The sequence below is a fragment of the Shewanella sp. SP2S2-6 genome (genome assembly GCF_031931965.1).
In the GTDB taxonomy this organism is placed as follows: Bacteria; Pseudomonadota; Gammaproteobacteria; order Enterobacterales; family Shewanellaceae; genus Shewanella; species Shewanella baltica.
The window spans coordinates 1-107,032 of the sequence record NZ_JAUOEQ010000016.1 but is presented as its reverse complement, the minus strand read 5'-3'; the positions used below and the strand labels follow the sequence as shown (position 1 = coordinate 107,032).

Genomic DNA, 107,032 nt, shown 5'->3' with positions numbered 1-107,032 from the left:
CTAAGCGAACTTAGACAGAATAGAGATACTTGATAAAGTGTGAACTCAAACAAAGCAAATCAGCTTTCCGAATTATTATTAGCGTGAGCCAGAGATGGACACGGTAATAAACAGAATTTGCTTGGTGACAATAGCCTTGTGGAACCACCTGATCCCATCCCGAACTCAGAAGTGAAACGCAAACGCGCCGATGGTAGTGTGGGGTCTCCCCATGTGAGAGTAGGTCATCGCCAAGCGCATAATTTAAATAATCTTAATTGATTAGTATAGAATTGCTGATATGGCTCAGTCGGTAGAGCGCATCCTTGGTAAGGATGAGGTCCCCAGTTCGATTCTGGGTATCAGCACCATTACAATCTAGTGTCATTTCCTAGAATACAAAATTTGCTTGGTGACAATAGCCTTGTGGAACCACCTGATCCCATCCCGAACTCAGAAGTGAAACGCAAACGCGCCGATGGTAGTGTGGGGTCTCCCCATGTGAGAGTAGGTCATCGCCAAGCGCCTAATTATCTCATTGAGATGTAACGAAGCCAGCTGAATAAGCTGGCTTTTTTGCATCTGAAATTTGTGAAATCAGCCTAATACCATTTACATTAATTATATGTCTAATTGATTATCACGTTATAATCATGAAGAACACGCATAATCCCACAACATCGCTGCCTTAGTTAAATCAGAGAAATGCGCATACGTTTGCGCGAATCCGTGTGTGCCGCTCATAAATTATTACAGACTGCTCTTGGCGTTCACTGGCTAGGTTAGTTAACACTTAACTGAGGCGTTAAAGTATAGCTCTTTGATGGGTGAGGTGCGTAAAGAGCATTTCATATTTAGTTGCAGTTGCTAGAGATAGGTTTTAACCGACGTTTCTAATGAGCCATTACTTGTTAGTGAGCCCATATATTTCGGTAGTCGTTGGATTGGTCAAGATAAGCGCACCGAACACAACAAAGTGCGCTTAAATTGATTGAGGCTTACTGGGTGTGTTCTGAATGCTTACGGTGGAGTACTTCGAGTAGTTCATCTTCGAGTTCGAAGCGAGTTTCCATGTTATGGGCAAGTTCAGATAAATCTTTATCGAGTTGATACAATACGAGATCGTCTTGAGTTTCCGCATATTTATCGTTGAAGTCTAATGCCGCATTCGTGGTTGGCGTTATTTTTGGCAATACTTGTTGCGCGAGTGTTTTGCTTGATTCACCATATTCACTACAGGCATTAACGACTTTATCGTAGACTTCGAAATGGCCTTCAGAGACATAGTCCACTAATAAGTCACAGAAAGATTTAACATGTTCGAACGAGGGAAGTGATTTTTCTGATTTACTGTAAGGAGGAAGCCCAGCAATTTGGCAGTAATGCACTAACAGTTTGCGACGATTTTTTAGCCATTGATCAATAAGCTTATTTGAGCCGCCCCACTTCTGTTCCGCTTTTTCAAGTTCTCTCAGCATGATGCATTCCATTTAAGTGCCAGCACATAACTCTAATGTAGGGACAAGTCGCTAATCGATCAACTCTTTTCATGCGATTTTGCGTGAATGATGAAATGGACAAACCAGCTGTTTTGCATCAAAAAATACAAATAAAAAACCCAACGATAGAAACCTATCGTTGGGCGAGTAAAGTTTATAGCAGGCTCGATGCGACGAGCTTCTTGATTGTTCTTGCTAGCGCAGACTTTTTATACCAAAGGCGGGGAACCGGCGCAACTTTTTTCTGTCTGAGTGTGACTTCGTTACGAATAAATGAGCAGTATGTTAGTTGGATAACATTTTCCGGTTTATGCGGTCAAATCGACGCCAATGATGGGGAATAGCTCACATATATTTGCACATAAAGGTTACATTATTCGCGTAAATGCTAAACTACCGACCCAGCGGATCTCAATAAGACTAGGAACCAAGCCCAATGGCAGAATTAAAGAATGATCGTTATTTACGCGCCCTACTAAAAGAGCCTGTCGATGTGACCCCTGTGTGGATGATGCGTCAAGCTGGCCGTTATCTTCCTGAATATAAAGCTACTCGCGCTCAAGCGGGTGACTTCATGTCTTTGTGTAAAAATCATGAGCTTGCCTGTGAAGTCACGCTGCAACCTTTACGTCGTTATGATCTCGATGCGGCGATTTTGTTTTCCGATATTTTAACAGTGCCCGATGCTATGGGTTTAGGTTTGTATTTTGAGGCGGGTGAAGGCCCACGTTTCGAGCGCCCTACAGACACTATCGATGCGATCAAAAAGCTCTCAATTCCAGATCCAGAAGATGAGCTGGGTTATGTGATGAAAGCCGTTAGCACAATTCGCCGTGAACTGAATGGCGCAGTGCCGTTAATTGGCTTTTCTGGTTCACCTTGGACCCTAGCGACTTATATGGTTGAAGGCGGCTCGAGCAAAACTTTCGAAAAAATTAAGAAGATGGCTTACGCTGAGCCAATGGCATTACACATGCTGTTAGATAAATTAGCCGATTCAGTGATCTTATACCTGAATGCTCAAGTGGCTAATGGTGCACAATCACTAATGATTTTTGACTCATGGGGCGGCGCGTTATCGCACTCTGCTTACCGTGAGTTTTCTTTGCGTTATATGCAGAAGATTGTCGATGGTCTAACACGTTTTGCCGATGGCCGCAAAGTGCCAGTGACGCTGTTCACTAAAGGTGGTGGTTTGTGGTTAGAAGCGATGGCAGAAACTGGCTGTGATGCGTTAGGTTTGGATTGGACTGTAGACATTGCCGATGCCCGTCGCCGTGTAGGCCATAAAGTTGCATTGCAAGGCAACATGGACCCTTCAATGTTATATGCACCTATTCCACGTATCGAAGAAGAAGTGGGCCATATCCTAGCGGGTTATGGTGAGGGTACTGGCCATGTATTTAACTTAGGTCATGGCATCCATCAGCATGTCGATCCAGAGCATGCCGGCGCTTTTATCAAGGCGGTTCATGCGCAATCAAAGCAATACCATAAGTAATTTTTGGTTTGCGAAACAGGCCCGCTTGCGGGCCTGTTTTATTTCTGACATTTGGGTTTGATAGCGTTGGAGCTTCTGGCGAAGGTATCTTTATGGATGAGCGTATGTGGTGATTTCTATCGTCTGCGAGCTTAATGAGTCTTACATTTAGATAACGACTTAAGCACCCTATATTCACATTCTGATTATGTGTGAATTATCTTGATAAAGAGTAAAATTCATAATCGTTTATTTTATAAATTTTATTTTTAAATCAAAGGTATAAAATTGATTTGATTGCATGAAAATGTCTACTTTAGCAACGACTAAAGCGAAGTGATGTTTAATACTATTCGCAAATGAGATATGTTGCATGGCGCAGTGAAGGATTATGCAAGGCCGTCAATCAATTTAGTCATAACAAGCCGTGGTAAGAGATGCACATTGGCAAGAAAATATTGGTATTTATTGCGGGCTTTTGTCTCCCCGCGGTGGTCATTGTCTCCTATTGTCTGGGGTGTTGGTACGACCATCGCGTCGAGCTATTGCGCCAAGACAGTGCTAATCGTGAACTTGCTAATATCCAGCAGCAGTTTCAAATTGATGTTGACCGCTTAACCTTTCTCACGAATATCTACGCTTTACCTTTGTCGCAGTTAGATGAAGTGCAACTAAAAAAGCTAGAGTCCTCGTGGCACGATAGTTCAATGTCGGCCAACCTTAGTTGGTATATTTTACGCCAAGGCGAACTGCAGACTTTTTTCCCCAATGAATATACTTTTGCGTCTAATGAGCTGCGGGAAATTGCCAGCGCCATTATTAGCGCTAATAAGCCCAGTGTTGCTGGTGCATATTTGATTGGTGGGCAGGCTTATGTCATTACCGCCGTGGCTTCTGCACCTAATGAATCTGTACTGCTGGTGCGTCAGTTGACCGATAATGACTTACTTGAATATGCGCAGGCCTTATTGGTAACTAAAGTGACTATGAGTCACTCTAACGCTGTCACGGCAAGTGTTGAGGGCGTTCATAGTGACACCATTGAAATACCCAGCCTGTTAAAAGACAAACCTGTTTACCTGCAAGTGCAGTTCTCCGAGGGGCCCTTCCAAGAGGTGAAATTTAAGCTCGATTGGGTATCGCTCGGTTTCATTCTATTTGGCGTGTTTATTGTTGGCCTTGGCTATATTTGGTTGCGCTCAGGTTTACTCAAACCCTTTAAAAACTTGATGCAGCAATTGGCGTTGGTCGATCCTATGTCCAGTGTCTATCAACCTGTTACCAGTGAGGGCAATGAGGAATTAGAAGTGCTTGCCAGCCGCGTTAATAGCCTGCTGGCCAGAATTTATCAGCAGAAAGAACGCGCGAAAATCACCTTAGAATCCATTGCAGAAGCCGTGATCTTAACCGACGTCGATGCCAAAGTGATTTATATGAATCCGCGGGCCGAGTCGCTTTTGGATGTTGCCAGTTGTTATGCCATAGATCAGAGCCTTGCCAGCCTGTTAAAGGCTGGCGATCAGTTGAATCAGGCGGTTTTTACCTGTATTCGTCTTGGCGAGTCATCACCACAGGTCGAGAAAATCAAGTTATTGACCGCTACGCCGCGGATTATGGAACGCAGCATTAGTAATTTGCGTAATCACGATAAGGCTATTGTCGGCACTGTCGTGGTATTGCGGGATATCACTCAAGAAGAGTTACTTAAGCACCAACTCCAAAAAAGAGCTAATTTCGACAGCATTACTGGGTTGCTAAATCGTCAGGCGTTTGATGAACAGCTCCCTCAATTTGCCGCCTCAGCTAAAACCATCGCGGTTTGTTATCTCGATTTAGAGCAATTCAAGTTGATTAACGACAGCTGTGGCCATACTGCAGGCGATCGTATGCTCGCTATGGTGGCTAAGGCTATGCAGGCTTGTCTTGGGCCACAGGAGCTATTGGCGCGCCTTGGTGGCGATGAGTTCGGTTTAGTGATTTGTAATCGCAGTGCTTTATCTGTGGCGCAATTACTGAAGCAAATGATCGCGCAAGTCTCCATGCAAGTGCTGAATGACAAAAACTGTAACTATAAAGTTGGTCTCAGCATAGGTGTTGCCTTTGGCCGAGCCCCCTATATTGATGCACAAGAATTATTGAAAGACGCGGATATTGCCTGCATTGCCGCTAAAGCAAAGGGCGCCAATCAAATTCATTTTTACGATGATAAAGATAAAGAGCTCACTTACCAAAGAAACGCGCCTAAGTGGGCGGTACGTATCGCACAGGCGATTGAAGAAAACGAGATGATACTGTATTACCAACCGATCCGTGGGTTAGGCAGTGGTCCGCAGCGACAACGCATGGAAATCCTGCTGCGAATTCAAGAACCCTGTGGCCGTATTTTGGCGCCTGCGCAGTTTATTGCCGCGGCTGAACGTTTTAAGCTGATGCCCGATATTGATAAAGAAGTGATCCGCAAAGCCTTTTTATGGTTGTCTTTGCATCCGGTACTTTGGCCTGATCACTGTATTTCGATCAACCTTTCTGGCAATAGTTTAGGCGCCGAAGGTATGGTGGAATATATCGCTCAGCAGCAGCATATTTTTGATATTCCAAGTCAATGTATTTGCTTTGAAATTACTGAAACCACCGCGATCCAAAATCGCAATCGTGGTATGGAAATGTTGAAGCAGTTACGTAAGCTCGGTTTCTCGTTTGCCTTGGATGATTTTGGCAGTGGTTTTGCCTCTTACGGCTATTTGCGTGAATTACCTGTCGATTATGTCAAAATCGATGGTTGTTTTATCAAGAATCTTGCCGTGAACGCCAAAGATTACGCTATCGTTAAATCGATTCAGGATGTTTGTCGGGTTATGGGGATCGAGACTGTTGCTGAATTTGTTGAAAATCAGGATATTATCGACAGATTATTGAGCATCGGCATTAACTACGCGCAAGGTTATGCAATAGGGCGCCCACAACCCTTAGCTAATTATCGTGAACAATATGAGATGAGGCTTGCACAACGTGCGTGAAGGATTGCGCTTTTAGCATGATTATGCCAATTTAGCCAAAGGCGTAATTAACATGGCGATAACAAAGGAATGACTATGGATGGACTCACTGGTAAGGTCGTGATCATCACGGGTGCCTCAGAAGGTATTGGTCGGGCACTCGCTGTGGCACTGGCGCGAATGGGCTGCCAGCTCGTGATCAGTGCGCGCAATGAAACACGTCTCGCTTCACTCGCCTTAGAAATCGCTAATTATGGTTTACCTCCCTTTGTATTCGCTGCCGATGTTTCTCGTGCTGAACAGTGCGAAGCCTTAATTGAAGCCACGGTCGCGCATTACGGACATCTCGATATTTTGATTAACAATGCTGGCATGACTATGTGGTCACGTTTCGACGAGCTGACTCAACTGTCTGTACTCGAAGACATTATGCGAGTGAATTATCTTGGGCCTGCGTATTTGACCCATGCCGCTTTACCCCATTTAAAGGCCAGTAAGGGCCAAGTGGTCGTTGTGGCCTCAGTCGCTGGATTAACAGGCGTGCCCACTCGTAGCGGTTATGCCGCATCTAAACATGCCGTGATTGGTTTTTTCGATTCATTGCGGATTGAGCTCGCGGACGATAATGTGGCGGTGACGGTAATTTGCCCTGATTTTGTGGTGTCACAAATTCACAAACGCGCCCTTGATGGTGCGGGTAATCCTTTAGGCAAGTCACCGATGCAAGAAGCTAAGATACTGACGGCCGAGCAATGCGCCAATATGATGTTACCTGTGATTGCGACTCGAGGCCGACAACTTATCACTTCACTTCGCGGTCGTTTGGGGCGTTGGCTTAAGCTGATCGCGCCAGGTTTAATCGACAAAATTGCCCGCAGGGCGATCGCCTCCGGGCACTAAAATCTTTGCCACTACAAGCTATTTACCACTCTTATTGAGATGCTTAATGATTGACTGTTCAGCCTCGCTTTGCGTTGCTTTTTCCCCTTGTTTATCGATAGTTGCAGTGGCCATATGACCCGTCATATCCTCTGCAATATGGAACCAATCTGGATGCCAGTAAAAACTCTTCCCTTCTAGCGTTCCCCAGTTGTGCACACCTGATTTTTCGCCTTGATAAATAAGATCTTTTATCGAATAACCCATATATTTACCTCATTAATTTCATGATTGTTAAAAATATAAGAAGTTAAATGGTGCACGTCATCTGAGCCTAGGTATGTGCTTTAGGTCACATTTTTCAGGTAAAAATAAACCCCGCCAGAGCGAGGTTTATCAGTTGCGTTAGTATCTTAGCGCGATTAAGGCTTAGTGCACTTATGGTTTAGTGCACTGGGTTGGCGAACCCACGCCTTTCCACTGTGTAGTGCCATCAGTGAGTGACAGTGACACAAAGGTTAAACCTTGGCTCATGTTCTCTGGTGGCAAGTCGGTTTCTAGCTCATACATGCCCATGGGCATAGTACCCGAGGTCGCATTAGCGACCGTTTGCGCTGCTGCAAGGCTTGAGTAGCGCAGGCCCAGCATATCAAAGTGGCTGCGCCAATCTTTGCCTGTGAGCTGACTCAAAGACACCAACATAAAGTCGTTGCCGGGGATATCTTTCACGGTTTTGCCGCCGTAGACACTATTGCCGTCAAACGGAAATTGGCTAAAGCCCAGTTTGCTGCGGTTCGCTTCCCAATCACGGGCGTTATTGGCATATTTACCGAAAATACGACTGTGTTGATACAGCAAGGTAAAGAGATTAAAGCCATTGTTCAGCATGGTGCCATCGCTCAGCGTTATGCCGTGAGCCTTAAGCGCCATTTGGATGTAAAACGCCATGCGATAGCCGTTATGCACAGCATAAGCATTACTGGCCCAAGGCGCTGTGTATCTGTCTTCACCTGCATCAAGCACTTTACAGTTAGCCCCAAACACTACGCGTTTACCACTGGAGTCTGTTGTACCCGCGGCATCGGACATAAACACATAGAAGAGATCCTTGTGGTTCATGTGGCCATCGATCACTGTGTTTGTATTACCATCGCGCAGATAATGGGTTTTCCACTTCACTACATAAGGGAAGATATTGTTGGAGTTTTCGCCAGCGCGACTGCTATAACCTGCCCAGTTGTCACTATTGTTTGCCGCGGCATATTGCACATTGAGGCGGTTCGTTTGCAGATTATGGCCTAACTCATGGTTATCACCCCAGCCCGTTGGGTCGATATTCCATGCCGCATCCCAAGGATTACCACTACAACCGGCTCCGCACTGGGCATTTTGGTCATAATTGGCGTGTTGAATAATAGTGCGGGTATGCAGACTATTGTCGATACAGTCGTCGCCAAACAGTCCTTTGCAGGCCGCCAGCACATCGGCGGGTAAGGACTCAGTTAAACTCTTACCTTGAATTTTAAGGCCAGCTAAGGTGTAAACGCTGTTGATATGGTTATCGACAATACTGTTGAGCAGCGCGTTGACATCAGGCATATCGATACCTATGGCGTTTAAGAAGCGGTCGCGACGTAGATGCTGCTCTGCACCATCGGTGCGCAAGTCCACATGGGGTAATTCGGTATTTTGAATGCGTTCGTTAAAGGCCGCGATTTCAGCTGGATTGGAGAAATCCATAATGGTCGGATGTTTAGCGACATGCTCAGCGTTGACATCAACACTTAACGCGCCATCAACACTCGAAGCATCACCATTGATGTATAGATAAATCGGCCCGCCGTAGGGGGAGGAAAACTCAATACTTTTCCCTTGTGCTAAGCGCAGGCGTTGCTGTGTCAACTCCAATGGGCCGCGATAGATTTTCTGCTCATAGGCGCGGTTAGTGTTACGTCTGTGGTAGTTGAGTTTGATCTCCACATTCGCAGCGCTGCTATCGAGGCGAGTAAATTTGATGGTTTGACCCGGCAGTGCATACCAGCCTGTAGTCGTCCATTGGCCTGCATAGGGCACACTAATGGTTTTACGCTCTGAGACTGTCGCAGGGTAAGCGTAGTGCGCATTGCTGCCCTTGCTGAGGTTGGCTCTGTCGGTGACATATTCACCCAAATCTGGCTGGGCTAAGTTATGGGTACGGGCATAGCTGACGGTCCAATCGGCAAACAGGGCTTGCTGCCATTGTGCGTGCTCGCTGTAGGCTATAGGGTAATCAATCTCGCTGCGATACTTATCGGCGAGTAACAGTCCGGCCTTCATCAAAGGGAAGTCTGCCTTGGTAAACACATCAATTGCGTTGTTATCTAAGGTTTCGGCATTGCTGCGATACCAATCTGCGCCCGCTTTGAACGAGTCAACAAAGGCGGCAGCATTGCAGCTGAGATAATTGCCTGTGCAGTCGTTAAGCACTGAGGTATCGAAGCTTGCTTCATTGAGCTTGCCGAGCAAATTATTTACCTTAGTCAGGGCAGTATCTTCAGCCAAAACATCAGTCACACTGAGGTCGTTGGCATTGAGCTTTGACCAATAATTACCTGAGGTTGAAAGCCCCATTTCAAGATAAAGCGGCGATAGCATTGGGCTTTGATTGCGCCAGTAGTTTGAGAGCAGCAAGGGAATGCCCGCCGCTTTGGCCTTAGCGATAGCAGCTTTAATGCCTGCAAAACCGAGGGACTGACGGTCTATGTCACTAATCACTATCACATCGGGCTTGAGTGTGTCGATACAGTTGCTTAACTCACTGTAGTCACAGGTGTTTGCCGCATTAATGCTATGGGCTGCGGGGTAGTTGTTTGTAAGCCAAGTGCGAATACCTTCGTTATGGGGAAAGTACCAACTGTCGGCTTTGCTCGGCATTTGCGTGGTCACTATACTGAGGCCGTCGGTTTTATCGGCGCCTTTGGTCAGCCAGCCTAAAAGATTTTTCAGCAAAGTATCGGTTTGAGCTGAAGTGTTGACGGAAAAGAGATTTCCTCCCATGGCCGCATATCTTTGCCCTTGTTGCTCGCCCGCCATCACTAAACCGCGAGCCGCGCTTGCACCACTGCCATCGATATTCGATGGCAAAACAGTAAAATTGTTCTCTGGCATAAAGCTCGAAAAGGTAATTGAGTCGTGAGTCGGGTGCCAAGAGATGCTGCTACCGACACCTTGATATAGCTGATTTATCTGGGCTTTACGTTTGATGTCGATACTAGCGAGTTCGGCGATGCTGAAATCAATTAACTCACTCGCACTGGCAAGTCTGTGGTCTTGGTGCTTAATGGCATTTTCGGCGTTAGTAATGAATGTCGGCGTGACAGTGCAATCCGCCGTCATGGACGCAGTGGTGTAAGTTAGCGCATTGAGCGTGCCACCACAGCCAGTAATGCCTTCGAGTGCAAAGCCAATATCGGCAGTAATGCTAAAAATAGCGCTTTTACCCGACTCCACTTTTTGACTGCTTGGATCTAAGGCTCCGCCATTTGCTGACACACTACTAGCAATGTATTGCACCGGCGCGGGAGGTTGTACTGGCGGCTGAGTCGGTGGTGTGGTCGTGCCAGCATCTTCTGAGCCACCACCGCATCCGCTAAGCAGTATGGCGATGGAGGCGCACAGCAGTCTAATCCTCATTGGGAGTCCTTTATATTTAGGTATTTAACATTTGGTTGACATTGTATCTTGCTGCTCCAATTTTCAATAGAATTAATTATGTAATTTTATTGAAAATCATGATGTTATATTTGACGCTCGTCAAAATTCAGGCACAAAAAAACCGGCTTCTGGCCGGTTTTTTAACGCGCCTAGCAATTAGTCTTGCTGTTCACGTGCAATCGCGCGGTAGCCAATATCGGTACGGAAATACACATCATCCCAGTGGATTTCATCAACCAATTTATAGGCCGCTTTTTGCGCTTCGGTCACTGTGTTACCCAGTGCAGTCGCGCAGAGAACGCGACCGCCGTTGGTGACTACGTGGCCGTCTTTCATCTCAGTGCCCGCATGGAACACTTTGCCATTGTTATCACCAAGGCTGAGACCGTCAATCACATCAAACTTGCGATACTCATCTGGGTAACCGCCAGCAGCTAATACCACGCCCACGGCTGCGCGCTCGTCGTATTCAGCTGTCACTTTATCTAACTCGCCACGGGTGGCGGCTAAACACAGTTCCACTAAGTCTGACTTTAACCGCATCATAATTGGCTGAGTTTCTGGATCGCCAAAGCGACAGTTGTATTCAAGCACTTTGGCGCTGCCATCGGGTGATATCATCAAGCCCGCATACAAAAAGCCTGTGTAGATATTGCCTTCTGCCGCCATGCCATCAACCGTTGGGCGAATCACGTTTGCCACAGTCCAATCGTGTACCGCTTGAGTCACGACAGGTGCTGGCGAGTAAGCGCCCATACCACCCGTGTTTGGACCATAGTCGCCGTTATCGCGGGCTTTATGATCTTGGCTGGTCGCCATTGGCAGAATGTTTTTGCCATCGACCATTACGATGAAGCTGGCTTCTTCGCCTTTAAGAAATTCTTCAATGACCACGCGTGAACCCGCATCGCCAAACTTGTTACCAGCGAGCATGTCATCAATCGCGGCATCGGCTTCAGCTTGGTCTTGGGCGATAATCACGCCTTTACCTGCGGCCAAACCGTCAGCTTTGATGACCACTGGATAACCTGTTGTGGCCGTTAATTCACGCACGAAGGCTTTAGCATCACTGATTTCAGTGCAGTTTTTGTAACCAGCAGTTGGAATATTGTGGCGGGCTAAAAAGTCCTTAGTGAAGGCTTTTGAACCTTCGAGCTGAGCTGCCGCCTTAGTTGGGCCAAAAATCGGTAAACCTGCGGCGTTGAATGCATCAACCACGCCCATCACTAATGGGGCTTCTGGGCCGACTATAGTCAGTTCAATTTTGTTGGTTTTTGCAAAATCGAGCAAAGCAGGAATGTCGGTGGCGCTGATCGCCAGATTTTCAACATTTGGTTCTAGGGCTGTGCCCGCATTGCCTGGCGCAACATAGACAGTTTCAACTTGAGCCGATTGTGCAGCTTTCCACGCTAGGGCATGTTCGCGACCGCCGCCACCAATAACTAATACTTTCATGTTAAGTCATCCCTTAGAGTTTTATGTTCTGTGTAGGCACACTGCGATCGAAACCAGAGTGCGGTAAAACAAAGAGTGGTAAAACAAAAAAGCAGCCAGTACTGATGGAGTGCTGGCTGCTTAGTGGCGATTAGTGACGGAAGTGGCGCATGCCCGTCATCACCATGGCCATGCCGTGCTCGTCTGCTGCGGCGATGATTTCTGCATCGCGCATTGAGCCACCGGGTTGGATGATGCAGCTAATGCCCGCAGCCGCTGCGGCATCGATACCGTCACGGAAGGGGAAGAAAGCATCGGATGCCATTACAGAGTTCACTACTTCTAAACCTTCGTCGGCGGCCTTGATGCCAGCAATTTTAGCGCTGTAAACGCGGCTCATTTGGCCTGCGCCGACACCGATAGTCATGCCGTCTTTGGCATAAACGATGGCGTTAGATTTAACGAATTTCGCTACTTTCCAGCAGAACATTAAGTCTTTCAGTTCGCTTGCAGTTGGTTGACGTTTAGAAACCACTTTGATGTCTTCTAAGCCGACCATGCCTTGGTCGCGATCTTGTACTAACAAGCCGCCGTTAACGCGTTTGTAGTCTAAGGTTTGGGTCTTAGTGTTCCACTGACCACATTCCAATAAACGCACGTTGGTCTTTTTCGCCACCACATCGCGTGCCGCTTGGCTGACGCTTGGGGCGATAATCACTTCAACGAATTGACGCTCAACGATAGCGCTCGCCGTAGCAGCATCTAACTCGCCGTTGAAGGCGATAATGCCACCGAAGGCTGATGTTGGATCAGTTTGATAAGCGCGGTTATAGGCATCGAGCAAGTCTTTACCTAACGCCACACCACATGGGTTAGCGTGTTTAACGATAACGCAGGCGGGTTCCAAGAATTCTTTTACGCACTCAAGAGCGGCATCGGTATCGGCAATGTTGTTGTAAGACAATGCTTTGCCTTGCAACTGAATCGCCGTCGCCACAGAGGCTTCATCAATTTTCGTGTCGACATAGAAAGCCGCCGCTTGATGGCTGTTTTCGCCATAGCGTAAGTCTTGCTTCTTCAGTAATTGAGTGTTGAACGTGCGTGGGAACTTAGAGTCAGCAAAGCATTCGTCCGTGCTGTGTGCAGGAACCATAGTACCGAAGTAGTTGGCGATCATGCCATCGTAACCCGCAGTGTGCTCAAAGGCTGCAATCGCTAAATCGAAACGCGTCGCATGGGTCGTGCTGCCATTGTTAGCCGTCATTTCTGCCAGTACGCGTGAGTAATCGGCGGCATTAACGACTATGGTGACGTCTTTGTGGTTTTTTGCCGCTGCGCGCACCATAGTTGGGCCGCCAATATCGATATTTTCGATAGCGTCTTCTAAGGTACAACCAGCTTTAGCTACGGTTTCAGCGAAAGGATAAAGGTTAACCGCAACCAGATCGATGGCATTGATATTGTTGTCGGCCATCACGCTTTCATCAAGACCGCGGCGCGCCAAAATGCCGCCGTGCACTTTAGGGTGCAGCGTCTTAACTCGACCGTCCATGATCTCAGGGTGTCCTGTGTAATCAGATACTTCGATAACAGGCACGCCGTTATCCGCTAACAGGCGAGCGGTGCCGCCAGTTGACAACAGCTCCACACCTTGGGCGTGAAGTGCTTTGGCGAACTCGAGAATTCCGGTTTTATCTGAAACGCTTAACAGCGCGCGACGAATGGGTCTGGCATTATTTGCAGCAGTCATTTGGGTACAGGGTCCAGTTATTTTAGTTTCAAGGATCTTTCGGAAAACAGAACAGCCTTAGCGCTGCACCGCTTTCCAAAAGTCCCTTGGTCCTATTTTTACTTTATTAGCTAACTTTTTATCCCTTCATCACGGCGCGCGTATTCTAACGTAAAACTCGATTTACGGGTGTTTTTTCTGCGTGATTTCACAATATTCATATCAGAACAAAGTGACGTGACTCGGCCGACTTTATGTAAAGTATGAATTACCCCTTGACCTTGGAGTAGGCTCCAAGGTTTATACTCGCATTATTGAGTTGTATGCTGGAAACTCCCCCTGAGTTGGGCGCGATTTCGCAAAGGATGAAGACATGTATCGTATTGGTGAACTGGCGGATTTGTGTGAGGTGAAAGCCGACACGTTGAGATTCTACGAGAAGCACGGTCTGCTCGCGCCGTCGAGCCGTACCGAGTCAGGCTATCGAGTGTATACCGAGGCCGATGCCGCGCGACTGCGTTTTATCTTACGGGCGAAGGCCGTGGGTTTTACCCTCAATGAAATCAGTGAATTGCTTTCAATTGAGCTTGATAAATCTAATCGCGTCTGCGCCGATGTGAAGGGTATGGTTGATATTAAATTGGCCCAAGTGCAGGCCAAAATCGCCGAGCTGAATCATTTTCAAACCAGTTTACAAAGTCTGTCCGATGCCTGTTGTGGTGGACCCCGTAGCGCCGAACATTGCTCGATTCTAGAGGCGTTGGAATCCAGTACTGAGCGGGTACGTGTTGAGCATCATTCTCACGATGGAAATCAGCACAAAGCACATCAAAATGAGTCGCATCAGCATACTCACGGCAAAACAATCCATGATGAGTCAGGGAATTAATTATGTTACTGAAGAATTTTATTGATCTGTTTTTAGACTCGGCGCCTTGGTTGTTATTGGGCCTGATCCTGGCTGGGCTATTAAAAGTATTCGTGCCAATGGTGTGGATGCAAAAGCAGCTCGGCGGTCACGGTTTTAAAACTGTGGTAAAGGCGGCGCTGCTCGGTGCACCATTACCTTTGTGTTCTTGTGGCGTGATTCCTGCGGCGGTAGGGTTACGCCGTTCAGGAGCCTCTAAAGCGGCAACTACCTCCTTTTTAGTGTCGACGCCAGAAACAGGCGTCGATTCAATCGCAGTTTCCTACGTGTTACTCGGCCCCTTTATGGCGATTGTCAGACCGATTGCAGCGATTACCAGTGCGATTGTGGCTGGCTTACTCGTTGGCCGCGATGACGACGATGGCAAGCCTGCGGTTAAGTCAGAGTCCAAGTCAGCTAGCGACGTACCCGTGGCGGCCTGCTGTGCGTCGAAATCGGCGAGTCAGTCCCCAGCTATTAAAGCCGAACCGGTTAAAAGCTGTTGCTCATCAACTAAAGAGCCAACTTTAGCGCCTATTAAAGCGGCTGCATCCTGCTGCGGCAATGAAAGTCATACTGAGCAGAAGACTGAGCCTAAGAGTGCGATCAAAATGACGCCTGTGGCTGCAACGTCTAGCTTAATGACCACCGCGCCGAGCTTAATGACGGCTCATGGCGGCAGTGTTGCGAACGTCGGTGTGATAAAAGCTGAGAAAACAGCTTCATGCTGCGCTAGTAAAGCAGCTGAATCTGTCACCCCTGAGAAAATCCTTGTGGTAAAAAAGGGCGCCTGTTGCGGCACTTCAAACACTGCCGAGTCTGGAACACATGATCACAGTGCCCATGCCCATGATTCTCAAACCCAAGGTGGAGCGGATAGCTGCTGCGCCTCGACTCAAGATATGGCGACTGAGTTAAAGTCGCAATCCGTCTTAAGCCGCGTCGGTATTGGTCTTAAATATGCGGCAACGGATTTAGTGCGTGACACTACCTTGTGGCTGCTGGTGGGCTTATTCTTCGCCGCGCTGGTACAAACCTATGTTCCCGCAGACTTTTTGGCGCAATGGGGCGACGGTATCTTAGCCATGTTAGTGATGGTGTTGGTCTCTGTGCCTATGTATATCTGCGCGACGGCATCGACACCGATTGCTGCCGGATTATTGCTGGCGGGTGTGTCACCGGGGGCCGTTTTAGTGTTTATGATGGCTGGCCCTGCGACTAATATCGCAACCTTAGGTGTGGTTGCTAAAGAGTTAGGCAAACGTGCGTTGTGGGGATACTTGGGCGGCGTGATTGGCGTGGCCTTAGTCGCGGGCATATTGGTCAATTATCTGGTGGATAGCTTTGGCTTTGTGGTGATGCCACAGATTGGTGAGCAGCACCAAATGTTACCTCAGTGGCTAGTGGCAACCTCTGGCATAGTGCTGGCGTTACTCATGGCAAAAGTGGTGTTTGAAAAAATTCCTAGAAGCTGGATCCGCCGCAACGATTGCTGTTCTTAATCGGCTCATATTCCGCTCAGTAATTATCGAGCGAATAACGAAAAATCCCAGTGTTAGGGCTAACACTGGGATTTTTTATTGTCGGGCTAAACCTAAGATTAGTTGCCTTTTTTCACATCGATAAAGGGCAGAGTGCCTGTCGGCAGCATAGTCGTCGGTAGTTTGCCGTCCCACTTTTCCGCTTTGGTTAATTCAACTAAGTTTTGATTTTGTGCCAGCGCCTCGGCGCGGCTCTTAATCGCAGAGGCTTCTGCATCACCTTTGATACGAATACTTTCGGCTTCAGCCTTAGCGCGGGCTAATTGCGAGTCGGCCTGTGCTTGCGCTTGGGTGACGGCGATTTGCGCGCTGACGCGTTCTTTTTCTAGATTCTGCAGTTGAGTCTGTACTTCGACTTCGGCGCGCATTCTGTCTTCGACGGATTTTTCATAGGCGTTGGAAAAGTCGATATTCTCAATCTGCACTGAGTTGATTTCTACCGGACCTTTGATCGAGTTAGTGATCGCGCTGGTCACATCGATACCGAACTTGATCCGCTCTTGCACCACAGAAATCGCCGTGTATTTACCGAAGATGTTTTCGACCTGAGTCGGCACTTGTCTGTCGAGCAAACGCGTGACCATGGCATCGATACTCTTGAAGTTAGCATATACTTCTTCGACGCGGTCTGGCGGTACGCTAAATGTCACCGATGCGTTAAGTGTCGCAGGTTGTTGATCGCGGCTATAGGCTTGCAGCGAGGTATAACTGGTGGTGTGTGTTTGGGTCGAAATCTTCACCACAGTGTCTATCAGTGGGATTTTAAAACCCAGCCCAGGTTCTGCGGTACCGATAACTTTACCGTTGCGCAGCAGTACGCCACGTTCACCTTGGTCAACCGTATACCAACTGCCAAATAAGGAAATAAAGAGGATTAACAGAATAACAATGGGGATAATTTTGCTGAGGCCAATTGAGCTCGGCAGATTGAATTCATTTTTAATCATTTAGCTTCCTTTGCTGATGTCATAGTAATGAGCTTGAGGGTGAATCGGATTGTTTATCTTGGGACAAGACTATTAACGCGAAATGTATCTTAATGGTTAACAACTGGCAATGACAAGGCAGAAGTGTTGCCTATTTGTGATTTGAATATCATAAACCATCCTTACAGTGTAAATCTTATTGCGAATTATTATCACCAAGGATAGAGTCCCGAAATTAAAATTCTTCCATTGCTTTCATGCTCTTATCTTTTTACAGGATGTACAGTAAGCACAGGCAAATGGACTCTAATGCTAACGCTTTGTAGTGAGAGGATAACATCCCGTGTTGCAACTTATATTCCTGTTGTCGACGCTTCTGGCCTGCTTGTTATTTTATTTAACGAATAAGCAGCAAAAACTATTTGCAAGCTCCCTTCCTAAGCGGCCTTGGCGGTTACTCGCTTACGGTGTTGCCTTTGTCAGTCTTATCGGTTGGCTTAGCCTCTTTACCCTTAGCGCCGCAATTTTTATTTGGTTAGCCCTGTTGATGTTATTGATGGGGTTAGTGCCTTTTATCTCACTTTTCGGTCGGAAATAACTAATGGCACGTTTAGCAGAACAGGATAAATTGCAACCCGACTGGTGGACTAAATCACTGGCTGGATTGATTTTAGGATTTACTTTAGCACTTGGATTGGTGGGGTTATTTGCCTGGTTTGGCCCAGGCGGCATCGATGCCGATACTAAAGTGCAGTTCAACATGTGGCTGATTACGCCTATCTGGTTATTGATCTTAAGTTTTAGCTTTATGTTTAAAACCGGACTCAGGGCAATTGGCTACTTGGGCTTGTTTAACGTTTTGACTTATATAGTGTTATATACCTTTAGGTGACAAGGATGAAAGTTCGCAGTGATGTGTTACGTGTGTATCAGTCTATCCATATTTGGACTGGTATCATCGCCGGAATCGTATTGTTTATCGGCTTTTATGCCGGCTCGCTCACTATGTTTAAGGGGGCGATTGACGCTTGGTCAATGCCGCCAGCCCTGACCTTGCCTCAAGTGCCCGCTGAGAAACTGGATGACTTAGTCGCGCAAGTGTTAGCGCAGGATGATAAGGCCAAAACCGGTTTTAGTTTGCACTTAAATGATGAGCATCAATCGCCGATGACTTGGTATCAGCAGGGCTCGGAACGTGAACTCAGCATGAGTCATCAGCTTTGGCATGCCAGCCTTGACGAGCAGGGGCAATTAGTCACCCAACTAAGTACACCAAGCGAGTTGGCTGAGCTGATTGACCAATTACACCGCACCGCGGGGATTGCCGGCGAAGTCGGTCACGATCAAGCGGGTGCCTATGTGTTGGGGATAGCCGCCGTTTTATACTTCTTGGCGCTCGTTTCTGGGGTGATTTTTTTACTGCCAACGTTAACCAAAAGTTTTTTCGCCCTGCGTAAAGATAAAGGTGAGAGTCGTTTCTGGCTCGATGCCCATAATTTAGTGGGCATTACCAGCCTGCCATTTCATCTAGTGATATGTGTAACTGTGATTGTGTTTGCTTTCCATGATCAGCTTTACGATGGGCTTAAGCATATGGTTTATGGTGAAAAACCATTATTTGCCCAATCAGCACCGGACAAAACGTCCTATACACTTGCCGATTTGCCAAAGGTCACTACTGTGTTAGCCAAGGTGCAGCAAATCGCCCCCGATTATCAAGTGAATGAAATGACCTTTATGAACTTGAATAATCCCCGTGCGACTCTGCGCTTGGGGTTATATAACCCCAATGGTTTTATGCGTGGACCCGTTACCGATTTCTTATACCTGCATCCTTATAGTCTTAAGGTGACCAATAGCACGATTGATCAAAGCGACAAGGGGATTTGGGCCAGAACCGTTGCGGTATTCTTTGGATTACATTTTGGTAGTTATGGGGGCGATCTCGGGCGTTGGGTGTATTTTTTCCTAGGTTTGAGCGGTGCTTTTTTATTTTATAGTGGTAATTTGCTGTGGCTGGAAAAACGCCGTAAAAAGCAGGCGAGCGAGCAAACCCGTGCTTGCCGATTAATGGCGAGCGCCACGGTGGGGATTTGCTTAGGCTCGGTTGCCGCTTTAACGATAAGTATGTTGTTGGGTAAATGGTTATATGTGCATGTGAGCAATATTAACCACGTCTATTTGTGGCTGTATTATCTGGTGTTTGGCTTGCTGGTGGTTTACGCCTTTTGGCGTGGTGCTGCTAAGGCGGCGCTGCTGATTTTGCCTTTGTGCGCCTTGGCTACATTGGCGATGCCAATCACGTCTTTAGTTGCGTTAATCGTGCCAAGTTTAGGCTTATGGGCGCCTTATTCTGCGGCAACGTTAGGCGTCGATCTGGTGGCGTTAGCCTTTAGTGGAGTGTTCTTTTATGGTTACAGGCTGACTCGCCATCGGGTGCTTAATGGGCCGCAGGACAGTGTCTGGGCCATTCCCACCACAGTGCCAGTGGCAGAATTAACCCAGCAAACATCATAATAACAATGGGCGCCGATAACGGCGCCCATTGTTATTCACAGGGTGTAGATACTTAACATTAACGGCTCAGGACTAAGCCTTCGCTGTGGGTAGGCGGGCTTTGCTTCGGGCCAGTAAGTGCGCACTTAGATAGCAAACCGTGACTAAAAAGCTTGCTGCTAAGTAGAGCGGTAAGCCATGTTCTACATCATCAAAACGACTGGCGGCAACCGGACCAATAACCGAACCCACAGAATAACTGAGCAACATAATCTGAGTGGCGGAGACGATTTGGCTGCTGGGTAAATGATCGCACGCCAGACTGATGGCGATGGGATAGAGAGCAAAGGCGCAGGCACCGAGTAACACAAAACCTAACCATAATCCCACAAGCGATGTTTGTATCAGTAACAACAGCGCCGCCGCACCCACTAAGCAAAAGGCGGTCATCAACACACTCTTTTCAACACGCGGGGATAAATAGCTCACTAAGGGTTGAACTATCATGCCGCCCATAATGATCAGCGCCATAAATTGCCCCGTCTGTTGTGCAAAACCCATGTCTTGCGACACATACACAGGCAATAAACCGTAGATGGGACCAAGTAATAATCCTGAGACTAAACAGCCGACAATGGCAGGTTTACTTAAGGTTTTAAGGTCGGAAAGGGCAATAGCGTGTTGTTCACTGGACTGCGGTTGGCCGCGTTTAACTAACAGTGCGGGTAAGCTGGCCGCTGCCAACAAACCTATTACTACTAAGTAGGGTAAATTACCCGTGGTGCCTAAATAATCTACGGCAAGTTGCCCAATGGCAGTGCCACCGTAGAGGGCGGTCATATATAAGCCTAAACGTTTTGCCCGTTGTTTTTGGGTGTCGGCCATAAGTAACCAAGACTCGACCACCACAAAAATCCCCGCCACGGCCAAGCCTGCAATCAGGCGTGATACTAACCAAACACTGCTCTGTGGCAGCAAAACCATTACCACAACGCTGCACAGTAAGATATTTAAGAACAGAATAAAGGCCTTACTGTGACCTATGCGGCTGACAATCGGTGCAATACAAGGTGCGCCCAGTAATAAGCCGAGGTAGAAAATACTCGCCAGCCAAGGTGCAAGATCAAGGCTCAAATCAAAGTAAGTGAGCGAGAGTGGGATCAAACTCATCAAGTAGCCTGACGCTAAAGCAAATAGACTGAGTCCTGCCACAGGCACAAACAGCCCTGGCTTTTGATTGGGTTGAGCTGACAGCATATTTTCCACAAGCGGTACCAAAATAGGTAAAAAATGAACAGGAGACGAGAATACGGTCGCGACTCTAGGTTGGATTGCCCGCGGGGTAAAGTGAGTTAGATTGACTGAGATGGTGAATAATATTTGTGTTTATTATTCATAGGGATATTGAGTTGTAAATGTTATTTATTTGAGTAGGATTCTAGGGTTGTTTTCGGCTTTGATGGTTTGAAATATTTTTAATTTCTACACAGTTTTGCATCAAATAAATGATGGAAACACTAGGAGACGTTATCGAGCACTTGCTGAAGTGAAGTGGCAAGCGCCTGCACAAATTCTACAGGGAAGCTAATCAGATGTCCTTTCGCATTATCAGATAGATTTAAAAGGTTAAATCTTCTTTCCGTCACCATGCCATTTAAGTTTTTAAGTATGTAAACCAACATTTTAAATGCGAAAAATGAAAGTTATTCGTGAAATATAAAACTGAGTTGATGCCAGCTGCAATTTTGTCATTGGGATGTTCGTTTACGTTATCGCTTTAAGTTGCAGTCACCTTGAGGGGGGCAAAGAGTGGTAAATACATTCATGGGTGTTTTATAGGCAAAAACTGTGGTTACAGGATTGAATTAGCGTTAACCACTTTATTTAAGGTTAAATTCAGTGTTTGTCACTTAGTATTAAAGTGAAACCTGATCCACGTCACAGTTTTAAACACTTGTTCAATTACAGCTTTATCAAGCTTTTGCGTGATTTTTGCTCGTTTGAAAGTTTTGCACATGGCTTTAGATCAGAAATGGGTGATTTTTATCTCACTTAAGGTTTTTCTGGGCTTTTAGTCGGCAGAATGTGTGGTTGCTAAGTGGCAAAATTACAAAATAAACCGCTTTGCCAAGTGTGATCTATGCCCTAAATTTGCGTCAAAATAAAATGGTATTAAGGTTGTAACCATGTCATCAACAGATTCAAGCACTGTTCCACCTCACAAAGCTCCCGTCAGCGAAGGGCTCGATAAAAAGAAAATGCTGATCCTAGCGGCGGATATTGTGCTGTTATTTGCACTCTATTACGGCTTACCCTTTGAACAAGGGGTGAATACGGGTCTGGCGATTCTGGTTTTCGCTGGCATTCTTTGGTTGACCGAAGCGATCCACATTAGTATCACCGCGATCCTCGTGCCTATACTCGCGGTATTCTTTGGGGTGTTTGAAACCAAAGAAGCGATGAGTAGCTTTGCAAATCCTATCATCTATTTATTCTTCGGTGGCTTCGTACTCGCAGCGGCCTTACACCATCAAAAGATTGATACCTTAATCGCACAAAAGTTGTTGTTAGCCTCTAAGGGCAAACTCAGTATCGCTTGCTTTATGCTGTTTGGGGTGACGGCACTGCTCTCTATGTGGATCAGCAATACCGCCACCACGGCGATGATGCTGCCATTGGCACTCGGGATTTTGCAGCAACTAGACCGTGAAAAATATCATAGTACTTATGTGTTTTTACTGCTCGGGATTGCCTATTCAGCCAACATAGGTGGTATCGGTACTTTAGTGGGCAGTCCACCGAATGCGATTGCTGCGGCGCAAGTTGGCTTGAGTTTTAGTGACTGGCTCAAGTTTGGTATTCCGACCGTTATCCTCATGTTGCCGTTAATGTTGATTGCCTTGTATTGGTATTTTAAGCCGGATCTTTCTGCCAAGTTCGATGTGCAAATTGAAGCGCAGAAGCTGACGTTCCAAGGTAAATTCACCCTGCTTATCTTCCTCGCGACAGTATGTTGCTGGATTTTCAGTGTGCCATTAGCCAAGGCATTAGGTGGCATCACTCAGTTCGATACCATAGTAGCGTTAGGCGCGGTTGTTTTGCTCGCGGGCTTAGGCTTAGTTGGCTGGAAGAAGATTGAATCGACCACAGATTGGGGTGTACTAATACTGTTTGGCGGCGGTTTAACGCTAAGCGCGGTACTGAAAACCACAGGCACAAGCGTGTTTTTAGCCCACTGGATGACAGATATTTTCGGCAGTACGCACATGTCGTTGTTCGTCTTTGCAGTGATTGCCTTTGTGGTGATGCTGACCGAGTTTGCCAGTAACACCGCCAGCGCCGCACTGTTAGTGCCTGTATTTGCTGCAATTGCCGAGGCATTAGGCGTATCGCCTGTGATGTTATCTGTGCTGATTGGTATTGCCGCATCCTGCGCCTTTATGCTGCCAGTGGCGACGCCGCCTAATGCGATCGTTTATGGTTCTGGCCATATCAAGCAATCGGAAATGGTGCGAGTAGGTATGATCATCAACTTTATCAGCATGATAGTGCTAGGCATTATCGCCCATGTTTTTTGGGATATCTGATGTTAGTAGATTGAGAACCACGTAAAACAAAATACCCAGCAAGTCTGGGTATTTTTATGGGCGCGAAATAGTTATCTGCGATTAACTATGGCTTTTTAACCATTGATTTAAGGCTGACTGAGGTAAAGCGCCCGCTTGCTGCGTGAGTATTTTCCCTTGCTTAAAAATCATAAGAGTGGGAATTGAGCGAATATTAAATTGCGCCGCAAGGGCCTGTTGTTCTTCAGTATTGATTTTACCGAAGCGAAATTGCGGCTCCCACGTCTTAGCCGCCGCGGAAAATACCGGGGCAAAACTTTTACAGGGGCCACACCAGCTGGCCCAAAAATCAACGACTAGGGGAAGCTCAGATTTATTGGCATGGTTGGCAAAGTTTGCGCTAGTGAGTTCAATCGGCGCAGCCGTAAAGACATTGAGCTTACATTTACCGCAAGTAGGTTGCTGGTTTACACGCTCATCGGGAACGCGGTTTAACGTATCGCAATGGGGGCAGGCAAGAATCATGGCAAAGCTCCAAAATAAAATGTCTATACGGCTAATATATTGGGCTAACGGACGGTTATTTAAAGGCTGAGTGATGATTATCTCGCCCATGGTGACCTTATTCTCAAGGATAAAGCAGTGAACCGAGCCGCAGAAATGTGGCAATAGCGCCGACAAGCGTGGTCGTCGGTGATAAAATCCTGCACAAAGTTGAATATCGCGCAATTTATTAAGTACGAAAAGAAAAGAGAGTGAAGAAATGACTGAATTAGAAGTAATCGATCTGCAAGTGGGCGAAGGAAAAGAAGCGGTAAAAGGTGCGCTTATCACCACCCAATACCGTGGTTTTTTGCAGGATGGCACCCAATTCGATTCATCCTATGATCGCGGTCAGGCGTTTCAATGTGTAATTGGCACTGGCCGTGTGATTAAAGGTTGGGACCAAGGCATTATGGGGATGAAAGTCGGTGGCAAACGTAAGTTATTAGTGCCAGCTCATTTAGCCTATGGCGAGCGCCAAGTCGGTGCGCATATTAAACCAAATTCAGATCTCACCTTTGAAATCGAATTGCTTGAAGTGCTGACGCGCGACTAAGCGTGGCATGATAGCGATAGTCTGTGTAAGCTCGATTGGGCCAGCATGATTTTGGCTCATCTTGCACTCCTCGCGATCTTGCTTCGGCATTGAGTGTTTTACACTGGACAAGATTTTCCCGCTTTAAGGAAAGAGATTTTTCGTGGCATCGGATACGGCAGCAGAACACATCAAACAGCTTCAGGCTGAAATTGCTCAACTCAAACGCGAAAACGCCCAGTTAACGGCGTTGAATCGTCGTGCCGAAGAAAAACTGTTTGCCGCCCTCGATGGCAATGGCTTGTGCCTGTGGGAACAGCATATTCCAAGTGGGAATTTAACCATTTTCAATATGCGCTGGGGCGAAATGCTCGGTTTTAGTCCAGAAGAATTAGCCGCCCACGTTGATATCTGGAAAAGTAAGTTACACCCAGAAGATAAAGCATGGGTGATAAAAGCCTTTGAAGATCATGTCAGTGGTAAGGCCGATTACTATCAGGCAGTACACAGAATGTTGCATAAAGATGGTAGCGTTACTTGGGTGTCTGACCGTGGCCGTATCGTTGAGCGTTTTGCCGATGGCACGCCGCTGCGGATGATGGGCAGTCATATCGATATCACCCAAGAAAAACGCTACGAACTGGATCTGGCACTGTTAGCGCACAGCGACCCCCTCACCAACTTAATGAATCGCCAAGCCATAGCCAAAGCGTTCGATGAGTGTTTGCAACCTGAGATGCGCGGTGCATTATTTTTTATCGATCTGGATGGTTTTAAAGCCTTAAATGACCGTCACGGCCATAAGTTTGGCGACAGTCTATTGGTGCACGTTGCGCATACGTTAGTGTCTCACTCAGGTGAGTTAGCGAAGATCGCTCGGCTAGGTGGCGATGAGTTTGTGATCATACTGCCGTCCTCGGATATTGAATCTTTAGGTATGCTTGCACAATCCTTGCTCGATGTTTATCGACAGGGCTTTTTGCTTGAAGGTTGTGACGTGGAGATAGGCCTGAGTATCGGTATCGATATATTTAGCTATGGTGATAGTTTTGCCAAAAGCTGCGATCGCGCGGATGATGCTATGTACCGCGTGAAACACCAAGGTAAAAATGGCTACCGCTTTTACCAGCAAGCTGATGATTGCTAACCCTTAACCCGCCCGTCATTTACTCGTCTAGCGAACATCAATAGGCGCGACATTTACCTGTTCACAACCCCACACCTCAACGGCGGCATCTTGCTTGTTCGGCTGACCAATCCAATGACTCATGGCTTGGCATTGCACCTTGCCAGAGGCCTGCGCAAAACAAACATCAAAATCTCCCGCTTCGGGTGTGCGACCTAAACGTAATTTAGGCAGAGTGGGTAGCTTAGGCCGATAATGCCAGCTGCCATTTTTAAGATAGGCATCATCTGGGATGTCCATGCCTGCACCCGTGCCTTTTACTCTCGCTTCGACCAGCACTAAGCCTTGAGGCGTGAGGTGATAGTCTTCCTCCCAGCGGATTTTCTCTATGCTGTGGTTCCATGCCAAGGTGAAGTGCTCTGTGGGCACTTGCGCCCACAGGGTACCTGCTAGGCCTAAACATAGGCCTAGCATAGCTTTACCTTAGACTTATTAACGACGGCTAATCCCAAGAGGTTATCCTTGCTCTGCTAGACGTTTGAGTTTGCGCGCGCGCCAACTGTGCTGCACGATAAACAACAGCGCGAGTCCAAAGCCGATTTCATCGCTCAATGGCGTCGCAAGGATCAAGCTCGCCCCCGCAAGGAAACCGATAACGCGTTCCCACCAGTAGAGTTTTTGTAGTAGATATCCGGTAAAGATCACCCCCCAAATACCAATACCGACCGTTGCCTTCAGTACCACAAAGGCCGTCGCTAATAAGCTATCACCTTGGAGCATTAAGGCTGGATCGTAAACCGCCATAAAGGGGATCACAAAACCAGCAATGGCGATCCGAATCGCCCAGAGACTGATCTTAAGCCCAGATTCCTTCGCAATCGGCGCTGCGGCAAAGCAGGCCAAGGCAACAGGCGGGGTGAGATCGGCCATGATGCCGAAATAGAACACAAACATGTGCGACACAATTAGCGGCACACCTAAGTCGAGTAATGCGGGTGCGGCTATTGAGCTGGTAATAATGTAGTTAGGAATCGTCGGGATCCCCATGCCGAGGACTAGGCAAGTGATCATAGTCAACACGAGTGACAAGAACAGGTTGTCTTGGCCAACGGCGAGAATGTAGCTTGCGAAAGTTGAAGCAATCCCTGTGAGTGACACTATGCCGATAATCACGCCCACTAAGGCGCAGGCAATACCCACAGGCACAGCATGACGCGCGCCTTCAACCAATGCGTGTAAGCAAACGGTGAGGGTTTCTTTGCCGCCCTTAATAAACCAACAAATGGCGACGAGCAGGGCGATAACCCCAAACACGACTCCGATCCCGAGTTGGAAGAAGCCAGCACACAACACCCCAAGGGCAATCCAAAAGGCAATCCGCATTGCCATTGAAGACAACCGCAGGACGATGGCCGAGCCTAAGATCACTATCGAGGTGAGGGCTAAACCAACCATGCCAGAGAACAGCGGCGTTCTGCCCGAAAACAGCAAGTAGACCAAAATAAACAAGGGGATAAGGAGATACCAGCGTTCTTTAATCGCCGCCCAAGGATCGGGACATTGATCTTTTGGCAGGCCACAAAGATTGGCGCGTTTGGCCTCTAAGTGCACCATCCAAAATACTGAGCAAAAATAAAGTAGTGCAGGGATCAATGCCGCTTTAGCTATCTCGATAAAGGGCACGTTAATGGTTTCGGCCATGATAAAGGCCACGGCGCCCATGATCGGCGGCATGATCTGGCTGCCCATACTTGAGGTCGCTTCTACGCCGCCGGCGAAGGCGGAGCGATAGCCAAATCGTTTCATCAATGGAATGGTAAATTGCCCTGTGGTGACGACGTTGGCCACTCCTGAGCCAGTAATCGTTCCCATCAGCGCCGATGACACCACAGCGACTTTAGCCGGGCCGCCAAGCTTGTGGCCGAACAATCCCATGGCAAAGTCGGTAAATAAACGGATCATTCCGGCTTGTTCTAGAAAGGAACCGAAAAGAATAAACAGGAAAATATACGTCGCCGACACATAGGTTGGTGTGCCGTACAAGCCTTCGGTGCCGAAGGCTAATTGGTTGATGATTTGATCGAAGCCATAGCCGCGGTGCATCAAATCGCCGGGTAGGTATTGACCCAATAAGCCATAGGCCAAAAAGATGCCACAAATAATAGGTAGTGCCCAGCCCATGACTCGGCGCGCCGCTTCAAATACCAATACGATCAAAGTGATACCTATCACCATGTCTGCATCGGTTAGATCGCCAGAACGTTGAATTAAGTCGGCTTCGAAATACCACTGATAAGCCGCCGTTGCCATGCCTGCTAAACCGAGTAGCCAAGCGAGCGGTTGCCAAGGTTGTGATTTACCTCTGGCGGGATAACTCAAAAAAACCACGAGCAGCAAAAAGCCAATATGGGTCGCGCGCAGCACTTGCGTCGACACGGGATGAAAAGCGGCAGTGATGATTTGAAAAATAGAAAAAATTAAGGCGGTATAGAACAGCGCCTTGGGCCAATCGCCAGTATTAGCGCTGAGACCTTGTTGGGGATCACTCATATTATGCCTCACAGCATTAGACTACAGAGGGCGATATATATACCCAAGCTACCTCAATATACGAGTTTCAGATCCGCTTCAATTCAAGGCGCATCAATGATTGAATTCTACCGTTTGAGGCTGTTTGGATATAAAAAGATGCCGTTATTCAACGGCATCTCGATCGCTTAGTTTGGAATAGGGTGCACAGATATCAGCAAAACTTAGAGTGCGCCCACTTCTTTGTAATAACGTTCTGCACCTGGGTGTAGCGGTATCGGCAGATTTTTCGTCGCTTTCTCTAAGCTAATAGATTTAGCGGCTGAGTGCGCGTTACCGAGACGATCTAAGTGCTCGAACATGATCTTAGTCATTTGATAGGCTAAATCGTCAGACACGCCGCTTTGCGTTACCAGCAGGTTTTGAATGGCAACGGTTGAAACGTCAGTGGTTTGGCCTTCATAGGTCGATGCTGGGATCACGCCATGTTGATAGGCAGGGTTGTTAATCTTAGCAATCACATCCTCTGGAATTTCAACAAAGTTGATTGCCATAGTCGCCGCTAAATCGCGGATGGCTGCCATACCGAGACCTGACGACTGCAAGGTCGCATCTAACTGACGATTTTTGATGAGTTCAACGGATTCGGCATAAGGCAAAAACTCGACTTTACCCATATCTTCGTAGCTTAAACCCGCTGCCTTGAAAATCGATCTGGCATTGAGTTCGGTACCCGATTTAGGTGCGCCGACAGAGATACGTTTCCCTTTCAAATCGGCCAAGGTTTTAATGCCAGACTCTTTATTGGCAACAATTTGAATGTAGTTAGGGTAAGCAGAGGCGAGCACACGGATTTTATCCAACGGCGTTTTAAAGCCTGCATCAATATCACCTTGGTAAGCGGCTGCGACTGAGTCACCTAGCGCGAGCGCTAATTCGCCACGACCCGCTTGCAGTAGATTGAGGTTTTCTACCGAGGCTTTGGTCGCTTGAACTGAAGTTTTAGAGCCTTCGATTCCAGTGCCATAGAGTTGCGATAGGGCAACACCAATAGGGTAATACACGCCACTGGTACCGCCAGTGAGAATATTGATAAAAGCGGGAGCTGCAGCCATAGCGGCAGCGCTGAGTGTGAGTGTCACGGCAGCGCCGACGGCGACAAAACGTTTTTTGATTTTCATTGTGAAATATCCTTATTTTTTATAATGTTATGTAGGGTCTTTCGAGCTTGGAATACCTTAGCCTGCTGAATATAACTACATAAAACCTGAAAAAGGTCAATTAGGCTATAGTCGATAGCTGCTACTTTTGCATCATAAAACGAAGATTTGAGGCGGTTTTGCGGCGGCGGTATCGTGGGGCTTAACGAGGTCGGTTTAAGGAAAAATGCACAATAAAAAGGGCTAACCTGAGTTAACCCTATTTGTGTTATTTGAGGATGAACCTTTGAATAACAAGACACTATTTAGTGTTATCTAAGAAACCTTTAGTGGCATTTTTCGCGTGTTTTGCTGCTTTCTTTTCTTTAGCAGACAACAGCGGTTGTTTCTTCGATTCTTTACGGTTTTTTTGCTCTTTACTCATATAAAACTCCATGTACTCTTTGGTTATTCATCAGGCTAATCATGTAAGCCGTACTCAATTGAACCTGTTCCATGATGTCCTGATTGAAGCGAAATTTTGATCTCGAATTACAACATTTTAAAATTACAAATATTTAAAATCATTGATAATTATCTGTGAATTTATTTGCCTCAATGAGCGATTACAGCAAAATAATCTTATCACCGAATTCCGTACCATGATCCATCTATCACTTAGAATAATTAACGCTAATGCTAGCGTTAACCTGTATAAGAAATATGCGATCTATAACACTGTACTCCTATTTTCATTCGAGTTTGTCATTTTGTGCGATCGAATTAGTGGGCTCGAACTAAAGCTTCACTTAGCACTATATGCCTAGCGTCGGCTCGATTTACCTAACATCCCGCCTAATATGCCGCGCAAAATTTGTTTACCTAATTGGCTGCCGACAGTGCGTGCTGCTTGCTTGGACAAGGTCTCCGCTAAACCTTGGCGGCGTTTATTACCAAAAATAAGTTCACTGAACCAACCTTGTTCTTCGGCTTTTTGACCCGTTTGGCCATCATTTGCTGTATTACTTGCTGTGGATGTGGGGTTGCTGGTGGCAACGCCGGTACGTCTTTGGTTAAGCAGTTCGTAGGCCGATTCACGGTTGATGGAATGATCGTATTTGCCACCAATCGGGCTTTGGGCGCGGACTTGGTATAATTCCTCACTCGTGGCGGGTCCCATGCGACAACGCGGCGGTGCGATGAGTGCGCGCTCGACCATAGTCGGCACGCCCTTGTCGGCCAACATAGACACTAAGGCCTCGCCCACGCCGAGCTGGGAAATAACCTCACTGACTACCAGTTTGGGGTTAGGCACAAAGGTTTCGGCGGCGGTTTTGACCGCCTTTTGATCTCTTGGCGTGTAAGCTCGCAGGGCATGTTGAATGCGATTGCCTAATTGCCCGAGAATTTCGCCCGGCACATCATCAGGAAATTGCGAGCAAAAATAAACGCCTACGCCTTTTGAGCGAATAAGGCGCATGATCTGTTCGACGCGTTTTAATAAACTCGGCGGGCAACCTTCAAAGAGTAAATGGGCTTCATCAATAAAGAACACGAGTTTAGGTTTTTCGGGATCGCCGACTTCGGGCAAATTCTCAAATAATTCTGACAGTAGCCAGAGTAAAAAACTCGAGTATAAACGGGGTGTTAAAATCAGCTTATTCGCCGCTAACAAATTGATGATGCCGCTCCCTTGCAAATTAGTGCGCATTAAATCTTCAAGCTGTAACGCGGGTTCGCCAAAAAAGTCTTTGCCGCCATCGCGCTCAAGTCCTAGCACTGAGCGCTGAATCGCCGCGAGGGATTGGGCGCTGATCAAACCATATTTGGCGGAGACTTCTTTGCGTTCCTCGGCAACCAAAGCCAGCATGGCCCGCAGATCATCTAAGTCGAGCAACAATAACCCTTGGTCGTCTGCCAGTTGAAACACTATGTCTAAGATACCGCTTTGGGTGTCATTTAATTCTAAAATTCGGCTGAGTAAGGTTGGGCCCATTTCGCTGATGGTGGTACGCAGTGGATGGCCTTGAACGCCCGCTAAATCCCATAACACCACCGGGTTGGCTTCGTTGTGATAATCCTCTATGCCAATTTGCGCCGCCCTTTGTAATAGCTTTTCACTTGGGGTGCCCGCCATCGCCAGGCCTGAGATATCACCTTTAACATCCGTGATGAAAACCGGCACGCCTTGGCGCGAAAAACCTTCGGCTAGGCTCATCAGCGACACGGTTTTGCCTGTCCCTGTAGCGCCGGCAATTAATCCATGACGATTAGCATACTTAAGATTTAAGTGAACCTGTTGATCACCTTTCCCAATCAATAGAGTATTCAAGGGCATTCCTTATGTTAACTTTAGCGTCTGCACATAGATTGCAGAGCCTTATTTAAGCCACGGTAGTGCGTCGTATATGGGTATAAAAATTCACCATTGAGTGTTGGCCTTAGCGTAATTTATGTCAACATAGGGCGCGAATAAGCTTGAGATTACTGAGCCTGCGCGTGGGATTGGCAATATGCTCCTTGCTGGTGGATAAAATGTGTTATTTTTGTGATCCACTGAGGCGTACTTGATGATGAAAACCCCGTTGATTATGCTGGTCTTGTGCTCTACTTTGTCGACGTCTGGCTGCGCCGAATTAGCGTGTTCTGCCAGAACTGATGTCGATCCCTATGAGCCCATGCGAGATAAACAGCGCTGTGTCGCCGAGGCGGATAAAAATCTCGACGAGTCCCAAAAGGCAAAAGCAGCGGAAGAAAAACAACGGCTGAAAACGGCCATAGAACAAGCCACTCAAAAATCGTTAATTTAGAAAGGATATCTATGAAAGGTGCGGGCGGAACACAGGGCGGGACGGGACAATTTTTTATGGGTCTGGCCATGATGTGTGGCGGATTTTATTTATTGTTCAATGCAATACAAGTGAGCTCTAGCTTTGGGCTGGGCTATGGTTTATATCGAGTGAATGCCTTTGGGCAAGGCATGTCGATTACCACAGGCATGGTGATGCTACCGTTTATTATCGGCATTGTGATGGTGTTTTTTGACGCTAAGAGTAAGTTAGCTTGGCTGCTGAGTTTAGGTTCGCTAACGGCCTTGATTGTGGGGGTTATTAGCTCGATTCAATTCCACTTTAAATCTATGTCGGCCTTTGAACTTATCGTGATCCTCGTTTTGGCTTTTGGTGGTTTAGGATTGTTTTTACGCTCACTGAAAGATGCGCCCACAAGCGATACACAAGCGAAATAACCACTAGACACTTAATCACTAGACTCTTAACCACTAGGCGCTAGAGTGCAAATACGAAATAGAGCTGTGCATCTAAGCGGCTCAAATAGCGATGTAACGAACGGTTTAACGAAAGTTTTAACTACTGAGTGAAGGAATGCGATGCGCTGGCGTGACACTGACAGAAGCTCCAATATCGAAGACAGACGCGGCCAGCAAATGGCATCTGCGGGTGTGCCGAGTGCCTTGTTACTCAGGTTCTTGCCCTTTTTGCTGAGAACTAAACTTGGCCGCGTGGTGTTGCTCATTGGCGGCATTTATATTGCTTTTCAGTATTTTACTGGTGGCCTGTCACTCGACCCCAGCACTCAAACTAATCTTAGCCAATCCCAATCTAGCTCAACAACAGCGGTACAGGATGAAAATGCCCAGTTTGTGGCGGCCATTTTAGGTACCACAGAAACCGTTTGGGGCCAGTTACTCAAGGGGCAATATCGAGAGCCTAAGTTAGTGCTTTATCGCAATATGACCTCCACTGGCTGCGGTATGGGACAGGCGCAGTCTGGGCCTTTCTATTGCCCCGCCGATAGCAAAGTGTATATCGACCTTAGCTTTCTTGATGAGCTTAAAACCTTAGGCGCGCCCGGCGATTTTGCCTTTGCCTATGTGATTGCCCACGAGGTAGGCCACCATGTGCAAAACCTGCTGGGCACTAGTACTAAGGTGCGCCAAGCGCAGCAATCTGGCAGTAAAGTGCAGGCGAATCAATTGAGTGTTGCACTTGAATTACAGGCAGATTGTTACGCGGGGATTTGGGGGCATTATGCCAATCAACAACTTAACTTACTTGAAGCGGGCGATTTAGCGGAAGGCATTGCCGCCGCCAGTGCTGTGGGTGACGATCGCTTGCAACAGATGGCGGGTCGTGCCGTACAGCCCGATGCTTTTACCCACGGTAGTTCGGCACAGCGGGTTAAATGGTTTAAGACGGGGTTTGATTCGGGTAATCTCGCCAGTTGTAATACCTTTGCGGCGAAGTGATTTTGTTTAATATCTCAAATACGTACCGAACATAAATGCAAGGATAACTGAGTGGCCTTTAACGATACCTTTAGACTGAGCAGCCACGCGGTTATCACTAATGCGCAGGGGAAAGTGCTGTTGCTTAAGGCCAATTACGGTAACTTTGCTTGGGGTTTGCCCGGTGGCGCACTCGAGCCCGGTGAAACGATTCACGAAGCCTTGGTGCGCGAATGCCAAGAGGAATTAGGCTTAAGTGTGCAGGTTAACTATTTGAGCGGCGTGTATTATCACAGCGCCTATCAATCCCAAGCCTTTATTTTTCGTTGTGAACTGCTATTGCCTGATGGGCCTGAGGTGGCAGAAGGTGAGTCATTGCCGATCCACTTAAGCCACGAACATTCAGAGTTTGCCTTCCACGATATCGACACCCTTAGCGCGGTTCAGCAGCAAAGAATTAAAGATTGCCTCAATTTCAACGGGGTTGTCATGAGCGCAAAGTTTTAATGCTTTGCCAGTAAACCGCCGGCCGTTAATCGGCTTGGGTTTGCGCGAGCAAGGTTTCTAAGCAATGTTCCTTGATCCCGTAATAGGCTTTAATGTCAGCAATTTGCGCGAGGATTGCGGCGCTGTCTTTCTGATTATGTTGTGGCTTTTTAACGGCCAAAATCATCTTATTTTTATTGGTATGTTCTAGGCTGATAAATTCAAACACCTTAGTCGCATAACCATTGGCTTCCAAAAATAGCGCACGTAATGAATCCGTCACCATTTCAGCCTGTTGGCCCATGTGCACCCCATATTGCAGCATAGGTTTAAACAATTCTGGGCTGTGCATCTGCGGGCGAATTTGTTTATGGCAGCAAGGCGAGCACATGATGATGTCGGCATTGGCGCGAATACCATAATGAATCGCATAGTCAGTGGCGATATCGCAGGCGTGCAGCGCGATCATCACATCGGTTTGTTTAGGCGCATGGGTTCTCACATCGCCGCAGACAAACGACAATCCTTGATGATCCAGCGTTGCCGCCGTTTCATTACATAAATCCGCCAAGGCTTGGCGTAATTCCACCCCAGTCACCTGCGCATCATTATGTAGGCTGTGGCGCAGGTAGTCATGGATTGCAAAGGTGAGATAACCTTTACCTGAACCAAAATCGACCACATTGATCGGTTGGTCATTCTTGTGGGGTGAGGCTTCGAGTGCTTGGCTGAAAACCTCAATAAATTTATTGATTTGTTTCCATTTACGCGACATCGCAGGGATAAGATTATGTTGGCTGTCCGTCACACCTAGCTTGGTCAGGAAGGGCCGTTCGATATCCACAAAACGTTTTTTCTCACGGTCATGTTCTAATGGCGCCGCGACGGTTTGTTTAACGTTATGTGTGCTGATTTGGACTTTGCCTTTTTTGCTGATCTCAAGCTGAACTTCTGCCTCTGCCGTAGCTAAGTGGGCACTCTTAAAATCGCTACCGAGTAACAGTTTTATGCTGGATAAGCCTTCGTCATAACTCAGGTTTTTAGTGATGTGATTCGTCTGGTGTTGATACACAAACGACAGCATAGGCTCATTTTGCAAGCTAATCGGCCGAATCGTAATGCGCTGCAGGCTTTTATCTGCCCCTCGGTACTTACTCAACAATAGTTTGATCAGACTATTCTTCGCCAAGCTGTCAGCCAAAAGCTGGTAAAAATCATCAAAAGAATTAAGCGCTGAATGGGACATTATTGTTTCCGAAAAAGTAACCAAGAAAAACAGGGTGAGTATTCTAACCGCGATCCGCCGCTACCTAAAGTTATTCTCATTGAAAGGAGGGTTTGGGTCTAAAGCATTGCCCATGTCTGGCTATGTTATTGCCCCCACATCTTCAAGCTAAATACTAAGCCGTAAAGGATAAAGGCGCTTTGGATAGTGAACCAAGGCGCTCCCGTATCGCGATTGCCCGTTTTTGCGAGAGTAAGCGATTAAACAACAGGTGAGATAAAGCTAAAAAAAAGCGTCGGACTGCTTGCACTTGCACAGTCCGACAAAGTGGAAGATCTATTTCGTTAAGGTTGAGTTGGTGTTAGCTCTACTTGCCAAAGGGAGAGGTTATTGGCGGTGTCAGTGATGCTGACTAATGCCCTTTGATTCCCTTGACAGGATTTGCCGAGCAAAGGACTAATGGTCATAGTTTGGGTGTTGCTGTAACTAAAGGTTGCTGTACCTGCGGTTGTTACTGAAAAATTGGTGTTGATTTGAGTATTGCTAGTCACTTCAGTTAAGTTCACATCACCTATGGTGTCGCCAATTTCATTCTCTGCAAGATTTTGAACCAACATAGTGTAACGCGCGCCGCAACGATTATTACCGAAACTCGTTATACAGCGATTCTCAGTGTCGCCCGTGTATTCCAAGTCAAATTGCAGCGGTTTATTGACTATGTCAGCACTGATAAAGCCTGAAATATCTCGCACTGAGGTAATTCTACCTAGGCTTGTTCCTGCAGCCGAGCTTGGTTTATCCACAAGTTCTGAGACAAAGCCACCAATATAATCGAGTGAAAAAGTGCCGCCATCAGCACCATTTTCAACTGCGATCATTTCTCCCCAAGCAGTGATCTTGATTGATGAAAATAGGTAGTTATCCGATGAATCAGCATCATAGAGTCCATTTGGGCCATCTGATTCGACTGTGGCAGTAAATTTATAGCCGCTAGCATCTTTGATATAACGGCCAAACTCACCAGACTGCGCCTGCGGTGATTTACCTTCGTAGCTATCTGTATTCGCTGTATGGGCAATCACATAGTTTTGATTGGGCAGGAAGGTGACAAAGCTGTCATTATCAGCTTCAGTATCAAGTACGTGCCAAGTACCAATCAGCGGATCGTTTTTATCTTCGATACGTGTGAGGGTAATGTCTCCTGCAGTATTGTCGATAAAACTCACCGTCAGTTTATCTAAATTCACGGTCGCGTTATTGACTGTGCTTCCTTCGTCATAAAACCCTCCTGAACCATCGGATTGTGCAATTATGCTGACACTAAAATTGCCTGTTTGTGAATCCCAGGTGTAATGACCATATTCCACCGATGCAGCGCTTTGACCACCGTCACTTTCATGCTCGTGGATCATGATGTAGCTAGAATGGTCTTTAAATGTCAGCACAGTCCGTTGGCCATCACCTTCGGTGAATAACCAGCTGCCTAAAAGTAAGTTACGATTTGAACTGTCAAAGTGTGTTAATGCTTGAGTCTCGCTGATTAACGTTAAGCCTGAGTTCTTGGTCGTAAAGGCTGCATTGATGTTGGCATCGAAATCAGCACTGGTGATATCGAGCACGGTATCGGCTAACAGTTCGTGGCTTGTTGCCCTCACTTGAATCCCATTTTCAACATCGCAATCCTTATCTAAGGTTTGTAATAGCTGCAGGATATTAACTTTGGTGACTTGGTTACCTGCGGCAATTTCGGTGGGCGTGATCAAGTTGGCCGCTGCCGTTGCTGGGAACATAATCGCGCCAACGGAGAAGGTGACATGCTCACCTTTAAGGTATTGATATTCACCGATATCACTCGTGATTCCTGCTTCTTTGGTTTCGGTTTGGTAGTTAATGCCCGCGACTGGGCTGTCCCTCAGTATTCCGGTTAGCTCAGCATTGGGATTATCTTCGCAGGTGACTAAAGTGGCGACCGCTGTTGTCGCATTTAAAGTGCCACTGCCATTAGTTACGCTGCAAGTTTGTGCCGCAGGTTGAGTGTTAACAGTAATCGCAAAGCTAATGCCTTCGTCTTGCATGGTGGAAAATGTAAAGGCTTTATCTGTGCCATCACTTTGAATCGACAGTGTTTCTACTGCTTGACCATTTTTTTGTAATTCGAGCTTAACTGTGTCAGAAAGCCCTTTCACATTGCCTTTTATAGCAAGCTGCGGTGTCGGGGGCGGTGTCGGTGTGACTTCATCATCGTCATTGTCGTCACCACCACAGGCAGTCAGTATTAGTCCTGCGAGTAGCGGAATAGCAAGGAGGTAGGTCGGCTTCATTATATCAATTCCTTTTATGAAACTTAGGTAGACGTATTGAGTTACGGAGCTAAATCCACAGGCGCTTTCATTGCTTTACTGCGGTTTATGCTGAGCAATCGATATACCGAAGGCATAGAACAGTTATCGATAGAAAAGGTATATAACGGCTATCTTAAATCTGTCTTTGAAATCTATTGATTAAATTTGAATGCTAAACTTATCAATTAGTTACTTGATAGCTTTAGATGATGACTAATCTGCTGAGTGCAGGGCTAGTGTGGGGACGACTCTAAATCAAAGGAATCAATAAGCGGGGTCAAGTGTTGGTATAAATCTTCTGCTTCGACGGCAATGTCATTGGCGCCATGTTCGCGGGCTTTTTGCCTTAACGCCTCTGAGGGCATAATGGTATATAAGTAAATGGGGGTTGGTATGCCAAGTTCCCTGATCATCCGTATCATTTTTAGGCCCGCCAAAGGATCGGCTTCCCGTCCCATATCGGTAATAATGGCATCGTAGCGATAGAGACCTAGTAGCGTGAGGGCATCTTGGGTTGTTTGTGTGGTGTACACCCCAATCTGTCGTTCTTCGAGGTATTGCCGTTCAGTTTGATTATTCTCAGGATGGTCATCCACCCAAAGGATCCTTGCTTTGACATTATTGGGTTCTGCTAACACTAAGGGATTGGCACGCTGAGTTTGCTGGTGGCTAGCCACTGCAAGCGTTATCGCAACGGACGCGATAAATAGCCACAGATAACGCAAGTTAACTCGTTTGTAGCTTGGCTGGGTTTGATTTGGGCTTTGCTGCTGATTACTATCAGATTGCTGTGTTTTACTGGAGTCTAGATTGACTGTCGGGGTGTCGGTATTCTGCGGCGCTGCGGGTTGTACTTCATCGTTCTGTGAACTGAGTATGGCGGCAATATCGTGGGATAAGCGGTAACCTCTGCCGTGTAGTGTTTGGATTATCGGAATATCCAATCCTGCTGAAGTGAACAATTTGCGGGTATCTGAAATTAACCTAGCTACCGACCAGCTACTCACGACAGTATTAGGCCAAATTTTTTCGAGTAAAAATGCTTGGTCACAGTGTTCCGGATAGGCTTCAATCAAGAGACTAATAAGTAGGATAACGCGTTCATCACAGTTAATGCGTTCACTATTGCAGTGCAGAGTGCGGTTTTGAACATCCAGCATAAACGTGCGAAAAGTATAATGCATTCATGTCCTTTAGCGTAACTAAGCCTACGTCAGCTTAGAACAGTTCTAAATGTTAATTATTTGTTTGATTCTAATTCAAGCGAAACTTAGCCGTTTAGTCAACTTGATTTGTGCTTATGTGGCGGGCAAAACTCGTGGCGTGTCATGGTGAGTTCTTCTGTTATAATGCCCCCTCGATTTTTTGGAGGCGAGAATGGACGTATCTTCTTTACTAGACGGCCTGAATGATAAGCAGCGCGAGGCTGTCGCGGCACCGCAATCTAGCATGTTAGTGTTGGCGGGCGCGGGCAGTGGTAAAACTCGGGTGTTGACCCACCGCATTGCGTGGCTGATGCAGGTTGAACAGCAGAGTCCTTACTCGATTCTCGCGGTGACATTTACCAATAAAGCTGCGGCTGAGATGCGCGAGCGAGTTGAAAAAGTCGCTGGCACCAATATGGGCCGCATGTGGATTGGCACTTTCCACGGCTTGGCGCATCGTTTGTTACGCACTCACTTCCAAGATGCGGGTTTACCGCAAAGCTTCCAAATCCTTGATTCTGACGATCAAGTGCGTTTGATCAAACGTATTCTTAAAAGCTTAAATTTGGATGAGAAACAATATCCTCCACGCCAAGCTCAGGGTTATATCAATGGTAAAAAAGACCAAGGATTACGCCCTAAACATATCGATGCGGGCGGTTTTCCGCTTGAGCAAAATCTGCTAAAAATCTATCAGGTTTACCAAGAGTCTTGCGATCGCGCAGGTTTAGTCGATTTTGCCGAAATCCTATTACGTGCCCATGAGTTATGGCTCAATAAGCCGCACTTGTTGGCCCATTATCAAGACAGATTTAAGCATATTTTGGTGGACGAGTTCCAAGATACCAACGCCATTCAATATGCGTGGATCCGCGTGCTCGCTGGTCAAACTGCCAATGTGATGATAGTCGGTGATGACGACCAATCGATTTACGGCTGGCGCGGCGCTCAGGTTGAAAACTTACATAGATTCTTAAAAGATTTCCCGAGTGCGACTACCATTCGCCTCGAGCAAAACTATCGCTCTAAGGGCAATATTCTTAAAGCGTCCAACGCCTTGATCGCCAACAACCCAGAACGTATGGGCAAAGAGTTGTGGACGGATGAAGCCGATGGCGATCCGATTTCGCTCTATTGCGCTTTTAATGAAATGGACGAGGCGCGTTTTATTGTCGGTCGGATTAATGATTGGCACGAAAAGGGCGGCAACCTCAGTGATTGTGCGATTTTATATCGTTCTAACGCTCAGTCGCGGGTATTGGAAGAAGCCTTGTTACACAAAGGCTTAGCCTATCGCATCTACGGCGGTTTACGCTTCTTCGAACGCCAAGAAATTAAAGATGCCATGGGTTACCTGCGGCTGATAAATAACAAAGACGACGATGCGGCGTTTGAGCGTGTAGTGAATACGCCGCCCCGTGGCATTGGCGATCGCACTTTGGATATTTTGCGCTCCACCGCGCGCCAGCATGAGTTAACCCTGTGGCAGGCGAGTGTGCGTTTGCTCGACGAGAAAGTGCTCGCGGGCCGCGCGGCGAATTCTGTGCGTGGTTTCATGGACTTAATCATGACCATGCGTGAAGACACCCAAGATATGGTGCTGTATCGCATGGCCGATACTGTGATCCAAGCTTCGGGTCTTAAGGCCATGTATGAAGCCGAAAAGGGTGAAAAAGCCCACGCCAGAATCGAAAACTTAGAAGAATTAGTCACAGCGGCGCGTACCTTCGAAATGCCAGAAGAGCTAGAGGACATGGGCGAACTTAACGGTTTCCTCTCCCACGCGGCGCTCGAAGCAGGCGAAGGCCAAGCCGATGCCTTTACCGATGCGGTGCAGCTAATGACGCTGCATTCTGCCAAAGGGCTAGAGTTCACTATGGTGTTCATGGCGGGCGTAGAAGAAGGGATCTTCCCGAGTAAAATGGCACTCGAAGAGGGCGATAGACTCGATGAAGAACGCCGTCTCTGCTATGTGGGCATGACCCGCGCGATGGAAAAACTCTACATTACCTATGCGGAATCACGCCGTATTTATGGCCGCGAAGATTACGCTCGGCCATCGCGTTTTATCAAAGAGATCCCACCGCAATATGTGGATGAAATCCGCCTCAAGGCGCAGGTTTCAACCCCAATGGCCAATAATCGTTTTAGCACTCAAAAGTCGGCTGCCACAAACGATACCGGTTTTAACGTCGGCCAACGAGTCAATCACCCTAAATTTGGTGAAGGCAAGGTGACCAACTTTGAGGGCAGCGGTGCCCAAGGGCGCGTGCAAGTCAGCTTTACTGACTTTGGCAGCAAGTGGTTAGTCGTGGCTTACGCTCGTTTAGAAGCGCTGTGATGACTGCCATCATCACGATAAATGTCAGCTTTTTGTGACACGCTTTTAGGGGATGAATTCGCATCGGGAGAAGCATGGGTATATGATGCTAAGCCTGAAAACGAGTGGAAACTTGAGGGTATTGGGAGTACCTAGTTAATGAATTTAAAGCAAAAGTGGGATGTGTATTCCCGTCTTACTCGAATCGACCGTCCAATCGGTACGCTATTATTGCTGTGGCCATGTTTGATGGCGCTAATGTTAGCTGCGGGTGGCATGCCGGATCTTAAGGTCTTGGTTATCTTCATTATTGGCGTAGTGATCATGCGTGCCTGTGGCTGCATTATTAACGACTATGCCGATCGCGATCTCGACTCTTTTGTTGAACGCACTCGATCACGCCCGCTAGCCAGTGGCGAAATCAGCACCAAAGAAGCGCTGATACTGTTCGTCATTTTAGGTTTATCCGCTTTTGGTTTAGTTTTATTACTCAATGGATTAGTCGTTAAACTATCCGTTGTTGGCATTATCCTCACGATTATTTATCCCTTCACTAAACGCATCACCAACATGCCGCAGATGTTTTTAGGCATAGTGTGGAGTTGGTCTATCCCTATGGCTTATGCCGCGCAAACGGGTGAAGTGCCGATGGAGGCTTGGTGGTTATTTGCCGCCAATTGGTGTTGGACTGTCGCCTACGACACTATGTATGCCATGGTCGATAGGGACGATGATTTAAAGGTGGGCATTAAATCCACTGCGATTTTGTTCGGTGAATATGATCGCCAAATCATAGGGTTATTTCAGCTTGCCGCCTTGGCTTGTTTTATCGCCGCCGGTTGGAGCGCTGACCGTGGTTTGCTGTATGGTTTAGGCATACTGACTTTTGTCGGTTTTAGTACTTACCAGCAAATGCTGATTTTTGATCGTGAACGAGCCCCTTGTTTTAAAGCCTTCCTCAATAATAACTGGGCAGGTTTAGCCTTATTTGTTGGGCTGGGTGCGGACTATTTGATTTAACGAGTACCGTTTACGCTGGGCAGATCTTGATGGATCATCCATTGATTTTCCGGCGCTAATATTTGTTCTAAATCAATCTGGTGGATGTTGTCTTGGGAGATGACCTTGATAACAGGGCTCACTCTGCGGGGATAAGGCGCACCTTCGAGTGCGCGCAGCGCCAGATCGATAGCAATTCGAGCCTGCAATACCGGTGAGTCACTGACTGTCGCGAGTAGCTGCTTTTTCTGCACTAATTCTATAGTTTGCGCATTAGAGTAAAATGCGATGACTTTGCCGGTTTGATTCCGGCGTCCATCTAAAAAGCGCGCCGCGAACGTGGCCGCCACCGCATTGGCAATTACATAATCTACGCTTTGTTTTGCAAGTACTTTTCGCACCAGATCCGCTTGAACAAATAACTCCGTCGTACCGTAACCGCCTTCAATTGTGTCGAACTCTTGTTTAGCTGCCGCTTGTCTAAATCCTTGTTCCGCCGCCATCACCCAAGATGCACCCTTAGGCCCAGGAAACCACGCCACCTTAAGCTTAGGTGACTCCTGATTGATAGCTTCTCGCTGCTGCGCCGCAATATATTCTGTCGCCGCAACGGACATATCTTCAAAGCTGACTAAGGAGCGACTCGTGAGTTTGTCGGTCGCGATACCATTGACTAAATCGATAACCGGAATGCCCGCAGCGCTGAGCTGTTCAATATCCGCAATCAGTCCGTCAGCGGTATTGGCGGCAATAATATAAGCTTGAGCCTTGAGTGCATAACAATCATGGAGTTGCTGTCTTTGCTGCTCAATCTTGTCATATCCACCAGCATCATAAATGCCAAGCGTTACCCCTTGGCGCTCGGCTTCTTGTGATAATCCAAAGGCGACGCCCCACCAATATTGATCTTTACCGTGGGGAAGTAAGGCGCAGATCCGCCATGCTTGATTGGCCTTAGTGAGTGGCGTGTAGAGGGTCTTTTGACCGTCGGCAATGACATCGGCGGGATACCAAGCTGCCTGCACTGCAAAGACGAAACAGCTAAGGGTTAAGAGGAGGCATATCCTGAGGGAACGGGCGAAGAATGCAGTCAAGTGCATAGGCTCATCATGGTAAGTGAACAGTGAACTAAGCATAGAACAAGGATCCGTAGTTGCTTAATCATAGTTAAATAAAGCTAATTTATTGTTTAATAACAAGCGTAAAGCAGTACTGTTATGGTTTGGCCGCAAAGATATAAAATGACTTAAACGCCGTGGGGCAACGCATCCGCAGGCTTTACGCTTTGACTCGTTCACTGAATGTTTAAGTTTACATTTTACGTTGAAGGCTTAATGGCCGCAGGCTAGTTTTCGCCCTCGTGCTTGGTCTATAGTGCATGACTTATAGTGGCTTTCTATTGTCAACATCATGCTTGGGTAACAAGGAGTCGTTATGTTTATTCCGCCAGGATTTTCACGGGTTAGCCCGTATATGATTATCAACAATGCCGATAGTTTAGTGGCCTTTATGCGAAAAGCCTTTGATGCTAAAGCGCTACATATTTCCCATCGATTGGATGGCAAAATAGCCAATGCGCAGATGCAAATCGGCGACTGCCTATTTATGTTAAGCGAGGCGAGTGAAGCGTTTCCGCCAATGCCTGCATCCTACTATTTGTATGTGGAAGATGCCGATAAATCGGTGGCTCAGGCGCTCGCGGCTGAGGGCGAGTTAATCATGGAAGTGGCGGATAAACCCTATGGCGATCGCCAAGGTGGAGTGCGTGATCCCGTGGGTAATTTGTGGTGGATCTCCCAGCGTTTAGCCGCAGGGCCATATCAGGATTGATCGTCAAGTGATAACCAGTCAAAGGAGGTGATGTATGCCGTGCCAGTTAACCCGATTATTTGGAATCGAATTGCCAATTATTCAAGCGCCGATGGCGGGTGTTCAGGGCAGTGCCTTAGCGATAGCTGTGTCGCAAGCGGGTGCGTTGGGATCTTTGCCCTGCGCCATGTTATCCCTCGAAGCCTTAGATGCCGCGTTGACACAGATCCGCGCCCAGACGACTAAGCCCATCAATGTAAACTTCTTTTGTCATCACGAGCCCGAACCGCAAGCGGCGAAACAAGCTGCATGGCTCAAGCAACTCGCGCCTTATTTTGCTGAGCTAAGTATCCATCCTGATACCCAAACTGCGGGAGCACAACGCGCGCCCTACACGAGTGCTCAGGCTGAAGTGTTAGCTAAATTCAAACCTGAGGTTGTGAGTTTTCACTTTGGTTTACCCAATGAAGACTTGTTGCTGGAGATAAAATCTTGGGGATCTAAGATCATCTCGACGGCGACCACAGTGGAAGAGGCGCTCTGGTTAGAAGCGCGTGGCGTAGATGCCATTATTGCGCAGGGCTTAGAAGCGGGCGGCCATAGAGGACATTTCTTATCCGATGATTTGACTGAGCAACTCGGCACTTTTAGTTTATTGCCGCAAATCATTGCCGCCGTTGATGTGCCCGTTATCGCAGCAGGTGGCATAGTCGATGCCAAAACCGTGCGCGCCGCCATGGCGATGGGTGCTTCGGCGGTGCAAGTTGGGACGGCCTATTTACTTTGCCCTGAATGCACGACTAGTGATATTCACCGCGCCGCACTGCAAAGTGACGCGGCGCAGCATACGGCTTTGACTAACTTATTTTCTGGCCGACCCGCCCGTGGCATAGTAAACCGTTTTATGGCAGAACTTGGACCTATCAATAACGCCGTACCGGATTTTCCGCTCGCCTCAAGTTCCGTCGCAGGATTGCGAAGCGCCGCCGAGCAACAAGGGTTCGGTGATTTTAGCCCGCTCTGGTGCGGCCAAAATGCAACCGGCTGTCAGACTATTCCTGCCGCAGAGCTAACAAGACAATTGGCGTTAGGCTTGATAGTTTAAGATGTTGTATTAATAGACGATTAATACTCATTGATATGCTCACCAAGGCTTACATTTTACATGGCTAAATTAGCGGATTGTTAGTTTATACTCACTGGTTAAAGGTTGGCTGCTGGGTAGACTGTCACTCCCTTTAATTATGTATTTTCTGTGTAAATGGCTGCAAATCACTGGCCCCATAGTCGTGGATGCGAGTGATCTATCAATTTAAGGAAAACACTATGTTGTTACGTCAAATCATTGTTATGTGCCTTGCCGTCGTGAGTTTTGCTACGTTTGCGGGCGACAAAGCCTATCAAGATATTGCACTTAAAACCTATCCCGATCAGCAGCAAGTGACCTTAGCCAGCGTTGCGGGTAACAAGCCGATATATCTAAAGTTTTGGGCAACTTGGTGTCAGCCCTGTATGGAACAAATGCCGCATTTTGAAGCCTTACAGAAGAAGTATCAGGACAAGATTAATATCGACGCAGTGAACATCAATATTAATGAAGAGCAACCTAAGATCGCTGACGTTATCGCGCGCTTCGGGCTAACTATGCCAGTGTGGTTGGATAATGAAGGTGAGTTGGGTGTGGCTTTAGGCTTGGTCGGCACGCCCTATAGTGTATTAATCAATCGTGCCGGTGATGTGGTTTACACTAGCCACGAGTCAGATGCTAATTTAGATAAATTTATCGATATGTTGGCGAATGGCCAAGAGTTGACCGCGCAGACAACAGAGGCGCCTAGTGCCGAGCAAACGGCTAAGTTACTCAAGCCTTGGGAACAAGGTGAGCATCTACTCTTTTTCACCGCAACTTGGTGTGATTGGTACTTGGCAGAGAGCCGTCCAGAAATGTCGAAAGAGTGTATTGCCGTCCAAAAAGGCTTAAATAATCTCGCGCAAAAAGTGCCGAATAAAGCGTGGCACGGTGTGGTCAATCACCTGTGGACAGACGATAAAGCACTCGAAGATTTTAAGCAGCTTTATCAGACTAAAATCGATTTTAGTATCGATGAGTTAGGCGTGTTATTTAATCATTTTAAAATCCGCAATATCCCGACGTTACTTTGGGTTAAGGACGGGAAAGTCATTCAGCGCATTACCGATTTTAGTCAACCAGAGCAGCTCGTTAAGCAACTCTCGGCGCAATAAGCTCATTTCAACTGTTAGGCTTTTGATAGAATGCCGAGTGTTTTCGATCTTATCGTTGGATTGTATTGTGGGGAGTGTTATCACTATGACGCCGATTTTCAGTAATGCCGCGATTGGGCGTAGTTTATTGATTTTGCTCTTATGCGCTGGCGTGTTCTTTTTTATCGACTTTTTAGTGCCTGCCTTAGCCGCCTTGATTGTGTGTTTTTCGAGTTGGCCTCTTTATCAAAAACTATTGGCAAAATGCGGTGGTCGCTCGGCGTTGGCGGCAACCATTGCCCTATGTTGTATTGTGCTCGGGCTGATTATCCCGCTGGTGTTTGTATTTTCCTATGCGTTACAAGAAATTAGAACTTGGGTTGATTGGTTGGTGTTTACTAACCAACATGGTTCGCCCGTGCCCTTGTGGATCAAAGATTTACCTTGGATGGGTGAATGGTTAACCCTGCAATGGCAGCAATTTATCGGTGAACCCCACGAGCTAGGCAAAATCATCAGTGCCATCAGTGGTCAGAACCTAAGTGGCATTTCTCGCTGGGTGCTGCAATTAGGCTGGAACACGCTAGGCCTGCTACTGACCTTACTCTTTATGTTGATCACTTTGTTTTTCCTCTATAAAGATGGCGAGCAAGTGGCCAAACAGCTGGATATTGTCGGCGAGCGAGTATTGCCCGCCCGCTGGCATAGCTTCTCCCGTGTGGTGCCTGCTACGGTCAGTTCGACTGTGATTGGCATGACGCTTATTGCGATCGGTGAGGGCATAGTGCTGGGGATTGCCTATTGGATAGCGGGTGTGCCTTCGGCCGTGGCTTTTGGAGTGTTAACCGCCTTTATGGCCTTGGTTCCCGGCGGCGCGCCAACCATGTTTACCTTGATTTCACTCTATCTTGTCGGCACTGGCGATATGACGGCGGGCGTCGGCTTATTCCTTTGGGGCAGCATAGAGCTGTTTATTGTCGATAAAACCTTAAGGCCTAATCTTGTCGGTGGGCCGATTAAATTGCCTTTCTTACCGACTTTTTTCGGCTTGATTGGTGGGGTGAAAACCATGGGCTTTGTCGGTTTGTTTGTCGGCCCCGTGTTGATGGCGCTGTTAGTTGCTATCTGGCGTGAGTGGTTAAGGGAAGAACCTGAAATAATACAAAGTGATAAACAGGCGGGAGCTAAAAGTTAAGGTTTAGTCTGCCCTAAGGCATTTTTGCGCTCATCGGTGTAAAACCACCAAGGTTTAGCATCTTCGCCCGCCATAAAACGGGTGATGGAGATAAACACTTCGATCATGCAAGGGTCGTGTGTTTTTCCGGTCAAATGATTGAGCGCTTGATACAGGTCGTAGGGATTTTGCCCCAGCAGTTGCTCAGGTTTATCTATGCCGAGCAAACGTAAATCCGCCGCACAGGCTTTGCCAATATTCGGCAAATCAGTTAATTGCTTCACCTCGGCACGCACTACTTTCGCAGGATTCATTTTTATCCCTAAGCAAATGAAATATAAAATCTAGGCTAGTTTGCCGCCTTTACCTTCCTTGGTAAAGACGGCAAAAGCTTAGAGTTTACTGATATCGACGTTCAAGCTGTCTAAGTGTTTTAGAATTTCAGGGTTCACATTAGTATCGACACGCCCGCCTAAATGCTCAGCAAAAAACTGTTCAGTGGCGACAATCGATGCCAGCTTGTTGGCGCGTTTACTGAATCCATGTCCTTCGTCTTTTGCCAATACGTACTTAACGGGTAAAGATTTTTGGTACATTTTCTTGGCAATATTGTCCGATTCAATTTGGGTGACGCGTGGGTCATTTGCCCCTTGGATCAGCATCAATGGCGCCTTGATGTTATCGACATAGTTAATTGGCGAGCGTTTTTCCATATCTTGTTTCTGCTCGGCAATTTGCGGATCACCCACCGACTCAAACCATTGGCCTAAGTAGGGGCGCCAATAGTCGGGGAAGGAATTCATTAGCGTTACTAGGCTCGATGGCCCCACATAGGAAATCACTGCTTGGTACAAGTCGGGTGTAAAGGTTGCGCCAGACAGCGCTGCATAACCACCGTAGGAGGCACCGAAGATCCCTAAACGCTGTTTATCGGCAATGCCTTGTTCGACTAAGTAATTGGCACCATCGGTGAGATCGTGCTGCATGCTGCCAATGCCCCAGTTACGGTTACCTAGGTTTAAGAATTGCTTACCGAACCCCGTTGAGGCGCGGAAGTTAGGTTGCAACACCGCATAACCACGGTTGGCATAGAACTGGGCAATCGCGTGGAAGTAGCCCGAGTCGAGCGTCCAAAAATCCCGTGCCCAAGGGCCGCCATGGGGCAAGATAATGGTCGGCAGCTTAGTCTGTTTATCCTTAGGCAGCGTTAAATAGGCTTGGATTTTTACGCCGTCCCGCGCGGTATACACAATCGATTGGCGTGGCGAGAGTTGATCCGCAGGAATGCTGGCTGGAATGTCCGCTAACAGATGGATATTCCCAGTGGCGGCATTGTATTGATAGTCCGCGCCTGCGGCTCTGTCGCTGGCGACATGGATTTGCCACAGATGGGTTTTCTCGTTCATCTCGCCAATCGTGATTTCAACATCTTGATTAAAATGACGATTAATCATATCCCAATGGCGGGCAAACTCGGCATCTAAGGGATAAACCCGTAAGCGACCACCGTAGTAAGCCACAGCTAATGGCTCGCCCGCATCGTTAAATTGCACCGAATAGACGTCGGCCTCGTTGTCGGGATCCTTGTGTAGGGTTTCATATTTACCCGTCATCAGGTCGACTTTCAGCAATTCCTGCTTATCGCGATCACCGATATTGGCGCTGATATAGGCGAGTTTTTTGGCATCGTTTACTTTAAGAATATCGATGCTCTCGCCCTTGGCGCTTTGAATTATCTTGCGCCAGTTGCCGTCGATCAGCACATACAAGGCATTGGTGTTATCAAGATTACTGCTGCTGGCAATCACAGATTTACCCAGCTTGTTAAACCTCACTTGAGTAAAGCTCAGCTCATTCTTCAGGATTAGGGTTAACTTGCCATCGTGGATGTTGAGCAGATAAATATCCATACGGCTCGAATCGTCGTGGTTGGCTTGAACAACCAACAAATCGGGATTGTCTTTTACCTGCTCGAGCACGCTGTATTGCACATCGTCCTTATGGGTTAAGCGCTGCTCTTTGGCGGTGATTTTGCCGGCATTTTCCTCAAAACTCAGCTTATAAATCTGGGTGTTTTCATTACCGCCTTTGTCCTTCATAAAGAACAGGTCATTGCCCTTGGCTGACCATTCGAAGTCGCGAATAGGTTCGGCGGAGGTGGTGAGTGGCGTAGCGCTGGCAAGGTCGGCCTTATCCGCCATCAGGAAGATATTGCTGGCCCCTTGATACTCCTTTACAAAGGCGAGCCATTTGCCATCATCGGACATTTTCAGATGGCGAATGCTTTGCTCGTTAAAGAAGTTTTCGATGGGAATTAACGGCGCTTCGGTTTGCTGCGTTTCGGCAATTTGAGGTTGTGCATTTGGGGTATCAGCAGTGCTGCAACCCGTAAGTAGCAGTGCGGCGGCAATGGCAGCACTGCATAACTGACTAGCGAACGGAAATTTTTGCATTGTTATAACCTTGGCCTGTTGAAATTATAAACATGCTAATACGAAAATTAATTATCGTAAAACAATAATTTTATATTTCTTTGTAATATTTTTTGTTGAAGGTTTATACTGGCGCTCGTTCGCTATGAACGGTTTGGGTTGATGTCTGGGTGAGTGGATGAATCAAAATTTTGAAAAATTAATAAAAATCAGTGAATTTTGTCGCTGGCTGGTGCTCTTTTCTGCGGTGGCCATTGTCGGCTACCTGATTTATTGCTATTGGGCCTACGACGATATCCGCTTCAATAGTAGAAACACCCAGTTACTCGAGTTATGGCACCTCGCAAGCGCTAACAGAATGTTGTTGCTTGCAATTCTAACCCCTTTATTTATCACATTTTTATTAGGAGTATATTGGCTGCAACGGCTCTTATCCTGCTATCAGCGCGGCCTGTTTTTCAGTGATGAGAGTATGAAATGTTATCTGTGGCTAGTGTGGTTAAAAGTGGCGGCCTTAGTGTTCGAGATGCTGCAAACCTTAGGCATTGGCTACTATCATCAGTCATTTTTTGAGGATGGCCGCATCGAATTAGTACTCGATTTTGGCAACATCACCACGATTTTATTGATGTTGCTCATAGTGTATTTGCTTAAAGCCGCCCGCGATTATGAGGCGGAAAACCAAGAGTTTGTGTGATTTTGAATATTATCGTTAATTTAGACGTCATGATGGCGGTGCGAAAAGTGAGCTCCAAGGAGCTTGCCAAAGCGGTGGGCATTACCGAGGCCAACTTGTCCCTGTTAAAACGGGGCAAAGTCAAAGGGGTGCGTTTTGATACCTTGGCGAGTATCTGTGAATACTTAACTTGTCAGCCGGGAGATATTTTGGAATACCGCAAGAATGCCGAGCAAGACGCGTCGGATTAAAGGAAGATGCCTAGGCTGCATGCTGTTTCGACATGCTGCGCAGCCTAGGTTTGCGGTTTTACGCTTTTACTAGCTGAGTTAAATCCGCAGGGCGGTAGTAAACCGACTTTAATACCTTGCCTTGGCGCACCACTTTACCCGCCATTTCTACATCTTTGGCGCATTTGGCTATGATGAAGTCGCCTTTTTTGCTGCCGACAATTTCAACACCTTGCTCGGCATAAAAAGCAATTGTTTCAGCAAGTTCCTGCTCATTACGGCACACTTTGCTCATGTTACTCGAATGCACTTCGTCCCAGCAGGCGATAAAGTCAATTTCACGGTTTTTAGCCACACACAGCAGTAAGTCGATAAGGTAGCTGATCTCTAGGCGGTCACTCACTTGGGCCGCGCCTAAATGTACTAAACGCCCCATTAATACATACACAGAATCGACAATGGCATCGGCCTGCTCGATACGGCTATCGGCTTCGGCAAGTTCAGTTAACTCTTCAATAATCAGCGAAGTATGTAAAGTGTCGGCCTTGTCATCTAAGGAATTAACATCATTAACGGGCAAGTCGAAGGTGCTGCGAAACTCACTGATATCTCGATATAAGTGGTCATAAATAGGTTGAGTTAAGCGGGTGAGTTTCATTTGGATTGCCTTGGGATCAATAAACAATAAGTAGTGGGCGGCAATTTTAAAGAAATGCGCCGCAGAATACAAAGTTCAGGTATTTGCTCTTAAGTGTAAAAAATACCCGCTGCAAATTCGGGTGCAGCGGGTTTCGGCAAATGTAGGGTGGGCTACCGAACGGAGATGTAAACTGGCTTTTTAGTACAAAATGATTACTGGCCGTATTTAGCGATTAATTTATCAAGATAAGGGATGACGTCTTTATCGCCCCAATCGAGATACCCGCGTACGAAACCAACAAGATTACCTTTAGCATCAAAAAAATACGTCGCAGGAACGACGTTTGCAGGAATGATCTGTTCTATGTTTTGTGTTGGATCGAACCAAGTTTGGTAGTCGCTAAAATTATGTTGAGTGAGGAAAGGTCGCACATCCTTAGGTTCCTCATCGATGGAGATTGGGACTATGGCGATATTTTTCCCTTGATATTCTTGTTTAAGATGTTGAAGCTCTGGGATTTCACGCAGGCAGGGGGCGCACCAAGTTGCCCAAAGATTAACGAGAACCAGTTTACCTTGATGTTGTTTTAGGGTTTGAGTTTTTCCCGCTTCATCAATGAAAGGCACATCCGGTACGCCGCGTGCGTGCTGCATTTCAACGAAGCCTGTCATTACCCTAGGTTTAGGAATCGCTTCGCCAGTGTCGTAAAGCTTATTCTGTAATGAATGGGCTTGGACTGAGTTGTTTAACAGGACAAAACTGCATAGCAGAATGAGTCGCATAGAGCATAGTTTCATGGTGAATCCTTAATTTGAGATAGGGAACTCAGTGCTCAGCGCTTAATGAGTCCAAGGCAAATACCTACACCGAGTAATAGCAAGAGTAGCGGGCCAAACCAAAGTGCGACCGTAGAGCCTTTCAGTTCGGGTTGATAACGAATTTTTTCACCATAGCGCTGTACCATAAAAAGAATGATTTCATCTTGGCTATCTCCTTGTTCTAACATGGAAAAAATTTGAGCTTTAAGCTCATGTGCGATAGGGGCTTGTGATTCAAACAAGCTTAGATTTGTTGCCATAGGACAGCGAAGCAGTTTACTGATATCCATAGCTTGTTGTTGATGAGCAGTGTTAGAGACAGGTTGCTCTTGCGCCATAGCGAGGAATGCAGTCCCGCCTAGAAACAGCGTGGTAAAAAGCAACCAGATAAAAGCACTGAGGTAAGGTGAGCGAAATAATGGATTCATTAGGCAAGCATTTCCCTTTGCAATGAATGGGATGAGTTAGGTAAGGCTGCTGGTTTCGGGTAATAACTCAGGCTGCGAGTAGGCCAAGCGGCGACAGTTCCACCTAACATCATTAGCAGTGCCCCAAGCCAGATCCAACTGGCAAGGGGTTTATAGCTGATGCGGATCAGGTATTCGTTATCACTAAGTTGCAATCCCATCGAGACATAAATATCCCGCCATAGGCCGTGATCAATACCAGCATGGGACATTTCCATGGCATTGCTTTTGAAGGTTTGTCGTTGTGGGGTGATATAACCTAGTACCAGCTCATCTTGGGCTGCATCACGGATACTGATATTGGCTTGAATCGCAGTAAAACTCTTGGTCTCGATATTCTCGGTACTTTCATAAACTAAGACATAACCCGCTAACGGCTTACCTTGGCCTGGGCCCATTCTTAGCAGGGCTTCTTGTTCAAAGAAAGAGACGGCCGTCGCACCTATTATAGTTACAGCCACGCCTAAATGAGCAAGCAGCATGGCCATGAGGCGTCGTTTAGGGAGAGGCTTAGCTGTATTTATATTTTCTTTAACAGGCTGTTTATTTTGGTGATTTTTATTTTTTAATCCTAATGCTGCTATCAATGTTAATAATAAGCAAACGAGTAACCAAAGCGCTGCTGCAGTGCCAAGTAACAGAAATAAATTGTTGCCAGTTGCTGCTTGTAAGCTTATCCACAGAGCTGCAGTTAAGATCAGTGCACCGGGTATGATCAAAGGCTTAACTTGAGCTTTGGATGCTTTTTGCCAACCAGCTAAAGGGGCGACGCCCATCAAGAGTACGAGTAAGAATGTCAGAGGCACAAAGATCGCATTAAAATAAGGGGCACCGACAGAGAGTGTACCTAAACCAAGTAATTCATAGAGCAAGGGATAGAAGGTACCGAGTAGAACGGAAAATGCCGCTACGACTAATATTACAATACCGAGTAGCAACAGCGTTTCTTTACTGAAAATGCTATGCCGAACTGAGTGTCTGAAGTTATTGGCTTTAAGTGCAAAGGTGAGCAGAGCTGCGCTAACAAAAAGTATTAATAAACAGAGGATTGACATACCACGGGTAGGATCAGCGGCAAAGGCATGCACTGATTGCACTATGCCGGAACGTACCAAAAAACTGCCCAGCAAACTGAGTGAGAAAGCTAATAGGCACAGCAGCAATGTTGTGATTTGAAAGCCATTAGTGCGTTTCGTCAGAACAATGGAATGGACTAATGCTGTAGCGACAAGCCAAGGGATAAATGAGGCGTTTTCTACAGGGTCCCAAAACCACCATCCGCCCCAGCCCAGTTCGTTATAGGCCCACCAAGAACCAAAGGCATTGCCACCTGTAAGGAAAATCCACGCCAGTAACACCCAAGGGCGAAGGTAATCGAGGTGGCGAGCAGGTAATTTGCCCCCAATGAGTGATGCCAGTGCTGCGGCAAAGCAAACCGTTAGCCCGACATAACCTAAAAACAGCATTGGTGGATGCAGTATTAAGCCAATGTCCTGCAATATGGGGTTAAGGTCGCGTCCTTCGACTGGAATGTTTGGGAGTAAGCGGGCAAAGGGATTGGAGGTAAAGAGTAAAAACAAATTAAAGCCGAGGATCACTAAGGCCAAAATAGCGAGAACTCTGCCAAAGTAAGCCCTATCAGCCTGTAAACTGGCACTATCGAGATTAACCTTATTCGTTGCTTGACGCCAATTGATCACCGCACCCCACAGGGCAATGGCGAACACCCAAAATAACATTGAGCCTTCGTGGCTGCCCCACACCGCCGCGATTTTATAACCGAGGGCGAGCTGACTATTAGAATGATTGGCAACATAGGCGACTGAAAAGTTATCGGTAATAAAGCTAAAAATTAAGCTAAATAATGCTGCCAGTAAGGTAAAAAAGAGAGCGTAGAATAATTTATTGCCAAAGCTGATTAGGTAAAAATTATTTCGGTAGCTACCGATTAAATGATGACTAGCCGACAATAATGCCAACACAGTACTCATGATCAGCAATATGTGCCCTAGCTCTGGAATCATATTTGTCATAGATATTTCCTGCATAGCATTGGTTGTTGAATCGCATTAATTCTGGAATTAATAATGGGTTAACTTTTTTAGCGGTTAATCGCTACTAACTTATTTATTTTTATTGTTGCCTGGCTAAATTGGATATTGAGTCTTTAACCATTTAACGATTGACTCGCAGGGTAGCTGAGTTTTTGTGGAAGGAATGTGATCTGTCTCGGCATTAAAATGGTCATTTATGACTTTGTTTATTTTTGAAAAATCAAAGCCATTTTTAGATTTTTTTAGAGTTCAAAAAACATCTTTTAGATCTAATTAACTACTGTTTTTCATTGTTTAAGGTGTTGATTTGTTATGATTTAATTATTTTGGCTCCTCTTGATTTCTGAATTAAAATTTAATGTGCTCTAGCGCAGATTTTTTGTTTTTCCACTCCGTCATCATGCAGCCACTGGTCAATTGTTTATGTCGTTCAGTGAACAGTTAGGTTCAGTGGAGAATATAAAACTAATGATAAATTAGGAGTGAATGATGAAGCGATGGAAAATCAAAACAGCCTTAGGCGTGCTGTTTTGTTTAGGTTCTGCCGTAAGCGCTACCACAATCGCCTCCGATGCTAAATCGGATGGTAAAGTGGTCCCTGGAGTGGGTAATAAACAGCAATCCCACTATACTCAAGATATTTTGGCTAATCCCAATTTAAATGACAATTTAATGGAGAAATCCCGTGGTGTTAAAACACTGCAGGATTATATTGTTCAAGAGCAAGAATTATTTGATTTTTTATTTGAAAATCACCCCGTTTTTAAATATGACGCGGAAGGTCGATTAAAGGGCACTTATAAAGTCAGTGACCGCGGTGAAGAATATTTACACGGTGGTGACAGTGTTGCTTACAGTAAACACAGTAAAGAAGTGAACTCAACTGATGGCACCGCTGTACGTTATAGTGCCTATAACGATGGTCAACGTCCAAAAGCACTGCAATATCGTTTAGGGGCAAAATCGATTTTAGATTTCCCTAACAAGTTTGTTGGCCCCGAAAAATGCGGTGAGTGTCATGGTCCGCAATACGAAAAATGGAGACGTTCACGTCACTCTAAGACGATTCGCTTCCCTGGCGAACATCCAGAAGTCGATAACGACCTGAAAAAAACCATGTATACCACCAAAGATACCTCGATTCTGCCATCGGGTATTACGCCAGACGCTATCTACGCCACTGTGGGTACACCACGTACCAAGTATGGTTTTATCGACGCCTATTTAGTGCGTGGTACTTACCATGTTAAAGACGGTCTATTGAAGGACGGCACTGGGACTATGGTCGCCGGTGGTAACCAATTCTCCCGCGGTTGGGCTGAGTGGTTAACCCCTGAAATGGCTGCAAAAATTAACAAAGCTATCCCAAGTTTCCCTGTCAAAATGGAAGATTTTGGTACCAGCGGTTCACACCAATGGGGCATGAGCTCATACGGTGCTAAGTACGAGAAGGAATTCCTATTCCAACCAGCTAGCTCCTATTGCGAAATGTGCCACAGCTTTAAGTTTGACTTCCAAACTAAAGATGAATTCTTCGCTGCCTTAGGTAACCCAAAAGAGCTGCAAAAACACACGATTTCTAAAGGGATTACCTGTGAAGAGTGTCATGGCGCAGGCGGCCACTTAGACGGCGGTATTGGTGGCGGTATGCCATCTAACTGTGAACGTTGTCACCAACGCTTCAATTTTGTTGAAGAGCTAGCTGAAACGCCACAGGGTAAAGAGAAACTGGAATATGCCTTCAACGTGAAGATGAAATCTTCTTGCCCATCTTGCGGTACTGAAGGTTCGCAAATGTTTGCCTCTGCACACTATGACAAAGGCATGCGTTGTTCAACCTGTCACGATCCACACGAAGTGACTGATGGTGATTGGAAATCTGGTACTACCAAGCCAAAAATCATCAAAGAGTGTACTGACTGTCATACGGCTCAAGCCGAGATCGCCAAGAACACCAACACCCACAGCAACCAAACTTGCCAAAGCTGTCACATGCCAAACATGGGAAGCTGTGAAAACTTCACGGCGATCCAATTCCCAGATATGGCGGGCTTCGACAACGTGCGTAAGTCACACATGTGGAAGATTGATGTCGACCCACTGCGTAAGACCCTCAACCCACCTGAAGGTAAGTCGCGCGATGCGACGACTAAGGGCTGGACTGTGGCGAAAGATGAAAACGGCTACAACTACCTCGACTTGATGTGGACCTGCGCCCGTACTTCAGCTTCAGACCACGATGTGACCGAAAACAAAGGTTGTCATAGCCAGTTCCAATCTGAACTTGAAGTGGGTCTGCACTTTGAAGACCAGATGGAAATCTATGGCGAAGTTCAAAAGTGGCAAAAACCAGTTAAAGAAACTTTTGCCCTAGTAGAGCAAGCCCTTGCCCGTATCGACAAGCTGTTAGAAGTCACCAAGCTGTCGGTTGAAGACAAGACGCAAGTGTTGATGTTGACCGACAAAGCCCAAGATGTTGTTCGCCTGATTAAGGCTGACGGTTCATGGGGTGCGCACGGCCCAAGTTACTCACTGAAACGTCTTGATGCTGCCTTAACCTATGTGACTCAAGCCCAAGCCATTATCGATGGTAAAGGTCTGAGCGCACAGAAAATGTAGTTCGACTCGAGTCTAACTTGTCCCCGACACACCCGTGCCGGGGAATATACGAGGCCAAATGATGAATAACGTGATCCGACAAAGCCTTATCGGCGGCTTAATGGCTCTGAGCTTAGGGGGCATTAGCCTACCCGCCATAGCAGGGGGAGGTTCTGATATCTCTGAAGCGCCCTATAACGAAATTCAGTTAAATCCTATTTCCATGCGGGAAGCTGAAACCTTAGTCGGCAAGCAAGAGGTTTATTTTTTCGACGTAAACACGCTGGAAATCTGGGCGGAAGGTTTTGTCCCCGGAGCGGTTTTTTTCAATGTTCAAAATTGGAGAGAGTTACTTCCAAAGAATAAAGATGCGGTGATGGTGTTCTATTGCGCTAATCGCCTTTGTACCGCTAGCAACATGGCCGCTCGGGAGACCATGAAGCTAGGTTACACCGGAGTTCGCCATATGGCCGACGGTATTTTCGGTTGGCGTATGTCCGGAAGAGCAACAGAAAAACCATAGTAATCAAATAAATATTTTAATCGGTTATGGGTAATGCCCATACGTTTTCGGCTAACGCACTAAGCCCAAGGGCTAAATAGAAGAGAATATAAAATGAAAACATCTATGCCAACGTCTTTTATCCCAAAAACCATCACAGTGGCGACCTGCGCCGCACTGTTTGTATCTATGGCAAGCTTTGCCGCCCCAAGCCTTAAAACCGATGCAGAAAAAGCGTCTTACAGTATCGGTGCCTCTGTCGGTAACTACATTTCTGGCCAGGTTTATAACCAAGTGGAACTGGGCGCAGAAGTGAATGTGGACTTAGTGGTTCAAGGTTTTGTGGACGCGCTGAAAAAACAACAGCAATTAACCGATGAAGAAGTGGTGACGTATCTCAATCAACGCGCCGAAGAATTAAATCAAGTGAGAAAAGCCAACGCTGAAAAATTAGCTGCTGAAAATACCAAGGCGGGTGAAGCCTTTCTTGCTGAAAACAAAATGAAGTCTGGCGTCAAAGTGACTGATTCTGGTCTGCAATATGAAGTGCTGGTTACGGGCGAAGGCAAAAAGCCTAATCCAGAAGATGTGGTGACCGTTGAATACGTCGGCAAGCTTATCGATGGCACTGAATTTGAAAACACCGTTGGTCGCAAAGACCCTACGCGTTTTGCCTTAATGACAGTGATCCCCGGTTGGGAAGAAGGCTTAAAACTGATGCCTATGGGCTCTAAATACCGCTTTGTCATCCCCGCAAACTTAGCCTATGGCAATGAATTTGTGGGTGAAATTCCACCGCAATCTACCTTGATCTTTGAAATCGAACTGAAAAATATCGAAAAGCCAAGTGAGAAAAAAGAAGCCCGCATGATGGGCATGATGCCTGCTCACTAAGAGCAAACATCGGGGACTGAGCGTTTAGTTTTGTTCGCTCAGTCATAAGCTTGGAGCGGCAAACAAAGAGGTTAGGTATGGCAAGTTTAGGGTTCACCATCGCACTCCTATTAAGCGGATTTGTTGCTTGGATTTTTTGGCAACACGCACGCTTAAACCAACTGCAAACCGTGGCGAGCTTGCCTCTAGCCTCCCATGGGTTGCCAGTGCTGTGCAGTGGTGTATTGCTTGTCATGACGCTAGCCATCTACAGCCAAACGGGGCGTTATCAGGATTGGGATAAGGGCATAGTCAATGAACATATTGACTACTTAGTCGCTGCCGACATCACCAAAGCCCTGCGTCTCGTGGATGAACAACCGCAAAACCCGTTGGCATTACAGGCGCTTGCCCAGGCTTACAGCGCGGGTGGTTTATATAGCGATGCGGTGCAGACCTTAGACAAGTTGCTTGCGCTAGTGGGTGAGGACGCCGAGGTGCTCGGCGCTAAGGCCAATGCCCTGTATTACCGCGATGCGCGCCAAATTACACCACAGACCCAAGCTGTGATAGCTCAAACCTTAGTCATTGCGCCCTTTGAGCCACAGACCCGAATGTTACAGGCCACCGATGCGTATCTGCATGGGCGTTACCAAGAGGCGATAGACCATTGGCAGGCATTACTGTCACAGCCAAGGGCAGAGATTAATCATGAGGCCCTGTTAAACGCCATTGGCAAGGCCCAAAGCAAATTGAATGAAAGTGGATATTAATCAAGTCGCTAGCCATTTTCAGGCATGTAGGAACGATAACGATATAAATAAAAACGTCGGTATAAAACCGATAGATGGAGGATGTTGTGAGTGAAAATATAGAGAGACGGAGGTTCCTTAAAAGCGCTGGCATGTGCTCTTTGATGTTAACGCCTTTAGCCGGGTGTTCGGTCAAAGAAGATGCTGACAGCGCCCATAAGCCCCATTACGTCATGGTCTTTGACCAAAATAAATGTGTCGGTTGTGGTGATTGTAAAACCGCCTGTAACCAAGCAAACAACTTACCCGCGGGTGTTTCTCGGGTGATCCTTGAGCAGCAAAGTGGTCGTGTTGAAGGTCAAGCCTGCCCTCACTGCGGCAAGATGGTTTGTGACTGTGAACGTAAGTTTGTGCGGGTTTCCTGCCAGCAGTGTAAAAACGCCCCCTGTGTCACTGTTTGCCCAACGGGCGCCGCGCACCGCGACGCCAAAACCGGCATTGTGACTATGGATGCAAGTAAATGCGCGGGCTGCAAATATTGTATTGGCGCATGTCCTTACAATGCACGTTTGATCAACGACAACACCGATGTGGCTGATAACTGTGACTTCTGCTTGCACAGCAAGTTGTCTAAGGGCGAGTTACCCGCCTGCGTACAGAGCTGTAAGTACGACGCGCTGATCTTTGGTGATGCCAATGATCCTCAGTCCTATGTCAGTAAGTTATTGGCGGTAAAAGACTCTGTGCGGATTAAGCCACAGTTTGGCACTGAGCCGAGCTTACGTTACATACCAATCGTTAAACTGGGAGTGTAAATATGGATACCAGTATGGAATTTACCCTCGGCTTATCCCAAGGCGTTGCTTGGCCTTGGCCGATTGCTGTGTATTTATTTTTTGCGGGGATCTCGGGTGGGGCCTTAACCATTGCGCTGGCGCTGCGTTTTTACCTAGGTCAGGTTGAAAATACCGCCTTCTTAAAAGCCGCGACTCTGCTGTCCTTTGTCACCATTAGCTTAGGGATGTTATGTCTGGTGCTCGACTTGACTAACTCCTTATTCTTCTGGCGAATTTTGGTGTTCTATAACTTAAATTCTGTGATGTCGATTGGTGTTATTGCGCTGTCGGTGTATATCCCGTTAGTGGCAGTCGTGGCGCTTTTAGCCCTCGAAAAAGAGTTGATGGCCATCCCACAATTGAAGTTTTTAGCGCCGATTATTGCCAAGTTAAAAGGCTTTAGGCGCCCAATGGAAGCGCTTGCGTTAGTGCTGGCGTTATCAGTGTGTGCTTACACCGGCTTCTTGATTTCTGCGCTGATCCGCTTCCCGCTGATCAACACCTCGGTACTCCCAGCACTGTTTATTGCCTCGGGTTTATCCGCGGGTGGCGCTTCAGCCAAAATGCTGGCGGTGTGGTTATTTAAAGAGCCTCTGCACAGCGGCGAAATGAAGATCCTGCACGGCGCCGAATGGCCCATTATGTTCGCCGAAGCCATGTTTATTTTCATGATCGCCACCGCGTTATTAACCGGTAATGCCGGTGGTCAATTTGCTTTTGCCGCCTTCCATGAAGGTGTGTGGGCAAGCGTATTCTGGATTGGTGTTGTGGGTATCGGCTTTGGTGCGCCACTGCTACTGAACTTTGCGACGGGTAAACATTTTAGCCATTCGGCCAAAGCGTTTTATATGTCGGGAATGTCTGCGGTGGTGGGCATGATGTGTCTACGACTCTTCATCCTGTTAGCGGGTCAAAACTACGCGATTTAACTATGTACTAAGGCCTCGGCCTTTGATGAACCATTTTTTATCAACCCTCGTCGCAAGAGGTCTGTCCCTGCAAGGTGCCTTGGCGAGGCGTTGATATTTTTCAAAGGATTAACAGCATGAAAAAGATCTTTGGGTTGTTACTACTCGCTCCTTTGTTATTAGGCTGCAATAAGAGTGAAGCGACCGATCACCAACATAAAGCCGAGATGATCCACGAGCATGATCGTTGCCATCTGTGCGGTATGGTGATCACTAAATACCCTGGACCAAAGGGGCAAGTACATCTTAAGGCCGAGAAGATGGTACCTAAGTTTTGCTCTAGCCGCGATATGTTTAACTTTGCCTTACAGCCTGAAAATAAAAGACAAATTGCTTACATGATGGTGCATGACGCCGCGACAACCGATTGGGAACAGCCTGATGATGGCGCCTTTATCGATGCCGCCAGCGCATTTTATGTTTACGGCACCAGTAAAAAAGCCGTGATGGGGCCAGCAGTCGCACCTTTTAGCACTAAAGCCGCCGCCGAAGCCTTTGCAAAGGAATACGGTGGACGCGTATTAACCTTTAACGATATCACCCTCGAATTGCTCGCTGGCGATAAGTAGGCGATTGCTCATGCTGCGTTTATTGCTCATCAGTTGGCTCTGCACCTTATCCTTTATCGGGGTAGCGCAGGAGCTAAGGGTTAAAGATACCGCCTCTTTAACCCAAGCATTAGCGCAGGCGCAGGATGGTGACACGCTCGTACTTGATACCTCCGTGTATGAAGGCAATTTTAATGTTACCCGTTCCATTCATATCAAGGGCGAAGCGGGCGCGACCCTCGATGCCCTGCGCCAAGGCAGCGCCCTCACCATTACTGCACCCAAAGTGATTGTCGAAGGACTCAATATCCGCCATTGGGGACGGGATCTTTATTACCACGATGCAGGCATTTTATTGCAGCCCGGGGCAGACGAGGTGCTTATTAAGGGCAATCGGCTGGTGGGGGATGGCTTTGGGATTTATGGCGAGCAACTTGCTGCGCCGCGCATCATTGAAAACAATATCAGCGGCAATGGCGCCATTTATGTGTTGGATCGGGGTGACGGTGTCTTTCTCAAGCATGTGAGTGCGCCCCAAGTGCAAGATAACCATTTTATTTTTGTCCGCGATGGCGTGTATCTCGAGTCGGTGACGGACAGCCAAATTCACCATAATCAATTCGCTAAGTTGCAATACGCCATCCATTACATGTACACCCGAGGCGATGAAGCCGCGCACAATCAAGCTATCAACGTCGATGGCGGTTATGCCCTGATGAGCTCAAAGCAAATCTACCTGCACCATAATCACGTTAGCCAAGCGCGGGACTTTGGTATTCTGCTCAATATCACCAACGAGTCCCATATTCAGGCCAATACCGCCACAGACGTTAAGCATCCCCAAGGTTCGGTGGAGCTGGGTAACGAAGGCAAAGGCATTTTTATTTACGCTGCTCAAAATAACCGTATTCAAGATAACGAGTTTAGTCATAGCGATACTGGGATCAGTATGGCCATGGGCGGAGAGGAAAACCGTCTTTGGCATAATCGAATCATTGCGAATCAAAACCAAGTGAAATATGTCGGCGACACACAGTTAGAGTGGAGTTATCAAGGACAAGGCAATTATTGGTCAGAATACCAAGGCTGGGATCTGGATCTAGATGGGATAGGTGATTTGGCCCATAGGCCCAATGACAGCTTAGACAAACTATTTTGGCTTTATCCTGAGGCAAAACTGTTAATGGAAAGTCCAGTTGTTTTACTGCTGCGTTGGGTTGAACGCCAATTTCAGCCCAGAATGACGACGGGAATTAGCGATAGTTTTCCCTTAATGCAATCGGTCTCGCCCGCACTTATTGATGGAGGTACGCAATGAATCAGACTTTCACATTCTCGACGAATAAGCCTGTGGCCAGTGCTGATATTGCCGTTAAAGCGATAAATGTCAGTAAATTTTATAACAACTTTAAGGCATTGGAAGACGTGAATTTTGAGGTTTTAAAGGGCCAAGTTGTTGCTCTCCTTGGTCATAATGGAGCAGGTAAGTCTACGTTACTTAAGCTTATTTTAGGATTGCTAACTCCTACACGTGGCCAGATCCAAGTTCAAGGGCACAATGTGGGATCTATGAGTGTCAGGTTGAGTTTATCTTTAGGTTATTTACCTGAAAATGTGAGCTTTTATGACAACATGACCGCTCTCGAATTACTCGGCTATTTCGCTAAACTTAAAGGCGTCGCTCTTGCAAAAGTGCATGAATTACTTGCCGAATTTGGTTTAGAAGCCGCTAAAGATAAACGTCTGAGTACATTTTCCAAGGGAATGCGGCAGCGCCTTGGGCTCGCTCAGGCAATATTGGCTGATCCTCAGATATTGTTACTTGATGAGCCGACTGTCGGTCTAGATCCCTTAGCATCGGCTTTTCTGTATCAAAAAATAGCCCAACTTAAGGCGAAAGGCTGCGCGATTATCATCAGTACCCATGAGTTAGGATTAGTTCAAGATCAAATGGATCGGGCTTTGATTTTAGGCCGAGGACGAATGTTAGCTTCGGGAACTTTAACCGCCCTTAGATCTGCAACTCGGTTGCCAAACCAGTTTTTTTTGCATTCTTTGTCTCACACTCAAAGGCTAGAGGTGCTCGCAGATCCTATTTTAGCCAGCTGTGTTGAGATGAGTTCGCCGCAGGGATTAAAACTGACTGTACCGCAGGGGCAAAAGTCAGGTGTTTTACATCATCTATTGCAAAAAGTGCCGGCAGGGGATTTTTCTGTTGAGCCTCCGAGTTTGCAGTCTGTGTTTCATCACTATATGGAAACCGTTTGTCATTCTCTGCCCCAGGTTGTATCTGCAGATACCACTCAAGTAACAGATATGGCTCAAGGCGTTAAGTGGGAGGCCGCCGTATGAGTCAATCAGAGGTTTTGCAGTGTGGTCATTTAAGTGCTCTAAATATAGTGAGTACCATAGCTGCCAAGGAGTTTAAGGACAATTTGCGCAATCGATGGCTATGGATGATGGCGGGTGTATTGTTGCTGCTCTCCCTTAGTGTGAGTTTTATGGGGAGCGTAATATCGGGCAGCTTAGTAGTATTTGAGCCTGCGCAGATCCTTTCTGGGCTTGTGACTTTATCGGTATTTATGCTGCCATTAGGCGCGATTTTGTTGAGCTATGACAGCTTTGTCGGTGAGAAAGAATCTGGCACCTTATTGTTATTACTGACCTATCCATTGGAGCGTTGGCATCTTGTCTGCGGCAAGTTTTTGGGCCATGCGTGCGTAATGACTATCGCCAGTATCTTAGGTTTTGGTGTGACAGGAGTATTACTGCTACTCGTTGGCGATGCTCAGGCTCAACTCGCGATAATTATCGGATTTACCCATTTGATAATAAGCAGTATTTTGTTGTCATTAGTGTTTGTTCTATTGGGCTATTGGGTTAGCCTGTGTGTGCGAGAAAAAGCCAAGGCACTGGGAACGTTACTTATTTTATGGTTTGTGCTTGTGCTGGTTTATGACCTTATTTTGCTCAGTGTTTTGGTTGGAATGAGTGAAATGCTTAATCGCAATCTATTTAATCTACTCATTTTACTGAATCCTACTGACTTGTTCCGTGCCTTAAATTTGCTTGCCGCACCTTCGGATACACTAGCAGCTAAAAGTAGCCTTTCCTTAATCGCGCAAACGGGATTGGGATTACCCATGATGTATGGTTTGTTAGGCGGCTGGATTATTGTTCTATTATTGGGGTGCTCTTGGGTCTTCAAACGTCAAGAAATTTAGTTTAGCAAATCCTGTATTAGCCTAATTTTGTGCTTATTAAACAATAACTAAACTGAGCATGCAGTCACAGTATTTTATGTTGTTAAAAAGTAAAATAAACCATCTTAGATAGGTGGCTGCAAGTCACAGTGCTTTTGGGAAAACATGGTCCCAATCTGCTTGCCCGCCGTTAGCGCAATCATACCTTATCTGCTTTTGCTGAGTTTTCGGGCGTTTAACATGCATAAAATCACTTCATATTTATTTTTAGATGAACAGGCTAAAAAACTAGTTGATCAAGTGCATGGCACATCCATAGACCTGACTTTTTCTGAAGCGGCTATATTGGTACGCTTGTTATCTTCCCCCAACGCCATATTGACGAAAGAAGCCTTGTTGCAGGTGGGTTGGCCAGACCGCGTCGTGGCACCGACTTCACTAACACAGTGCATCAGCACCCTAAGAAAAAAACTCGAGCCTTATACTGAAGTACAGCTCAAAACCGTGGCGCGCCGCGGTTATCAATTGCATATTGCTGAGCAATCCCATGTAAAGATGTTGGCTATAAACGATGCAGATGCAATCCGTGATGCTTTAGTTGGGGTATCGGCTTGGACCAAATTTGCAGGTATTGCTTTCTTGGGCCTGATCTTGGCGATCTTCTGGTATATGAGTGATCACCATGCGGTGGTTAAACAAGTGGCTAAGTGGCATGCAGATAAATACATCAGCCTCAATATCGGTGGGACTCTGGGAACGGCGCAAACTTTCTATATTGGCGATGAGGAGCATTTACATCCGTCTTGGTGGCAAAAACATTTGGCGCCAGAGGGAAATCATATCAGCAGTATTAAGCATTTCAGTGCTTTTGCAGCCACGGATGGTAAAAACTATTCCATGGCAATTTGTCCAGAGCTAGACGCAGAGGCTTGTAATGGTCGCGGTATGATTAATATCACCGCAATAGATGCGAAACCTGCAGGCTTAAATATGACGGAATTTATTCCGCTGAGTCAAAAGATGGAGCAGCGGATTCGTTATAACCGCATTGTTCTCCCAGCGGATGACAAGGGTAAGGGGGAGTTAGTTGAGCATAATTACCATGCGGATATCTATTTTCCTGTCGCGGGTGAACTCTTAGTTCGGAACGATCTCAGCATGTCTCTGGTGTATGAAGGGGAGAATCGGGGAAATTTCTATTCAACCTCTTGTATAACAGATCAAGATTGCTTAACGACACCGATTAAGTACACGATCCGCGGTGAGTTTGAACAGTACCAAACTGAGATTAATGATCTTAAAGTCGATGTTTTCTACGTTAAAGTGTTACAAAAAGAGCTGACAAAACCGGATGAAGTGAGCAATTCTGCCATGCAGTTTTATCGTGAAATTCGTAAGCATGATATCCGCGATGAAGAATTATTCTATTATCGTGTTTATCAAAATGAGCATACGGCGGTATGGATTATTCCTCAAATGGGACAAGTGCTTGCATGGACTCAGTACAATCAGCTCAAGTTATAGTAACCTTAAACCACACTTGATTAAGCCGACATAAAGTCGGCTTTTTTGTGTCTGCAATGAGGGAGTTTTTGATGGCATTAAGTGATTGGTTGAGACGCTGCGGCTCAAAATGTGTGCATTAACTTTTTATCATAAAAAGTGGCTTTGTTTTACTTCTTCATTCAGTGCCAGTTACACTGCAAAACCTAATCATCACAAGATAAATACAATAATAAAAGAAAGAGGAGCCATTCATGTCGGACCGTCTTATTCCCGTGCTGTTACTGTCTACTTCAGTACTGACGGGGCTCACTGCTTGCAGTGATAACATCACAGAAAACACAGTTAAAACCAGCGAAAGCGCACCTAAAAGCCAAGACGTTGCCGCTCAAATGCCAGTAGGTATTAATGTCGCGGCTATGTCGCCAACCGTAAAACCTGGGGATGATTTTTATACCTACGCCAATGGCGAGTGGATGAAAACGACGATGATCCCAGCCGATCGCTCCAGCACTGGCGCTTTCCTCGTTGCCTTTGAAGCAACCGAAAAGCATAAAACCAGTTTGATTGCCGAACTGGTAAAAGCGCAGCATACGGCGGGTAGCGACGAAGCGCGTATCGCCGATTTCTACAAGGCTTACACAGATACTGCCGCGATTGATGCCGCAGGAATGAAACCTGCTGAGGCGGATATCGCCCGTTATGAGGCCATTGCGAGCAAGCAAGATTTATCCGCAGCATTAGGTGAAAACCTGCGCGCCGATGTTGACCCTCTCAACGCGACCGATTTCCATACCGAAAACCTGTTTGGGATCTTCGTCACCCAAGGTTTAGCCACGCCGGGCGAAGTTTTGCCTTACTTTTTGCAGGGCGGTTTAGGCTTACCCGAGCGCGAATACTATCTGTCTGCCGATCCTAAAATGGCCGACATTCGCAGCGCTTACCGTGCTTATATTGAAACCCTGCTCAAAGATGCGGGCGTGAGCGATGCCGCTGCCCGTGCCGATCGTATTTTCGCCCTTGAAAACAAGATTGCTGCCGCCCACGCTAGTCGTGAAGATAGCGAAGATTTCGCTAAGTCTTCGGGCGTGTGGAGCCGTGCTGACTTTGATGCTAAAGCACCGGGTATCGACTGGACTGCTTTCCTCGCGGCGGCGCAACTGGGCAATCAGCCCAAATTTGCAGCCTACCATGCGACGGCAATTACAGGACTTTCTGCGCTAGTGGCCTCTGAGCCTTTAGAAGCTTGGAAAGATTGGCTCGTGTTCCACCAGATCAACAGCCACGCCGATGTGTTGCCATCGACTATAGACAACGCTTCGTTTGCCTTTAATGGCACTAAACTTTCTGGGACGCCAGAGCAGCGTAGCCGCGATAAACGTGCCTTAGCGGCACTCGATCAATACCTAGGTGATGCCGTAGGCCATGCCTATACCGAGCAATATTTCCCTGCTTCGGCCAAGGCTGAAGTCAGCACTATGGTGGATAACATAGTGGCCGCTTTTGGTCAGCGAGTGGAAAAACTCGATTGGATGGACCCTTCCACTAAGAAAGAAGCCCTAGCGAAAGTGGCGACTATGGCAGTGGGCGTGGGTTATCCCGACAAATGGCGCAACTACGACAGCTATGCTGTGACGGCGACTAATGCCTACGCGAATGCCATCAATGGTGAAAAAGTAGAGTACAGCCATCAGCTCGCCAAGATTGGCAAACCAATGGATAAAGGCGAGTGGTGGATGACGCCGCAAGTGGTGAATGCGGTGAACTTGCCCGTGCAAAATGCGCTTAACTTCCCTGCGGGTATTTTACAGCCACCATTCTTCGATGCTAAGGCCGATGCCGCTTACAACTATGGTGCGATTGGCGCTGTGATTGGCCATGAAATCAGCCATAGCTTTGATAACAATGGTGCGGCATTCGACTCGACTGGCGCTATGCGTAACTGGTGGACGCCGGCTGACTTTGCGCAGTTTGCTAAGCAAGGCGATGCGTTAGCAGGGCAGTTTGATACTTATGCACCTTTCCCTGATTTACACGTCAATGGCAAGCTGACCTTAGGTGAAAACATTGCCGATGTGGCGGGTTTAGCCGCGGCACTTGATGCGTACCATGCCTCGCTTAACGGTAAAGAAGCCCCAGTGATTGAAGGCTTTTCGGGCGATCAACGCTTCTTTATCGGCTTTGCGCAAACCTGGGCCACTAAGATGCGTGATGAAGCGCTGCGGGCTCGCGTAGCCACCGATGGCCATGCACCCGGTATGTACCGCGCGCTGACAGTGCGTAACTTAGATGCTTGGTATAGCGCATTCGATGTTAAGCCTGGCGACAAGCTGTATTTAGCCCCTGAAGATCGCGTTAAAATCTGGTAAGTTTACTGGCTTGATTTCAAAGCAAGGGGAACGCTAGCGTTCCCCTTTTTATTAACGATTTTGCAGGCGGTTGTAATCCAGCCAACCGCTTTCTATCGGGTGATTGTCGAAAAATATCTGATTGAGTTTGTCACTAAAGGCCCAAAAGGTGGGATCGCTACGGCGTACAGCCGCAATATCGAGCAGTGCCTCATAGTCTTTCTCGGTTTGCATTTGCTCTACCGCCGCCACGATTTTAGGTAAATCTTGTTCTTTCACCAGCCAGAAGGCTTCTGGGTAACTGCCCAATAAACCATGCACTAAGGTGACATCATCCTTTGCGGGTTCGCGGTTACTGGCCTCATTAAACAGGCTCGAAATATTACGATGGGCACTATTGCGAACTAAGGTAAAGACCTCGGCTTTACCCGCTTTTTCGGGCTCGACCATGATCATGGTTAGTTCAGGTAACAGGGTCGCTTGGGTGCCTTTTAATCGACCTAATGCCTGCAACAGCGCCTTGCTGTTGGCTTGCAAGTTGCTGTTTTCTATTTGATATCTATTTGGCTGAACCTTAGCGACTTTCTGCCCGAGCTTTTGATACAACTCGCCCTTGAGGTCATCGCTATAGTAGAGCACGCCCGTGGGCTGATTAAAGGTGTTGATATCCCCCGCGATAAACGCCGTGAGCTGAGTGCCAGCCCCTTGATACCAATCACTAAACTGTTTGCGCCTTTCCTCCTGGGGTAACAGGGTCAGGAAATTTGATTCCCCTTCCATGCGTAAAAAATCCATGTATAAGCGAGTTAAAAGCTGGTGGCCGTAGTTACCATACACATCGAAACCTGCGACCAGTAAATAGTGGATACGCTCCAATAAGGCGTAATCGATAATCCAAGCGGTTTTGGGCGGCTCGCCAACTAAACCTTTGACCACAGTGGCATTATCGAAGTGGCGAAACACTGTCAGGCTAGCATTATCATTGTTGTCGTCACCATCCCAGAGCCCGTCGATAGTGAGGTGTTGGCCGTTTTTAAACTTCTCATTCAAGAACTGATTACGCGCCCGCATGTACTTGCCTTGCTTGGCGGCATATTTCACCCAAGTTACGGCGAGTGCAGTGCTTTCTTCCTCCGCTGGCATTCGTAGGTTTTCAATCTGGGAATGGTAGAAGGTCCTAAAATCCGTGTCGTCCATATAATCTGGGGTAACAAAGTACACCCAGAATCTGTCGTTAATCACATTGAGCGCCACCTGACCACGGCACACTGGGCCTTTAATAAAGCCCATAATGGTGTCTTGGGCGCGGGTCAGCATAAAGCGATAGCGCGCACCGGCAGGAATTTGAATAAAGGCTTCGAAGGGATTGGCCGCAATGCTCGGCTGGTAGCTCGGCAGCTGAGTTACTGAGTAATCCGCATCGATAAACCATTGCTGCCAGTCGTGCAGCAAGCCAGTATTTAAGGCATAGGGGATATGAGTTTTATCGACTATGGTCGCTCGATAAGGTCGAAAACGGTAATAGACACGTTCCACCTTAGGATCGTCGAAGGGACGACGGGAGGCGATAATATCCAGCGCTTGCCCCGGCGGCGTCCTCGAACGCACTAACTCGAAAAATAGAGGCTGGGCGTTTGGCTGATTTAAAGATTCAAAATATAAGTGAAAGGCAAACAAATGCTCGTAGATGTAGCGTGCGCTTAATTGGCTCTTTAAACTGTCGCCGTTTAAGAATTGCTCCCAATGGGTGATTTCCGTTATAAATTCAGGGGCTAGCGATGGTGCGAATGGCAATGGCGCACCTTGTTCGAGCCAGTGCATCAACACTTGATGTTCATTCGCATTCAGCGCTGGCAAGCCATAGGGCATACCCGCAAACGGTTGGCTTTGCTCGTATTTGTCCATTTCCTCTAGGTTGGCGCATTGCTGAACTCTGTCGAGGCTGAAATCAAAACGCTTATCTAAAATCTTGTCTTCGGGCAGGGGATGCATTTGCTTAAGCGTGAGCATTCTGGCCAATACCGAGGCTTGGGTATTGGCTTCTGGAGTTTGATTGCGCTCGTTTAACATGGGGTAAAACCCGCGTTGACGCCAAGCTTCTGGGGTAAAGGCATCGACAAATAAACGATTGGGCGTGGCGGCGACTAAACGTGTGCCTTGATAGACTTTTTCCTTACTCGCTCCGCGTTCTATGCCTTCGCTTGAGGTCATTTTGAGCTGGCAGGGAGCATCGTAGCAGGCATGGCACACCACGCAGCGGCTATTGAGGATTGGCTCAACTTGTGTGTGCACAAATTCGGCCTGTTGAACAAATTGGTTGTTAAGCTGTGCATTCTCGACGCGCTTTTGCGGTGAGCTAGTGCCAAACAGAGCATTGAAATCGATTTGCGCTACACTGGCACAACCCGTCGCCAACAGCACTGTGGCCAATAACAACCTTTTCCATATTCTTTTTATCGCATCCATTCAGGACTCCTTTATTTGCCACCTAGCAGAGTTAGCCATTTAGCCCACTGATCAGCATCACTTTAGCAGAAGAGTGTGTTGGATCTAAAATTTGCAGCCTGATTTTATCCTAGCTCTCGCTTAACTTATGCCGCAGAGTTTTGGCGACATCCAAGGAACTTAGGTAAGATAGCGACCATAAAAGTGTGCCAGTGATGGCTGTGTTAATCGCTCAAGTCACGGTTGTGGCAATAACAATGTGGCAATAACAAAAGGATCAAGTATGACCGCTGATAACCGCTATTTTTACGAACCGAGCAAAGGCCATGGTCTTGCACACGATCCTTTAAATGCAATTGTGGGTCCTCGACCGATCGGCTGGATTTCATCACGGAATGCCGAGGGGCAACGCAATCTCGCCCCTTACAGCTTTTTCAATTGTTTCAACTACAAACCGCCCATCATCGGCTTTGCCAGCACAGGTTGGAAAGACAGTGTCGCCAATATTGTCGAAACAGGGGAGTTTGTGTGGAACCTCACCACCCGCGGCTTAGCCGAGCAGATGAATCAAACCTCCGCCATGCTGCCACGCGGTCAAGATGAGTTTAGCTTTGCCGGACTCACGGCTAAAGCCGGCACCATTGTTAAGGCAGACTTAGTGGCTGAAAGCCCAGTGAATTTTGAATGTAAGTTGTCCCAATGTATCCAGTTAACTGCCGCCAATGGCGACAAGATTGATACTTGGTTAGTGTTAGGAGAAGTGGTGGCCGTGCATATTGCCAAGCATTTACTCAATGCCGAGGGGATTTATCAAACCGCACTTGCCGAGCCCGTATTACGTGCCGGCGGCCCATCGGCTTACTATGGGATCTCCGAAGATCTGCGTTTTGATCTACATAGACCACAAGTGTAAGCGGCTGCTCATTCGCCGCAGGGCTTTGGGTGTTCAAACTTCGTTTGAGTTTTGGGCATTATTTTAGCTTTTAACTTTTTAAATCAAAATCTAAATCTAAGTCGTGGGGCTTCACATCTGATTTTTAACAAAGTGTCTTGCATAGGTAAGTTAACATTGTGATTCCGTCTGACGGGTATTAAAGTCAAGTGCACAACGCGCTTATAAAATAGTAGAGCACATTTGAATATTCAACGAGTTAAAGCATTTGTATTGACGACTCAACTAGGCTCAGTTTCAGCCGCCGCTCGCGCTCTGGGCAAACGTCAGCCGCAAGTGAGTCAGTGGATTGCCGATCTAGAAGTCGACATCGGTGTGGATTTATTTGAGCGTAGTGCAAATCAAGTGGCACTCACTGCGGGAGGTGAGCATTTACTACCTAAGGCTATTTTAGCCTTGGCCCAATGGGAACAATTTACTCAATCGGCGACCCATTATGCTGAGCTTGGTAAAGGTCGGTTAGTGTTGGGGGTTGAAAATTATATTCCTTTAGAAGTCTTACGTTCGACGATTCAGCGCTATTTAATGCAGTTTCCAACGCTGGATTTTGTCTTAAAAGTGGATACTTTCGATGCTTTACACAGCGCTTTTTTATCCAATGATATCGACCTTTTACTGTTACATGAAACGGTTGAATTACATCAATCTCAATCGGGTTACTGCCGCCTTGGCGAATATCAAGAGGTAATGTTGATATCTGGACAGCATGCATTAGCTTCACAGCAGGTAATCGACCCCGCACAATTAGCGCCCTATCGTGAATATATTTGGGCAGGAGGGCAGACTGAAAGTGATGATCTCGAAGTCGGATTTAGTGGCCATTATTGCCAAATCCCCGATCTTGCTTTGTTAAAGTCCTTACTTGCCGAAGGGGATGGATATAGTTTTTTGCCGTTATCTTTAGCGCAGACAGAAATCGACAGTGGAAGATTAAAAGTTGTCCAATTGAGTAGTGAATTTGCGCCTATGAAGCGGCGGCTCGAAATGCGCTGGCATCATGGGTTTGAGGCCAGCACCTTAGGGTCTTCTTTGCTGACGTTAATAAAAGAGCAACTCAGCAAATAATTAGATTGATACGGGATTGCTATTGATCATTGAGATCGAACACTAGCTCCCCCTCTAACCACGTCATTAAAATTTGAGTGTCAGCAATTTGTTTTGCTGTAGCTTGGGTAATGTCTCGCTCTAATACAACAAAATCGGCAGATTTCCCTAGCACGATAGAACCAGTAATATCACTTATGCCCAAGGCGTTAGCGGGATTTATTGTATAGGCTGCAATAGCACTGTGAATATCGGTGATGCCTGCATTTTGCAGATAGACTGCGTTAGCAATACCAACGAGTGGATTGATATCATTCACATTCCAGTCACTACTTAAAGTTACATTCGCGCCAGTCTTGAAAATAGGGTTAATAGGTAATAAAGCATGAGCTCGTTGCTTACCGATAAAAGGGATCGCCCACTCATGATCTTGCGCAGCAATGTAATCGCTACCCAATTGGAAATCGGCATCGACTTTTAGTGAGGCAAAGCGTTTGATATCTTGGGGAGATACCATTTCTAAATGCGTCATGGCATAAGGGCGAGTAGCTCCCTGAGATCGTAAAGTTTCAATAGCATCTAAGGTGTTGCGTACCCCTGCATCACCTATGGCATGAATATGTGCCCCGTATCCAATTTTGTTGAGTTCAGTAAGCCACCACGTCATTTTACTGGCAGGAACATACTCGAGTCCCCTAGGAAGTTCGGGGGTGTAGCTCCAATCATAGGGGGCTAATGTACTGGCAGTACCGTTTATGATGATGCCATCACTGTAGATTTTGACCTGATTGATGAGCAGCAGACGTTGTTTATCATCAGAATGGATTTTTTTAAAGAAATCAAGCTGTGTTTGGGGTTCATCGGCAGGATAAATCCAAGGGCGTAGACTGACTCTGGCGGTTAATTCATCATGACTTTCGATGGCTAGCCATGTTTCTAACCAGTCACGTTTCCAATAGAGTCGTCCATCACCGATAGTCGTTATCCCGTGCTCGGCAGCAGCTGCCAGACCATTTAATAAACCTTGATAATTGGCTTGTTGTAGATTGGGTTGTGATTTCCATGCTTGTTCCATCACAAGATCGCCAGCATTATCGAATAAAATACCGAGAAGTTTACCGCTCTCTTCATCTTTGAGGATCTTGCCGCCTTGCGGATCGGCTGTATGAGCGCTTATCTTAGCTTTGGCTAATGCGAGGGAGTTGACCCACATAGAATGGGATGTTTGCTCCATAATAACGACAGGATTATCGGGGAAGATTTTGTCTAATATTGCCAAAGGAGTGGGGCCATTCTCTTGCATTACTACACTGAGTTGATGGCCATAGCCGAGTAACCACTCTCCCGTTTCCAACTGATTTTTACAGGCGGTTAATGTGCGGATATAGCCGTTGAGATTAGCGTCATCATCCAGTAAACAGTCGCTACCTATTTCACTCGCGGCTTCAAACACATGATTATGGTTATCAATAAAACCAGGTAATAAGTAATGACCTTTTAAATCGATGACTTTGGTTTGATTGCTCACGTGATCCATGGCGTTAATGCTATTCCCAATGTAGACAATTTTGCCATCCTTAATGGCTAAACTAGTCGCTTGATCATGGCCATAGACGTGGGTATTGGTGAGTAAAGTATCTGCAAGTTCGTCGTTTGCACAGGCAGATAGGGTGAATAATCCCGTTAAGGCTAAGCATTTAACGAGTTTGTGTGGCGTCTTAGTCTGTTTCATTTGTACTTGAATCCCATATTGCGTCAGCTATTGACTCATTATGGGATAATTTCTCAATAGTGAAAGTTAGTGACTATCAAGAAAACGAGATACCCATGGGAAAGACTGATAAGCCATATTTTTGTTGGTACATTGTGACTGGTTACTATGGTTTTTTGCGAAAAAGAAAGAGCGGACAGGCATACATTTTATGCTAAAGGTTACGCCAATTTCCCTGCGAAAGTAAAAAGATAGGACAGGCAAAACTCTTTTTGGATAAACAGCCGACACCGAGATTACAGTAGTTCACCTCCCACTGCGAAGTTGCTGAAGGGCGTTGAAGAAAATAGCGTGACGCAGACAGGACGTCTGCGTAGCTTTCGGGGGGAAGGGACGCCCCATCGGAAGCGTTAGCTATTTTCGAGTAAGCACGAAGCCAGTCACTAATGCATGTAACTTCGCTAGGGGCGTCTTGGAGAATCCAAGGAGGATAGGACGAGCAGTCCTCCTTGGTCGGGTGTGGGTTGAAGACCCACGACTTTGATTTAAAATAACAAACGAAGTTTGGATATGTAGATTTTCTTGGCCGTAAGGCCGTATTCAAAGTGAAATACGGCGAAAACTGGGATTTATTATTTGCAGCCCAACTGGAAAACGTTAGCCAGCCAAGCTAACAAATAATCGTGTTATTTGATCAATGCGATCGCATCACCGTAATGTGCCGTCCATTACACCAATCACTCTCGAGATATAGTGAAATCATCTCAATCATTATGATTTATTGGTTGCGTATTTGTTAAGTTATTGACTAATGACATTCTCATTGATAATTTACCCTACTTAAAAAATCATTGGTAATAATAGGTTACCTAAGTAGTACTTTGTGATGAGCTTAACTCGCTTAATACAATGTGCGGTATGGATAGACAATAACTTAATGGATTAAACGCAATGAAAAAAATTATCTTATGTACCCTTGTTTTAAGTCTTGCTGCTTGTAAGAGTACAGATGTAAGAAACATCGCCGATTCTGTGTCTGATATCGCAGGCATCGCTAGCACAGGTACTTCAGGCGGCACTTCCGGTAGTAGCTCCATCCCCACTTACGAACATCAGACTCAGCAATACTCGAATAGCTCCGAACCATTTTATATTACTGAGAATACTAAGATGTCTCCGGAACGCGGTGCGATCCGCTCTATTACTCAGGAGAAAAATCCTAAGGGTATGACTATGGTCAGGGTGTTGGCATACCATCAAGACAGTGGCGCGGCGATGGAAAGTACTAATTACCTTTATGCGTTAGACGGTAATGGTTGGTTAAGTGATAAGCCAATGACGATGCACCGCCCAGAAACCATGATTATCAATAGCGGTGTCTATTATCTGAAGGCTCAGAGTGACACTGGAAAATTCTACACCTCAGGCATGATAACCTTGGCTAGAGGCGTCACCAATGTGGTGTCGATTGAGCTTCAATAGGTAATTTTATCCTAAAAGGATAATGATTGACGTCATCACGAAGATGCCGTAAGTGTCATTTTCTTATTGAAAGTAAAAATAAAACCCCGGTAAAAACTGGGGTTTATTATTTAAGCCTTAGCTGGCAAAGGTTAGCCAGCTAAGCTAACCAATTATCGCGTTATTTGATAAACGCGAACGCATCACCGTAGAGATGCGCTTCCTCTACACCAATCTCACGGAAGATTTCCCGTGCTGCACCCACCATGTCGAAACGGCCAGCGATGTAGATGTCGTAGCCATTTAAGCTGACAAAATCTTGTTTGATTTGCGCTAGCAGATTGGCAGTTTTACCTTGCCAATTGGCTGGGGCTTCTTCGATCACTGGGACGAAGTTCAACCAAGGGTGGGCATCGTGCCATTGGCGGGCTATGGCTTCAAAATACATGGCATCTTGGGTGCGACAACCCCAATACAGGGTGGTTTTAACCTGTTGGCCAATGGCGATTTGGTGCTCGACGATACTTTTAATGTAAGAGAAACCTGTGCCGCCGGCGATTAAGAGGCGAGGGCGTTGGCTTTCGTGGCGCAGGTGGGCTTCGCCGCCTGGGGCTTCGATATCGATAGTGCTGCCATCAAGGGCGCAGGCTTTCAGACGCTCGACCACTTGCATTGGGTAGCTTTCACTTACAGCGGCGCCAATGTGTAATTCGATCAGCTCGGCGTTTGGCGCTGATGCGATAGAGAAGGGACGTTTATCTTTTTCACCCATGACAACACATAAGTATTGCCCCGCTTGGAAATCGAAGGCGGTTTCTGGCCTTAACAATACTTGATATACGGCATCGTTAAATGGGTTAACTTTCTCTATCTTACAACGTATGGTTTTCATCAAACTTCCTTTGCACCTTTCTTCAACAGTATGTGTCTAGGTGTCGCTTTAGCGGCCTGTTATTGGCCTATTCTCTTGGCTTAAGCCGATACTTGAGTAATGGCTTAAGCTGAATTATAGGGTTGGGCTGTCGTCTATGCCTAACTCATCCCAGATTGAGTCGATCTTTTGTTTTACTTTTGGGTCCATCACGATTGGCGTGCCCCATTCGCGGTTGGTTTCGCCTTCCCACTTATTGGTGGCATCGAGTCCCATTTTTGAGCCTAAGCCCGCGACGGGTGAAGCAAAATCGAGGTAGTCGATCGGGGTGTTTTCGATCATCACGGTATCGCGTTTTGGGTCCATGCGGGTGGTGATCGCCCAGATCACATCCTGCCAGTCACGGCAGTTCACATCTTCATCGACGATGACAATAAACTTAGTGTACATAAATTGGCGTAGGAAAGACCAAGCGCCCATCATCACCCGTTTGGCGTGTCCCGGATATTGTTTGCGAATAGAGATCACTGCCATGCGGTACGAACAACCCTCTGGCGGCAGATAAAAATCAACGATCTCAGGATATTGCTTACGCAAAATCGGCACAAACACTTCGTTTAATGCCACTCCAAGCATGGCGGGCTCATCCGGTGGACGGCCAGTGTAAGTGCTGTGGTAGATGGCATCTTTACGGTGAGTGATGTGGGTAACGGTAAATACTGGAAACTTATCGGTTTCGTTGTAGTAACCCGTGTGATCGCCGTAGGGGCCTTCTTCCGCCAGTTCCTCAGGATCGATATAACCTTCGAGGATGATTTCACTGGTGGCGGGCACTTCTAAGTCGCAGCTTAATGCCTTGCAGACTTCGGTACGTTCACCGCGCAGTAAACCGGCAAAAGCGTATTCGCTCATGGAATCGGGGACTGGGGTGACGGCACCTAAAATGGTCACAGGATCGGCGCCGAGTGCGACGACAACCGGATAACGCTCACCGGGGAATTGTTGTTTAAAATCAGCAAAATCTAACGCGCCGCCACGGTGGGATAACCAGCGCATGATCAGCTTGTTTTTACCCAGTAACTGTTGGCGATAAATGCCTAAATTCTGACGACTCTTGCGCGGGCCTTTGGTGATGGTTAAGCCCCATGTCACCAGTGGTGCGACATCGCCCGGCCAGCAATGCTGAATAGGTAATTGGGTCAAATCGACTTCATCGCCAGTTTTGACAACTTGTTGGCAAGGGGGATTGCGCACTGTTTTTGGCGGCATATTCAAGGCTTGCTTGAACATAGGGATCTTAGCGATCGCGTCTTTAAAGCCCCGTGGTGGTTCGGGTTCTTTTAAAAAGGCTAACAGTTCGCCCACTTCGCGCAACGCTAAGGGATCGTCTTTACCGAGCGCCATGGCCACACGTTTTGGCGTACCGAACAGGTTTACCAACACGGGCATGTGATGATCTTTGGGATTTTCAAATAATAGCGCAGGGCCCTTAGCGCGTAATACGCGATCGGCGATCTCTGTCATTTCTAAATGAGGATCAACTGGGTAGCTAATGCGTTTGAGTTCGCCATTGGCTTCCAGATGATCAATAAAGCTGCGTAAATCCTTAAAACTCATGTGGAAATAGCCTCTGCAATGAAAATCCGTGTGGCGCGCACTATAGCATTTTTCTGTTTTAGGGTTAACCAATTCAGTGATCTTCAAGCTTAGGAAGCGTAAAATGGATGCCAGTAAGTCACGATTGATCTCGCTTACGCCCTTTATTTCGAGGTTTATATGAATATCCCAGTAACATTTACTCAAGGAAAGTGTTTTCAAAGTCAATCACATGGCGTGCATAAGCGGCCGCTAAAGTGCTTGGTTTTGTCGCTGGCTGTGGGGATATCGCTCTTGGGCGCGCTCAGTGTGTCGACTGCGGCGGTTGCCGGAAATCGGGACCATTCGGAGCAAGGCGAGCGCCAAGGTCCTCGTGATAGCCACAGTCGTGGAGAAAGTCATTACAACAATCGTCATGACAACCATTACGACAACCGCCATGTACGCAACGATAATCGCCATTATCGTCCCTATTACCGACCTTATTACCCTTGGGGTTTAGGACTGGGTTTAGGGCTTGCAACAGGTTGGGGTTCTGGCTGGAATGTCGGTTATGGTGTGAACAGCCAGTGGAACAATGATTGGGGCTGGAATACTTCGCGTGACGCTTACGCTCGAAATTACTGGAACTCGCCCTATTCGGGCATAGGCCTGTCGATTCCTATGCGCTACGACGATGAACCTGTGGCGATTTCTACGCCTGTACGGGTCACAACCAGTATGCAATATTCTGCGAGTGAAGGCCGTATGGTGTCGAGTATGCCTGTAAATATGGCCGGACAATCGACTGGGCAACTGGTGTCGCAAACTAGTAACGTCACAGGCAAAACAGTTGCGACTCCGCGTCCACGGGCAGCGCACAGTGTGTCTAGCTTGCCGAGTAATGCCAGAATTGTGCAGCAGGATGGCCGTACACTTTACGAGTGGCAAGGCACGCTTTATGCCTTCGACTGGAACAGTCAAACTTATCAAGAACAGTTAGTCAGATAGATTTACATTAGGTAAATGACTGAGAAATTGGAGCCCCTTAGTGGGCTCCAATTTATTTATTAGCTAGTTGTCGTTTTATAGCATAGCGGAGAAAAAGTTTGAAAACCGTTCAACATCAGGTTCAAAATCCATCTGTCCAAAATCAGCATAAGGGCGCCAGTACACTATGGGTGTTGCTCGCCTTAGCGCTTGGCACATTTGCCTTAGGTACCACAGAATTTGCTTCCATGACTCTAGTGCCCTATATCGCCAGCGATTTAGGCGTAGAGGTTGCTCACGTGAGTTATGCCATTAGTGCCTATGCGCTGGGGGTTGTGGTCGGCTCCCCCATTATCATGGTGCTAGCGGTTAGGGTCAGGCGGCGAACACTCTTGATTGCTTTAGCTGCCTTAATGGCGGTGGCCAATGGCTTAAGTGCGTTAGCGCCATCATTGAATTGGCTAATCTTTTTCCGTTTTCTCAGCGGCTTGCCCCACGGTGCCTATTTTGGTGTGGCTATGTTGCTCGCCGCCTCTTTAGTGCCGCCAGAAATGAAGGCCCGCGCCGTATCGCGGGTGATTATTGGCCTTACGCTGGCGACGATTATCGGTGTGCCGTTTGCGACTTGGATGGGACAAACTGTGGGCTGGCGCTCAGGCATTGGCATAGTGGCAATTTTGGCGACTATTACCGCTGTGATGGTGTATTTTTTAGCGCCTGATCAAGCCGTGGCCGCTGATGCGAGTCCAAGGAAAGAGCTACAAACCCTGAAGAATCGTGAAGTCTGGTTGACGCTTGGCATTGCGGCGATTGGCTTTGGCGGTATCTTCTGCGTGTATACCTATCTGGCCGAAACCTTAATCCAAGTGACGCAAGTCGAACCGTTTAAGATCCCTATCATGATGGCGGTGTTTGGTATTGGCGCAACATTGGGCACGCTAGTGTGTGGCTGGGCGGCGGATAAGTCGGCCTTAGCGGCAGCGTTTTGGTCGTTAGTGTTAAGCACTGTGGTATTAGCGATTTACCCGAGTTTGACCGGATATTATTGGGCGCTGATGCCCGTGGTATTCTTTGTCGGTTGTGGGTTAGGGCTCGCCACTATTGTGCAAGCAAGATTGATGGATGTGGCGCCCGATGGGCAGGCCATGACAGGTGCGTTAGTGCAATGTGCCTTTAATCTCGCCAATGCAATTGGCCCTTGGGTGGGCAGTTTAGTGATCCTGTCTGGACAAGGAATTGCCGCGACAGGTTATGCGGCGTCTTTGTTGTCATTAGGAGGACTTGTGATGTGGTGGCTGACCCACAGGGAGAGTCGCCGCGCGGTAAGCTTAAACACAGCCAACTGCGCTGACTAGCAAGCGGATCACTCAGGTTCGAGGTGCTGCTATCCTGCGTCTCGAACCTGTTTTGTGCGCAATCTGCCAACCTCAGTTTCGGCTAGGGCTAGGCTCTTTGTATGGTGATATCGGCGATATAACCATGCTCTGTGGCAACTAAGGCTTGTTTGAGCATGCCTGCCGCTTCATCGGCGGACATAAAACTTGAGGTATCTAATGCTTTACCGCTACTTGGCCAAAAGCCTGTGTCCATGCCGCCGGGATACACGGCAATCAACTTCATTGGGCTTTGTTTAAGCTCTAATCGCACCGACTCGATAAATCCCCGCACCGCCCATTTTGCCGCGCAGTAAGTGGATTCTCCCGCCTTGGCGGCAAGCGCTGCGGTGGACATGACCACAACCACAGTGACCGTTTGATCTTTATAGCGTTTGACTAATTCCCGCACCAACAAAATCGTCGAGGTGACATTGTTATTGAGCAGGCTGTGGATATCGCTCGCCCCTTGGGTTTCAATCGCCCCAAAGTAGCCGCTGCCCGCACAGTGGATCACGGTTTTAGGGGCTTGCGTCAGGCCATCGAACAGGGCTTCGAGACTCGATTCACTGGCGAGATCGGCGGTGATCGCGGCGATCGTTTTGTTGGAGAAGGGCGTTAATGCATTGGCGACGGTTTGCAGACGCTCGGCATGGCGACCTGTGAGTGTCAGTGCTTCATTCTCTTTGGCGTAGAGCGATGCGAGTGCCGCGCCTAAACCACTGCTGGCGCCGGTAATTAATATCATAGTGACCTCGGTTAATGCTGTCTTGGCTTGAAAACCGCATCTTAAACTCAAGTGCGCTTCAATTCATGGGAAGGCGAGCGGTTAGATTAAGGTAAATAGCGGTTGATCGAATGCCACTTCATCGCCGTCTTTGGCCCAAATAGCGCTGACCACGCCATCGCGCTCGGCTTGGATGGGATTCATCATTCTCATCGCTTCGATAATGCAGACAACTTCACCTTGGCTCACCTTTTGGCCGACTTTAACTAGCGGCACCTCATCGAGTTCTGCCGCCGCGTAAAAAGTGCCGACCATAGGCGAGACTTGCACAAAACCTTCCACACTTGGCGAATCGGCGGTTTGCTTTGCCTGTGTATTTAAAGGTGCCACGCGTGCTGTGGTTGGCGTTTGCGATGACTGCACATTGGCTGACATAGGGCTATAGCGAGTGATGCGAATCGACTCTTCACCTTCGGTGATCGCCAGTTCTGCTATGTCAGACTCTTGCACTAACTCAATGAGTTTTTTGATTTTACGAAGATCCATTGCCATTTATCTGCCCTTGCGAAGCACGCTATTGAATGGGATTACTGTGGCTGGTTTAGCCGCTTAATGGCTGCCGCCAGTGCAAACTCATACCCCTGTGAACCGAAACCGCAAATCACGCCTATCGCCTTATCGGAAAAATAGGAATGGTGACGGAAGGCTTCACGGGCGTGCACATTGGATAAATGCACTTCAAAGAACGGAATTGCCACGCCAAGCAAGGCATCACGCAGGGCAACGCTAGTATGGGTAAAGGCGGCGGGGTTGATAATGATCATCTTGGCATCAGTCGCATGAATCGCGTTGATTAGCTCAAATTCGGCATTGGACTGAATATGCTCAAGCTCAACTCCCGCCAATTTTGCCTGCTGGTTTAACTCCGCCACTATGTCGGCCAAGGTTTGATGACCGTAAACGCTGGGCTCGCGGCGACCTAAGAGGTTGAGATTGGGGCCATTGACGAGCAAAATTTTGTGACTCATTGCGCTTTCCTTTACGACATGCCTTGGAATTAAAGCTGGGAGGCATTTGTTAGTTTTGTAGATAGGTCACTAACTTAACCTGTTCAAATTGATTTTGCATTATCCGTTAGTCGATTGTGTGCGAGCTGAACATCTGCGAGCCGACTATTACCATTGAAATCCAGCGCCATTGTCGGCCAGTTTCAACTGCGGCCTAATGCTGATTAACGCTAATAATCAGTCTTTTGCTGACGCATGGCTTTAGTGGCGCCTTTTTGTTTCTTGGACTCTAATCGCCGCGTTTGGCTGCCTTTGGTGGCGCGGGTAGGAATGCGTTTTTTCTGCACTTCACCGACACTGGCGACTAAGGCGATAAATTGCTCCAACGCCGTTTGGCGGTTGGCATCTTGGCTGCGACTCGCTTGGCATTTGATGATGATTTTACCGCTTTTAGTGATGCGGTGATCGGCCTTATTGAGCAAGCGTTCTTGGTAATATTCGGGTAATGATGAGCTTTTAATATCGAAAATTAGCTGCGCAGCGGTGGACACTTTATTTAAGTGCTGACCGCCTGCGCCACTCGAACGGATAAATTGCCACTCGATTTCATTTTCCTGAAGTTCCACACGGTTTGAGATTTTTATCATGGCAAACTTAGGCATTTTTCAGCATGGATTGAGAAGCCATCAATAATCACTTATGGCTTTTCAATAGATTTGTTATCATCGGGCGCATTCTTTGCCACAGCATTGGCCAAGGCCATTGCTTGCAAAAGTGTTCTCGATTCGGAGTGCCTCTATGTTATGCCAAATCCCCGATATTGCTAAGGGTGTTATCAGTCTTTTTGCCAGTGGCCGACTATCCTCCACCGATTATCGGACCCGTTTACAGCCGGCGATTAAGAGTTATCGTAAGGATTGGGGCCAAGTTTGCCTGTATATTGAGGCAGACGTGTTACTCGAGGGCTGGGAATTTGAGTCACTCACCGGCAGTGGTGAAGTCCAATTACCTAATTTTGAAGCCTTAGTATTTGTGGGCGGCCCAGATTGGGTGGGAAATGCGGTGCGCTTACTTGGTCCTTTTATGCAGGGTGAAGTGGCATGGTTTCCCCTAGAGCAGAAAACCAAAGCGATTGCTTGGATCACTAAGCGTTCGAATATCTAATGGTCTAATGTAGACCGTATTTACAAGGAATGAAGTATGTCTTTATTTAAATCGCGCGCTTTTTCTAAGCAAAATGTTTCAAAAATCAGTGCCATTGTGTTGGTGCTAGCGTTTACCGCTGGATTGAGTGCCTGCGCGCCAGAAGTCGGTAGTGATGCTTGGTGTAAGCAGATGAAAGAGAAGCCATCTGGCGATTGGACTGCCAATGAAGCCGCTGATTATGCTAAGCACTGCGTATTTAAATAAGTGTTGCGTGTTTAAATAAGCACTGAGTATTTAAGTCAGCGTTAGCCTTTAGAGATCACAGCTTGAAAGACTTTGCTTGCGAGCTGTGAACTTATGTTTATCATACGGGTCAGATGTTCCGTTATCCGTTATTTGCTATAGGTGATATTTGAATTCTACCGCTAAGCCATTTTTTACTCGAATGGTGACCTTACTGATAGCCATTATCGTGCTGCAATTTGCTGGCGCGAATTTAGGTGCGCATCAGTTACATGCGGGCAATGGCGCGGAAGAAGCCGACAATCATCCCCATCTGCAATTTAGCGCCCAAGTGACCACTTTGACCCAGTGTGTCGATTGCGTTTGTCCAAGCGAGCAAGCCCTAGGCTTTGCTGATATTGATGCCAGTAGTGATGTGTTAAGCAATAACTTGGGCGAAAATCATGCCAGCGAATTGCATTCCCACTTAGTGAAAACCACAGAATTACAGGATTTTGACCTGTGCCTCGATTGCCAATGTCATGGCGGTCATGTGGCGCTGTTATCTCCTGGGCTAAGCCAACCTGTGCAAGCCTTAGAAAGCGTTTTCCTCGCAGCTAATTTAGCCTATTTCCCGCCTGATAATTTACCTAAGTATCGTCCTCCAATAGCTTAATCCCCCACTATCCAGCTTATTCCTCGGTCTAAGGATCTTGATTCATCTTCTTGGATCTCAATCTATTTCGCCGCGCGATAAGCCATTTATATTCATCTCCCAAATGCGATTTAACTGATGCTCAGCAGCGTGAGTTGTTGTGCCAGCCATCGGTCTTTTAGCCGTGCGATGCGTTGGTTATGCATAGCTTAAGTTACGCATAGTTTTAGATATGTATTGCTTGGCGGGATGATTCGATCGGCGCTTATTTGCCATGCCCAGAACGATAGGATTGCTTTGCATTGAGCTATTTCAAATGAAGCTCAAATCTAGCTCTCTCACATTGGGCGCAAAAGTCAGCCGATCCACATTCGATATTGTTAGGATTTGCGATGAACAAAACGACTCTCGCCCGTACCTTGGCTTGCCTGTTTCGATCGGGCTTGTTGAGCTGCGGATTAGTATTGGCCGCCGGATTGTTAGCCTTTGCCCTCGCGGCAGAAAATGACACTCTTGAAGTCTTTCTTGAAACCAATCCCTTGGAAACCAAAGCCATTGAAACCCAAGCCCCTGATGCCGAGGTGTTTAAGGCTCAATCACTGGGTTTGCCCGCCAAAGAAACCGACGCGCCATATGCCGCCTTAGGCCAATGGTTGCCCGCGTTACTCACACAGTTCAATCAGTTACCTGAAGTGCAGGCGCAGCTTACACGACAGCAACAAGCAGAGCTTGCCATTCAGGCGGCGGATCGCGCCGTGTATAACCCTGAGCTTGGGCTTAACTATCAAAATGCCGACACAGATTCCTACAGTTTAGGTCTGAGTCAAACCCTCGATTGGGCTGATAAGCGCGGCGTGGCGACAAAACGTGCCGAGCTTGAAGCCCAAATCCTGTTAGCGGACATAGGTTTAGAGCGTAACCAAATGTTGGCCGAACGCTTACTAGCATTGGCAGAACAGGCGCAAAGCCGTAAGGCGCTGATCTTTGCCGAGCAGCAATTAAGGTTCACTAAGGCGCAGCTCAGTATTGCCAAGCAGCGGTTGGCGGCGGGGGATTTATCCAACGTTGAGCTGCAATTGATGCAACTCGAGTTAGCAACTAACACCGCCGATTACGCCTTAGCTGAGCAGGCGGCCTTAGTGGCCGACGGCAAAGTGATTGAGTTACTTGGAAATAATAATTTTGCCTTTAGCGAGTTTATTAAGGAGATCCATGTCTTCGTGACTCAGGCTAAGCAAGCGCCAGCAACCGAGTTGAGCCCCTTAACATCCACTTTGCCGGCTCTGGCGAGTGCCTATCAGCAAGTGCTGCTGGCACGAGTCAATGCCATGCAAGTCAAGGCCGATACGTCAGCAGACCCGACCATTAGTCTAGCCGCCGAAAAGGAGGGTACGGACAATAAACTTGGGGTTGGTGTGTCGATTCCCCTGCAAGTTCGCAATAACTACAGTGAGTTACAAGCTGTAGCCGATAAGGGTATTGCGATCGCCGAGCAAGGCTATCTTGCCCGTGAGCGAGTACTTACCACTAAGCAGAAACAATTCCTCTATGCGTTACCGCGTTTGCTTGAGCGTTACCAAGACTGGCGCGAGTTAGTGCAAGTGTCAGGTGCTAAAGCGGCTAAATCCTTAAGCCAACAATGGCAGGCGGGGGATGTGAGTACCAGCGAGTACTTACAGAGTCGTCGGCAGTTAGCCGCCAGTTATTTGGTGGGCTTAAACCTAGAAACGGCTATCTATCAGAGCTGGTTAACTTGGATGGGCGAAAGCGGCCAGCTTATGCCTTTTTTGGATGGTAGCGCTGAACAGATCAGCCAAGCACCTTCACACATGCCCAATGCCGCCGCGCGCACAGTAAACCCATGAGGTCACAATAATGAATTTAAATACTCACTACGAAAATGTTCTTCAACTGGATGCTGTAACAACGCCTGAAAAGCGTCGGTTTAACCTATCAAAAATCGCGCTCGCATTATTCGTGCTGAGCACGTGGGTATTTAGCGCTCAGCCTGTATTGGCTGGCGGTGATCACGCACCCGCGGCTAAGGAAAGCAGTGATTCGGTAACGCAAACGGCGCCGACGGATGAACACGGCGAACAGGCGCTGAAATTGACCGAAACGCAGCAAGCCTTGGCGGGGATTAGCTTATTACCTTTATCGAGCGATAGCTTGAATATCACCAATTTGAATTTGGATATCAGGGCGACGGCGACCTTAGTGGTGGATCGCGATCGCACCGCGACCCTTGCGCCGCAGCTCGATGTGCGCGTGTTGGCGCGCCACGTAGTGCCGGGACAAGAAGTCAAAAAAGGTGAGCCTTTACTGACCTTGGGCGGCGCAGCCGTTGCGCAGGCACAGGCGGACTACATCAATGCTGCTGCTGAATGGAGCCGAGTTAAGCGCATGAGTGAAGGTGCGGTTAGCGTTAGTCGGCGGATGCAGGCTCAGGTGGATGCCGAACTTAAACGGGCAATTTTAGAGGCGATTAAGATGACGCCCGCGCAAATTCGCGCTCTGGAATCGACGCCCGAAGCCATCGGCAGTTATCAACTTTTAGCGCCGATTGACGGACGAGTGCAGCAAGATATCGCCATGTTAGGCCAAGTATTTAGTGCGGGCACGCCGTTAATGCAGCTGACCGATGAGTCCTATCTGTGGGTTGAGGCGCAGTTAACGCCCACCCAAACCGCGCATATCACTGTCGGCAGTGCGGCCTTAGTGCAAGTGGGGGATAAAACACTGGCGGGCAAGATCATAGGTCGCTCCCATGAACTCGATAGCGTGACTCGCACCGAGCAAGTGCTGGTGAGTATGTACAATCCTGATCATGTGCTGCATGCGGGGCAATTTGCCGAACTCTACTTTGCCAATACTGTCGCCAACTCTGCTGATAAGGCAGGTGGAATCGTGCTGCCCGATGCGGCGCTGACCCGTGGCGGCGATGGCGACTGGCAGATTTTTATTCAAGATGAGGATGGCTTCGAGTCCATTGAGGTAGAAGTGGTGCAGCGTCAGCGCGGCTTGAGTCTAGTACGTGGACCTGAGCTTGAAAAAGCCCAACAGGCACAGCTCAAGGTCGTGGTGGCTGGCGCATTTTTCTTGGCGTCCGAGCAGGCGAAAGCGGGCTTTGATATTCACGCCCACTAATATGAGCGCCCTCATTTTGGAGATTTTCTATGTTGCAAAAGTTAATCGAAACCGCGATTAAAAATCGGCTGTTAGTGGTGTTGGCCTTGTTCGCCATGATAGTGGCAAGCGTGGTCATGCTGCCTAAATTGAATCTCGATGCCTTTCCCGATGTGACTAACGTGCAAGTGACCATCAATACTGCGGCCGAAGGGTTAGCCGCAGAAGAGGTGGAAAAACTCATCAGTTATCCGGTGGAATCGGCCATGTACGCTTTGCCAGCCGTGACGGAGGTGCGCTCGTTATCGCGCACTGGCTTGTCGATTGTGACTGTGGTATTTGCCGAAGGGACGGATATTTACTTCGCCCGTCAGCAAGTGTTTGAACAGTTGCAAGCGGCGCGGGAGATGATCCCAAGCGGCGTCGGTGTGCCGGAAATCGGCCCGAATACTTCGGGATTAGGACAGATTTATCAGTACATTCTGCGCGCCGAACCTAACTCAGGTATCGATGCCGCCGAGCTGCGCAGTTTGAATGATTATCTTGTGAAACTCATCATGATGCCCGTCGGCGGCGTGACGGAAGTCTTGTCCTTTGGTGGCGATGTGCGCCAATACCAGGTACAGGTCGACCCGAATAAACTGCGCGCCTATGGCTTGTCGATGGCGCAAGTTACCGAGGCATTAGAGAGCAATAACCGCAACGCTGGCGGTTGGTTTATGGACCAAGGCCAAGAGCAACTTGTGGTACGCGGCTACGGCATGTTGCCCGCAGGAGAACAAGGCTTAGCGGCGATCGCGCAAATCCCGCTTACGGAGGATAAAGGCACGCCCGTGCGGGTGGGCGATATCGCTCAGGTGGATTTTAGCAGTGAAATCCGTGTTGGCGCTGTGACTATGACGCGCCGCGATGAGGCTGGCAAAGTACAAAACCTCGGCGAAGTGGTGGCGGGGGTCGTGCTTAAACGCATGGGCGCCAACACCAAAGCGACTATCGATGATATTGGCGCGCGGGTGAGTCTTATCGAGCAGGCCTTGCCCGATGGCGTGTCTTTTGAAGTGTTTTACGATCAAGCCGAACTGGTCGATAAGGCCGTGACGACAGTGCGCGATGCGCTGTTAATGGCCTTTGTGTTTATCGTGGTGATCTTGGCGCTGTTCCTCGTCAATATCCGCGCGACCTTGCTGGTGCTCTTGTCTATTCCTGTGTCTATCGGGCTCGCGCTCATGGTGATGTCCTACTATGGATTGTCGGCAAACCTGATGTCGCTGGGTGGTTTAGCCGTGGCGATTGGTATGTTAGTCGATGGTTCTGTGGTGATGGTAGAGAACATTTTCAAACACTTAACCCAAGCTTCTAAGAGAAAGCCCGATCGTCGACATTTGCTGGAGGCGAGAACGCGCGCCGATGGTGAGGCAGACCCATATCATAGCGATGAGGACGGTGGTCAGCAGGCCAATATGGCTGTGCGCATCATGCTCGCGGCTAAAGAGGTGTGTAGTCCAATCTTCTTCGCGACGGCGATCATCATAGTGGTATTTGCACCCTTATTTGCCCTCGAAGGCGTTGAAGGCAAGCTGTTCCAGCCGATGGCGGTCAGTATCATTCTGGCAATGATATCAGCGCTGCTGGTGGCCTTGATTGCCGTGCCAGCCCTTGCTGTGTATCTGTTCAAGCGCGGTGTGGTACTCAAACAAAGCGTGGTCTTAGCGCCGCTGGATGCCGCTTATCGCAAGCTACTGACGGCAACACTTGCTAGGCCAAAGGTAGTGATGCTCAGTGCCTTATTGATGTTTGCTTTAAGTTTATTGTTACTGCCAAGGCTTGGCACTGAATTTGTGCCTGAGCTGGAGGAAGGCACGATTAACCTCAGGGTCACGCTGGCACCAACCGCGAGTTTGGGCACGTCTTTGGCGGTCGCGCCCAAACTTGAAGCTATCTTGCTGGCCTTTCCCGAGGTGGAATATGCCCTGAGCCGCATTGGTGCGCCTGAGCTTGGTGGCGATCCTGAGCCTGTGAGTAATATCGAGGTTTATATTGGGCTTAAGCCAATATCTGAATGGCAATCGGCAAGCTCGCGCTTAGAGCTGCAACGCCTGATGGAGGAAAAACTCAGTGTGTTCCCCGGACTCTTGCTGACTTTCTCGCAGCCGATTGCGACTCGGGTGGATGAATTGCTCTCTGGGGTAAAAGCTCAGTTAGCGATCAAAATCTTCGGTCCAGATTTAGCGGTATTGTCGGAGAAAGGCCAAGCGCTCACCGATCTTGTCGCGAAAATCCCCGGTGCCGTGGATGTGTCATTAGAGCAAGTGAGCGGCGAGGCGCAATTGGTTGTGCGGCCAAAACGCGAGTTATTGGCGCGCTACGGCATTAGTGTCGATCAAGTGATGAGCCTTGTCAGCCAAGGCATTGGCGGCGCGAGTGCAGGGCAAGTAATCGATGGCAATGCCAGATACGACATCAATGTGCGCCTCGCGGCCGAGTTTCGCCAAAGCCCTGATGCGATTAAAGACTTATTACTTAGTGGCACAAATGGCGCCACTGTGCGCTTAGGGGAAGTCGCCAGCGTTGAAGTGGAAATGGCGCCGCCGAATATTCGCCGTGACGATGTGCAGCGCCGAGTGGTAGTACAGGCCAACGTGGCGGGGCGTGATATGGGCTCTGTGGTGAAAGACATTTATGCTTTAGTGCCACAGGCGGATTTACCCGCGGAATATACAGTGATCATTGGCGGACAATATGAGAATCAGCAGCGAGCGCAGCAAAAGCTGATGCTAGTGGTGCCGATTTCTATCGCCTTGATTGCCTTGCTGTTGTACTTCTCCTTTGGTTCATTCAAGCAAGTGCTGCTTATCATGGCGAACGTGCCCTTAGCCTTGATTGGCGGCATAGTGGCCCTGTATGTCAGTGGTACTTATTTATCTGTGCCTAGCTCTATTGGCTTTATCACGCTATTTGGGGTGGCGGTGCTCAACGGCGTGGTGCTGGTGGATTCGATTAATCAGCGCAGGCAAAGCGGCGAAGCACTCTATGATTGTGTTTATGAGGGCACGGTTGGGCGTTTACGGCCGGTATTGATGACGGCACTGACCTCGGCCTTAGGCTTGATCCCGATTTTATTATCATCGGGGGTTGGCAGTGAGATCCAAAAGCCGCTGGCAGTGGTGATTATCGGTGGCTTGTTTAGCTCGACGGCGCTGACCTTGCTAGTGTTGCCGACCTTATATCGTTGGCTATATCGACGCGACAAGCACATCGATGAACTCGATTAACCTCAGATAAGCCGTTATCGTGGGCAATAACTTGTTATATTTCGGGTTATTGCCCACATTGTAGACAGAATTATCAGATTGACTAAAAGTCTAAAAATCAGCGAGCTATCGCGCCCTGGTTGGGCTAATCTTAAAGTCGACATTTAAGGACGTTAATTTCTGGAGAGCGTTATGATCGCTGTAATTTTTGAAGTCATCCCGACAAAGGAAGGGAAGGAAGAGTATCTGCACGTGGCGGCTGAAATGCGCCAATATTTAGAAGGCCGCAAGGGATTGATTTCGATCGAACGTTTTCAGAGCCTAACCGACGATGGCAAAGTACTGAGCCTGTCGTTCTGGGAGGACCAAGCTTCCATCACCCAATGGCGTAATCAGATGGCCCACAGTATTGCCGAGCAAACGGGTATAGTGCCTTGTTTGTTTAACTCTTATCGCATTCGGGTGGCAGAAGTAGTGCAAGATTACAGTGAAACTGTGCATGTTGAAGCTGAGTAATCACTTATCTCGCTGATGTAAAAACAAAACCCATCTTTAGAGATGGGTTTTTTATGCGTGACACTTAAGTTTGAGATTATTTTTCTTGTTGAGCTTTCAATAGATCGCGGATTTCAGACAGCAACTCTTCTTCTTTGGTCGGTGCTGGTGGCGCTTTAGGCGCATCTTCTTCCTTGCGTTTTAGGGTGTTAATGGCTTTTAAACCCATAAAAATGGCGAAGGCGATAATCGTAAAGTCGATAATAGTCTGAATGAATTTACCATAGGCAATGACCACAGAAGGCGCATCACCTTGAGCTGCCTGTAGCACTATGCTCAAATCACTAAAATTCACACCACCTAGGATGATACCAATCGGTGGCATGATGACATCGGCCACGAAGGACGAGACGATTTTGCCGAATGCGGCACCTATGATGATACCAACGGCCATGTCGATCACATTGCCACGGGACGCAAAAGCCTTGAACTCTTTAATTAAGCTCATTAGGTTTCCTCCAAAATTGAGATTAAATGTTAAATTTTATTATGCAAACTGTATCAGGAAAACCTAAGGTCTTTTGCTGCCTGTTACCTTGCCAAGCTTATAGAGGCTTAAGGATTAAGGCAATTATGACATAGCGGATTTATCCTTATGGCAGCGATTTAAGCTTTACAAAGTTATAGTTGTTACTGTTTTGATCGCTTTATTTGTTCGATTTTGTTTATTCGCCCTGATCGGCTTGGCCGATAAAATCGGGCACTTCCAATACTTGCGATCCCCAACGTTTAAATAATGCGGAATAGATGAACTCGATAAAGACGCGATATTTTCGGGGTAAGTAGGCCCGCTGTGGATAACTGAGCACGACCTTAGTTTGGACCATTGGATAGTCATCAAGCAGCGGGATTAAGTAGCCTTTTTCTAATGCTACTTGGGCAATGATGGAGGGCACCGCTGTGATCCCAAGCCCTGCAATGGCGGCCTCGCGGGCTAAAGTGACATTGTTTACTGTCAATTGAGTCATGGGCTCGGCGACAATCCAAGTTTTTCCATCGAATAACTTCCATGCTCCTTCAATATGCGCCGACTGTAAGCGGATCGCTTTATGTTTGGCTAAATCCTGTGGCACTTTTGGGGTGCCGTGCTCGGCCAAATAAGCAGGGCTTGCCATTAACGATTTATGGGCGTTGACTAAGGCATAGCTTTGCAAGCGAGTGTCGCCAGAATCTGCAATTTGAAATAACAGATCGATACCTTCTTCTATGACATCAACCTTACGATTGGTGAGTTCGGCCTCTATGGTGATATCGGGGTAAAGCGTTAAAAACTGCGCGAAAATAGGCCCTAAAAACAACTGGCCTAATTCAATCGGGCAGACAATTTTTAGATTGCCTTTGATCAATTGCTGTTGGGCGCTGAGCTGATTTTCGGCGCTCTGTAGATCGGTGAGGATCTTATTGATCCTGTTGTAATAACTCGATCCCGCCTCGGTGAGTTTTAGGGCTCTGGTGGTGCGAAATAACAGTTGTGTGCCAGTATCAGCTTCGAGTTCGGCTATCTTACGACTGACGGTTGCCTTAGTGATCCCAAGGGCTTTGGCGGCGCCCGTAAAGCTGCCTTGCTCGACCACTTGAGCGAAAATTTGCACGCGATTGAGATCCATCATTGTTACACCTGTGAAACAGTGGGTTGATTTTTTACTGGCTAATAAACTTAGTGAGACAGTAGTACACTAGATATCACTAATCAAGGAGTCATTCATGTCCAAAAGTAAACTCATTATCGCCGTTCCACTGTTACTCGCTGCGGTTGCGGGAGGCGGTTATTACTGGTGGACACAGGTACGTTTTATCGAAACCACTGATAACGCTTATGTTGAGGCCGATATTTCCCATATCAGCGTTAAAGTACCCGGCTACGTCGTGTTAAGCGATGTGACCGATAACCAGCATGTGCAAAAGGGTGAGCTATTAGCTCAGCTCGAAGATAACCAATTTAGCGCCAAAGTGAGCCAAGCCGAAGCCTCACTGGCAAGTTCGAAGGCGGACTTGCAAACCTTAGCCGCTAAGGTTGAGTTACAACGGGCGTTAATCACCCAAGCCAGTGCCGGTGTCGTGGCGGCTGAGTCAGATAAAATACGTGCACAGCAACAATTGAGCCGCTCGAAAAAGCTTAAAGTCAGTAATTACAGCTCTCAAGATGATGTCGATCAACTGCAAGCGGGATTCGATTCTGCCGCCGCCCGTCTCGATGAAGCCAAAGCCGTGTTAGTGGCAAAGCAACGCGAGTTAGCGGTGTTTAATGCCCAATTAGATCAGGCGGGTTCTGTGGTAGAACAGGCCGATGCGACCTTAGAATTAGCGAAAATTCAATTAAATGATACCCGTGTGACCGCACCTTTTTCTGGGGTGATAGGTAAACGTGGCGCTATGGTGGGGCAGTACGTGCAGCCCGGCCAAGCACTCTACAGTTTGGTTCCGGATGGGGCTGTGTGGATCACGGCGAACTTTAAAGAGACCCAGATCCAACACATGCAACCAGGACAGTCGGTGCAGGTCAGTCTCGATGCGTTTCCCGACAAAACCTTTATAGGTGTTATCGATAGTCTGTCACCGGCGTCCGGAGCCAAATTCAGTTTACTTCCTGCGGAAAACGCAACAGGTAACTTTACAAAAATCGTCCAACGTATTCCCGTGCGTATTCGCTTAGATTTGTCTGAGGCAGAAGCGCACATGCTACCGGGCTTAAGTGCGGTCGTGAAAGTGGATACAGCGTCGGGCCTTGTAACATCGGCAATCGCTGCAAATACAGGTCGTTAGTATGAGCGCAACTGGCTCTATCACTGCGTCGGCCGATATGGAGGCGCAGGGCATCAGTGTCCCTAACAAGCCTACTGATTATGAGCGTGGCAGTCGCCGCTCATGGATCGCGGTATTTGGTGGGTTGATCGGCGCCTTTATGGCGATCCTCGATATCCAAATCACCAATGCATCGATGAAGGAGATTCAAGGCAGTCTTGGGGCTACGCTCGAAGAAGGCAGTTGGATTTCAACCGCGTATCTGGTGGCGGAAATGATCGCTATTCCACTCTCTGGCTGGCTTAGCACTGGATTGTCGGTCAGGCGTTATCTGTTATGGACCACGGCTGCTTTTATCTTTGCTTCCGTACTTTGTTCTATGGCGTGGAACTTAGAGGCAATGATCGCCTTTCGGGCGCTACAGGGCTTCTTTGGCGGTGCGCTTATTCCGCTGGCCTTTAGGCTTATCCTTGAGTTTTTACCCGATAACAAGCGTGCCGTCGGCATGGCGTTATTTGGCGTGACGGCGACCTTTGCGCCTTCAATCGGCCCGACCTTAGGCGGTTGGTTGACTGAGCAGTTTAGCTGGCATTATCTGTTTTATATCAATGTGCCACCGGGCTTGTTGGTGATGGCGATGTTGGCCTACGGTTTAGAAAAACAATCGGTGGTTTGGGATAAGCTGAAGAATGTCGATCTGGCGGGCATAGTCACTATGGCGCTGGGCATGGGTTGCCTTGAAGTGGTGCTCGAAGAGGGTAACCGCAAGGACTGGTTTGGCTCGGAACTCATTCGTAATCTGGCCATTATTGCCGCCGTGAATTTGGTGTTGTTTGTTTGGATCCAGCTAAGGCGTAAAGAGCCGTTAGTCAATTTGCGCCTGCTCGGTAAGCGTGATTTTGTGCTCTCAACAGTTGCGTACTTTTTACTGGGGATGGCACTCTTTGGCGCGATTTATTTGATCCCGCTTTATCTATCGCAAGTCCATGATTACACACCGTTAGAGATTGGTGGTGTGATTATGTGGATGGGATTTCCGCAGCTATTGGTATTGCCCTTAGTGCCGAAATTGATGGAGCGCTTCGATAGTCGATATCTCGCCGCCTTTGGCTTTTTAATGTTCGCTATTAGCTATTACATGAATAGCCAGATGACCGCAGATTACGCCGGACCGCAGATGATTGCCTCGCAAGTGGTGCGGGCCTTAGGTCAGCCGTTTATTCTGGTGCCTATTGGTATGCTCGCGACCATGCATTTGAAACCCCATGAAAATGCTTCGGCGTCGACGGTATTAAACGTAATGCGTAACTTAGGCGGCGCCTTTGGTATTGCGTTGGTCGCGACCCTATCAGACACGTTAGCGCGCGGGCATTTGGCCCATATTAAGGAATCCTTACCCGCAGTGAGCACGCAGGCACAGGACTATTTAGCCCAAAGCGCAAGCATGTTGCAGGCGGGTGGTTCAGATCCCTATACCGCAGCCGCGCAGGCGAAAGCTTTGCTGGGCAAAACCATGAGTCAGCAAGCCTATATTCAGGCCTATAACGATGTGTTTTACATCATGGGTGCTCTGCTACTTATCGCTGTGTTCGCCGTGCTGCTGATCCGAAAACCGACTGGGCCTGCGGCCCACGATGCCATGGTCGAGTAATAACGTTTTTCGTTATCCTGTTGTCGCCATAGATTTCCCCAGATCTATTGGTTTGCGCAACAGCTTTGCGCCTTAGTCCTCGCGGATTAAGGCGCTTTTTTATGGTCTTTATGCTGTGGTAGACTCAAAGCTCTTTTTCGATGATTTACAGAGGGATAATCGTTTGCAGTGGCAAAATCTTACATTTAATCAATTAAATGCCAATACCCTATACGACATATTGAAGTTAAGAGTCGATGTGTTTGTGGTCGAGCAGGCCTGCGCTTATCCTGAGCTTGACGATAAGGATAGGCACCCAGAAACCCAGCATTTAATTGGCTTATCGCCAGACGGAGAACTGCTTGCCTACGCGCGTATTTTGCCGCCGGGCTTAAGTTATCCAGAGGCGAGTATTGGCCGCGTGGTGGTATCGCCTGCGGGACGAGGCAAAGGGCTAGCCATGCCTTTAATGCAGCATGCCATCAAATCGGCATTGACGACTTGGCCCGATGCGGGGATCCAAATTGGCGCTCAAGATTACCTTAAAGCCTTCTATCAAAAGCTCGGTTTTGTCGCCTGCTCTGAGATGTATTTAGAAGATGGAATTCCCCATTTAGATATGCGCTATCAGCCAGCGTAAGCGGCTATCAATATAAGCAATGCGTGTAAGCATCCAAATTAAGCCAATTAAGGAACCGAAATGACGACTGCAACGGACTATAAAATCAATCAACAACAAATTGCCTGCGTGGCGAGTTTTCTGGCTAAAGAGGGCAAAACCGAAGCGCTCATCGCCGCGCTTACGAGCCTTATTCCTGACACGCGCCGCGAAGCGGGTTGTATTCGTTACGAACTCAATGTGAGCCGTGATGAACCGCGCCGCGTGACGTTTGTAGAGAAGTTTGTTGATATCGCCGCCTTCGATGAGCATTGCGCTAAAGATGCGATTCAACATTATTTCCACCAAGTGATGCCCGAATTGGTAGAGTCATTTCATGTGGAAACTTATCACCAAATCATTGTTTAACCGTGAGACCAATTATTAGGAGCTTGCAGTGTTGATTAACTATATCGAGCCAGTATTTAGACCGCCATCTGAATGGAAGTCATTGATACTGCAAGTGACTAATGGTTGCAGTTGGAACCAGTGCAGCTTTTGCGATTAGTGTAAGCTTTACTAAGTCCAAAAAAGTACTCGAAATCAGCCAATAGATTGCTTTTATAGAAATAAGACTCTTTACTTTACAAATTAATATGTCATAGGGTGTAAGCTTCAAGGTACTAAAGCCCAAATGGAGATTAAGGGTGAGAAACTCAAAAACAGTCTTCAAACACTCGCATAGGGAATGGCGAATGTTTGTTTTTGATAACACAGGTCTAAAGCCAATCTTGCCAGTTATCCTTACTGACAATGGTGTTTTGGTGGATTTTGTTCATTACATTCATATTCACAGATGGAAAAGTAGTGCTTGGCAAACAGCATCTTCTTTTTCGATTCAATTAATGTTGGAGTATATGGAAGCTACACATGGCTTCTATACTACTCCTCACGACGCATTGAGAGCATTTGCTGAGGCACTGTTTGCGGGAACAGTGGAGCATTATCAGGATCCTTCCGGCCTGTGGTGGCTACCTCGGTCGAGATTTGAAGCTAATAAGATCATAAATCACATTACCCAGTTTACTGATTGGCTGGCTAAACGAAAGCAAGATCAACGCTTGCAACTAAATCCCTGGCAGCGGGCAACTCAACATGAACAACGTCTTAATTGCGCAGCTTTTGAACAGCGTCGTTCTCAGGCTTTACTTGGTCATTTGTGGAAAAAAACAGCCTTTCACATCGAATTCTAGGGCGATTCGGATACGAAGTGTTCCAATAAGCAATAGTGCTGCCACAAAAGCTTTTCCAGAAACCCAATTTGAACTCTTTCTTTCTAATGGCTTTTGTCGTCGAGCTCGCGATCATCTTGGACGAACAAATCTTCGAGATGTACTGATCACTATGCTTATGCATTTTGGTGGACTGAGAATGTCTGAGGCTCTTTCTCTGTGGGTTGAGGATGTTCAGTGGAAGGGAGGACAAGTTCTAGTCCAGATTTTTCATCCAGAAGATGGCCTTTCTCCTGACGGGAAATCGAATCGTGCAAGCTATTTAGCTAAAGAATATGGCCTCCTTCCAAGGAACCGTTTGCCAAAGGGAAAAGATAAGTCATTTTTAGGATGGAAAAATCCACTTGTTAAAGCTGGTGAAGGGTATTGTTTTGATGTTTTTTTCTTTCCGCTTGAAGCCAGTTTCGAATTCGCAAGACTTTGGCTGGAATATCATCGGCGACAGCGAGTCAAGCCAGCAATGGATGCAAGACATCCTTATGCGTTTACCAATATCGAAGGAGAGCCTTATTCCTACGCTGCTTTTAGGGATGCACATCGAAGGGCAGTAAGACGTATAGGGATGCGAAGTGGGAAAATGGAAGGCACAACTCCTCATGGGCATAGACACGCTTACGGGCAAAGATTGGAGGGGGCAGGTGCTTCGCGAGAGATTATAAAAGAGGCAATGCATCATGTTAGTCTTGAATCTAGCGAAGTTTACACTGAGCCGAGTACGCAAACGGTTCGCCGTAAGTTAAAAGAGCTTGAGAACATTCGTGATCAAAAATATTGTACAGATATGTTAAATGAACTGGTTTAAAAGGATTTAAATGCAAGGAAAAAGAGAATTCTATTCCTACCAAGAAGCTCTTCAGATTGTTCGAAAGCAAGGCTTTGCCAATAGTAAGGAATACCGGAAGTTTGCAAGCATGGACTCCAAGATGCCTTCTTCCCCTAATTCCTTCTACAGAGACCTAGGCTGGATAAATTGGTCTGAATTTTTAGCTAAGAAACGCTGTAGAGAAGATTACTACACCTATTTAGAAGCCCAAGCAGTTGTTCAAAGGGCACGCATAGTTTATAGCAAGCAATTTAAATTGTGGGAAAAAACCGATCCGAAAATGCCGGCTAACCCTAACTACTTTTATAAAAACTCTGGCTGGATCAATTGGTATCGATTTTTGGGGAAACCTAGTCCAGGTGAACAGTTTTATTCTTATATCAATGCTCAGAAAGTTAATAAAGAGCAAAGTTTGTCTTCCAAAAAAGAATTCTACAAGTATGCTCGCACTGACTCGAGAATGCCGTCTGGCCCTGCTTATGTCTACAAGGATTCTGGTTGGGTTAATTGGTATGAGTTTCTGAATAAGTCACTTCCTGCAGAACTTTTTCACTCTTACGAATATGCCCAAAAAATTGTTCAAGAGCAGGGTATCGGTAACCACCAAGATTTTCGAGAGTATGCTAAAACTGACTCTAAGATGCCATTTTCTCCACATTTAGTTTACGAAAATAAAGGATGGATTGATTGGTACTCTTTTTGGGGAAATCCACGGCCAGATTTCTACACTTATGATGAAGCTAAAAAGGTCGTTAAAGAACATGGTATTCAAAGTCAAACGGAATATAAGAGATTCGCTCGATCTAACTTTAAAATACCAAGCACACCTTCACATATTTATAAAAACACTGGTTGGGTTGATTGGTACACATTTCTCGGCAAAATGAAGCCAACTCATTGGGCTGTATCCCATCCGAATATTTTTTCAGTCATGGAGTCTTGGCTTCTAACACAAACTGGAATTCCAACCAAGAAAACTGCGATCAATCGGTTTGTATCAGAGTTTCTTATACCTATGGGAATTCCGGATGAACCACTTTACCTATTGCTTCGAATAAATCGATTTGATCAAGATGCATACACACGATTTATTGATGGCTTGACCAAAACGGCAACAACCGCATATCACTTCATCATCAGTAATTTCATTGGTTGGATTTATGAAGTGCATTGTTTTTCCGATGAGGACGGTGAGCGCGTCGCCTTACCTGGTTATCGCAATCCTTTCGATAGTGTTCTGGCAGGTTTCGCTGAGACTATCAAAACCAGTTCGAGACCTGCTCAAACTACTAAAATTCCTCTTGGTTACGAGTTCATATTGCGATTGCGGGAGTTTCTTGCACCTGCGCTAGTGAAACTCTGTGAATTACCTCACCTCCACGAGTTTTTTTCAAGCGATTGGGTCTATGTAGATCCAAGCCTAATCGATAAGTCAGACCCCAATTGTGTTTGGAGAATCAAGAAAAATGCAGATAGGACAATTGATGGAAAACGAAGTGTAGGAGATCATCCTCAAATTTGGTCGCCAGTTAGGTTTATTGCACTTTACACGCTGATTCGTATGCCTCTACGCGGACAGCAAATACTTTGGCTAGACAGCGGAGAATCTGATCAAATAATACCGGTAAGAAAAACCGATGGTTCAATCACATGGCAACAAAATTCGGGACCATTAGAGGGAAAGCTGATTGGAAAAAAACGTCCACAAGGAATGATTCAGCGTGGGTATGATGGAGGGGCAATATTCTATGTAAATACTAATAAAACGGGGCGAGATTATGATATTCCCTATGTTCCTGATGATTTAGCGTACTGGTTGCTGCTATTGCGGGATTGGCAACTTAAGTATCAGCCGATTTCAGAACCTATGCTATGGAGCAACACGAAACTTCGCCATGAAAAAAATTCTAAATGGCTAAAAGCTCAAGGCTCACAGTGTTTCCTATTCAGAGTGTCTCATGAAGGACATCCTGCACTGACAAGTACCGTTTTCGGAAGCCAGCTACCTCGTCTTCTTAAAGAAATTGAACGCTCCGGAGAGGACCTTGCTGAGTATGATTCAAATCATAAAAGATATACTTCAGCATATTCTCCACACTGTCTGAGAGTTAGTTTAATTACATCACTTATCGCAGATGGTCATGCCCCACTTTCTGTTGTATCAAAGCTTGTAGGTCACTCAACTATAGTTATGACGATTTATTACACTAAGTTGAGCCATGAGCAGATGCGCAAGCCTTTGGGCGAGGCGGAAAAGCGCATGCAGGCAGAAGCACAGGCTCGAGAAGCTGAGAAAATTCAAAATGAAGGTTTAAGCACTTGCCGACATAAGCTACTTGTCACTGATAGTAATCAAATGTTTCTCGAACCAGGCCACCCTAAATCTGCCTGCCAAGTTAAGGATTATGGGATTTGCCCTATGTCCGGCGCTGCATGCTACGAGGGAGGTGATTTCATAGTTGATCGTGGACAGGAGGTAATTTATGCACCAGTCCAAGTAGGCTATCTTGGCTCACAAAATTGCCTTCGTTGCAGGTTTTTTGTTACAGGTGTTCCTTTTATCGGGGGTCTGGTGGCGTTAGCAAATGAAATCGGGCTAGAGGCTGAAACGGAGCAAGTTCGCTACAAAAATTTTACTCGCGAGCTAGATGTCTTGGAGCAGATGGCCTACGACGCGGACAAATCTGGTGAACCCTTCGTGCTGGAACTGGAACGCAAGCGAGCTATCGCTAACCAACAACAATCTGCAACCAAATTCGCAATGCTGGCAGAGGATTATGAGGCTGCTGACAATTGGATTAACAGCTGCCTTGAATTGATGAACGATTCTGCTGACCCTGCAAGTATTCGATTAGTTGTCGCTGGAGAGCAAGTAGAATTTGAAAGGGTTTTAGAAGAATCTAGGAGCAATTACCACCTACTCGCTGAGATCTGCCAGAATGCTATTATTTATCATTCAGCTAATCCTTCACGGGCATTACCTGCTATAGCCCAAACGATTGATCGCATGGCTGATCTCAATGGCCTAAAACCAGCGATGTTCAAATTGACGGATGAACAGAAGCTCACGGCAGTGAATGAGTTGAATGCTTTTCTCCTCGCACGTCTTGGATCGTGGGAACGTATCGATGAGCTGATGTGCGGCGAACTCATGCTTTTGGATATTGATACCCACACACCTGAACTCAAGTCTATGACCAAGGAGATTCAGGCCATTCTCATGAAAATGCCGGATGTTAGGCAAATTGGCGGTGATGTTACCTAATGATAGATAACAACGTAATGACTCCAGAAGATACTTTTGAACGGCTTATGTCTGATGCTTCGGATCCTCGCCGAAAGCGCAGTCTAGAAGCTCTAAATGAAGTTTGCGGGCTTCTCTATGAGAGAAAGTCTCTGGACTTTACCTATGACAATATCATATTGCTTGGCAACGATAGAGGCCTGCTCATTCCCGGCAAGAAGTCTCTTGTTAATTCGACTGGACTACATTATCGGGAATTGATTTTTGCTTGGAAACACAGAGCCAGAGAGCACATTCAGCCGAACCTTGAGAAGGACCGTTGGGTTGAAGATATTACAGATCCTGTGGCTCGGATGAGTGTTCACATGCTGTTGAATGAGGTAAAGGCACTCAAGGCTAAGCGAGCCCGAAAAGCACAACATGATGGCATTCTGACAATCTCTAATTCTTACGGTACAAATAAACCTTTCCAAAATCTAGTCTTTAGTAGCTCGGAACTTAACGCTTTGAGTGCCTCGATTGATCCTGAAGTACTAAAGTTACATGGGCTATGTATCGGATCTCGCGGCGAATTGCTTGATTCAAGTGGTCGGACTGTGTTTAAACCTGGATTCAGAGATGCAATTGAAAAAATCTTAACTGTAAAAAAAGAGAGGGTGTAGGCTGATAACACGTAAATATTTCATCAACTTTAAAAGGTTTATCCACTAATCAGTTTGCGACTTTATGCTTCCATTTACAAAGTTAAACCATGAGTGTCGATGCTATTTCAACAGTATTGTGACTTATCAGATACTCGTGAGTTAGTAAGAATTAGCTATCTATTGCAAATTTCACTTGCATCTAGTAAAGAAAAGCTGGATTCATAACATCTTATGCGTTTGATATTTCAATAATTTGCTCGATTTTCAGATTTTTTCAGCCATAAAATAGACCTCCTTTAATTTTTAGATTAACAAATGTTGCCCAGTTCGTTAGAAAGTGTAATGTTATTAACATAAGTAAACTTGAAACTTTTGTTTGCTTGGCATTTTTAGTTGAAAAAAGCACTAAATCGTACCAGTTAGAATTAGTAATCTCGCATGCTAAGTTAAAGCCGTTAAAGGAATAGTCATGAAGGACCGTAGTGCTACAGCTACCATTAAAGGTTACTTTTATCAGTTCGACCAAACAATCGTTCGCTTACTCGAGGCTTCTGCAAATGCAAGTGTAACAGTCGAAGGTATTGAAGATGTAGACCTGAACGACGGGAGTGAGAGTGCGTTTGTTCAGTGCAAATACTACGAAGGAACTGAATATAACCATTCCGTAATTAAAGAAGCAGTGATACACATGCTGAGGCACTTTCATGCAGCAGGTTGTCCGAGTAACCAAGTCTTCAAGTATCGTCTCTATGGGCACTACAAGAGTGGGCAACACAAGCTTGTGACTCCTCTCACTGAAGCCTTTTTAAAAGATAACTTTTTAACTTATACGCACGAGAAGGTTGAGCACAAGGTTCACGAAGAGTGTTCGATAACGCCTGCACAGCTTACTAGTTTCATCGGCCTGTTAGATATTGACGTGAATGCACCTTCGTATGAAGAACAGCAAAAAAAGATCGTCCAGCTTCTCATTAACGAAATTTCAGGCTGCTCAGATGCTGATGCCAAAATATTCTATTATCCAAATGCGATAAACGTGATCCAAAGTTTGGCAGTGGAGGCTGATGAGGAAAAGCGCAAGATCACTAGAGTTAGGTTTATCAAGGCCACAAACCGCAAAGAAATGATTTTTAGTCACTGGTTGCTACAAAAGTTTGGTGCCGATTATTACGCCAAAATGACTCGGAAAAAATTCTTTAAATTTACTACACCAAAAATGCCGAAAGCATCAAGAATCTTTGTGATTGATATGCAGGGCGAATATGAGATTCACAAGGCTGCAGGAATGCTCAAAAAACTTGGTGATTTCTTCTCGCACAAAGAGCTTGTGAGAACCCCTCCGCAAGATCGGTTCTGTCCTTATGTATTATTGCGTGGACTCGCCTCTAATGAATTAATTGAACTCAAAACAAATCTTTGGAAACAAGGCATCCTATTCTATGACGGCTATCCATTTCAAGGAGCCGATTTTTCGGAAACATTGCTTGTGGCTGATCCAACTAAGGAAAATCTCTGGAGAGTTAAATTTATTCCCTCAGAAGACAAATTGGCATCAACGGTCGATGCCATTTCGGGTTCAGTCATCGAGATCTACGACCTTTACAAAACAGCACCCTTAGGCGATGCATTAGTTCCAAAGGGAAGTTCGCATCAGCCGATCAAAAGTAGTAGTTCCTATTTTATTCAAGAGGTTATACAAGCATGAGCGATATAAAGGCTGAAGTAATCGCAGTCTTCCCTGATAAGGTGAAGATCTCGGTAAGCGACATTGCAGCATTCTCCGATGGCAAAAGCATTCGCGTCGGTTCTTATCTGCGAATTACTGATAGTGAAGACTGTGCTCTAATTGCGATTATTGAAAACTTTTGCATTGAAGTTAACGATAAGGCACAGCGTCGCCACATAATAGAAGCATTGCCACTAGGTATCATTGCTGACGGAAAATTTATCCGTGGTGGTGAAACACTAACTATCCCGCCGACTGGTGTGGCGCCAGCAACGGAAGATGATATTAAAAAAATCTTTGAAGATTCCGTTGAGTCTAAAAAGAAATTTGTATTCAGCTCGCTGGTTTCCAACGATAAAATCAATGTGCCAGTGGATGGCAATCGTTTTTTCAACAAGCACATTGCGGTTGTTGGATCTACAGGCGCCGGAAAGTCACACACAATTGCTAAAATTATTCAGTCTGCAGTTGATGCGAAAGATGGAGAATACGCGCTCAACAATTCTCATGTCGTTATCTTCGATATCCATTCTGAATACAAATCAGCATTCCCAAATGCAAACTTTCTGGATGCAAGCTCACTAACTCTTCCATATTGGCTATTGAACAGTGAAGAACTTGAAGAGGTGCTATTGGATACCGGTGAGCGTGACAATTACAATCAGTCTGCTGTCTTTCGACAATTAGTCACAGAGAACAAAAAGAAGCATAACGCGGCGGCAAAGTTCGTATTCTATGACAGCCCGCTGAAATTCGATATTCGCGAAGTGCTAAACGCGCTTTACAATATTAAGAACGAAACCGTGAACTCGAAAAACGAGTCGCGATATATGATAATCGATAGCTCTTACTCACTTCCTACAGATGGTAAAACTGACCCGAGTCATGGCATTCAATTAAACGCAGATCAGAGATTGGATAAGTATTTCAATAGCCGGCTCGACTTTCATCTAACAAAGAGAGAAAGCATTACGAACGGTAGCTATGCTGATAAATCGCTCGACAAATTTTTTACCCGCTTCGAGTCAAAGGTTGCTCAAGATAGACTGCAGTTCCTGTTTGGTCCTGCTGCAGATACCGCGACACTTGAAGGCACATTAATGAGCTTGCTTGGCTATGGAGACAAGAAATCGAATGTCACAATAGTCGATTTAAGTGGTGTACCTTTTGAGGTGCTCAGTATTACAGTCTCTCTGATATCCCGCATACTTTTTGAATACGGCTATTACTATAAAGTAATGAGAACGAAAGCAAACGAGCCTATCAATAATGATGCTCCGCTTCTATTAGTCTATGAAGAGGCGCACAAGTACGTTCCAAAAAGTGACCTTGCCAGGTTTCGTGCATCGAAGTTTTCAATTGAGCGTATCGCTAAGGAAGGGCGGAAGTACGGAGTCACGTTGCTGCTTTCCAGCCAACGACCATCCGAGATTTCGGAAACGATTTTCTCTCAGTGCAGTAACTTTCTAGCCATGCGGCTGACAAATCCAAGCGATCAAAGTTACGTATCGCGCTTACTCCCTGACACACTAGGTAACCTTAGTGATAAGTTACCGACTTTAGGTGCTGGCGAAGCTCTGCTGATTGGTGAAGCTGTGGTTATGCCATCTCTTGTCAAAGTAGCACCTTGTAGTCCAGCACCATCTTCAACTGATATTCCGTACTTCCAGCTTTGGAAAGAGGAGTGGAAGAACCTTGATTTTAAGGGAATAAAGACAACTTGGCTCAAAGAATGATGTCTAAACAGCGCACATATTTAGTGTTTTAATGCCTGTTTCTGGTATCCATTATTATATTGCCAGCTGCATACCTCGTACGATGAGCATACCTCGTACGATGAGCTTACATCGTACGCTAAGACATACCTATTGCGCGAGAATCTGCATCCCGATTTCAATGACGGTTTGCTGCATTGATTGAGTTAATATATTGTCAGTAATACAGTGTGTCGGCATCGGCAATATTCTATTCCCCAAGCAAATAATCTGCCGCCCATAACATGTGAACTTTTGTACTTGTCACTTTCTCTTGCGCAGATTTGTGAAAAAGGCTTTATTGATACGCGAAAGAGGTTACAAGTGATCATCACTTTCGATTGAGTATCCATAATTCGCTATCTTGTGTTCGGACTTAAAAAGCCAAAAATGCAGAGGTTTGAATATTAAACCGTAATAAAAGGAGTTGCAGTTAAGAATGGATTTGAAAAAAGCGAGAGAAGCTGCGATTACTTCACCAGCAAGCCATGTGCCCGCTTTTGTTCATGTTCAAACTGCCGCGCAGTCGCTACCGTTCGATGAGCTGCGCTGGGAGAACTTTGAGAAGCTGTGTTATCGATTGGCTGGCAAAGATGCTGATGTGGAATCCCATAGTTTGTATGGTCGAGCAGGACAAGCTCAGCAAGGAATAGATATTTTTGCCAGAAAGCGAAACGGTAGATACAACGCTTGGCAAGCGAAGTGTTACAAAAAGTACTCTGGAAACGATTTGGAAAAAGCTTGCACAACTTTTTTATTAGGAGATTGGTCACATAAGACAGAAGTGTTTTTCATCGCAGTACAATGTTCTGTTGATGATACCCATTTGCAGAATGCAATAGAAAAACAAGCGGCGTTATTTCGTGAACGAGATATTATTCTAAGAGTTTTTGGTGGGCAGGATTTATGTACAGCCTTGCGCAGTCATCCTGACATTGTTTTGGAATTTTTTGGCCGAGAATGTGCTAAACAATTTTTTGGGGATACAGTCAGT

At 46.9% G+C, this 107,032-nt stretch carries 91 protein-coding genes, 1 tRNA gene, 2 rRNA genes and 1 pseudogene; 62 read left to right on the top strand and 33 right to left on the bottom strand.

What is annotated here, in order from left to right:
- Positions 1–120 precede the first annotated feature (120 nt).
- From rrf (Q4Q57_RS12815) to rrf (Q4Q57_RS12805), 3 genes are all read left to right on the top strand, one after another.
- Positions 121–236 (top strand): 5S ribosomal RNA (rrf, locus tag Q4Q57_RS12815).
- Between the two features lie 38 nt (positions 237–274).
- Positions 275–350 (top strand) — tRNA-Thr (locus Q4Q57_RS12810).
- Positions 351–387: 37 nt separating this feature from the next.
- Positions 388–503, top strand: a 5S ribosomal RNA gene (gene rrf / locus Q4Q57_RS12805).
- 474 nt (positions 504–977) lie between these two features.
- Here rrf (Q4Q57_RS12805) and rsd read toward each other — a convergent pair.
- A complete protein-coding gene (rsd, locus tag Q4Q57_RS12800) occupies positions 978–1,457 on the bottom strand; it encodes a sigma D regulator (protein WP_220777117.1) in 480 nt (159 codons plus the stop codon).
- Between the two features lie 457 nt (positions 1,458–1,914).
- On the opposite strand from rsd, the gene hemE reads away from it, so the two are divergent.
- The 3 genes from hemE to Q4Q57_RS12785 all read left to right on the top strand — a co-directional run bounded on the left by hemE (position 1,915) and on the right by Q4Q57_RS12785 (position 6,854).
- Positions 1,915–2,979: a uroporphyrinogen decarboxylase gene (hemE, locus tag Q4Q57_RS12795; protein ID WP_063884476.1), complete on the top strand. Its 1,065-nt coding sequence runs from the start codon at positions 1,915–1,917 to the stop codon at positions 2,977–2,979.
- 416 nt (positions 2,980–3,395) lie between these two features.
- Positions 3,396–5,975 (top strand): EAL domain-containing protein, encoded by a 2,580-nt coding sequence (locus Q4Q57_RS12790; protein WP_311891033.1) that lies wholly within the window; start codon positions 3,396–3,398, stop codon positions 5,973–5,975.
- A 75-nt stretch (positions 5,976–6,050) separates the two neighbouring features.
- Entirely contained in the window at positions 6,051–6,854 is an 804-nt protein-coding gene (locus Q4Q57_RS12785; RefSeq protein ID WP_259580091.1) for an SDR family oxidoreductase, read from the top strand.
- Between the two features lie 18 nt (positions 6,855–6,872).
- Here Q4Q57_RS12785 and Q4Q57_RS12780 read toward each other — a convergent pair whose 3' ends face one another.
- From Q4Q57_RS12780 to purH, 4 genes are all read right to left on the bottom strand, one after another.
- Positions 6,873–7,100, bottom strand: coding sequence for a hypothetical protein (locus Q4Q57_RS12780; RefSeq protein WP_006079908.1), 228 nt, complete (start codon positions 7,098–7,100; stop codon positions 6,873–6,875).
- Positions 7,101–7,271: 171 nt separating this feature from the next.
- Positions 7,272–10,505 (bottom strand): ImpA family metalloprotease, encoded by a 3,234-nt coding sequence (locus Q4Q57_RS12775; protein ID WP_311891032.1) that lies wholly within the window; start codon positions 10,503–10,505, stop codon positions 7,272–7,274.
- A gap of 177 nt (positions 10,506–10,682) precedes the next feature.
- Positions 10,683–11,981: a phosphoribosylamine--glycine ligase gene (gene purD, locus Q4Q57_RS12770; RefSeq protein WP_107403432.1), complete on the bottom strand. Its 1,299-nt coding sequence runs from the start codon at positions 11,979–11,981 to the stop codon at positions 10,683–10,685.
- A 130-nt stretch (positions 11,982–12,111) separates the two neighbouring features.
- On the bottom strand, positions 12,112–13,710 hold the full coding sequence (gene purH / locus Q4Q57_RS12765; RefSeq protein WP_311891031.1) for a bifunctional phosphoribosylaminoimidazolecarboxamide formyltransferase/IMP cyclohydrolase: 1,599 nt from the start codon (positions 13,708–13,710) through the stop codon (positions 12,112–12,114).
- Between the two features lie 352 nt (positions 13,711–14,062).
- Between purH and zntR the strand changes: the two genes are divergently transcribed.
- Positions 14,063–14,578 (top strand): Zn(2+)-responsive transcriptional regulator, encoded by a 516-nt coding sequence (zntR, locus tag Q4Q57_RS12760; protein WP_006079912.1) that lies wholly within the window; start codon positions 14,063–14,065, stop codon positions 14,576–14,578.
- 2 nt (positions 14,579–14,580) lie between these two features.
- Positions 14,581–16,098, top strand: a complete 1,518-nt coding sequence (locus Q4Q57_RS12755; RefSeq protein WP_311891030.1) for an SO_0444 family Cu/Zn efflux transporter — start codon at positions 14,581–14,583, stop codon at positions 16,096–16,098.
- A 98-nt stretch (positions 16,099–16,196) separates the two neighbouring features.
- On the opposite strand, the gene Q4Q57_RS12750 is transcribed toward Q4Q57_RS12755, so the two are convergent.
- The gene (locus tag Q4Q57_RS12750; RefSeq protein WP_063884205.1) at positions 16,197–17,084 is read right to left on the bottom strand and encodes a prohibitin family protein; all 888 of its coding nucleotides are present in this window, start codon (positions 17,082–17,084) and stop codon (positions 16,197–16,199) included.
- Positions 17,085–17,406: 322 nt separating this feature from the next.
- Between Q4Q57_RS12750 and Q4Q57_RS12745 the strand changes: the two genes are divergently transcribed.
- From Q4Q57_RS12745 to Q4Q57_RS12735, 3 genes are read left to right on the top strand one after another with little or no spacing between them, the layout of a single operon-like run.
- Positions 17,407–17,661 carry a hypothetical protein gene (locus Q4Q57_RS12745; protein ID WP_106648299.1) on the top strand — a complete coding sequence of 85 codons (255 nt, stop codon included), beginning with the start codon at positions 17,407–17,409 and terminating at the stop codon, positions 17,659–17,661.
- A gap of 3 nt (positions 17,662–17,664) precedes the next feature.
- Positions 17,665–17,955, top strand: a complete 291-nt coding sequence (locus tag Q4Q57_RS12740) for a hypothetical protein (protein ID WP_047535138.1) — start codon at positions 17,665–17,667, stop codon at positions 17,953–17,955.
- Positions 17,956–17,960: 5 nt separating this feature from the next.
- Entirely contained in the window at positions 17,961–19,580 is a 1,620-nt protein-coding gene (locus Q4Q57_RS12735) for a PepSY-associated TM helix domain-containing protein (protein ID WP_311891029.1), read from the top strand.
- A 72-nt stretch (positions 19,581–19,652) separates the two neighbouring features.
- On the opposite strand, the gene Q4Q57_RS12730 is transcribed toward Q4Q57_RS12735, so the two are convergent.
- Positions 19,653–20,816 carry an MFS transporter gene (locus Q4Q57_RS12730; RefSeq protein ID WP_261273684.1) on the bottom strand — a complete coding sequence of 388 codons (1,164 nt, stop codon included), beginning with the start codon at positions 20,814–20,816 and terminating at the stop codon, positions 19,653–19,655.
- A 929-nt stretch (positions 20,817–21,745) separates the two neighbouring features.
- Here Q4Q57_RS12730 and Q4Q57_RS12725 point away from each other — a divergent pair.
- Positions 21,746–23,146 (top strand): DASS family sodium-coupled anion symporter, encoded by a 1,401-nt coding sequence (locus tag Q4Q57_RS12725; RefSeq protein ID WP_311891028.1) that lies wholly within the window; start codon positions 21,746–21,748, stop codon positions 23,144–23,146.
- An 81-nt stretch (positions 23,147–23,227) separates the two neighbouring features.
- On the opposite strand, the gene trxC is transcribed toward Q4Q57_RS12725, so the two are convergent.
- Complete coding sequence (gene trxC / locus Q4Q57_RS12720) at positions 23,228–23,650, bottom strand: thioredoxin TrxC (RefSeq protein ID WP_311891037.1); 423 nt, start codon at positions 23,648–23,650, stop codon at positions 23,228–23,230.
- Between the two features lie 238 nt (positions 23,651–23,888).
- Here trxC and Q4Q57_RS12715 point away from each other — a divergent pair, with 238 nt between their 5' ends.
- Both Q4Q57_RS12715 and Q4Q57_RS12710 read left to right on the top strand, forming a co-directional pair.
- Positions 23,889–24,224 carry an FKBP-type peptidyl-prolyl cis-trans isomerase gene (locus Q4Q57_RS12715; RefSeq protein ID WP_011845636.1) on the top strand — a complete coding sequence of 112 codons (336 nt, stop codon included), beginning with the start codon at positions 23,889–23,891 and terminating at the stop codon, positions 24,222–24,224.
- Between the two features lie 142 nt (positions 24,225–24,366).
- Positions 24,367–25,350 (top strand): diguanylate cyclase domain-containing protein, encoded by a 984-nt coding sequence (locus Q4Q57_RS12710; RefSeq protein WP_311891027.1) that lies wholly within the window; start codon positions 24,367–24,369, stop codon positions 25,348–25,350.
- Positions 25,351–25,377: 27 nt separating this feature from the next.
- Here the strand turns inward: Q4Q57_RS12710 and Q4Q57_RS12705 are convergent, their stop codons facing one another.
- From Q4Q57_RS12705 to Q4Q57_RS12685, 5 genes are all read right to left on the bottom strand, one after another.
- Entirely contained in the window at positions 25,378–25,803 is a 426-nt protein-coding gene (locus tag Q4Q57_RS12705; RefSeq protein ID WP_311891026.1) for a DUF1850 domain-containing protein, read from the bottom strand.
- Between the two features lie 42 nt (positions 25,804–25,845).
- Positions 25,846–27,879 (bottom strand): TRAP transporter permease, encoded by a 2,034-nt coding sequence (locus tag Q4Q57_RS12700; protein ID WP_259529005.1) that lies wholly within the window; start codon positions 27,877–27,879, stop codon positions 25,846–25,848.
- Positions 27,880–28,082: 203 nt separating this feature from the next.
- Positions 28,083–29,039, bottom strand: coding sequence for a TAXI family TRAP transporter solute-binding subunit (locus tag Q4Q57_RS12695; RefSeq protein WP_006079923.1), 957 nt, complete (start codon positions 29,037–29,039; stop codon positions 28,083–28,085).
- 280 nt (positions 29,040–29,319) lie between these two features.
- Positions 29,320–29,442: a hypothetical protein gene (locus Q4Q57_RS12690; protein ID WP_006079924.1), complete on the bottom strand. Its 123-nt coding sequence runs from the start codon at positions 29,440–29,442 to the stop codon at positions 29,320–29,322.
- 378 nt (positions 29,443–29,820) lie between these two features.
- Positions 29,821–31,329: a helicase HerA-like domain-containing protein gene (locus Q4Q57_RS12685; protein WP_311891025.1), complete on the bottom strand. Its 1,509-nt coding sequence runs from the start codon at positions 31,327–31,329 to the stop codon at positions 29,821–29,823.
- Between the two features lie 238 nt (positions 31,330–31,567).
- On the opposite strand from Q4Q57_RS12685, the gene Q4Q57_RS12680 reads away from it, so the two are divergent.
- The 4 genes from Q4Q57_RS12680 (at position 31,568) to Q4Q57_RS12665 (ending at position 33,750) form a co-directional block, all read left to right on the top strand.
- Positions 31,568–31,807 (top strand): hypothetical protein, encoded by a 240-nt coding sequence (locus Q4Q57_RS12680; RefSeq protein ID WP_311891024.1) that lies wholly within the window; start codon positions 31,568–31,570, stop codon positions 31,805–31,807.
- Positions 31,808–31,818: 11 nt separating this feature from the next.
- Positions 31,819–32,244 (top strand): hypothetical protein, encoded by a 426-nt coding sequence (locus tag Q4Q57_RS12675; protein ID WP_006084327.1) that lies wholly within the window; start codon positions 31,819–31,821, stop codon positions 32,242–32,244.
- Positions 32,245–32,385: 141 nt separating this feature from the next.
- Positions 32,386–33,264 (top strand): neutral zinc metallopeptidase, encoded by an 879-nt coding sequence (locus Q4Q57_RS12670; protein WP_311891023.1) that lies wholly within the window; start codon positions 32,386–32,388, stop codon positions 33,262–33,264.
- 51 nt (positions 33,265–33,315) lie between these two features.
- Complete coding sequence (locus Q4Q57_RS12665; RefSeq protein WP_311891022.1) at positions 33,316–33,750, top strand: NUDIX domain-containing protein; 435 nt, start codon at positions 33,316–33,318, stop codon at positions 33,748–33,750.
- Positions 33,751–33,775: 25 nt separating this feature from the next.
- Here Q4Q57_RS12665 and Q4Q57_RS12660 read toward each other — a convergent pair whose 3' ends face one another.
- The 3 genes from Q4Q57_RS12660 to Q4Q57_RS12650 form a co-directional block, all read right to left on the bottom strand.
- Complete coding sequence (locus Q4Q57_RS12660) at positions 33,776–34,975, bottom strand: SAM-dependent methyltransferase (RefSeq protein ID WP_311891021.1); 1,200 nt, start codon at positions 34,973–34,975, stop codon at positions 33,776–33,778.
- A gap of 323 nt (positions 34,976–35,298) precedes the next feature.
- On the bottom strand, positions 35,299–37,275 hold the full coding sequence (locus Q4Q57_RS12655; RefSeq protein WP_311891020.1) for a hypothetical protein: 1,977 nt from the start codon (positions 37,273–37,275) through the stop codon (positions 35,299–35,301).
- A gap of 254 nt (positions 37,276–37,529) precedes the next feature.
- Positions 37,530–38,480 (bottom strand): response regulator, encoded by a 951-nt coding sequence (locus tag Q4Q57_RS12650; RefSeq protein WP_311891019.1) that lies wholly within the window; start codon positions 38,478–38,480, stop codon positions 37,530–37,532.
- Positions 38,481–38,673: 193 nt separating this feature from the next.
- Here Q4Q57_RS12650 and uvrD point away from each other — a divergent pair, with 193 nt between their 5' ends.
- Together uvrD and ubiA are read left to right on the top strand one after the other, a co-directional pair.
- The gene (gene uvrD, locus Q4Q57_RS12645; protein ID WP_259504428.1) at positions 38,674–40,842 is read left to right on the top strand and encodes a DNA helicase II; all 2,169 of its coding nucleotides are present in this window, start codon (positions 38,674–38,676) and stop codon (positions 40,840–40,842) included.
- Between the two features lie 138 nt (positions 40,843–40,980).
- The gene (ubiA, locus tag Q4Q57_RS12640; protein ID WP_311891018.1) at positions 40,981–41,841 is read left to right on the top strand and encodes a 4-hydroxybenzoate octaprenyltransferase; all 861 of its coding nucleotides are present in this window, start codon (positions 40,981–40,983) and stop codon (positions 41,839–41,841) included.
- Here the strand turns inward: ubiA and torT are convergent.
- A complete protein-coding gene (gene torT, locus Q4Q57_RS12635) occupies positions 41,838–42,956 on the bottom strand; it encodes a TMAO reductase system periplasmic protein TorT (RefSeq protein WP_311891017.1) in 1,119 nt (372 codons plus the stop codon). The two genes, ubiA and torT, sit on opposite strands and share 4 nt — an antisense overlap.
- Positions 42,957–43,254: 298 nt before the next feature.
- Here torT and Q4Q57_RS12630 point away from each other — a divergent pair, with 298 nt between their 5' ends.
- The 4 genes from Q4Q57_RS12630 to Q4Q57_RS12615 all read left to right on the top strand — a co-directional run bounded on the left by Q4Q57_RS12630 (position 43,255) and on the right by Q4Q57_RS12615 (position 47,047).
- Positions 43,255–43,650, top strand: a complete 396-nt coding sequence (locus Q4Q57_RS12630) for a VOC family protein (protein WP_311891016.1) — start codon at positions 43,255–43,257, stop codon at positions 43,648–43,650.
- A 34-nt stretch (positions 43,651–43,684) separates the two neighbouring features.
- Complete coding sequence (locus Q4Q57_RS12625) at positions 43,685–44,734, top strand: nitronate monooxygenase (protein WP_311891015.1); 1,050 nt, start codon at positions 43,685–43,687, stop codon at positions 44,732–44,734.
- Positions 44,735–44,955: 221 nt separating this feature from the next.
- Positions 44,956–45,873: a redoxin family protein gene (locus Q4Q57_RS12620; protein WP_311891014.1), complete on the top strand. Its 918-nt coding sequence runs from the start codon at positions 44,956–44,958 to the stop codon at positions 45,871–45,873.
- A gap of 85 nt (positions 45,874–45,958) precedes the next feature.
- A complete protein-coding gene (locus Q4Q57_RS12615; protein WP_300477574.1) occupies positions 45,959–47,047 on the top strand; it encodes an AI-2E family transporter in 1,089 nt (362 codons plus the stop codon).
- Here the strand turns inward: Q4Q57_RS12615 and Q4Q57_RS12610 are convergent.
- Positions 47,044–47,340, bottom strand: a complete 297-nt coding sequence (locus Q4Q57_RS12610) for a helix-hairpin-helix domain-containing protein (RefSeq protein ID WP_261271757.1) — start codon at positions 47,338–47,340, stop codon at positions 47,044–47,046. The two genes, Q4Q57_RS12615 and Q4Q57_RS12610, sit on opposite strands and share 4 nt — an antisense overlap.
- A 78-nt stretch (positions 47,341–47,418) precedes the next feature.
- The gene (locus Q4Q57_RS12605; protein WP_311891013.1) at positions 47,419–49,479 is read right to left on the bottom strand and encodes a S9 family peptidase; all 2,061 of its coding nucleotides are present in this window, start codon (positions 49,477–49,479) and stop codon (positions 47,419–47,421) included.
- 157 nt (positions 49,480–49,636) lie between these two features.
- Here Q4Q57_RS12605 and Q4Q57_RS22105 point away from each other — a divergent pair, with 157 nt between their 5' ends.
- Positions 49,637–50,155: a DUF2975 domain-containing protein gene (locus tag Q4Q57_RS22105; protein ID WP_409438192.1), complete on the top strand. Its 519-nt coding sequence runs from the start codon at positions 49,637–49,639 to the stop codon at positions 50,153–50,155.
- 2 nt (positions 50,156–50,157) lie between these two features.
- A complete protein-coding gene (locus Q4Q57_RS12595) occupies positions 50,158–50,385 on the top strand; it encodes a helix-turn-helix transcriptional regulator (RefSeq protein ID WP_220593080.1) in 228 nt (75 codons plus the stop codon).
- Positions 50,386–50,443: 58 nt separating this feature from the next.
- Here the strand turns inward: Q4Q57_RS12595 and Q4Q57_RS12590 are convergent, their stop codons facing one another.
- The 4 genes from Q4Q57_RS12590 to Q4Q57_RS12575 form a co-directional block, all read right to left on the bottom strand.
- A complete protein-coding gene (locus Q4Q57_RS12590) occupies positions 50,444–51,022 on the bottom strand; it encodes a nucleoside triphosphate pyrophosphohydrolase family protein (RefSeq protein WP_311891012.1) in 579 nt (192 codons plus the stop codon).
- A 194-nt stretch (positions 51,023–51,216) separates the two neighbouring features.
- Positions 51,217–51,801 (bottom strand): TlpA disulfide reductase family protein, encoded by a 585-nt coding sequence (locus Q4Q57_RS12585; RefSeq protein ID WP_311891011.1) that lies wholly within the window; start codon positions 51,799–51,801, stop codon positions 51,217–51,219.
- A gap of 35 nt (positions 51,802–51,836) precedes the next feature.
- The gene (locus tag Q4Q57_RS12580) at positions 51,837–52,250 is read right to left on the bottom strand and encodes a cytochrome c-type biogenesis protein CcmH (protein ID WP_311891010.1); all 414 of its coding nucleotides are present in this window, start codon (positions 52,248–52,250) and stop codon (positions 51,837–51,839) included.
- Entirely contained in the window at positions 52,250–54,322 is a 2,073-nt protein-coding gene (locus tag Q4Q57_RS12575) for a heme lyase CcmF/NrfE family subunit (protein WP_268649840.1), read from the bottom strand. The genes Q4Q57_RS12580 and Q4Q57_RS12575 overlap by 1 nt, the downstream gene beginning before the upstream one ends.
- A gap of 510 nt (positions 54,323–54,832) precedes the next feature.
- Here Q4Q57_RS12575 and sirA point away from each other — a divergent pair.
- From sirA to Q4Q57_RS12515, 12 genes are all read left to right on the top strand, one after another.
- A complete protein-coding gene (gene sirA / locus Q4Q57_RS12570) occupies positions 54,833–56,962 on the top strand; it encodes a dissimilatory sulfite reductase SirA (RefSeq protein ID WP_012090331.1) in 2,130 nt (709 codons plus the stop codon).
- A gap of 58 nt (positions 56,963–57,020) precedes the next feature.
- Complete coding sequence (locus Q4Q57_RS12565) at positions 57,021–57,464, top strand: rhodanese-like domain-containing protein (RefSeq protein ID WP_012090330.1); 444 nt, start codon at positions 57,021–57,023, stop codon at positions 57,462–57,464.
- 93 nt (positions 57,465–57,557) lie between these two features.
- Positions 57,558–58,337 (top strand): FKBP-type peptidyl-prolyl cis-trans isomerase, encoded by a 780-nt coding sequence (locus Q4Q57_RS12560; RefSeq protein ID WP_311891009.1) that lies wholly within the window; start codon positions 57,558–57,560, stop codon positions 58,335–58,337.
- 77 nt (positions 58,338–58,414) lie between these two features.
- Positions 58,415–59,089: a tetratricopeptide repeat protein gene (locus tag Q4Q57_RS12555; RefSeq protein WP_311891008.1), complete on the top strand. Its 675-nt coding sequence runs from the start codon at positions 58,415–58,417 to the stop codon at positions 59,087–59,089.
- An 86-nt stretch (positions 59,090–59,175) separates the two neighbouring features.
- A complete protein-coding gene (locus Q4Q57_RS12550) occupies positions 59,176–59,883 on the top strand; it encodes a 4Fe-4S dicluster domain-containing protein (RefSeq protein WP_012090327.1) in 708 nt (235 codons plus the stop codon).
- 2 nt (positions 59,884–59,885) lie between these two features.
- Entirely contained in the window at positions 59,886–60,833 is a 948-nt protein-coding gene (nrfD, locus tag Q4Q57_RS12545) for an NrfD/PsrC family molybdoenzyme membrane anchor subunit (protein ID WP_311891007.1), read from the top strand.
- Positions 60,834–60,949: 116 nt separating this feature from the next.
- Positions 60,950–61,441: a nitrous oxide reductase accessory protein NosL gene (locus Q4Q57_RS12540; RefSeq protein ID WP_311891006.1), complete on the top strand. Its 492-nt coding sequence runs from the start codon at positions 60,950–60,952 to the stop codon at positions 61,439–61,441.
- A gap of 10 nt (positions 61,442–61,451) precedes the next feature.
- Positions 61,452–62,738 (top strand): nitrous oxide reductase family maturation protein NosD, encoded by a 1,287-nt coding sequence (gene nosD, locus Q4Q57_RS12535; RefSeq protein ID WP_311891005.1) that lies wholly within the window; start codon positions 61,452–61,454, stop codon positions 62,736–62,738.
- On the top strand, positions 62,735–63,772 hold the full coding sequence (locus Q4Q57_RS12530) for an ABC transporter ATP-binding protein (protein WP_300477389.1): 1,038 nt from the start codon (positions 62,735–62,737) through the stop codon (positions 63,770–63,772). Before nosD ends, Q4Q57_RS12530 begins: the two co-directional genes overlap by 4 nt.
- A complete protein-coding gene (locus Q4Q57_RS12525) occupies positions 63,769–64,644 on the top strand; it encodes an ABC transporter permease subunit (protein WP_311891004.1) in 876 nt (291 codons plus the stop codon). Before Q4Q57_RS12530 ends, Q4Q57_RS12525 begins: the two co-directional genes overlap by 4 nt.
- Before the next feature lie 219 nt (positions 64,645–64,863).
- Positions 64,864–66,147: a helix-turn-helix domain-containing protein gene (locus Q4Q57_RS12520; protein ID WP_115333792.1), complete on the top strand. Its 1,284-nt coding sequence runs from the start codon at positions 64,864–64,866 to the stop codon at positions 66,145–66,147.
- A 233-nt stretch (positions 66,148–66,380) separates the two neighbouring features.
- Positions 66,381–68,495: a M13 family metallopeptidase gene (locus Q4Q57_RS12515; protein WP_311891003.1), complete on the top strand. Its 2,115-nt coding sequence runs from the start codon at positions 66,381–66,383 to the stop codon at positions 68,493–68,495.
- A 51-nt stretch (positions 68,496–68,546) separates the two neighbouring features.
- Here the strand turns inward: Q4Q57_RS12515 and Q4Q57_RS12510 are convergent, their stop codons facing one another.
- Complete coding sequence (locus Q4Q57_RS12510) at positions 68,547–70,940, bottom strand: fatty acid cis/trans isomerase (protein WP_311891002.1); 2,394 nt, start codon at positions 70,938–70,940, stop codon at positions 68,547–68,549.
- Positions 70,941–71,202: 262 nt separating this feature from the next.
- Between Q4Q57_RS12510 and Q4Q57_RS12505 the strand changes: the two genes are divergently transcribed.
- Positions 71,203–71,832, top strand: coding sequence for a flavin reductase family protein (locus Q4Q57_RS12505; protein WP_011845657.1), 630 nt, complete (start codon positions 71,203–71,205; stop codon positions 71,830–71,832).
- A gap of 222 nt (positions 71,833–72,054) precedes the next feature.
- Positions 72,055–72,936 carry a LysR family transcriptional regulator gene (locus Q4Q57_RS12500; protein ID WP_006084283.1) on the top strand — a complete coding sequence of 294 codons (882 nt, stop codon included), beginning with the start codon at positions 72,055–72,057 and terminating at the stop codon, positions 72,934–72,936.
- 19 nt (positions 72,937–72,955) lie between these two features.
- Here the strand turns inward: Q4Q57_RS12500 and Q4Q57_RS12495 are convergent, their stop codons facing one another.
- A complete protein-coding gene (locus Q4Q57_RS12495; protein ID WP_311891001.1) occupies positions 72,956–74,647 on the bottom strand; it encodes an amidohydrolase in 1,692 nt (563 codons plus the stop codon).
- Positions 74,648–75,658: 1,011 nt separating this feature from the next.
- Here Q4Q57_RS12495 and Q4Q57_RS12490 point away from each other — a divergent pair.
- Positions 75,659–76,108 carry a hypothetical protein gene (locus tag Q4Q57_RS12490; RefSeq protein ID WP_237709418.1) on the top strand — a complete coding sequence of 150 codons (450 nt, stop codon included), beginning with the start codon at positions 75,659–75,661 and terminating at the stop codon, positions 76,106–76,108.
- Between the two features lie 160 nt (positions 76,109–76,268).
- On the opposite strand, the gene fre is transcribed toward Q4Q57_RS12490, so the two are convergent.
- Positions 76,269–76,979, bottom strand: a complete 711-nt coding sequence (fre, locus tag Q4Q57_RS12485) for an NAD(P)H-flavin reductase (RefSeq protein ID WP_220591230.1) — start codon at positions 76,977–76,979, stop codon at positions 76,269–76,271.
- Positions 76,980–77,093: 114 nt separating this feature from the next.
- Entirely contained in the window at positions 77,094–78,575 is a 1,482-nt protein-coding gene (gene ubiD / locus Q4Q57_RS12480) for a 4-hydroxy-3-polyprenylbenzoate decarboxylase (protein WP_220593079.1), read from the bottom strand.
- Positions 78,576–78,734: 159 nt separating this feature from the next.
- On the opposite strand from ubiD, the gene Q4Q57_RS12475 reads away from it, so the two are divergent.
- Both Q4Q57_RS12475 and Q4Q57_RS12470 read left to right on the top strand, forming a co-directional pair.
- Complete coding sequence (locus tag Q4Q57_RS12475; RefSeq protein ID WP_311891000.1) at positions 78,735–79,544, top strand: hypothetical protein; 810 nt, start codon at positions 78,735–78,737, stop codon at positions 79,542–79,544.
- Between the two features lie 98 nt (positions 79,545–79,642).
- Entirely contained in the window at positions 79,643–80,878 is a 1,236-nt protein-coding gene (locus Q4Q57_RS12470; RefSeq protein ID WP_311890999.1) for an MFS transporter, read from the top strand.
- Between the two features lie 88 nt (positions 80,879–80,966).
- Here the strand turns inward: Q4Q57_RS12470 and Q4Q57_RS12465 are convergent, their stop codons facing one another.
- From Q4Q57_RS12465 to arfB, 4 genes are all read right to left on the bottom strand, one after another.
- On the bottom strand, positions 80,967–81,644 hold the full coding sequence (locus tag Q4Q57_RS12465) for an SDR family NAD(P)-dependent oxidoreductase (RefSeq protein WP_311891036.1): 678 nt from the start codon (positions 81,642–81,644) through the stop codon (positions 80,967–80,969).
- An 81-nt stretch (positions 81,645–81,725) separates the two neighbouring features.
- Positions 81,726–82,175 carry an acetyl-CoA carboxylase biotin carboxyl carrier protein gene (gene accB, locus Q4Q57_RS12460; RefSeq protein WP_311890998.1) on the bottom strand — a complete coding sequence of 150 codons (450 nt, stop codon included), beginning with the start codon at positions 82,173–82,175 and terminating at the stop codon, positions 81,726–81,728.
- Positions 82,176–82,210: 35 nt separating this feature from the next.
- Complete coding sequence (aroQ, locus tag Q4Q57_RS12455; RefSeq protein WP_063883660.1) at positions 82,211–82,651, bottom strand: type II 3-dehydroquinate dehydratase; 441 nt, start codon at positions 82,649–82,651, stop codon at positions 82,211–82,213.
- A gap of 209 nt (positions 82,652–82,860) precedes the next feature.
- Positions 82,861–83,292 carry an alternative ribosome rescue aminoacyl-tRNA hydrolase ArfB gene (arfB, locus tag Q4Q57_RS12450; protein WP_220591225.1) on the bottom strand — a complete coding sequence of 144 codons (432 nt, stop codon included), beginning with the start codon at positions 83,290–83,292 and terminating at the stop codon, positions 82,861–82,863.
- 136 nt (positions 83,293–83,428) lie between these two features.
- Here arfB and Q4Q57_RS12445 point away from each other — a divergent pair, with 136 nt between their 5' ends.
- The 7 genes from Q4Q57_RS12445 to Q4Q57_RS12415 all read left to right on the top strand — a co-directional run bounded on the left by Q4Q57_RS12445 (position 83,429) and on the right by Q4Q57_RS12415 (position 91,546).
- Positions 83,429–83,794 carry an STAS/SEC14 domain-containing protein gene (locus tag Q4Q57_RS12445; protein WP_011845671.1) on the top strand — a complete coding sequence of 122 codons (366 nt, stop codon included), beginning with the start codon at positions 83,429–83,431 and terminating at the stop codon, positions 83,792–83,794.
- 36 nt (positions 83,795–83,830) lie between these two features.
- Positions 83,831–84,040, top strand: coding sequence for a DUF3012 domain-containing protein (locus Q4Q57_RS12440; protein ID WP_311890997.1), 210 nt, complete (start codon positions 83,831–83,833; stop codon positions 84,038–84,040).
- 181 nt (positions 84,041–84,221) lie between these two features.
- Entirely contained in the window at positions 84,222–84,674 is a 453-nt protein-coding gene (locus Q4Q57_RS12435) for a hypothetical protein (protein ID WP_311891035.1), read from the top strand.
- Between the two features lie 371 nt (positions 84,675–85,045).
- Positions 85,046–86,518, top strand: a complete 1,473-nt coding sequence (locus tag Q4Q57_RS12430; RefSeq protein ID WP_311890996.1) for a TolC family protein — start codon at positions 85,046–85,048, stop codon at positions 86,516–86,518.
- A gap of 10 nt (positions 86,519–86,528) precedes the next feature.
- On the top strand, positions 86,529–87,800 hold the full coding sequence (locus Q4Q57_RS12425; protein ID WP_311890995.1) for an efflux RND transporter periplasmic adaptor subunit: 1,272 nt from the start codon (positions 86,529–86,531) through the stop codon (positions 87,798–87,800).
- Between the two features lie 29 nt (positions 87,801–87,829).
- A complete protein-coding gene (locus tag Q4Q57_RS12420; RefSeq protein ID WP_311890994.1) occupies positions 87,830–91,051 on the top strand; it encodes a CusA/CzcA family heavy metal efflux RND transporter in 3,222 nt (1,073 codons plus the stop codon).
- Between the two features lie 171 nt (positions 91,052–91,222).
- Positions 91,223–91,546, top strand: coding sequence for an antibiotic biosynthesis monooxygenase family protein (locus tag Q4Q57_RS12415; protein ID WP_025008611.1), 324 nt, complete (start codon positions 91,223–91,225; stop codon positions 91,544–91,546).
- Positions 91,547–91,622: 76 nt separating this feature from the next.
- Here the strand turns inward: Q4Q57_RS12415 and mscL are convergent, their stop codons facing one another.
- Positions 91,623–92,033, bottom strand: coding sequence for a large-conductance mechanosensitive channel protein MscL (gene mscL / locus Q4Q57_RS12410; protein WP_105250328.1), 411 nt, complete (start codon positions 92,031–92,033; stop codon positions 91,623–91,625).
- A 217-nt stretch (positions 92,034–92,250) separates the two neighbouring features.
- Positions 92,251–93,195: a LysR family transcriptional regulator gene (locus Q4Q57_RS12405; protein WP_006084264.1), complete on the bottom strand. Its 945-nt coding sequence runs from the start codon at positions 93,193–93,195 to the stop codon at positions 92,251–92,253.
- Positions 93,196–93,289: 94 nt separating this feature from the next.
- On the opposite strand from Q4Q57_RS12405, the gene Q4Q57_RS12400 reads away from it, so the two are divergent.
- The 12 genes and pseudogenes from Q4Q57_RS12400 to Q4Q57_RS12345 form a co-directional block, all read left to right on the top strand.
- On the top strand, positions 93,290–94,348 hold the full coding sequence (locus Q4Q57_RS12400) for an HlyD family secretion protein (RefSeq protein ID WP_311890993.1): 1,059 nt from the start codon (positions 93,290–93,292) through the stop codon (positions 94,346–94,348).
- Between the two features lies 1 nt (position 94,349).
- Entirely contained in the window at positions 94,350–95,978 is a 1,629-nt protein-coding gene (locus Q4Q57_RS12395; RefSeq protein ID WP_311890992.1) for a DHA2 family efflux MFS transporter permease subunit, read from the top strand.
- Between the two features lie 163 nt (positions 95,979–96,141).
- Positions 96,142–96,597: a GNAT family N-acetyltransferase gene (locus Q4Q57_RS12390; RefSeq protein WP_311891034.1), complete on the top strand. Its 456-nt coding sequence runs from the start codon at positions 96,142–96,144 to the stop codon at positions 96,595–96,597.
- Positions 96,598–96,657: 60 nt separating this feature from the next.
- Complete coding sequence (locus Q4Q57_RS12385; protein WP_311890991.1) at positions 96,658–96,984, top strand: putative quinol monooxygenase; 327 nt, start codon at positions 96,658–96,660, stop codon at positions 96,982–96,984.
- Between the two features lie 28 nt (positions 96,985–97,012).
- Positions 97,013–97,120 (top strand): annotated as a pseudogene (locus Q4Q57_RS12380) (radical SAM protein); the annotation flags it as partial.
- Positions 97,121–97,310: 190 nt separating this feature from the next.
- Positions 97,311–97,808, top strand: a complete 498-nt coding sequence (locus Q4Q57_RS12375) for a hypothetical protein (RefSeq protein WP_311890990.1) — start codon at positions 97,311–97,313, stop codon at positions 97,806–97,808.
- A gap of 178 nt (positions 97,809–97,986) precedes the next feature.
- Positions 97,987–98,649: a tyrosine-type recombinase/integrase gene (locus Q4Q57_RS12370; RefSeq protein ID WP_409438191.1), complete on the top strand. Its 663-nt coding sequence runs from the start codon at positions 97,987–97,989 to the stop codon at positions 98,647–98,649.
- 10 nt (positions 98,650–98,659) lie between these two features.
- The gene (locus Q4Q57_RS12365) at positions 98,660–101,935 is read left to right on the top strand and encodes a VPA1269 family protein (protein WP_311890988.1); all 3,276 of its coding nucleotides are present in this window, start codon (positions 98,660–98,662) and stop codon (positions 101,933–101,935) included.
- A gap of 17 nt (positions 101,936–101,952) precedes the next feature.
- The gene (gene gmtX, locus Q4Q57_RS12360; protein ID WP_311890987.1) at positions 101,953–102,576 is read left to right on the top strand and encodes a gamma-mobile-trio protein GmtX; all 624 of its coding nucleotides are present in this window, start codon (positions 101,953–101,955) and stop codon (positions 102,574–102,576) included.
- A 451-nt stretch (positions 102,577–103,027) separates the two neighbouring features.
- Entirely contained in the window at positions 103,028–104,263 is a 1,236-nt protein-coding gene (locus tag Q4Q57_RS12355; RefSeq protein ID WP_311890986.1) for a DUF4297 family anti-phage-associated protein, read from the top strand.
- Entirely contained in the window at positions 104,260–106,020 is a 1,761-nt protein-coding gene (herA, locus tag Q4Q57_RS12350) for an anti-phage-associated helicase HerA (RefSeq protein WP_311890985.1), read from the top strand. The genes Q4Q57_RS12355 and herA overlap by 4 nt, the downstream gene beginning before the upstream one ends.
- A 457-nt stretch (positions 106,021–106,477) precedes the next feature.
- Positions 106,478–107,032, top strand: a 555-nt coding sequence (locus tag Q4Q57_RS12345) for a hypothetical protein (protein ID WP_311890984.1), incomplete at its 3' end; no start/stop codon positions are given.

Coding starts and splice junctions, on each gene's coding strand:
- rsd (WP_220777117.1), bottom strand. CDS start 1,457: ATGCTGAGAGAACTTGAAAAAGCGGAACAGAAGTGGGGCGGCTCAAAT.
- hemE (WP_063884476.1), top strand. CDS start 1,915: ATGGCAGAATTAAAGAATGATCGTTATTTACGCGCCCTACTAAAAGAG.
- Q4Q57_RS12790 (WP_311891033.1), top strand. CDS start 3,396: ATGCACATTGGCAAGAAAATATTGGTATTTATTGCGGGCTTTTGTCTC.
- Q4Q57_RS12785 (WP_259580091.1), top strand. CDS start 6,051: ATGGATGGACTCACTGGTAAGGTCGTGATCATCACGGGTGCCTCAGAA.
- Q4Q57_RS12780 (WP_006079908.1), bottom strand. CDS start 7,100: ATGGGTTATTCGATAAAAGATCTTATTTATCAAGGCGAAAAATCAGGT.
- Q4Q57_RS12775 (WP_311891032.1), bottom strand. CDS start 10,505: ATGAGGATTAGACTGCTGTGCGCCTCCATCGCCATACTGCTTAGCGGA.
- purD (WP_107403432.1), bottom strand. CDS start 11,981: ATGAAAGTATTAGTTATTGGTGGCGGCGGTCGCGAACATGCCCTAGCG.
- purH (WP_311891031.1), bottom strand. CDS start 13,710: ATGACTGCTGCAAATAATGCCAGACCCATTCGTCGCGCGCTGTTAAGC.
- zntR (WP_006079912.1), top strand. CDS start 14,063: ATGTATCGTATTGGTGAACTGGCGGATTTGTGTGAGGTGAAAGCCGAC.
- Q4Q57_RS12755 (WP_311891030.1), top strand. CDS start 14,581: ATGTTACTGAAGAATTTTATTGATCTGTTTTTAGACTCGGCGCCTTGG.
- Q4Q57_RS12750 (WP_063884205.1), bottom strand. CDS start 17,084: ATGATTAAAAATGAATTCAATCTGCCGAGCTCAATTGGCCTCAGCAAA.
- Q4Q57_RS12740 (WP_047535138.1), top strand. CDS start 17,665: ATGGCACGTTTAGCAGAACAGGATAAATTGCAACCCGACTGGTGGACT.
- Q4Q57_RS12735 (WP_311891029.1), top strand. CDS start 17,961: ATGAAAGTTCGCAGTGATGTGTTACGTGTGTATCAGTCTATCCATATT.
- Q4Q57_RS12730 (WP_261273684.1), bottom strand. CDS start 20,816: ATGCTGTCAGCTCAACCCAATCAAAAGCCAGGGCTGTTTGTGCCTGTG.
- Q4Q57_RS12725 (WP_311891028.1), top strand. CDS start 21,746: ATGTCATCAACAGATTCAAGCACTGTTCCACCTCACAAAGCTCCCGTC.
- trxC (WP_311891037.1), bottom strand. CDS start 23,650: ATGATTCTTGCCTGCCCCCATTGCGATACGTTAAACCGCGTTCCCGAT.
- Q4Q57_RS12715 (WP_011845636.1), top strand. CDS start 23,889: ATGACTGAATTAGAAGTAATCGATCTGCAAGTGGGCGAAGGAAAAGAA.
- Q4Q57_RS12705 (WP_311891026.1), bottom strand. CDS start 25,803: ATGCTAGGCCTATGTTTAGGCCTAGCAGGTACCCTGTGGGCGCAAGTG.
- Q4Q57_RS12700 (WP_259529005.1), bottom strand. CDS start 27,879: ATGAGTGATCCCCAACAAGGTCTCAGCGCTAATACTGGCGATTGGCCC.
- Q4Q57_RS12695 (WP_006079923.1), bottom strand. CDS start 29,039: ATGAAAATCAAAAAACGTTTTGTCGCCGTCGGCGCTGCCGTGACACTC.
- Q4Q57_RS12690 (WP_006079924.1), bottom strand. CDS start 29,442: ATGAGTAAAGAGCAAAAAAACCGTAAAGAATCGAAGAAACAACCGCTG.
- Q4Q57_RS12680 (WP_311891024.1), top strand. CDS start 31,568: ATGATGAAAACCCCGTTGATTATGCTGGTCTTGTGCTCTACTTTGTCG.
- Q4Q57_RS12675 (WP_006084327.1), top strand. CDS start 31,819: ATGAAAGGTGCGGGCGGAACACAGGGCGGGACGGGACAATTTTTTATG.
- Q4Q57_RS12670 (WP_311891023.1), top strand. CDS start 32,386: ATGCGCTGGCGTGACACTGACAGAAGCTCCAATATCGAAGACAGACGC.
- Q4Q57_RS12660 (WP_311891021.1), bottom strand. CDS start 34,975: ATGTCCCATTCAGCGCTTAATTCTTTTGATGATTTTTACCAGCTTTTG.
- Q4Q57_RS12655 (WP_311891020.1), bottom strand. CDS start 37,275: ATGAAGCCGACCTACCTCCTTGCTATTCCGCTACTCGCAGGACTAATA.
- Q4Q57_RS12650 (WP_311891019.1), bottom strand. CDS start 38,480: ATGCATTATACTTTTCGCACGTTTATGCTGGATGTTCAAAACCGCACT.
- uvrD (WP_259504428.1), top strand. CDS start 38,674: ATGGACGTATCTTCTTTACTAGACGGCCTGAATGATAAGCAGCGCGAG.
- ubiA (WP_311891018.1), top strand. CDS start 40,981: ATGAATTTAAAGCAAAAGTGGGATGTGTATTCCCGTCTTACTCGAATC.
- torT (WP_311891017.1), bottom strand. CDS start 42,956: ATGCTTAGTTCACTGTTCACTTACCATGATGAGCCTATGCACTTGACT.
- Q4Q57_RS12630 (WP_311891016.1), top strand. CDS start 43,255: ATGTTTATTCCGCCAGGATTTTCACGGGTTAGCCCGTATATGATTATC.
- Q4Q57_RS12625 (WP_311891015.1), top strand. CDS start 43,685: ATGCCGTGCCAGTTAACCCGATTATTTGGAATCGAATTGCCAATTATT.
- Q4Q57_RS12620 (WP_311891014.1), top strand. CDS start 44,956: ATGTTGTTACGTCAAATCATTGTTATGTGCCTTGCCGTCGTGAGTTTT.
- Q4Q57_RS12615 (WP_300477574.1), top strand. CDS start 45,959: ATGACGCCGATTTTCAGTAATGCCGCGATTGGGCGTAGTTTATTGATT.
- Q4Q57_RS12610 (WP_261271757.1), bottom strand. CDS start 47,340: ATGAATCCTGCGAAAGTAGTGCGTGCCGAGGTGAAGCAATTAACTGAT.
- Q4Q57_RS12605 (WP_311891013.1), bottom strand. CDS start 49,479: ATGCAAAAATTTCCGTTCGCTAGTCAGTTATGCAGTGCTGCCATTGCC.
- Q4Q57_RS22105 (WP_409438192.1), top strand. CDS start 49,637: ATGAATCAAAATTTTGAAAAATTAATAAAAATCAGTGAATTTTGTCGC.
- Q4Q57_RS12590 (WP_311891012.1), bottom strand. CDS start 51,022: ATGAAACTCACCCGCTTAACTCAACCTATTTATGACCACTTATATCGA.
- Q4Q57_RS12585 (WP_311891011.1), bottom strand. CDS start 51,801: ATGAAACTATGCTCTATGCGACTCATTCTGCTATGCAGTTTTGTCCTG.
- Q4Q57_RS12580 (WP_311891010.1), bottom strand. CDS start 52,250: ATGAATCCATTATTTCGCTCACCTTACCTCAGTGCTTTTATCTGGTTG.
- Q4Q57_RS12575 (WP_268649840.1), bottom strand. CDS start 54,322: ATGACAAATATGATTCCAGAGCTAGGGCACATATTGCTGATCATGAGT.
- sirA (WP_012090331.1), top strand. CDS start 54,833: ATGAAGCGATGGAAAATCAAAACAGCCTTAGGCGTGCTGTTTTGTTTA.
- Q4Q57_RS12565 (WP_012090330.1), top strand. CDS start 57,021: ATGATGAATAACGTGATCCGACAAAGCCTTATCGGCGGCTTAATGGCT.
- Q4Q57_RS12560 (WP_311891009.1), top strand. CDS start 57,558: ATGAAAACATCTATGCCAACGTCTTTTATCCCAAAAACCATCACAGTG.
- Q4Q57_RS12555 (WP_311891008.1), top strand. CDS start 58,415: ATGGCAAGTTTAGGGTTCACCATCGCACTCCTATTAAGCGGATTTGTT.
- nrfD (WP_311891007.1), top strand. CDS start 59,886: ATGGATACCAGTATGGAATTTACCCTCGGCTTATCCCAAGGCGTTGCT.
- Q4Q57_RS12540 (WP_311891006.1), top strand. CDS start 60,950: ATGAAAAAGATCTTTGGGTTGTTACTACTCGCTCCTTTGTTATTAGGC.
- nosD (WP_311891005.1), top strand. CDS start 61,452: ATGCTGCGTTTATTGCTCATCAGTTGGCTCTGCACCTTATCCTTTATC.
- Q4Q57_RS12530 (WP_300477389.1), top strand. CDS start 62,735: ATGAATCAGACTTTCACATTCTCGACGAATAAGCCTGTGGCCAGTGCT.
- Q4Q57_RS12525 (WP_311891004.1), top strand. CDS start 63,769: ATGAGTCAATCAGAGGTTTTGCAGTGTGGTCATTTAAGTGCTCTAAAT.
- Q4Q57_RS12520 (WP_115333792.1), top strand. CDS start 64,864: ATGCATAAAATCACTTCATATTTATTTTTAGATGAACAGGCTAAAAAA.
- Q4Q57_RS12515 (WP_311891003.1), top strand. CDS start 66,381: ATGTCGGACCGTCTTATTCCCGTGCTGTTACTGTCTACTTCAGTACTG.
- Q4Q57_RS12510 (WP_311891002.1), bottom strand. CDS start 70,940: ATGGATGCGATAAAAAGAATATGGAAAAGGTTGTTATTGGCCACAGTG.
- Q4Q57_RS12505 (WP_011845657.1), top strand. CDS start 71,203: ATGACCGCTGATAACCGCTATTTTTACGAACCGAGCAAAGGCCATGGT.
- Q4Q57_RS12495 (WP_311891001.1), bottom strand. CDS start 74,647: ATGAAACAGACTAAGACGCCACACAAACTCGTTAAATGCTTAGCCTTA.
- fre (WP_220591230.1), bottom strand. CDS start 76,979: ATGAAAACCATACGTTGTAAGATAGAGAAAGTTAACCCATTTAACGAT.
- ubiD (WP_220593079.1), bottom strand. CDS start 78,575: ATGAGTTTTAAGGATTTACGCAGCTTTATTGATCATCTGGAAGCCAAT.
- Q4Q57_RS12475 (WP_311891000.1), top strand. CDS start 78,735: ATGAATATCCCAGTAACATTTACTCAAGGAAAGTGTTTTCAAAGTCAA.
- Q4Q57_RS12465 (WP_311891036.1), bottom strand. CDS start 81,644: ATGATATTAATTACCGGCGCCAGCAGTGGTTTAGGCGCGGCACTCGCA.
- accB (WP_311890998.1), bottom strand. CDS start 82,175: ATGGCAATGGATCTTCGTAAAATCAAAAAACTCATTGAGTTAGTGCAA.
- aroQ (WP_063883660.1), bottom strand. CDS start 82,651: ATGAGTCACAAAATTTTGCTCGTCAATGGCCCCAATCTCAACCTCTTA.
- arfB (WP_220591225.1), bottom strand. CDS start 83,292: ATGCCTAAGTTTGCCATGATAAAAATCTCAAACCGTGTGGAACTTCAG.
- Q4Q57_RS12445 (WP_011845671.1), top strand. CDS start 83,429: ATGTTATGCCAAATCCCCGATATTGCTAAGGGTGTTATCAGTCTTTTT.
- Q4Q57_RS12440 (WP_311890997.1), top strand. CDS start 83,831: ATGTCTTTATTTAAATCGCGCGCTTTTTCTAAGCAAAATGTTTCAAAA.
- Q4Q57_RS12435 (WP_311891035.1), top strand. CDS start 84,222: ATGGTGACCTTACTGATAGCCATTATCGTGCTGCAATTTGCTGGCGCG.
- Q4Q57_RS12430 (WP_311890996.1), top strand. CDS start 85,046: ATGAACAAAACGACTCTCGCCCGTACCTTGGCTTGCCTGTTTCGATCG.
- Q4Q57_RS12425 (WP_311890995.1), top strand. CDS start 86,529: ATGAATTTAAATACTCACTACGAAAATGTTCTTCAACTGGATGCTGTA.
- Q4Q57_RS12420 (WP_311890994.1), top strand. CDS start 87,830: ATGTTGCAAAAGTTAATCGAAACCGCGATTAAAAATCGGCTGTTAGTG.
- Q4Q57_RS12415 (WP_025008611.1), top strand. CDS start 91,223: ATGATCGCTGTAATTTTTGAAGTCATCCCGACAAAGGAAGGGAAGGAA.
- mscL (WP_105250328.1), bottom strand. CDS start 92,033: ATGAGCTTAATTAAAGAGTTCAAGGCTTTTGCGTCCCGTGGCAATGTG.
- Q4Q57_RS12405 (WP_006084264.1), bottom strand. CDS start 93,195: ATGATGGATCTCAATCGCGTGCAAATTTTCGCTCAAGTGGTCGAGCAA.
- Q4Q57_RS12400 (WP_311890993.1), top strand. CDS start 93,290: ATGTCCAAAAGTAAACTCATTATCGCCGTTCCACTGTTACTCGCTGCG.
- Q4Q57_RS12395 (WP_311890992.1), top strand. CDS start 94,350: ATGAGCGCAACTGGCTCTATCACTGCGTCGGCCGATATGGAGGCGCAG.
- Q4Q57_RS12385 (WP_311890991.1), top strand. CDS start 96,658: ATGACGACTGCAACGGACTATAAAATCAATCAACAACAAATTGCCTGC.
- Q4Q57_RS12375 (WP_311890990.1), top strand. CDS start 97,311: ATGTTTGTTTTTGATAACACAGGTCTAAAGCCAATCTTGCCAGTTATC.
- Q4Q57_RS12370 (WP_409438191.1), top strand. CDS start 97,987: ATGTCTGAGGCTCTTTCTCTGTGGGTTGAGGATGTTCAGTGGAAGGGA.
- Q4Q57_RS12365 (WP_311890988.1), top strand. CDS start 98,660: ATGCAAGGAAAAAGAGAATTCTATTCCTACCAAGAAGCTCTTCAGATT.
- gmtX (WP_311890987.1), top strand. CDS start 101,953: ATGACTCCAGAAGATACTTTTGAACGGCTTATGTCTGATGCTTCGGAT.
- Q4Q57_RS12355 (WP_311890986.1), top strand. CDS start 103,028: ATGAAGGACCGTAGTGCTACAGCTACCATTAAAGGTTACTTTTATCAG.
- herA (WP_311890985.1), top strand. CDS start 104,260: ATGAGCGATATAAAGGCTGAAGTAATCGCAGTCTTCCCTGATAAGGTG.